Origin of the sequence: Nonomuraea sp. NPDC049695 (assembly GCF_040674955.1) — a bacterium.
Lineage (GTDB): Bacteria > Actinomycetota > Actinomycetes > Streptosporangiales > Streptosporangiaceae > Nonomuraea > Nonomuraea helvata.
Genome location: NZ_JBFANV010000013.1, coordinates 1 through 112432, shown reverse-complemented (window position 1 = coordinate 112432; position 112432 = coordinate 1). Strand labels below are relative to the sequence as shown.

At 71.4% G+C, this 112432-nt stretch carries 110 protein-coding genes and 1 riboswitch (1 of these 111 cut by a window edge); of the genes, 48 read left to right on the top strand and 62 right to left on the bottom strand.

The window, feature by feature from the left end; all coding sequences use genetic code 11:
* The 11 genes from AB0J64_RS14725 to AB0J64_RS14675 all read right to left on the bottom strand — a co-directional run.
* Window positions 1–575, bottom strand: partial view of an alpha/beta hydrolase gene (locus AB0J64_RS14725; protein WP_364026066.1) — the 5' portion only. 241 nt of this gene lie to the left of the window's left edge; the window shows 575 of its 816 coding nt (coding positions 1–575); its start codon is at window positions 573–575; its stop codon lies beyond the left edge, outside the window.
* Window positions 551–937, bottom strand: coding sequence for a VOC family protein (locus tag AB0J64_RS14720; RefSeq protein ID WP_364026063.1), 387 nt, complete (start codon window positions 935–937; stop codon window positions 551–553). Before AB0J64_RS14720 ends, AB0J64_RS14725 begins: the two co-directional genes overlap by 25 nt.
* Window positions 938–1023: 86 nt before the next feature.
* Entirely contained in the window at window positions 1024–1980 is a 957-nt protein-coding gene (locus AB0J64_RS14715; protein WP_364026060.1) for a helix-turn-helix domain-containing protein, read from the bottom strand.
* Window positions 1981–2113: 133 nt separating this feature from the next.
* A complete protein-coding gene (gene lipA, locus AB0J64_RS14710; protein WP_364026057.1) occupies window positions 2114–3043 on the bottom strand; it encodes a lipoyl synthase in 930 nt (309 codons plus the stop codon).
* 42 nt (window positions 3044–3085) lie between these two features.
* Window positions 3086–4066 carry a hypothetical protein gene (locus AB0J64_RS14705; RefSeq protein ID WP_364026054.1) on the bottom strand — a complete coding sequence of 327 codons (981 nt, stop codon included), beginning with the start codon at window positions 4064–4066 and terminating at the stop codon, window positions 3086–3088.
* A 22-nt stretch (window positions 4067–4088) separates the two neighbouring features.
* Window positions 4089–4781, bottom strand: coding sequence for a lipoyl(octanoyl) transferase LipB (gene lipB / locus AB0J64_RS14700; protein WP_364026051.1), 693 nt, complete (start codon window positions 4779–4781; stop codon window positions 4089–4091).
* A gap of 37 nt (window positions 4782–4818) precedes the next feature.
* Window positions 4819–5556, bottom strand: coding sequence for a peptidase E (locus tag AB0J64_RS14695; protein ID WP_364026049.1), 738 nt, complete (start codon window positions 5554–5556; stop codon window positions 4819–4821).
* Window positions 5557–5594: 38 nt separating this feature from the next.
* Window positions 5595–6488: a TIGR01777 family oxidoreductase gene (locus tag AB0J64_RS14690; RefSeq protein WP_364026048.1), complete on the bottom strand. Its 894-nt coding sequence runs from the start codon at window positions 6486–6488 to the stop codon at window positions 5595–5597.
* Between the two features lie 551 nt (window positions 6489–7039).
* On the bottom strand, window positions 7040–8503 hold the full coding sequence (gene sucB, locus AB0J64_RS14685) for a 2-oxoglutarate dehydrogenase, E2 component, dihydrolipoamide succinyltransferase (RefSeq protein ID WP_364026045.1): 1464 nt from the start codon (window positions 8501–8503) through the stop codon (window positions 7040–7042).
* 38 nt (window positions 8504–8541) lie between these two features.
* Window positions 8542–9906: a dihydrolipoyl dehydrogenase gene (lpdA, locus tag AB0J64_RS14680; RefSeq protein ID WP_364026042.1), complete on the bottom strand. Its 1365-nt coding sequence runs from the start codon at window positions 9904–9906 to the stop codon at window positions 8542–8544.
* A 51-nt stretch (window positions 9907–9957) separates the two neighbouring features.
* Window positions 9958–11427 (bottom strand): leucyl aminopeptidase, encoded by a 1470-nt coding sequence (locus AB0J64_RS14675; protein WP_364026040.1) that lies wholly within the window; start codon window positions 11425–11427, stop codon window positions 9958–9960.
* Window positions 11428–11524: 97 nt separating this feature from the next.
* Here AB0J64_RS14675 and AB0J64_RS14670 point away from each other — a divergent pair, with 97 nt between their 5' ends.
* Genes AB0J64_RS14670 through AB0J64_RS14660 form a run of 3 tightly spaced genes read left to right on the top strand, consistent with a single transcriptional unit; the run spans window position 11525 to window position 13718 of the window.
* Window positions 11525–11872: a GntR family transcriptional regulator gene (locus AB0J64_RS14670; protein ID WP_357599103.1), complete on the top strand. Its 348-nt coding sequence runs from the start codon at window positions 11525–11527 to the stop codon at window positions 11870–11872.
* Window positions 11869–12834: a hypothetical protein gene (locus tag AB0J64_RS14665; RefSeq protein WP_364026036.1), complete on the top strand. Its 966-nt coding sequence runs from the start codon at window positions 11869–11871 to the stop codon at window positions 12832–12834. The genes AB0J64_RS14670 and AB0J64_RS14665 overlap by 4 nt, the downstream gene beginning before the upstream one ends.
* Window positions 12831–13718 (top strand): CPBP family intramembrane glutamic endopeptidase, encoded by an 888-nt coding sequence (locus AB0J64_RS14660; RefSeq protein WP_364026033.1) that lies wholly within the window; start codon window positions 12831–12833, stop codon window positions 13716–13718. The genes AB0J64_RS14665 and AB0J64_RS14660 overlap by 4 nt, the downstream gene beginning before the upstream one ends.
* Here AB0J64_RS14660 and AB0J64_RS14655 read toward each other — a convergent pair whose 3' ends face one another.
* Window positions 13719–14483 (bottom strand): adenosylcobinamide-GDP ribazoletransferase, encoded by a 765-nt coding sequence (locus tag AB0J64_RS14655; protein WP_364026030.1) that lies wholly within the window; start codon window positions 14481–14483, stop codon window positions 13719–13721.
* A gap of 33 nt (window positions 14484–14516) precedes the next feature.
* On the opposite strand from AB0J64_RS14655, the gene AB0J64_RS14650 reads away from it, so the two are divergent.
* Entirely contained in the window at window positions 14517–15317 is an 801-nt protein-coding gene (locus tag AB0J64_RS14650; protein WP_344985407.1) for an ATP-binding cassette domain-containing protein, read from the top strand.
* Window positions 15318–15323: 6 nt separating this feature from the next.
* Here AB0J64_RS14650 and AB0J64_RS14645 read toward each other — a convergent pair whose 3' ends face one another.
* A complete protein-coding gene (locus AB0J64_RS14645; RefSeq protein WP_364026027.1) occupies window positions 15324–16337 on the bottom strand; it encodes a bifunctional adenosylcobinamide kinase/adenosylcobinamide-phosphate guanylyltransferase in 1014 nt (337 codons plus the stop codon).
* Between the two features lie 38 nt (window positions 16338–16375).
* Window positions 16376–17080: a hypothetical protein gene (locus AB0J64_RS14640; RefSeq protein ID WP_364026024.1), complete on the bottom strand. Its 705-nt coding sequence runs from the start codon at window positions 17078–17080 to the stop codon at window positions 16376–16378.
* Between the two features lie 81 nt (window positions 17081–17161).
* On the opposite strand from AB0J64_RS14640, the gene AB0J64_RS14635 reads away from it, so the two are divergent.
* Window positions 17162–17368, top strand: coding sequence for a hypothetical protein (locus AB0J64_RS14635; protein ID WP_344985403.1), 207 nt, complete (start codon window positions 17162–17164; stop codon window positions 17366–17368).
* 63 nt (window positions 17369–17431) lie between these two features.
* Here AB0J64_RS14635 and AB0J64_RS14630 read toward each other — a convergent pair whose 3' ends face one another.
* On the bottom strand, window positions 17432–18430 hold the full coding sequence (locus AB0J64_RS14630; protein WP_364026021.1) for an aldo/keto reductase family protein: 999 nt from the start codon (window positions 18428–18430) through the stop codon (window positions 17432–17434).
* Between the two features lie 57 nt (window positions 18431–18487).
* Between AB0J64_RS14630 and AB0J64_RS14625 the strand changes: the two genes are divergently transcribed.
* Entirely contained in the window at window positions 18488–19477 is a 990-nt protein-coding gene (locus AB0J64_RS14625) for an SMI1/KNR4 family protein (protein ID WP_364026018.1), read from the top strand.
* A 12-nt stretch (window positions 19478–19489) separates the two neighbouring features.
* Here AB0J64_RS14625 and AB0J64_RS14620 read toward each other — a convergent pair whose 3' ends face one another.
* Entirely contained in the window at window positions 19490–20074 is a 585-nt protein-coding gene (locus AB0J64_RS14620) for a DUF3043 domain-containing protein (protein ID WP_344987641.1), read from the bottom strand.
* Between the two features lie 152 nt (window positions 20075–20226).
* Here AB0J64_RS14620 and AB0J64_RS14615 point away from each other — a divergent pair, with 152 nt between their 5' ends.
* The 6 genes from AB0J64_RS14615 (at window position 20227) to AB0J64_RS14590 (ending at window position 24860) form a co-directional block, all read left to right on the top strand.
* Complete coding sequence (locus AB0J64_RS14615) at window positions 20227–21039, top strand: PspA/IM30 family protein (RefSeq protein WP_364026015.1); 813 nt, start codon at window positions 20227–20229, stop codon at window positions 21037–21039.
* Window positions 21036–21314, top strand: coding sequence for a hypothetical protein (locus tag AB0J64_RS14610; RefSeq protein WP_364026013.1), 279 nt, complete (start codon window positions 21036–21038; stop codon window positions 21312–21314). Before AB0J64_RS14615 ends, AB0J64_RS14610 begins: the two co-directional genes overlap by 4 nt.
* 5 nt (window positions 21315–21319) lie before the next feature.
* Window positions 21320–22219: a zinc metalloprotease HtpX gene (gene htpX, locus AB0J64_RS14605; protein WP_364026010.1), complete on the top strand. Its 900-nt coding sequence runs from the start codon at window positions 21320–21322 to the stop codon at window positions 22217–22219.
* A 5-nt stretch (window positions 22220–22224) separates the two neighbouring features.
* Window positions 22225–22785 carry a hypothetical protein gene (locus tag AB0J64_RS14600; protein ID WP_364026007.1) on the top strand — a complete coding sequence of 187 codons (561 nt, stop codon included), beginning with the start codon at window positions 22225–22227 and terminating at the stop codon, window positions 22783–22785.
* A gap of 37 nt (window positions 22786–22822) precedes the next feature.
* Complete coding sequence (locus tag AB0J64_RS14595; protein WP_364026004.1) at window positions 22823–24193, top strand: alpha/beta fold hydrolase; 1371 nt, start codon at window positions 22823–22825, stop codon at window positions 24191–24193.
* A 67-nt stretch (window positions 24194–24260) separates the two neighbouring features.
* Window positions 24261–24860, top strand: coding sequence for an SIMPL domain-containing protein (locus AB0J64_RS14590; protein WP_364026001.1), 600 nt, complete (start codon window positions 24261–24263; stop codon window positions 24858–24860).
* Between the two features lie 36 nt (window positions 24861–24896).
* Here the strand turns inward: AB0J64_RS14590 and AB0J64_RS14585 are convergent, their stop codons facing one another.
* From AB0J64_RS14585 to AB0J64_RS14550, 8 genes are all read right to left on the bottom strand, one after another.
* Window positions 24897–25787 (bottom strand): alpha/beta hydrolase, encoded by an 891-nt coding sequence (locus AB0J64_RS14585; protein WP_364025998.1) that lies wholly within the window; start codon window positions 25785–25787, stop codon window positions 24897–24899.
* The gene (locus tag AB0J64_RS14580) at window positions 25784–26104 is read right to left on the bottom strand and encodes a Nif11 family protein (RefSeq protein ID WP_364025995.1); all 321 of its coding nucleotides are present in this window, start codon (window positions 26102–26104) and stop codon (window positions 25784–25786) included. Before AB0J64_RS14580 ends, AB0J64_RS14585 begins: the two co-directional genes overlap by 4 nt.
* Window positions 26101–26403, bottom strand: a complete 303-nt coding sequence (locus AB0J64_RS14575; RefSeq protein WP_364025992.1) for a Nif11-like leader peptide family natural product precursor — start codon at window positions 26401–26403, stop codon at window positions 26101–26103. The genes AB0J64_RS14580 and AB0J64_RS14575 overlap by 4 nt, the downstream gene beginning before the upstream one ends.
* A 2-nt stretch (window positions 26404–26405) precedes the next feature.
* Window positions 26406–27401, bottom strand: a complete 996-nt coding sequence (locus tag AB0J64_RS14570) for an alpha/beta fold hydrolase (protein ID WP_364025989.1) — start codon at window positions 27399–27401, stop codon at window positions 26406–26408.
* A gap of 19 nt (window positions 27402–27420) precedes the next feature.
* Complete coding sequence (locus tag AB0J64_RS14565) at window positions 27421–28530, bottom strand: NAD(P)-dependent alcohol dehydrogenase (protein WP_364025986.1); 1110 nt, start codon at window positions 28528–28530, stop codon at window positions 27421–27423.
* Window positions 28527–29198, bottom strand: coding sequence for a hypothetical protein (locus AB0J64_RS14560; protein WP_364025983.1), 672 nt, complete (start codon window positions 29196–29198; stop codon window positions 28527–28529). The genes AB0J64_RS14565 and AB0J64_RS14560 overlap by 4 nt, the downstream gene beginning before the upstream one ends.
* 94 nt (window positions 29199–29292) lie before the next feature.
* Complete coding sequence (locus tag AB0J64_RS14555; protein WP_364025980.1) at window positions 29293–30576, bottom strand: ferritin-like protein; 1284 nt, start codon at window positions 30574–30576, stop codon at window positions 29293–29295.
* Between the two features lie 13 nt (window positions 30577–30589).
* A complete protein-coding gene (locus tag AB0J64_RS14550) occupies window positions 30590–31588 on the bottom strand; it encodes an alcohol dehydrogenase catalytic domain-containing protein (protein ID WP_364025977.1) in 999 nt (332 codons plus the stop codon).
* Between the two features lie 202 nt (window positions 31589–31790).
* Between AB0J64_RS14550 and AB0J64_RS14545 the strand changes: the two genes are divergently transcribed.
* Complete coding sequence (locus AB0J64_RS14545; RefSeq protein ID WP_364025974.1) at window positions 31791–33119, top strand: NDP-sugar synthase; 1329 nt, start codon at window positions 31791–31793, stop codon at window positions 33117–33119.
* On the opposite strand, the gene AB0J64_RS14540 is transcribed toward AB0J64_RS14545, so the two are convergent.
* From AB0J64_RS14540 to AB0J64_RS14530, 3 genes are all read right to left on the bottom strand, one after another.
* Window positions 33080–34015, bottom strand: a complete 936-nt coding sequence (locus tag AB0J64_RS14540; RefSeq protein WP_364025971.1) for a hypothetical protein — start codon at window positions 34013–34015, stop codon at window positions 33080–33082. The two genes, AB0J64_RS14545 and AB0J64_RS14540, sit on opposite strands and share 40 nt — an antisense overlap.
* A 135-nt stretch (window positions 34016–34150) precedes the next feature.
* The gene (locus AB0J64_RS14535; RefSeq protein ID WP_364025969.1) at window positions 34151–37165 is read right to left on the bottom strand and encodes a type I polyketide synthase; all 3015 of its coding nucleotides are present in this window, start codon (window positions 37163–37165) and stop codon (window positions 34151–34153) included.
* 153 nt (window positions 37166–37318) lie between these two features.
* Window positions 37319–38128: a helix-turn-helix transcriptional regulator gene (locus tag AB0J64_RS14530; RefSeq protein ID WP_364025966.1), complete on the bottom strand. Its 810-nt coding sequence runs from the start codon at window positions 38126–38128 to the stop codon at window positions 37319–37321.
* A 172-nt stretch (window positions 38129–38300) separates the two neighbouring features.
* Between AB0J64_RS14530 and AB0J64_RS14525 the strand changes: the two genes are divergently transcribed.
* Entirely contained in the window at window positions 38301–39629 is a 1329-nt protein-coding gene (locus tag AB0J64_RS14525; protein ID WP_364025963.1) for an ATP-binding protein, read from the top strand.
* A gap of 88 nt (window positions 39630–39717) precedes the next feature.
* Here the strand turns inward: AB0J64_RS14525 and AB0J64_RS14520 are convergent, their stop codons facing one another.
* The 8 genes from AB0J64_RS14520 to AB0J64_RS14485 are packed head-to-tail and all read right to left on the bottom strand — an operon-like array spanning window position 39718 to window position 48869.
* Window positions 39718–40947: a SpoIIE family protein phosphatase gene (locus tag AB0J64_RS14520; protein WP_364025960.1), complete on the bottom strand. Its 1230-nt coding sequence runs from the start codon at window positions 40945–40947 to the stop codon at window positions 39718–39720.
* Window positions 40913–41371: an ATP-binding protein gene (locus AB0J64_RS14515; RefSeq protein ID WP_364026216.1), complete on the bottom strand. Its 459-nt coding sequence runs from the start codon at window positions 41369–41371 to the stop codon at window positions 40913–40915. Before AB0J64_RS14515 ends, AB0J64_RS14520 begins: the two co-directional genes overlap by 35 nt.
* The gene (locus AB0J64_RS14510) at window positions 41371–41676 is read right to left on the bottom strand and encodes an STAS domain-containing protein (protein ID WP_344985377.1); all 306 of its coding nucleotides are present in this window, start codon (window positions 41674–41676) and stop codon (window positions 41371–41373) included. The genes AB0J64_RS14515 and AB0J64_RS14510 overlap by 1 nt, the downstream gene beginning before the upstream one ends.
* A gap of 17 nt (window positions 41677–41693) precedes the next feature.
* On the bottom strand, window positions 41694–43706 hold the full coding sequence (locus AB0J64_RS14505; protein WP_364025957.1) for an alpha-amylase family glycosyl hydrolase: 2013 nt from the start codon (window positions 43704–43706) through the stop codon (window positions 41694–41696).
* Complete coding sequence (locus tag AB0J64_RS14500; RefSeq protein WP_344985374.1) at window positions 43703–44038, bottom strand: STAS domain-containing protein; 336 nt, start codon at window positions 44036–44038, stop codon at window positions 43703–43705. Before AB0J64_RS14500 ends, AB0J64_RS14505 begins: the two co-directional genes overlap by 4 nt.
* Before the next feature lie 7 nt (window positions 44039–44045).
* A complete protein-coding gene (locus AB0J64_RS14495; RefSeq protein ID WP_364025954.1) occupies window positions 44046–46442 on the bottom strand; it encodes an AGE family epimerase/isomerase in 2397 nt (798 codons plus the stop codon).
* 10 nt (window positions 46443–46452) lie between these two features.
* Window positions 46453–48042 carry a thiamine pyrophosphate-binding protein gene (locus AB0J64_RS14490; protein WP_364025951.1) on the bottom strand — a complete coding sequence of 530 codons (1590 nt, stop codon included), beginning with the start codon at window positions 48040–48042 and terminating at the stop codon, window positions 46453–46455.
* A gap of 2 nt (window positions 48043–48044) precedes the next feature.
* On the bottom strand, window positions 48045–48869 hold the full coding sequence (locus tag AB0J64_RS14485) for a type 1 glutamine amidotransferase domain-containing protein (RefSeq protein WP_364025948.1): 825 nt from the start codon (window positions 48867–48869) through the stop codon (window positions 48045–48047).
* Between the two features lie 153 nt (window positions 48870–49022).
* On the opposite strand from AB0J64_RS14485, the gene AB0J64_RS14480 reads away from it, so the two are divergent.
* Window positions 49023–50651 carry an FAD-dependent oxidoreductase gene (locus AB0J64_RS14480; RefSeq protein WP_364025945.1) on the top strand — a complete coding sequence of 543 codons (1629 nt, stop codon included), beginning with the start codon at window positions 49023–49025 and terminating at the stop codon, window positions 50649–50651.
* Between the two features lie 5 nt (window positions 50652–50656).
* Here the strand turns inward: AB0J64_RS14480 and AB0J64_RS14475 are convergent, their stop codons facing one another.
* From AB0J64_RS14475 to AB0J64_RS14445, 7 genes are all read right to left on the bottom strand, one after another.
* A complete protein-coding gene (locus tag AB0J64_RS14475; RefSeq protein ID WP_364025942.1) occupies window positions 50657–52069 on the bottom strand; it encodes an ATP-binding protein in 1413 nt (470 codons plus the stop codon).
* Window positions 52048–53076, bottom strand: coding sequence for a transposase (locus tag AB0J64_RS14470; RefSeq protein ID WP_364025939.1), 1029 nt, complete (start codon window positions 53074–53076; stop codon window positions 52048–52050). The genes AB0J64_RS14475 and AB0J64_RS14470 overlap by 22 nt, the downstream gene beginning before the upstream one ends.
* 145 nt (window positions 53077–53221) lie before the next feature.
* Entirely contained in the window at window positions 53222–54802 is a 1581-nt protein-coding gene (locus tag AB0J64_RS14465; RefSeq protein WP_364025936.1) for a GMC family oxidoreductase N-terminal domain-containing protein, read from the bottom strand.
* An 11-nt stretch (window positions 54803–54813) separates the two neighbouring features.
* Window positions 54814–56331 carry a GMC family oxidoreductase N-terminal domain-containing protein gene (locus tag AB0J64_RS14460; protein ID WP_364025933.1) on the bottom strand — a complete coding sequence of 506 codons (1518 nt, stop codon included), beginning with the start codon at window positions 56329–56331 and terminating at the stop codon, window positions 54814–54816.
* Window positions 56331–57023 (bottom strand): EthD domain-containing protein, encoded by a 693-nt coding sequence (locus AB0J64_RS14455; RefSeq protein ID WP_364025930.1) that lies wholly within the window; start codon window positions 57021–57023, stop codon window positions 56331–56333. Before AB0J64_RS14455 ends, AB0J64_RS14460 begins: the two co-directional genes overlap by 1 nt.
* Window positions 57024–57142: 119 nt before the next feature.
* Window positions 57143–58762 (bottom strand): FAD-binding protein, encoded by a 1620-nt coding sequence (locus AB0J64_RS14450; RefSeq protein WP_364025928.1) that lies wholly within the window; start codon window positions 58760–58762, stop codon window positions 57143–57145.
* A 177-nt stretch (window positions 58763–58939) separates the two neighbouring features.
* Entirely contained in the window at window positions 58940–59536 is a 597-nt protein-coding gene (locus tag AB0J64_RS14445) for a TetR/AcrR family transcriptional regulator (protein ID WP_364025925.1), read from the bottom strand.
* Window positions 59537–59619: 83 nt separating this feature from the next.
* On the opposite strand from AB0J64_RS14445, the gene AB0J64_RS14440 reads away from it, so the two are divergent.
* Window positions 59620–60456 carry an NAD(P)H-binding protein gene (locus tag AB0J64_RS14440; protein WP_364025922.1) on the top strand — a complete coding sequence of 279 codons (837 nt, stop codon included), beginning with the start codon at window positions 59620–59622 and terminating at the stop codon, window positions 60454–60456.
* Between the two features lie 312 nt (window positions 60457–60768).
* Here AB0J64_RS14440 and nadA read toward each other — a convergent pair whose 3' ends face one another.
* Window positions 60769–61926, bottom strand: coding sequence for a quinolinate synthase NadA (nadA, locus tag AB0J64_RS14435; RefSeq protein WP_364025919.1), 1158 nt, complete (start codon window positions 61924–61926; stop codon window positions 60769–60771).
* A gap of 157 nt (window positions 61927–62083) precedes the next feature.
* Here nadA and erpA point away from each other — a divergent pair, with 157 nt between their 5' ends.
* A complete protein-coding gene (erpA, locus tag AB0J64_RS14430) occupies window positions 62084–62437 on the top strand; it encodes an iron-sulfur cluster insertion protein ErpA (RefSeq protein WP_043638338.1) in 354 nt (117 codons plus the stop codon).
* Window positions 62438–62534: 97 nt separating this feature from the next.
* Window positions 62535–63521 (top strand): carbohydrate kinase family protein, encoded by a 987-nt coding sequence (locus tag AB0J64_RS14425; protein WP_364025916.1) that lies wholly within the window; start codon window positions 62535–62537, stop codon window positions 63519–63521.
* Window positions 63522–63617: 96 nt separating this feature from the next.
* Here the strand turns inward: AB0J64_RS14425 and AB0J64_RS14420 are convergent, their stop codons facing one another.
* The 3 genes from AB0J64_RS14420 to AB0J64_RS14410 form a co-directional block, all read right to left on the bottom strand.
* Window positions 63618–64052, bottom strand: coding sequence for a CBS domain-containing protein (locus AB0J64_RS14420; RefSeq protein WP_364025913.1), 435 nt, complete (start codon window positions 64050–64052; stop codon window positions 63618–63620).
* Between the two features lie 65 nt (window positions 64053–64117).
* Window positions 64118–64363, bottom strand: coding sequence for a sulfurtransferase TusA family protein (locus AB0J64_RS14415; protein ID WP_344985357.1), 246 nt, complete (start codon window positions 64361–64363; stop codon window positions 64118–64120).
* The gene (locus AB0J64_RS14410; protein WP_364025908.1) at window positions 64360–65493 is read right to left on the bottom strand and encodes a cysteine desulfurase family protein; all 1134 of its coding nucleotides are present in this window, start codon (window positions 65491–65493) and stop codon (window positions 64360–64362) included. The genes AB0J64_RS14415 and AB0J64_RS14410 overlap by 4 nt, the downstream gene beginning before the upstream one ends.
* A 319-nt stretch (window positions 65494–65812) precedes the next feature.
* Between AB0J64_RS14410 and AB0J64_RS14405 the strand changes: the two genes are divergently transcribed.
* From AB0J64_RS14405 to AB0J64_RS14390, 4 genes are all read left to right on the top strand, one after another.
* Complete coding sequence (locus tag AB0J64_RS14405) at window positions 65813–66475, top strand: cytochrome c oxidase subunit II (RefSeq protein ID WP_364025905.1); 663 nt, start codon at window positions 65813–65815, stop codon at window positions 66473–66475.
* Window positions 66472–68133: a cytochrome c oxidase subunit I gene (gene ctaD / locus AB0J64_RS14400; protein ID WP_364025902.1), complete on the top strand. Its 1662-nt coding sequence runs from the start codon at window positions 66472–66474 to the stop codon at window positions 68131–68133. Before AB0J64_RS14405 ends, ctaD begins: the two co-directional genes overlap by 4 nt.
* A complete protein-coding gene (locus AB0J64_RS14395; protein WP_344985352.1) occupies window positions 68133–68546 on the top strand; it encodes a cytochrome c oxidase subunit 4 in 414 nt (137 codons plus the stop codon). The genes ctaD and AB0J64_RS14395 overlap by 1 nt, the downstream gene beginning before the upstream one ends.
* Window positions 68547–68810: 264 nt before the next feature.
* Window positions 68811–69890, top strand: coding sequence for an Ig-like domain-containing protein (locus AB0J64_RS14390; RefSeq protein ID WP_364025898.1), 1080 nt, complete (start codon window positions 68811–68813; stop codon window positions 69888–69890).
* 224 nt (window positions 69891–70114) lie between these two features.
* Here the strand turns inward: AB0J64_RS14390 and trpD are convergent, their stop codons facing one another.
* Together trpD and AB0J64_RS14380 are read right to left on the bottom strand one after the other, a co-directional pair.
* A complete protein-coding gene (gene trpD / locus AB0J64_RS14385) occupies window positions 70115–71161 on the bottom strand; it encodes an anthranilate phosphoribosyltransferase (protein WP_364025895.1) in 1047 nt (348 codons plus the stop codon).
* Between the two features lie 6 nt (window positions 71162–71167).
* Window positions 71168–71566 (bottom strand): hypothetical protein, encoded by a 399-nt coding sequence (locus tag AB0J64_RS14380; RefSeq protein WP_344987638.1) that lies wholly within the window; start codon window positions 71564–71566, stop codon window positions 71168–71170.
* A 210-nt stretch (window positions 71567–71776) separates the two neighbouring features.
* Here AB0J64_RS14380 and AB0J64_RS14375 point away from each other — a divergent pair, with 210 nt between their 5' ends.
* The 4 genes from AB0J64_RS14375 to AB0J64_RS14360 are packed head-to-tail and all read left to right on the top strand — an operon-like array spanning window position 71777 to window position 76016.
* Window positions 71777–72430: a heme-copper oxidase subunit III gene (locus AB0J64_RS14375; RefSeq protein WP_344985347.1), complete on the top strand. Its 654-nt coding sequence runs from the start codon at window positions 71777–71779 to the stop codon at window positions 72428–72430.
* 15 nt (window positions 72431–72445) lie between these two features.
* On the top strand, window positions 72446–73255 hold the full coding sequence (locus AB0J64_RS14370; protein WP_364025891.1) for a c-type cytochrome: 810 nt from the start codon (window positions 72446–72448) through the stop codon (window positions 73253–73255).
* A complete protein-coding gene (locus AB0J64_RS14365; protein ID WP_364025888.1) occupies window positions 73252–74364 on the top strand; it encodes a Rieske 2Fe-2S domain-containing protein in 1113 nt (370 codons plus the stop codon). The genes AB0J64_RS14370 and AB0J64_RS14365 overlap by 4 nt, the downstream gene beginning before the upstream one ends.
* Window positions 74361–76016: a ubiquinol-cytochrome c reductase cytochrome b subunit gene (locus AB0J64_RS14360; RefSeq protein ID WP_364025885.1), complete on the top strand. Its 1656-nt coding sequence runs from the start codon at window positions 74361–74363 to the stop codon at window positions 76014–76016. The genes AB0J64_RS14365 and AB0J64_RS14360 overlap by 4 nt, the downstream gene beginning before the upstream one ends.
* 250 nt (window positions 76017–76266) lie before the next feature.
* Here the strand turns inward: AB0J64_RS14360 and AB0J64_RS14355 are convergent, their stop codons facing one another.
* Both AB0J64_RS14355 and AB0J64_RS14350 read right to left on the bottom strand, forming a co-directional pair.
* Complete coding sequence (locus AB0J64_RS14355; RefSeq protein WP_344985341.1) at window positions 76267–76554, bottom strand: Lrp/AsnC ligand binding domain-containing protein; 288 nt, start codon at window positions 76552–76554, stop codon at window positions 76267–76269.
* A 17-nt stretch (window positions 76555–76571) separates the two neighbouring features.
* Window positions 76572–78296: a DEDD exonuclease domain-containing protein gene (locus AB0J64_RS14350; protein WP_364025882.1), complete on the bottom strand. Its 1725-nt coding sequence runs from the start codon at window positions 78294–78296 to the stop codon at window positions 76572–76574.
* Window positions 78297–78371: 75 nt separating this feature from the next.
* On the opposite strand from AB0J64_RS14350, the gene AB0J64_RS14345 reads away from it, so the two are divergent.
* From AB0J64_RS14345 to AB0J64_RS14335, 3 genes are all read left to right on the top strand, one after another.
* Window positions 78372–79868, top strand: coding sequence for a serine/threonine-protein kinase (locus tag AB0J64_RS14345; RefSeq protein ID WP_364025879.1), 1497 nt, complete (start codon window positions 78372–78374; stop codon window positions 79866–79868).
* Entirely contained in the window at window positions 79858–81294 is a 1437-nt protein-coding gene (locus AB0J64_RS14340) for a serine/threonine-protein kinase (RefSeq protein WP_364025876.1), read from the top strand. Before AB0J64_RS14345 ends, AB0J64_RS14340 begins: the two co-directional genes overlap by 11 nt.
* An 87-nt stretch (window positions 81295–81381) precedes the next feature.
* Entirely contained in the window at window positions 81382–82932 is a 1551-nt protein-coding gene (locus AB0J64_RS14335) for a hypothetical protein (protein ID WP_364025873.1), read from the top strand.
* A gap of 684 nt (window positions 82933–83616) precedes the next feature.
* Here the strand turns inward: AB0J64_RS14335 and AB0J64_RS14330 are convergent.
* The 4 genes from AB0J64_RS14330 to AB0J64_RS14315 form a co-directional block, all read right to left on the bottom strand.
* Window positions 83617–83865 (bottom strand): ATP-binding cassette domain-containing protein, encoded by a 249-nt coding sequence (locus tag AB0J64_RS14330; RefSeq protein ID WP_364025870.1) that lies wholly within the window; start codon window positions 83863–83865, stop codon window positions 83617–83619.
* A gap of 159 nt (window positions 83866–84024) precedes the next feature.
* A complete protein-coding gene (locus AB0J64_RS14325) occupies window positions 84025–85662 on the bottom strand; it encodes a PH domain-containing protein (RefSeq protein ID WP_364025867.1) in 1638 nt (545 codons plus the stop codon).
* A complete protein-coding gene (locus AB0J64_RS14320) occupies window positions 85659–86159 on the bottom strand; it encodes a PH domain-containing protein (RefSeq protein WP_364025864.1) in 501 nt (166 codons plus the stop codon). The genes AB0J64_RS14325 and AB0J64_RS14320 overlap by 4 nt, the downstream gene beginning before the upstream one ends.
* Window positions 86156–86383: a hypothetical protein gene (locus AB0J64_RS14315; RefSeq protein ID WP_364025861.1), complete on the bottom strand. Its 228-nt coding sequence runs from the start codon at window positions 86381–86383 to the stop codon at window positions 86156–86158. Before AB0J64_RS14315 ends, AB0J64_RS14320 begins: the two co-directional genes overlap by 4 nt.
* Before the next feature lie 112 nt (window positions 86384–86495).
* On the opposite strand from AB0J64_RS14315, the gene AB0J64_RS14310 reads away from it, so the two are divergent.
* Window positions 86496–87761 carry a histidine kinase gene (locus AB0J64_RS14310; RefSeq protein ID WP_364025858.1) on the top strand — a complete coding sequence of 422 codons (1266 nt, stop codon included), beginning with the start codon at window positions 86496–86498 and terminating at the stop codon, window positions 87759–87761.
* The gene (locus AB0J64_RS14305; RefSeq protein ID WP_364025855.1) at window positions 87758–88405 is read left to right on the top strand and encodes a response regulator transcription factor; all 648 of its coding nucleotides are present in this window, start codon (window positions 87758–87760) and stop codon (window positions 88403–88405) included. The genes AB0J64_RS14310 and AB0J64_RS14305 overlap by 4 nt, the downstream gene beginning before the upstream one ends.
* On the opposite strand, the gene AB0J64_RS14300 is transcribed toward AB0J64_RS14305, so the two are convergent.
* Window positions 88406–89467: a phosphotransferase family protein gene (locus AB0J64_RS14300; RefSeq protein WP_364025852.1), complete on the bottom strand. Its 1062-nt coding sequence runs from the start codon at window positions 89465–89467 to the stop codon at window positions 88406–88408.
* Between the two features lie 134 nt (window positions 89468–89601).
* Here AB0J64_RS14300 and AB0J64_RS14295 point away from each other — a divergent pair, with 134 nt between their 5' ends.
* From AB0J64_RS14295 to AB0J64_RS14270, 6 genes are all read left to right on the top strand, one after another.
* Window positions 89602–90924: an NYN domain-containing protein gene (locus AB0J64_RS14295; RefSeq protein WP_364025849.1), complete on the top strand. Its 1323-nt coding sequence runs from the start codon at window positions 89602–89604 to the stop codon at window positions 90922–90924.
* Between the two features lie 138 nt (window positions 90925–91062).
* Complete coding sequence (locus AB0J64_RS14290) at window positions 91063–92022, top strand: NlpC/P60 family protein (RefSeq protein WP_364025846.1); 960 nt, start codon at window positions 91063–91065, stop codon at window positions 92020–92022.
* A 317-nt stretch (window positions 92023–92339) separates the two neighbouring features.
* A riboswitch (cyclic di-AMP (ydaO/yuaA leader) is annotated at window positions 92340–92502 on the top strand.
* Between the two features lie 73 nt (window positions 92503–92575).
* A complete protein-coding gene (locus tag AB0J64_RS14285; RefSeq protein ID WP_364025843.1) occupies window positions 92576–93091 on the top strand; it encodes a C40 family peptidase in 516 nt (171 codons plus the stop codon).
* A 95-nt stretch (window positions 93092–93186) separates the two neighbouring features.
* Window positions 93187–93993, top strand: coding sequence for a hypothetical protein (locus AB0J64_RS14280; protein WP_364025840.1), 807 nt, complete (start codon window positions 93187–93189; stop codon window positions 93991–93993).
* A 15-nt stretch (window positions 93994–94008) separates the two neighbouring features.
* Entirely contained in the window at window positions 94009–95328 is a 1320-nt protein-coding gene (locus tag AB0J64_RS14275; RefSeq protein WP_364025837.1) for a M48 family metallopeptidase, read from the top strand.
* Window positions 95329–95333: 5 nt separating this feature from the next.
* Window positions 95334–96452 carry a glycosyltransferase family 4 protein gene (locus AB0J64_RS14270; RefSeq protein WP_364025834.1) on the top strand — a complete coding sequence of 373 codons (1119 nt, stop codon included), beginning with the start codon at window positions 95334–95336 and terminating at the stop codon, window positions 96450–96452.
* 3 nt (window positions 96453–96455) lie between these two features.
* On the opposite strand, the gene AB0J64_RS14265 is transcribed toward AB0J64_RS14270, so the two are convergent.
* Window positions 96456–98201 carry an AMP-dependent synthetase/ligase gene (locus tag AB0J64_RS14265; RefSeq protein WP_364025831.1) on the bottom strand — a complete coding sequence of 582 codons (1746 nt, stop codon included), beginning with the start codon at window positions 98199–98201 and terminating at the stop codon, window positions 96456–96458.
* A gap of 103 nt (window positions 98202–98304) precedes the next feature.
* Between AB0J64_RS14265 and AB0J64_RS14260 the strand changes: the two genes are divergently transcribed.
* The 7 genes from AB0J64_RS14260 to AB0J64_RS14230 all read left to right on the top strand — a co-directional run bounded on the left by AB0J64_RS14260 (window position 98305) and on the right by AB0J64_RS14230 (window position 104019).
* Window positions 98305–99072, top strand: coding sequence for a metallophosphoesterase (locus AB0J64_RS14260; RefSeq protein ID WP_364025829.1), 768 nt, complete (start codon window positions 98305–98307; stop codon window positions 99070–99072).
* Between the two features lie 83 nt (window positions 99073–99155).
* Entirely contained in the window at window positions 99156–99593 is a 438-nt protein-coding gene (locus AB0J64_RS14255) for an SRPBCC family protein (protein ID WP_364025826.1), read from the top strand.
* A 1-nt stretch (window position 99594) separates the two neighbouring features.
* Complete coding sequence (locus AB0J64_RS14250; RefSeq protein WP_364025823.1) at window positions 99595–100755, top strand: ArsA family ATPase; 1161 nt, start codon at window positions 99595–99597, stop codon at window positions 100753–100755.
* 42 nt (window positions 100756–100797) lie between these two features.
* Window positions 100798–101235 carry a DUF5304 family protein gene (locus AB0J64_RS14245; RefSeq protein WP_364025820.1) on the top strand — a complete coding sequence of 146 codons (438 nt, stop codon included), beginning with the start codon at window positions 100798–100800 and terminating at the stop codon, window positions 101233–101235.
* 15 nt (window positions 101236–101250) lie between these two features.
* On the top strand, window positions 101251–102183 hold the full coding sequence (locus tag AB0J64_RS14240; protein ID WP_344985314.1) for an ROK family glucokinase: 933 nt from the start codon (window positions 101251–101253) through the stop codon (window positions 102181–102183).
* A 32-nt stretch (window positions 102184–102215) separates the two neighbouring features.
* Entirely contained in the window at window positions 102216–102869 is a 654-nt protein-coding gene (locus tag AB0J64_RS14235) for an endonuclease/exonuclease/phosphatase family protein (RefSeq protein ID WP_364025817.1), read from the top strand.
* Between the two features lie 37 nt (window positions 102870–102906).
* Window positions 102907–104019: a hypothetical protein gene (locus tag AB0J64_RS14230; protein WP_364025814.1), complete on the top strand. Its 1113-nt coding sequence runs from the start codon at window positions 102907–102909 to the stop codon at window positions 104017–104019.
* A gap of 126 nt (window positions 104020–104145) precedes the next feature.
* On the opposite strand, the gene AB0J64_RS14225 is transcribed toward AB0J64_RS14230, so the two are convergent.
* Both AB0J64_RS14225 and AB0J64_RS14220 read right to left on the bottom strand, forming a co-directional pair.
* Window positions 104146–104595 carry a hypothetical protein gene (locus AB0J64_RS14225; protein ID WP_364025811.1) on the bottom strand — a complete coding sequence of 150 codons (450 nt, stop codon included), beginning with the start codon at window positions 104593–104595 and terminating at the stop codon, window positions 104146–104148.
* A 46-nt stretch (window positions 104596–104641) separates the two neighbouring features.
* Window positions 104642–105400: an alpha/beta fold hydrolase gene (locus tag AB0J64_RS14220; RefSeq protein ID WP_364025808.1), complete on the bottom strand. Its 759-nt coding sequence runs from the start codon at window positions 105398–105400 to the stop codon at window positions 104642–104644.
* Between the two features lie 148 nt (window positions 105401–105548).
* On the opposite strand from AB0J64_RS14220, the gene AB0J64_RS14215 reads away from it, so the two are divergent.
* Window positions 105549–106259, top strand: coding sequence for a lysophospholipid acyltransferase family protein (locus tag AB0J64_RS14215; RefSeq protein WP_364025805.1), 711 nt, complete (start codon window positions 105549–105551; stop codon window positions 106257–106259).
* A gap of 2 nt (window positions 106260–106261) precedes the next feature.
* On the opposite strand, the gene AB0J64_RS14210 is transcribed toward AB0J64_RS14215, so the two are convergent.
* On the bottom strand, window positions 106262–106723 hold the full coding sequence (locus AB0J64_RS14210; protein WP_364025802.1) for a MarR family transcriptional regulator: 462 nt from the start codon (window positions 106721–106723) through the stop codon (window positions 106262–106264).
* An 87-nt stretch (window positions 106724–106810) separates the two neighbouring features.
* Here AB0J64_RS14210 and AB0J64_RS14205 point away from each other — a divergent pair, with 87 nt between their 5' ends.
* Window positions 106811–107239, top strand: coding sequence for a DoxX family protein (locus AB0J64_RS14205; RefSeq protein WP_364025799.1), 429 nt, complete (start codon window positions 106811–106813; stop codon window positions 107237–107239).
* 63 nt (window positions 107240–107302) lie between these two features.
* On the opposite strand, the gene mmuM is transcribed toward AB0J64_RS14205, so the two are convergent.
* Together mmuM and AB0J64_RS14195 are read right to left on the bottom strand one after the other, a co-directional pair.
* On the bottom strand, window positions 107303–108169 hold the full coding sequence (mmuM, locus tag AB0J64_RS14200; RefSeq protein WP_364025796.1) for a homocysteine S-methyltransferase: 867 nt from the start codon (window positions 108167–108169) through the stop codon (window positions 107303–107305).
* Window positions 108170–108567: 398 nt separating this feature from the next.
* Window positions 108568–109281, bottom strand: a complete 714-nt coding sequence (locus tag AB0J64_RS14195; protein WP_364025793.1) for a Crp/Fnr family transcriptional regulator — start codon at window positions 109279–109281, stop codon at window positions 108568–108570.
* A gap of 72 nt (window positions 109282–109353) precedes the next feature.
* Here AB0J64_RS14195 and AB0J64_RS14190 point away from each other — a divergent pair, with 72 nt between their 5' ends.
* Window positions 109354–109617, top strand: a complete 264-nt coding sequence (locus AB0J64_RS14190) for a YciI family protein (protein WP_364025790.1) — start codon at window positions 109354–109356, stop codon at window positions 109615–109617.
* A gap of 24 nt (window positions 109618–109641) precedes the next feature.
* On the opposite strand, the gene AB0J64_RS14185 is transcribed toward AB0J64_RS14190, so the two are convergent.
* Window positions 109642–111987, bottom strand: coding sequence for a VIT domain-containing protein (locus AB0J64_RS14185; protein ID WP_364025788.1), 2346 nt, complete (start codon window positions 111985–111987; stop codon window positions 109642–109644).
* 140 nt (window positions 111988–112127) lie between these two features.
* Here AB0J64_RS14185 and AB0J64_RS14180 point away from each other — a divergent pair, with 140 nt between their 5' ends.
* Window positions 112128–112325 carry a hypothetical protein gene (locus AB0J64_RS14180; protein WP_364025785.1) on the top strand — a complete coding sequence of 66 codons (198 nt, stop codon included), beginning with the start codon at window positions 112128–112130 and terminating at the stop codon, window positions 112323–112325.
* The last annotated feature ends 107 nt before the right edge of the window (window positions 112326–112432 follow it).

Here is a 112432-nt window from a genome sequence, read left to right as displayed (position 1 = left end):
AGGGTGTGGGCCAGCGCCTCGAGCCCCTGCCAGGACGGCTGGGCGCGCATCGCCGCCACCGCCTCCGGCGGCGCCTCGGCCGCCTCCACCATGAACCGCTCCACCGCCTCCCCGCGCCTGCCCGCCCTCACCAGGGCGTCGAGCCGCGCCGCGAAGTCGTCCGGCAGCGGGGGCGCGCTGTCGTCCACGTGGTACGGCGGCTCCCACAGGGCCAGCTTGGAGATCGCCGGGTTCCGCACCGCGGCCTCCAGCGCCAGCGCGGCTCCTGACGAGCCGCCGAACACCATGGCCGACCCGCCCGCCGCCTCGATCACGGCCGCCAGGTCCTCGACCTCCCGCTCGACGGCGTACGGCGCAGTGTCCCCGCTGTCGCCTCGCCCTCTGCGGTCGTAGTCGTACACCGCGAACCACGGCGCCAGGGCGGCCGCCACACCGGCGAGCGTGGCGTGCCCCCTGGCCGTGAACGCGCCGTGGACCAGGACGACCGCCGGCCCGGAGCCGTACCGGTCGAAGGCGATGACGGTGCCGTCCGCCGAGGTCGCCTTGCCGCTCATCCGGCCGGCTGCACCAGGCACAGCGCCTCCCAGTGGTGCCCGTCGAGGTCGGCGAAGCCGCGCTGGTACCTGATGCCGTCCTCCTGCTGGACCCCCGCCGGGGCGGCGCCGGCCGCCAGCGCCTTGTCCACCAGCTCGTCCACCTGGGCGGGGTTCTCCATGCCCAGGACCAGGATCGCCTCCGTGCTCTTGCCCGCGTCGGCGATCTCCTTGGTGATGTACGAGCCGAACACCGGCTCGGTCAGCAGCATGACCTGCGTCTCCTGGCTGATGACCACCGACGCCATTCCCTCGGCCATGCCGAAGATGGTGAAGCCGAGCTCGGTGAAGAACGCCTTCGACCGCTCGAGATCCTTGACCGGCAGATTGACGAACATCTGCATGTCCTCAGTCCTTCCTTCGATGTGCCTTCAGTGTGCCGATCGAAGGGGGCGCCGGTCTTGGATCAGGGTGCCGGGCTGATTGACGTTCAGCGCACCGCGTTGGCGCGGCGGTACTCGGCGGGCGGCATCCCGTACGCGCGCTTGAACAGCCTGCTGAAGTGGGCCGAGTCCGGCAGCCCCCACCGGGCCCCGATCTCGCTCACGGACCGGGTGCCGCCCTCGGCCAGCTCCGCGCGGCAGCGCTCCAGCCGCCGCTGCCTGATCCAGGCGGCCACCGTGGTGTGCTCCGACTCGAAGAGCCGGTGCAGGTAGCGGAGCGAGATGTGGTGCGCGGCCGCGACGGTGGCCGGGTCGAGGCTGGCGTCGCCCAGCCGCTGCTCGACGAAGGCATGGATCTTCAGCAGCAGCATGCGCTGCCGGGAGTCCTGGGATAACGACCGCGTCTGCTCGACGCGTTCGGCGACGGCGGTGCTGATCAGATCCATCACCACCGTGGACAGCCGGGCCGCGCTCTCCGGGCGGTACGTCTCGAGGTCCATGGCCACCCGGCGCAGCAGCGGCACGGCCAGCGCGGCGGTGCCCGACTCGGCCGTGACGGGGACCGCGGTGAGCGTGTCCAGGGCGCCGCCCGGCAGGGACAGCAGGTCGCGCGGGAGGCTGAACACCGCGAGCTGAACCGCCGAGTCGTAGGCCAGCTCGTACGGCCTGGTGAAGTCGTAGATCGCGAACTCGCCCCTGCTGAGCTGGGCGTGCCGCCCGTCCTGGGCCACCCGCGGGCTGCCCGCCATGGCCAGCACCACGCGGTAGAGCTCCGGGCTGTCACGGCGGATCAGGCCCGGGGTCCGGTGGACGCTGTGCGGTGTGGACGTGCGCACCGTGCCGACGCCCACGGGGCCGAGCTGCCCGGCCTGGATCTCGCCCCGCAGCGGCGCGCCGGGGTCGATCCTGAGGTCGAGCGGGCCGAGCGTGTCGCAGACGATGGCTCGCCAGGCGTCGTGGCGCTGCTTGGCGGGCAGGTCACTCGTGCGGATCAGAACGGCCATCCCGTCGCTCCTCCGTCGGCTGCCCTGCCATGCTAACGATCCCCGGCACGCGTGGGCCGCCGCCAGAGGCCCCGGACACGAAGCAGCCCCGGGAGCGCGCGGGTGGCGGGTCCCGGGGCCGGCGGGTAGGTGGTCAGGCCGTCTGGCGGGCCTCGATGGCCTGCTTGTAGAGGCGGCCGGCCCGGTACGACGAGCGCACCAGCGGCCCGGAGAGCACCCCGGCGAACCCGATGGCCTCCGCCTCCGCCTGCAGCTCCACGAACTCCTCGGGCTTGACCCAGCGGTCCACCGGGTGGTGGCGGGGCGTGGGCCGCAGGTATTGCGTGATGGTCAGCAGGTCGGTGCCCGCGGCGTGCAGGTCGCGCATGGCCGAGACGACCTCCTCGCGCGTCTCGCCCATGCCCAGGATCAGGTTGGACTTGGTGACCAGCCCGGCCTCGCGGGCCATCGTGATCACGGCGAGCGAGCGGTCGTAGCGGAACGCGGGACGGATCCGCTTGAAGATCCGCGGCACCGTCTCGATGTTGTGGGCGAACACCTCGGGCCGGCTGGAGAAGACCTCCTCCAGCTGGTCGCGGTTGCCGTTGAAGTCGGGCACCAGCAGCTCGACGCCGCACCCGGGCAGCAGCCCGTGGATCTGGCGCGCCGTCTCGGCGTAGAGCCAGGCGCCGCCGTCGGGCAGGTCGTCGCGGGCCACGCCGGTCACGGTCGCGTACTTCAGGCCCATCTGCTGGACGGACTCGGCCACCCGGCGCGGCTCGTCGCGGTCGTACTCCTTCGGCTTGCCCGTGTCGATCTGGCAGAAGTCGCAGCGGCGGGTGCACTGGTCGCCGCCGATGAGGAAGGTCGCCTCGCGGTCTTCCCAGCACTCGTAGATATTGGGACAGCCCGCCTCTTCACAGACCGTGTGCAGGCCCTCCCGGCGCACGAGCGATTTCAGCTCGGTGTATTCGGGGCCCGTCTTCAGCTTGGTCTTGATCCACGGGGGCTTGCGCTCGATAGGGGTTTCGGCGTTACGCACCTCCAGGCGGAGGAGCTTTCGGCCTTCAGGAGCAACGGTCACCCACTCAGCTTACGTCGCCTCGGAAACCGGCCTGGTCGTGGGTCAGGAGATGAGGCCGAATCCGCGGATGGCCCGCGTGTAGTGGCCGAGCAGCTCCTCGTCGACGCGTTCGGAGTCGTGCGTGCCGAGCAGCTCGGAGTGCGGGGCAGAGGTGAGCACCCCGTCGTGGGTGAGCCTGGACCGGGACAGCGCGCCCTGCCTGATCGCCGCCGCGCTCTCGCCGCGCAGCGCCGCGGCCTGCATCGGCGCCAGGTAGCCGCCGCCGGCCAGCTCGTCCAGCTCGGCGAGCTCCCGTTCGGAGGCCGCCCGCCGGGCCAGCGCCTGCTGCCGGGCCAGGGTACGGGCCTCGCCGGCGCGGGCCAGCCGGGTCAGCGCGTACCGCACCAGCAGCACGGGGCCGCCGAGCACCCGCCCGAGCAGCCGGCCGAGAGCCCCCATCGCCTCGTACGTGGTGCCCGGATGGTCCACCGCGCCCAGTGAGGAGGCGGAGATCTGGGTCTGCGCGTCCTGCCTGACCCGCAGGGCCTCGGCCCCCATCAGGGCGTCCCGCCACGCCTCCAGCGTGGCCAGGGCCCCGTCCACGATCAGCTCGTCGCCGGTCGGGACCCGCGCGTACGCGGTGGCCAGCAGGGCCACCCGCTGCCTGGGCGGCAGCGCCAGCCAGAGCGGCAGCCCGATCGTCAGGACCGGGGTGCGCAGCGGGCCCACGCGCTCGTAGCGGGTCTCGGCCGTCAGGTCCCTGACCGCGACCTTCGCCGGCCGCCGTACGCCGACCCGGTCGGCCACGCGCTCCGCGACGCCGTACAGCTCCGGCGCCGACGAGCGGTCGAGCACCTCGGCGTCGGCGGGCAGGCCGCCCAGGCGCGGCCGCAGCGCCCACGCGATGGCCAGGCTGGTGCCGCCGAGCAGCCACGCGACCAGGTCATCGATGTGGGGCAGAATGATCCACGCGCCGAGCGCGACGAATCCGAGCGTCAGCAGGTGCACCACAAGGGCGAGTAAGACGGCGAGGAGGCGCTTCACACGGCCGATCGTACGCCGTCGATCACCGGCGGAGAAGGTCCTCCTCGTGGAGTTCGTACGACTCCATGCCGAGCGCCTCCGCCAGCCGCTTCTCCGCGATCGGCATGACCTCCTCGACCACGATGCGGCGGCCCGTCTCCGCCGACAGCGAGGAGACGCCCACGTCGGGGATGCCGCACGGCGTGATCCGGCTGAACCAGCGAGGGTCGTTGGCGCAGTTGAGCGCGAAACCGTGCATGGTGACGCCGCGCGCGACCCGCAGGCCCACCGCGCCGAGCTGGCGGTCGGGCAGGCCCAGGCTGGCGTCGCCGATCGCCCAGACGCCGCCGCGCCCCTTCACGCGTCTCGCCGTGACGCCGAAGTCGGCGCAGATCTGGATCATGGCCTCTTCGAGGCGGCAGGCGTACGTGACCACGTCGGTGACGGCGACGATCGGGTACGCCACGAGCTGCCCGGGACCGTGCCAGGTGAGGCGGCCGCCCCGGTCGACGTCGACGACCGGCGTGCCGTCGGCCGGACGCTCGTGCGGGGCGGTGCGCTTGCCCGCGGTGTAGACGGGGGCGTGCTCGAGGATCAGAACGGTGTCGGTCACCTCTCCGGCGACCCGCTTGCCGTGCACCCAGCGCTGCAACGACCAGGCCTGCTCGTAGGGGACGTCGACGCCGAGGCGGACGATGGCGAGTGCGTGGGGATCGTCCCCGTGGATGGGGCGCATGAGCCTATTGTGCCGTTCCCTCACCCGCGAAGGGTAATCAGGGGGTCAAGAGTCGTGGCTCGATCCTGAACTCCTTGACGCCGCCCGCCTCGTCGCTCTCGACCCGGTACGCGTAGCCGCCCGGCTCGACGGTCACCGCCTGGATGAACTCCGTGCCCACGTAGTGGAGGCCCACGCCCTCGTCGGCGGCGTACCCGCTGGGCAGCTCGCCGCTCGCCACCGACTCCTGGAGCAGCGGGCGGCGCTGCGGGTCGGAGTCGTAGTGGACGCCGCACGAGTAGGGCAGGAAGCCGAGGCCCTCGGCCCACACGCGCAGGTCGGGCCCGAAGGAGTCGGTGTTGCCGCCCACGTGCCAGCAGAGCGCGCCCGCGCTCTGCCCGGACAGCACCACCCCGGACCGCCACGCCTCCTCGAACGCCTCGTCGTAGCCGTGCAGCCGCCACAACGCCATGAGGTTGGCCACGCTGCCACCGCTCACGTAGATCATGTCCTGCTCGAGGATCCAGGCCCGCGGATCTTCGACGTTGGGCATGGGGAACACCGTCAGGTGGCTCAGCTCGACGTCCCACCCCGCGAAGGCGCCGTACATCTTGAGCAGCCAGTCGTCGGAGTCGCCGACGGCGGTGGCGACCAGCCCGAGCTTCGGGCGGTCCTGCCCCGTGAGGTCGAGGCCGTAGCGCAGCAGCGGGCTGGCCTCGATGAAGCTGTAGCGCCTGCTCGGACGGAAGGATCCGCCCCCGATGGCGAGGATGTGTGACTGTCCTGACCGGCTCATGTCAAGATTCTCCCACCTGTTGAAGGACGCACGGTTCCCTAGAGTACGGCGCTCAGGGCCTCGTCGAGGCGGGTATGGGCGAACCTGTAGCCGCTGTCGAGCAGCTTCTTCGGCTGGACGCGGTGGCCGGGCAGCAGCGCCTCCCGCGCGAACTCGCCGAGCCCCGCCGACAGTGCGAAGGCCGGGACGGGGATCGGCATCGTGCCCTTGCGCAGCGCTTTTCCGAGCGTGCGGGTGAACTCGGCATTGGTCACGGGCGACGGGGACGTGAAATTGACCGGCCCGGTCATGTCACGATTTTTCAGCACATGGACCGCCGCCCCGACCCAGTCCCGCACGGTGATCCACGACCAGTACTGCTTCCCCGACCCGAGCGGCGCCCCCAGCCCGATCCTGAAGATCGGCAGCACCTGCTGGAGCATCCCGCCCTCCCGGCCCAGCGCCAGCCCGGACCGCATCTGCACCGTCCTGACGCCGGCCTCACCCGCCCGCCGGGCCTCGCTCTCCCACTGCTCGCACAGGTCCGACAGGAAGCCGGTGCCCTTGCCCTGGCTCTCGTCGACCACCCGGTCGCCGGTGTCGCCGTAGAAGTCGACCCCTGAGGCGGACAGGAGCACCTCCGGCCTGTCCGACAGCCCGGCGATCGCGTCGACGAGGAGCCTGGTGCTCTGGATCCGGCTGTCGAAGAGCTCCCGCTTGTACGCCTCGCTCCACCGCCTGCCGCCGATCGACGCCCCGGCCAGGTGCACCACGGCCTCCGCCCCTTCGAGCGCGGCCCGGTCGATCTCCTGCCGGTCCGGCTGCCAGAACGCCTCGTCGGCCGCGCGCGGCTCGCGCCGTACCAGCCTGACGACCTCTTGCCCTTCGTCCCGCAACGCCTGCACCAGCGCCGACCCGAGCAACCCGGACGCGCCGGTCACGATGATCGCCATAACCCCACAGTACGCCCGCCCCGGCCCGTCTCCCTGGACGCGCCCGCCGGTGTCGTGCCCCACGGCCACCGCACCACGGCCAGGGCACCACAGCCAGGGCGCCAGGGCCACGGCTCCACGGCCACCGCTCCACGGCCACCGCGCCAGGGCCACGGCGCCCTCATGTCGGGCCGCCGTGCCCCCGGTGCCAGAGCAGCGGGGGCACGGCTGCGGCACACCGGTGGCGGCGCGGGCCGCAGAAGACCGCCGTGGCCATCGCACGGCCACAGGGGCCGTCGCGCGACCGCCGTCGCACCGCCGCCGCACCGCCGCCGTGGGCGCGTGTCGCGAGGCCCGCCCTCGACGTCCCAGGGCAGCGCGGTGATGTTCCAGAGCAGCGCCGCGACGCTCCAGGAAGGCGCAGCCACGTCCTGGGGCAGCGACGCGACACCCAAGGAAGTGACACGACACTCCAGAAAAGCGACACCACAGGAAAGCGTCACGACACCCCAGAGAAGCGAAAGGCCGGGCGGCCCCCCGAAGGGAGCCGCCCGGCCGGGCAAGCCGTGCGGCTACGCGAGGCCGAGCTGGGCCTCGAAGCGCCCCTCCTCCAGACGGCGCTTGACCGTCGTCAGGAAGCGGGCCGCGTCCGCGCCGTCCACCAGCCGGTGGTCGTACGTCAGCGCCAGGTACACCATCGACCGCACCGCGATGACCTCGCCCTCAGGCGTGTCGATCACCACGGGCCGCTTCACGACGGCGCCGGTCCCCAGCATGCCGACCTGCGGCTGGTTGAGGATCGGGGTGTCGAACAGGGCGCCACGGCTGCCGGTGTTGGTCAGCGTGAACGTGCCGCCCGTGATCTCGTCCGGGGTCACCTTGTTGGCGCGGGTGCGCTCCGCCAGGTCGGCCGTCTTGCGGGCCAGCCCGGCGAGGTTGAGGTCGCCGGCGTTCTTGATGACCGCCGCGATCAGGCCGCGCTCGGTGTCGACCGCGATGCCCAGGTGCTCGACGTCGAAGTACGTGACCTCCATGGTCTCGTTGTTGATCGTCGCGTTGAGCTTCGGGTGCTGCTTGAGCGCCTCGATGGCGGCCAGCTCGAAGAACGGCATGAACGACAGCTTGACGCCCTCGCGGCGCAGGAAGTCGGCCTTGGCCTGGTCGCGCAGCCGCGCGATCTTGGTGACGTCGACCTCGACCACCGTGGTGAGCTGGGCCGCCGTCTGCAGCGACTCGACCAGCCGCTTGGACATCGTCTGCCGCAGCCGCGTCATCTTCTCCGTGCGACCACGCAGCGTCGTGTCGACCTCCACGGGCTCGGGTCCCGTGGTGACCGGGGCCTGCGCGGCCGGAGCGGCGGCGGGAGCGGCCTGCGGGCCGGCGGCGGGAGCCGCGGCCGGAGCAGGCGCGGCCTGGGCCGCGGCGGCCTTGTCGCGCTGCGCCTTGGCCGCCTCCAGCACGTCCTGCTTGCGGATGCGGCCGCCGACGCCGGTGCCGGTGATCGCGTCGAGGTCGACACCGTGCTCGTTGGCCAGCTTGCGCACCAGCGGCGTCACGTACGGGCTCTCACCCGACGGCAGCGGCGTGGGCTCCGCGGGAGCGGCCTGCGGGGCGGGCGCGGCAGCCTGCGCGGGAGCGGGCGCCGGCGCCGGAGCGGGGGCCGGCGCCGGAGCGGGCTGCGCGGGGGCGGGCTGCGGGATCGAGGAGGCCGGGGGAGCCGGAGCGGGCTCAGGCTCGGGCTCGGGCTGCGGAGCCGGCGCGGGGGCCGCCTCCGGGGCCGGGGCGGCGCCGGCCTCGGCGTTCTCGTCGATGACGGCGAGCTCGGCCCCGACCTCCACCGTCTCGTCCTCGGCCACGACGATCTTGGTCAGGACACCCGCGGACGGAGACGGGATCTCGGTGTCGACCTTGTCGGTCGAGACTTCGAGGAGCGGCTCGTCGGCTTCGACGCGCTCGCCCTCCTTCTTCAGCCAACGGGTTACGGTGCCCTCGGTCACGCTCTCGCCGAGCTGGGGCATCTGTACGGAGACCGGCATCGTTATCTTCTCTCGCGTTCTGATCTCGAGGGCTTGGACTAGTTGTGTACGTGCAGCGGCTTGCCGGCCAGGGCCAGCATCGCCTCACCCATGGCCTCGGACTGGGTCGGGTGTGCGTGGATGAGCTGGGCGACCTCTGCGGGCAGGGCCTCCCAGTTGTAGATCAGCTGCCCTTCGGTGACGAGCTCGCCGATGCGCCGGCCCACCATGTGGACACCGACGACCGGGCCGTCCTTCTGGGCGATGACCTTCACGGCGCCTGAGGTGCCGAGGATCTGGCTCTTGGGGTTTCCCGCGAGGTCGTAGACCTGCTCGACGATCTCGATGCCGCGCTCGGCGGCCTGTGCCGACGTGATCCCGACGGAGGCCACCTCGGGGTCGGAGTAGGTGATGCGGGGCACGCCCGCGTAGTCGATGGGCGGCGGGTTGAGGCCGGCGATGTGCTCGGCCACCATGATGCCCTCCGCGAACCCGGCGTGCGCGAGCTGCAGGGTCGGGATCAGGTCACCGATGGCGTAGACGCCGGGCACGGAGGTCCGGCAGTGCTCGTCGACCACGACCGCGCCGCGCTCGATGGTGACGCCCTGCTCCTCGAAGCCCATGCCCGCCGAGACGGCGCCCCGCCCGACCGCGACGAGCAGCAGCTCGGCGTCGAGGGTCTTGCCGTTGGCCAGCGTGACGACCACGCCCGTCTCGGTGGTCTTGGCGCTGTCGAAGAAGACGCCCAGCTCGTACTTGATCCCGCGGCGGCGGAAGGCCCGCTCCAGCAGCTTGGAGCTGGACTCCTCCTCGGTCGGCAGCAGGTGCGGCAGCGCCTCGACGATCGTGACCTCGGCGCCGAACGAGCGGTAGACGCTGGCGAGCTCGACGCCGATCACGCCGCCGCCCAGGACGATGACGGACGTGGGGACGCGGTCCATCTTGAGGGTGTGCTCGCTGGTGATGACGCGCTCGCCGTCGATCTCCAGGCCCGGCAGCGTCTTGGGCGCCGAACCGGTGGCCAGGACGAGGTTGCGGCCCTCGTAGACCTCCGAGCCCACCTGAATGCGGTTGGGGCCGACCATGCGGCCCTCGCCCTCGACGATCGTCACGCCCGCGGCCTTCAGCAGGCCCTGCACGCCCTTCCAGGCCCGCGTCACGATCTTGTCCTTGAACGCGTGCACGCCCGGCACGTCGATGCCGTCGAAGCGCGCCTTGACGCCGTACGACTCGCTCTCGCGGGTCTCGTCGGCGACCTCGGCGGAGTGGAGCAGGGCCTTCGTGGGGATGCATCCCCTGTGGAGGCAGGTGCCGCCGATCTTGTCCTTTTCGATCAGCGCGACCGACTTGCCCAGCTCAGCCGCCCGAAGCGCGCAGGCGTAACCGCCGCTGCCGCCACCTAGGACGACGATGTCATAGGCCACAGGAAGGCTCCTTGTCGGGGTGTTCGTGATGCCGTCATCTTTTCATTTGTTTCAGATGCTCGCGTGCCGCTCTGCGAGTCCGATGAGTGTGCGGGTGATCGCGCCCGTGCCGCCCTTGGGGGTGTAACCGTACGGCTCGCCCTTGTTGAACGCGGGGCCGGCCATGTCGATGTGGGCCCAGCGCACGCCCTCGGGCACGAACTCCTTCAGGAAGATCCCGGCCGCCAGCATGCTGCCCCAACGCTCCGGCTGGAGGTTGGCGATGTCGGCGACAGGTGAGTCGAGGCCCCTGCGCAGCTCCTCGGGGAGCGGCATGCCCCACGCGCCCTCGCCCGCGGCCTGGGCGGACTCGACGACCAGCTCCCTGACGGCGTCGTCGTTGGCCATGACGCCGGCCGTGCGCCAGCCCAGCGCGACGATCTGGGCGCCGGTGAGGGTGGCCACGTCGACGATCAGGTCGGGCTGGTCCTCGGCGGCCCTGGCGATGCCGTCCATGAGCACCAGGCGGCCCTCGGCGTCGGTGTCGAGCACCTCGACGGTCTTGCCGCTGTAGCTGTGGATGACGTCGGAGGGGCGCTGCGCGGTGCCGCTCGGCAGGTTCTCCGCCAGGCAGAGGTAGCCGACGGCGTTCACCGGCAGGCCGAGCCTGGCGATGCCGATCATGGCGCCGAGCACCGCGCCCGCGCCGCCCATGTCGGACTTCATCCAGTCCATCGCCGCCGACGGCTTGAGCGACAGGCCGCCCGAGTCGAACGTGATGCCCTTGCCCACGAACGCCAGCCGCTTGCCGGCATCCGGGTGGGTGTAGGACAGGCGGACCAGGCGCGGCAGGTTGGCCGAGCCCTGGCCGACGCCGATGAGGCCGCCGTAGCCGCCGTCCTTGAGCTGCTTGTCGTCGAGCACCTCGACGGTCAGGCCGACCTTGTTGCCCTCCTGCTCGGCGATCTCGGCGAACTTGGCCGGCCACAGGTCCGAGGGAGGCGTGTTGACCAGGTCGCGGACCAGGGTGACCGAGTCGGCCAGGACGCCTGCGCGCTCGGCGACGGCGTCGGACTGGCCTGAGACCACGGTGAGCTCGGCGACCGGCGCCTTCTGCTCGCCGTTCGTGCGGTAGCGGGAGAAGGCGTACGCGCCGAGCAGCGCGCCGAGCGCGACAGCCTCGGCCTCCTCAGGGGTGTCGGCGGGCAGGGCGAGCGCGGCCCTGGCGGTGCCGGCGAGGGACCGCACGGCGGCGCCGGCGGCGCGGCGCAGGCCCTCGGCGTCGGCGGAGTCGCCCAGCCCCACCGCTACCAGCAGCGGAGCGGCTATGGCGCCGAACGTGGGCAGCTTGGCCACCTCACCTGCCTTGCCGGAGAAGGCGACGGCCTTGAGGGAGTCGGCGAGCTTGCCGCCGAAGGCGGCGTCAAGGGAGTCGGCGCCCGTGGCGGCCCGTGGGCCTTCCTGGCCTGACGTGAAGCCGACGATCAACGCGTCGGTGTCAACCGAGACTGGATCTGCTGAGTTCAGCCGCACAGTGGTCACGTAAACCGATGCTATCCAGGTCTTCTACGTACTCACAAACAGGGGTTCATCCTACCAATAGCGCTTCGTGGTTGATGGTGCTAGTGTCATTAGCACCATGTTGCTGACGCTGGATCTGAACGACGCCCGGCCCCTGCACGAGCAAGTGGCGGGCGCGATCCGCCGCGCCATCGGCGAGGGCTCGTACCGCCCCGGCGACCGCCTGCCCCCGGCCCGCGATCTGGCCCAGGCTCTCGGCATCAACCCCAACACGGTGCTGCGCGCGCTGCGCGACCTGCGGGACGAGGGGCTGCTGGAGTTCAGGCGGGGCCGGGGGGTCAGCGTGGCGGGGCGGGCGGACGGCCGCGCCCTGCTCGCGCAGCGGGCGCGCGAGCTGCTGGAGGAGGCCAGGAAGTACGGCTACGGCCGCGAGGACCTCATCACCATCCTGGAGGAACTGCCATGAATCCCCGAGTCACCGCATTCGCCTGGGGGCTCGCCGTCACCGCCGCGCAGGTCGCGCTGCCGCTGTCGCTGCGGTCCCGGCTGCCCGATCCGCTGGCCACGCACTGGGGTGTGGGCGGCAGGGCCGACCGCTCGATGTCCTTCCCGGCGTACGTCGCGATGGAAGTGCTGTTCTGGGCGGTGCCCTGGCTGGTCGCGCTGGCCGTGTGCGAGCGGGCCAGGACCCGCAGGCTCGGCCGGATGGTGTGGTGGGGGACGCTGTTCGGGCTGGGCGTGCTCGCGCTCGGGATGAACGTCACGACCGTGCTCGCCAACCTCGACGCCCCCGGCTGGGCGGCGGCCAGGCTGCCGGGCGGGCAGGTGGTCATGGTCGTCGCCGCCTTGGTCGTCGCCGCCGGGCTCGCGGGTTACCTGGGCAGGGGTGCGCCGGACGAGCCGGGCCCCGCAGGGCAGCTCCCGCCCCGCCTCCGGCTCAGGGCCGGGCAGCGGACGGTGTGGGTCGGCCACGTCGTCAACCGGTGGATGAACCTGGTCACGCTCGCCGCACTGGCCGCCGCCGGCGTGCTGGGCCTGCTCTGGCTCGCGGGCCCGGTGCCGGGTGTGCCGGCGGCCTCGGCGGTGCCCGGGCTCGTCCTCGTGGCGGCGGTCGGAGCGCTGACCACGTCCCTGTCCGTACAGGTCGGTGACGACCGGGTCGCCGTCCGGTTCGGCCCGCTGGGCTGGCCGGTGTGGACGGTCCCCCTGTCACGGATCCAGTCGGCCTGGTCGGAGACCCTTCACCCGAGCCAGGTCGGAGGTTGGGGCTTCCGTGGTCTGCCCGGTAGCGCCACCATCATGCTGCGCGGCGGCGAATGCCTGGTCGTCGGCTACCGCTCCGGCGGCCGGCTGGCGATCAGCGTCGACGACGCCGAACGCGGCGCATCCCTCATCAACGCCCTCATCGCGGAGCGAGTAGACCGATGAAACGACCTCTCCTCATCTTCATCGTCCTGGCCTTCGGGCTGTCCTGGGCCGTGGCGCTGCCCCTCTGGCTCGGCAGGGGGCTGGCCTCGCCGCAGCTGACCCTGGTGGCCACGATCATGATGTTCACCCCCACGGCAGGCGTGCTCGGCGCGTGGGCGGTCTCCCGAACGCCGTTCCGCGAGTGGGCCAGGCAGACCGGGCTCACCTTCGGGGACCGCAAGAAGCGCACGGCCGTCCTCCTGCTCACCGCCTGGCTCGGGGTGCCGCTGCTGACGTTGCTCGCGATGGGGCTCAGTGCCGCCGTCGGAGCGGTCTCGCTGGACCTCGACCACTTCAGCCTGCTCAGGTCAGCGCTGGGAGCGCGGAGCGCGCAGACGCCCGCCGACCTCGGCACGGTGGCAGTGCTCCAGATCGTGGTCGCGGTGGTCGCCGGGCCCGCGCTGAACGCGATCCCGGCGCTGGGGGAGGAGTGGGGCTGGCGTGGCTGGCTGCTTCCCCGGCTCGTCTCCTCGAACGGCATGTTCGCCGGTCTCGTCTTCACCGGCGCCATCTGGGGTGTCTGGCACGCGCCCCTCACCCTTCTGGGCTACAACTACCCGCGCCTCGGTTCCTGGGCGGCGCTGTTCTTCATCGGCTTCTGCGTGCTGTTCGGGATGGTGATCGGCTGGCTGCGGCTGCGCACGGGCAGCGTATGGCCGTCCGTCGTGGCCCACGGTTCGCTGAACGCGGTGGCCGGGCCCGTCCTGCTGTTCGGCGACGCCGCCGCGCCGCCGAACGAGGTGCTGGTCGGCGTGACCGGACTGGTCGGCTGGGCCTTGCTGGCGCTGGTCGGCGCGGCCCTGCTCCGCTTCTATCCGGTACGCCGGCCGCAACCGGCCGCCTGATCAGCCGGCTGTCGCGCACACCACCAACGCCGTGGCCGCGGCGGTCTCCAGGAGCGCGCCCAGCACGTCACCCGTGATCCCGCCGAGGCGCCGCCGCGCGTGCGCGAGCAGCAGCAGCGCGGCGCCCAGCCCGGCGAGCAGGCCGAGCGGGAGCACGAACCCGCCGTACGCGGCGAAGGCACCCGGCGGCGCGGAGACGGCGACGGTCAACAGGACGGCCGGCAGGGCGGCCAGGGTGACGAGCCAGGCGGCGGGGCGGCGTACGGTGCCTGCGACCATCGCGCCGAGCCCGTCGCTCCGGGCGGCGGGGACGCCCGCCCGGCAGGCCCACGTCAGTGCCAGCCGCCCCGCCACGCAGGCCATCACGAACGCCGCGAAACCGGCCTCGGCCGCCGCGACGACCTGGATGAGCAGCGTCAGCACCAGGGTCATCACGCCGAACGGCCCGATATCCGACTTTTTCATGATGTCGAGCGCCTCGGCGGCGGGCTTGCCGCTGCCCAGGCCGTCCGCCAGGTCGGCGAGCCCGTCCAGGTGCAGCCCCCGGGTCAGCACGGCCAGCAGCCCGACCGCCAGCGCCGCCCCCAGCAGCGGCGGCGGTCCGGGCAGGAGCAGCGGCAGCCCGGCGATCAGGCCGAGGACGAGTCCCACGGCCGGGGCCAGCACCATCGCATGCCCCGCGACCTCCCGATCCACCCGCTGGACCCGTACCGGAAACACGCTCAGCGTGCCGACCGCGAGTCTCAGCCCTTCCCCAAGGCGCATATCGGCCGATCGTAGGCCCACTAGTGTGGCGGGATGCACGTGGTTGAACTCGAAGACGTAGGTGTCCGGGTTGTCGGCAAGTCGCTGCTGGTCGGCGTCGATTGGCAGGTCGACTACGGCGACCACTGGGTGATCCTCGGCCCCAACGGCGCGGGCAAGACGACGCTGCTCTCGCTCGCGGGCGCCGTACGGCATCCCAGCGAGGGCACGGTCAAGGTGCTCGGCCACAAGCTCGGCCGGGTGGACATGCGGGAGCTGCGCCGCCACATCGGCCTGGTCGCGGCCAGCCAGCGGCTGATCGACGAGGAGCTGTTGGAGCAGGAGGGGGCGACAGCGCACACCGTGGTGCTCACCGGGCACACGGGGACGAGCGTTCCGCTCTGGGACAAGTACGGCGACGGCGAGCGGGAGCGGGCCCACCGGCTCCTGGCCGACCTGGGCTGCAAGGACCTGGCGGACCGGCCCTTCCGGGTCTGCTCACAGGGCGAGCGGGCCAGGATCAGGGTGGCCAGGTCGCTCATGGGGGACCCGGCGGTGCTGCTGCTCGACGAGCCGTTCGCGGGGCTCGACCTGCCGTCCAGGGAAGACCTGATCACCGCCGTCGAGGACCTCGCCGCGACCCGGCCCGTTCTCACCACCGTGACGGTCACCCACCACCTGGAGGAGGTGCCCGCGACGACCACGCACGCCATGCTCATGCGCGACGCCAGGGTGTTGGCCGCGGGCCCGGTGGACGACGTGCTCACCCCGGCCAACCTCTCCGACTGCTTCGGCCGCCCCCTGCACGTGGACCGCCTCGACGGCCGCTGGTACGCCAGAGCCGTCCGCCCCTGACCCCCCTCACAGCTCGAGCAGGCGTCCCGCGACCACCAGCGCCACGTACTCCGATTCGGCGGCGAGGCGTTCGTTGAGGCGCCCGAGCGCGTCCCTGAACGCCCGCCCGCTGGCCGTGGCGGGCACCACCCCCATCCCCACCTCGTCGGACACCGCCACGATCCGCACCGGCGCCTGCCGCCACGCCGCCACGAGCGCGTCACAGCGCTCCGCGACCGGAGCGCGATCCCGCTCCCAGGCCTCGTGCTCGTCGAACACCGCCGCCAGCCACGTCCCGAGCCCGTCGATCAGCAGCGGCGTGGACGCGTCCCCGATGGCCGTGGGGAGGTCGGTGGTCTCGACGGTGGCCCAGTGCGCGGGGCGCCGCTCCCGGTGCGCACGCACCCGCGCCGCCCACTCGCCGTCCCCCGCCTCGTCCGGCCCGGTCGCCACATAGGTGACGTACGGCTCCGCCGCCAGCCGCAGCTCCGCCTCGGCCGACTTCCCCGACCGCGACCCGCCCAGCACCAGCGCCCGCCGGGGCGCCTCCCGCCCCGGGAGAGCGGGCGGCGTCCTGCCGGGCCCGGTCTCCAGCTCCGTCCCGTCGGGAACGGCGAGCGCGCCCCACAGCCGCAGCCGCCTGGCCAGCTCCTCCTCCGAGCGGACGCGATGATCCAGCCCTACGGCGACCACCAGCGTCCTGTCGTCCGCCAGCCCCGCCCGCCTCAGCTCCCCGAGCCGTTCCGGCCGGTCGAGCAGGTCGATCAGCACCACGTCGTACCGGGCGGATCCGTCCGCGGGCACCGTCGGGCCCGCCGGGAGGCAGAGCAGCCGGGAGCCGTCCGGGCAGATCAGGCCCAGCCCGCCGGCGCAGGCCCGGTACCCGGCCGGCAGGTTCGCGAAAGGGAACCGGACCACGCCGTCGACGACGATCTCGAAGGGGCGGCGGTGGGCGGACGGGAGACCGGCGCACGAGGCGCACCGGCACCCGGGCTCCGGCCACCCTGTCGCGGCCGCCGTACCGGAGAGGAGCAGCTTCACCGCGCCGAGCGTACAAACTCCGGCACGTACCGCCCGCGTCAGGGGTGAGGGAACGTTCCAGGTCGGCGGCCGGCGGCGGCTCTGGAACGGCGGCGGACCGTCACCACGGCGCCGGCGGTCAGCAGGGCGACCGCGCCCGCCCCGCCCGCGATCAGCGTGGCCGGCAGGCCGGACCCGGCAGCAGGGGCGGCGGCGGCCGTCAGCTCGGTGCCGCCCTCCTCCCTGGACGGGTAGCCGGAGACCGCCACCACGGCTCCCCGGGCGTTCACGTGGACCTTGGCGGCGGAGGCGAGGAGCTGGGCGGTGGTGGCGTCCTCGGCGCCCGTGACGCACGTCAGCATCCCTTGGCCGGGAGGCCGCTCGCCGGGATACGCGTCGGCGTCGCCGTCGCCGAAGTCCACCGCCACCACCACGCGCTTGTGCCCGGACGCGGCCGTGTCCTTGCCGCACACCGCCGGGAACGACGGCAGCTCCCCGCCGGGCGACTCGCCCACCGCCCCGTCCGGAGCCCCGTCCTGAGCCACGGCCGGAGCCCCGTCCGGAGCCACGGAGAAGCGCCATCCGATGACGGAGCCGTCCGGTGGGGAGTATGCGGCCGTCGCGGCCAGCCAGGCCGTGCCGTCGCTCTGCCACACGCCCCATGCCCGCGCGGCCCCTGGATCGGCGAGCGCGGAGCAGGGGAAGGAGAACAACGCGGCCGCTCCGATTGCGGCTCCGGCCGCAACACGATACGCGCGCAGCATCGATTGACCTCCAAGCTCGGGAGTAAGGTTCCAGTGCCTGCGGAGGGTGCACAGGCGAACCGCGGAAAAGGAGCGTATGGCATGACATGGCGGTGGCGTTATGAAAATGCAAATGGTGGTGAGGTGACGGATCGCCCTTTGCCGCGAGAAGTTTTCCCGAGCCAGGCGGACGCGGAGTCCTGGCTTGGCGAGAACTGGCGTGACCTGCTCGAATCGGGAGTCGAGCAGGTGGCTTTGCTCGATGAGGACCGCGTGGAGTACACGGGATTGTCATTGCGGTCCGAGTGATTTCCGGTAATGGAAAAACCCCTTGAGCGCCATTGTGGCTCAAGGGGTTTTGTCTGGGACGCGTTACGGGCGGGTGCGCGGGCTCTGCGTCTTGGACGGGTCGCGCTCCACGACCGAACCGAGCACGTCGTCGATCCGCTTCAGCACGTCGGCGTCCAGCTTGACGCCCGAGGCCTTGACGTTGTCGCGCACCTGCTCGGGGCGGCTGGCGCCGACGATGGCGCTGGAGACGTTCGGGTTCTGCAGCACCCAGGCGACGGCCAGCTGCGCCATGCTCAGCCCGAGGTCGGCGGCGATCGGCTTGAGCTCCTGGACGCGGGTCAGCACGTCGTCGTTCATGAAGCGGGCGATCATGGCGCTGCCGCTGTCGTCGGTCGCCCGCGAGCCCTCCGGCGGCTGCTGCCCGGGCAGGTACTTGCCCGTCAGGACGCCCTGGGCGATCGGCGACCAGACGATCTGGCCCACGCCCTCCTTCTCGCTCAGCGGCACGATCTCGCCCTCGATGATCCGCCACAGCATCGAGTACTGGGGCTGGTTCGAGACGATCCGGTCGAAGCCCATCTCGTCGGCGATCTTCAGGGCCTGGGCGATCTGGTCGGCGTTCCACTCGCTGACGCCGACGTAGAGGACCTTGCCCTGGCGCACGAGGTCGTCGAACGTCTTGAGCGTCTCCTCGAGCGGCGTCTCGTAGTCGAAACGGTGCGCCTGGTACAGGTCGACGTAGTCGGTCTGGAGGCGGCGCAGCGAGCCGTTGATGGACTCGGTGATGTGCTTGCGTGACAGGCCGCGGTCGTTCTGGCCCGGGCCGGTCGGCCAGTAGACCTTGGTGAAGATCTCCAGCGACTCCCTGCGCACGCCCTTCAGCGCGCGGCCGAGCACCTCCTCGGCTTTCGTCGCCGCGTAGACGTCCGCGGTGTCGAACGTGGTGATGCCCTCGTCGAGCGCCGCCTGCACGCACTGCTTGGCGGCGTCCTCCTCGACCTGGGAGCCGTGGGTCAGCCAGTTTCCGTAACTGATCTCGCTTACTTTGAGACCGCTGCGACCGAGGTGTCGGAATTCCATGACTCCGACCTTAATGCCGGCCCATGTGGTGATCGGTTTCGGGATAGGGTGCGCGACGTGCTGAAGCTCGTACGGCTGGCGCTGACGGCGGTCATCCTGACCGCGATAGCGGTACGGCTGCGCCGCCGCGCCCAGATGCCCGACAGGCAGCCCCCACCACCCCCGCCGAAGCCGGTGAGGGGCACGCGGATGGGCCTGGCGTGGGCCGCCATCGCGGGGATCGTGGCGCTGACGCTGGGGGCCGCCCTGATCCCCACGGAGGCGCAGGAGGCGGCCGCGTCGGAGTGGCGCGCGTACCAGGCCGAGCAGGCGGCCATGACGGCCGAACTGGAACGCTTGCCCACTCCCACCGCCAGACCGTCCGCCATGGGCACTCCATCGCCGATCCCCACCGGGCCTCCGGTCGAGATCCCCGACCCCAACTGCTCGCCCGCCCCGCGCCCGGTCACCGTGCGGCCGATCGACCCGGAGATCAGGCGGGCCGTGAACCGGCAGTGGCGGCGGATCGAGCGGTGGCTGAGGGCGAACGCGCCCCGGACCTACCGGACGCTCGCCGGACCCGGCAGGGCGCGCACGATCGCGATCGCCGAGTCGCAGATGGGCGTGGACTTCCCCGACGACCTGAGGGCCTCGCTCCTGCGCCACAACGGCTCGCGCGGACGGTCGGTCTTCGGCTTCTGGTTCCACGGCGCGGACACCCTCGGCGTCCGCGAGATCAGGGACACCTGGCGCCGGCTCTGCTCATGGGAGCGCACCGACCTCGGGGACGATCCGGCCACCGAATACTGGAACGGCCGGATGATCCCGTTCCTCTATTTCGCCGAGCGCGACTCGGAGGACATGGCGTACGCCGTGGTCGACTCCGCCGGGGGCGCCGTCGGATGGGACGACACGATCTCCGGCATGGCGCCTCGCCTGCCGTCCACGTACGCGCTGCTGCGGGCCGTCGCCGACGCCCTGGAGCACGGCAGGGCGGTCGACGGCTGGCGGCCCGCCGTCCAGCGCGGGGTGCTGCGCTGGGACGACGCCGGGCAGGTCAGCCCGTGAAAGCCGGTGCGGCTATTTCTTGGGCGGCACGGGCTTGCCGCCCGGCAGCACCGTGGGCGGCGGGAAGCGGAGCTTGCGGATCTGCAGGGCCCGCATCGCCGCGTAGAAGCCCACGCCTCTGACGCTCTCGTCGGGCAGCTTGGCCGCCACCTCCTTCTTCACCTTCCAGGCCACATAGACCGAGGTGAACAGGACGCCGATCATCATGATCGGCCAGCCGATGGTGACCACGTAGCCCAGCACCTGGGCGCGGACCGCCATGGGCCACGGAACCCAGGTCGCCAGCAGGATCAGTAGCGAGAAAGGCAGGAAATACTGGCTCGGCAGCCGCCGCGAGTCGACCCATTCGCGCGCGAACTTGCGCGCAGGGCCCTTGTCACGAGCGGGAAAATACCTCTCGTCACCTGCGAGCATGCCCTTTCGGGCTCTGTCGCGCTCGGCGGCCTGCTTGGTCCGCATCTGGCGATAAGCCTCTTTGCGGTCTTTGGGCGCGTGGACCGGCTGGCGCCGCCGGCTCTCCTGATCACGGCGCTTGGGTGTGGGCCGACCTTTACCCTGGGGCTTAGGATCGTCATCGGGGACGGGGGTGTCGTCCACGGAGGTTTGGGAACGGCGTCGCAACACGACGTCAACCCTACCTGGACTGCAACTTAGTGACGCCCTCGTGCGTTATGCGTAGGGTAATCCCAAGGCGGCTGCGCTGCATTGGGTGAACACCAGCACGACCTAGAAGGGGACGGCCGACGCGCATGAGCGTGATGAAGAGACTTTCGATGATCTTCAAGTCCAAGGCCAACAAGGCCTTGGACAAGATGGAGGATCCGCGCGAGACCCTTGACTACTCCTATCAGCGGCAGCTCGAGCTGCTGCAGAAGGTGCGCCGGGGTGTGGCCGACGTCGCCACGTCGCGTAAGCGGGTCGAGCTCCAGATAACCGGCCTCGAGAAGCAGGCCCAGCGCTATGAGGAGCAGGGCCGCAAGGCGCTGTCCGTCGGGCGCGAGGACCTCGCCCGCGAGGCGCTGCAGCGTCGCTCCAATCTGCAGACGCAGATGGCCGACCTGAAGCTGCAGCACGACAACCTGCAGGCCGAGGAGGAGAAGCTCACCACGGCTTCCCAGCGGCTGCAGGCCAAGGTCGACGCCTTCCGTACGAAGAAGGAGACGATCAAGGCCACCTACACCGCCGCCGAGGCGCAGACCCGCATCAACGAGGCCTTCTCCGGCATCTCCGAGGAGATGGGCGACGTCGGCCTGGCGATCCAGCGCGCCGAGGACAAGACGGCGCAGATGCAGGCCCGCGCCGGCGCGATCGACGAGCTGCTGGCCAGTGGCGCGCTCGACGACTACACCGGCGCCCGCGGCGACGACATCCAGGCCGAGCTCGACCGCATGGGCGGCGGCATGGACGTCGAGCTGGAGCTGGCCAGGATGAAGGCCGAGCTGGGCCAGGGCCCCGCGCCGCGCTCCGCCATCGAGCAGGGTCAGCAGCAGGCCCAGCCCCAGCCGCAGCAGCACGGCCAGAGCAACACCCAGCAGCTTCGCCAGCCTGGGGAGGGCGCATGATTGTCAGGATCATGGGCGAGGGCCAGGTGCAGATCTCCGCTGAGGACATCGCGGTGCTCAACGAGCTCGACACCGAGCTCGAGGCGGCCATCGAGGTCGGCGACGAGCCGGTCTTCCGCACGAAGCTGCACGCCCTGCTCGACAAGGTGCGCCAGGTCGGCAAGGCGCTTCCCGACGACAGCCTTGAGCCGTCAGAGCTGATCCTTCCCCCCGCGGACGCCTCGATCGAGGAGGTCCGGGAGATGCTGGGCGACCAGGGCCTCATTCCGGGCTGATCGCCGTGGGCACGCGGTACGCGTCCGACCGCGGGCTGACCGCCCGCATGGCCGTGACGATGTTCCTGCTCGGGTTGCTCTATGTCGTTTTCGTCGGCGTCCTGATCGCCCTCGGCGTGCGGGCGCTGACCGTGCTGGTGATAGCCGGGGGTCTGCTGTTCGTGCAGTACTTCCTGTCTGATCGCATCGCGCTGTTCGCGATGCACGGGCGGGAGGTCTCGCCGCAGGAGGCTCCCGAGCTGCACGGCCTGATCGACCGGCTGTGCGCGCTCGCCGACATGCCCAAGCCGCGGGTGGCGATCGCGGATTCCGACGTCCCCAACGCGTTCGCCACCGGCCGCAACCAGAAGAGAGCCGTCGTCTGCGTGACGACCGGCATCCTGCGCCGCCTCGAGCCTCAGGAGCTCGAAGGCGTGCTCGCCCACGAACTGTCACACGTCGCCCACCGCGACGTCGCCGTCATGACGATCGCCTCGTTCCTGGGCATCGTGGCGGGGCTCATGACCAGGTTCGCCCTCTACACGGGGCTCGGCGGGCGCCGCAACGACAACCAGGGCGGCGTGCCCGTCGGCCTGATCATCCTGATCGTCTCCGTCGTCGTGTACGCCATCAGCTTCCTGCTCACCCGAGCCCTGTCGCGCTACCGCGAGCTGTCGGCCGACCGCGCGGGCGCACTGCTCACCCAGCGTCCGTCCGCCCTGGCCAGCGCGCTGGTGCGGATCAGCGGCGACATGGCCAGGATCCCGACGCAGGACCTGCGCGAGGCGGCGCCGTTCAACGCCTTCTACTTCGCCCCGGCGGCCCGCCCGGGTGAGTCGCTGGCGAACCTGTTCTCCACCCACCCGTCGCTCGAACGGCGGCTGGAGCAGCTGACGAACATCTCCAAACAGCTCGGAAGGGGCTGACCGGCATGGGCTGGCTCGACGCGCTGCTCGGCCGCTCAAAACCGGTCAAACCCAACCTCGACGCGCTGTTCGCCCTGCCGTCCGCCGCCGTGACGCTGCAGGCCGCGACCGGCCTCGTGCCCACCGGCCTCGGCTCGGTGGCCTTCAGGGCCGCGGAGGGCGGAGCGTTCGCCACACTCGAACGCGACGTCAAGGCGCTGCTCGGCGAGCGCGTCGAGGAGTCGCACGACTCGTACGGCTACACCTGGCTCCTGGTGCGCCGCTCGCCCGACCAGCTCGGTGACCTGGTCACCGAGCTGCACGCGGTCAACTCGTCGCTGGAGTCGGCCGGGTTCGGCCCCTCCTTGCTCTGCTCGCTGGTCTCCTTCGCCGGTCAGGACGGCGGGGGTCGCCTGTCGATCGTGTACCTGTACAAGCGCGGGACCTTCTACCCGTTCGCCCCGCTTCCCGGGCAGCGGCGGGACAACGCGCTCGAACTTCAGGTGCGAGGCGTCCTGGAGGGCGAGCTGCCGCTGGAGAAAGACCTCAGCCGCTGGTTCCCGGTCTGGGGCGCGCCCGGCCTCTGACAGCACGTAATGTCACTTAAGGTGATCTAATGCTCACGTGGAGCGAAGGTTGTACGTGCTCGCGGCCTGCGCGCTCATCGTGGCGGCGGTGCTGGGCAGCGCGTGGATCACCGGCCAGTTCACCACGCCGGAGGTCGACAGGACCGACGGGTACGTCAGCGAGCTGGCCGCCCGCGACCAGCCGTGGACGCGGCTGTTCCGGGTCAGCGACGTGCTGTCGGGGCTGGCGTGCGCGTTCGGGGTGGCGATGGTGCCGAGGTCGGCGCGCGAGGGTCGGGGCTGGCTGGCGCTGGCCGCCTTCGGGCTGCTCAACCTCGCGACGGGGCTGTTCCCGCTGGACTGCGCCGAGCTGAGCGACCCGTCCTGCGGGCGGCGGACGCTGTCGTCCGCGCACTACGCGCACCTGCTGGCGGGGGTGCTGGCCACGGCCGCCGCGCTGGTCGCGATGGCGCTGCTCAGCTCGCGGTGGCGCTCGTGGGTGTCGTGGCTGTTCACCTGGCTGGGGCTGGCGGCCACGCTGCTCGTGATGGCCGCGCACGCCGACGGGCACGGCGTGGGGATCGCGCACCGGGCGCAGCTGGCCGCGTTCGCGATCTGGCTGGTGTACGCGGCGCTCCACCTGCTCGTCTCGGACGACGTGACCGCCCGCGTGTCGGCGCCGCCGGAGGAGCCCCGGCCGCACGTGGTCGAGCAGGGCGCCGGTCCCGCCGTGATCGTCGCCGCCGGGCTCGGGGGCGCCTGGTACCACTGGGACGCGGTGGCCGCGCGGCTGGCCGCGACCCATCGCGTCATCCGCTTCGACCGCCCGGGTCTCGGCCTCAGCCCGTGCTCGCCCGACCCGCCCACCCTGTACGGCGAGGCCGCCCGCCTGGCCGCGCTGGCCCCCACGCACCCGGAACGGGTGACCGTCGTGGCCCAGGGCGTGGGCTGCTGGCACGCGGAGGCGTTCGCCAGGCTGCACCCGCTCCGCGTGGCCGGGCTCGTCCTGGTCGACCCGGCGGGAGCCCGGGAGCGCTCGCCGTTCGCGCCGGCCGCGGGCGCCGGCCGGTGGCTGCCCGCGCTGGGTGACACGTGGGGCGCGACGGCCCTGGCCCGCCTCGCGGGGCCTCCGGCGCACCGGCTGCTCACCGGCATGCGCGACCCGTACGGCGTCTACCGCGTGGGCAAGGTGTCCGCCGCGGTGGTGGGGGAGTGGCTGGCCCGCCGCGACATGGTCGCCGACCTGCACCGGATGAGGGTGGACCGGCCACTGCCCGACGTGCCGGTCACGGTGATCAGCACCGGCGCGCGCGACGCGGTCCGGCTGGCGGGCCTGCTGTCCGCCCGGCTCGTACGCCTGCCGCAGTGTGGCCGCCGGATCCTGCTCGAGAACCCTCAGGCGATCGCCGACGCCGTCTCGGACGGCTGACGCATCCTGGGTCACACGACCCGGGCGTCCTAGGATCGATGCGGGACCCGTATCCGAGGGGGTTGGTGTGGATATCACCGTCGTCGGCGAAGGCGCGGTCCTGGCCGCGCCCGACATCCTGCGGCTGCACGCGGGCGTCGAGGTCCGCAGGGCCTCCGCCGCGGAGTCCTTCGCCGCCGCCAGATCCGCCGCCGCCCGGCTGGCCGAGGCGCTGACCCGGGCGGGCATCGCCGCGGAGGACGTGCGGACGGTGGAGCTGTCGCTGGGGCCGGAGTACGAGGCGTACCCCAAGGTGGCCGCCTACCGGGCCGTCCAGGGCGTGGAGGTGGTCGTCCGGGACCTGTCGCGGGCCGACCACGTCATCGACACGGTGGCCGGGGTGGGGGAGGAGGCCAGGCTGAACGGCGTGGCCTTCGAGGTGTCCGACCCGTCCGGTTTCCTGAAGGAGGCCAGGGCGAGAGCGTTCCGGGACGCCGCCGCCAAGGCCGCCCACTACGCCGAGCTGGCCGGCCGCCCGCTGGGCCGCGTGGTCTCGGTGAAGGAGGAGATCGGGCGCGGCCCCCAGCCGATGCGCCTCGCGGCGGCGGTGGCGGAGGCCGGCGCCTCGGTCAGCCCCGGCCGGGAGACGCTCACGGTCAACGTCCAGGTCGGCTACGACTTCGGGTAGACCGTGCGCCCTGTCAGCTGACAGGGCGCACGGGTCTCACATCGGGTTCCGCTTGAGGAACGCGTGGGCGGCCTCGCCGACGGCCACCGGGTTCATGCTCTGCAGCCCGTGCGTGGCGTTGGGGATGCCGCACCGCTCCGCCTGCGGCAGCCAGTTCATGAGGAAGCGCTGCGCGTCGCGGAACCCCGGCATCACCGACTCGCTGTCGAGGCCCATCACGGCCAGCACCGGCATGTCCGGCTTCCGCGTGACCAGCTGGTCGGCCTCCGACGGCTTGAAGCCCCACTGCGAGATCGCCGGGAAGTCGACGGTGAAGGTCGTGTCGACGCACGCCTCGACGCGGTCCCACACGTCGAGCGGCCCGGTCATCTCCACCGCGGGCAGGAAGCTCGGCCCGCACACCGCCTCCATGTAGAGCTGCGCCGCGCCGAGCTTGTCGCCCGTCTCGTACAGCTTCATCGCGTTCATGAAGGCGTCGACGTTGGCGCTGATCGCGTCCGGCGCCTCACGCGGCAGGTACGGCTCCAGCAGGATCGCGCTGTGCGCCCGCTCCGGGTAGGACAGCAGGAACTGGAAGGCGATCACGCCGCCGAACGAGAAGGCCATGATGTGCGCCTTCTCGATGCCCAGATGGTCGAGCAGCTCGACGGCGTGCTGAGCGCCGCCCTCGATGCTCAGCTCGGGCTTGTCCAGCGTGCTGCCGTTGTAGCCGGCCCGGTAGTAGCTGATGAGCTGGTAGTCCTGCAGCAGCGGTGGGTAGAACCGCATGGGGGTGATGAGGCTGTCGGCGATGCTGGTGCCGTGGATGCACAGCACGGGCTCGCCCTCGCCGATCACGGTGTACCTGAGCTCGGCGTCGGTCACCGGCGCCCGCAGGTCGTGCTCGACGTTCCATTCGCGCCCGATGTAGAGGGCGTCTCGCATCATGGCTTGCGCTCCAATCCGACCAGAAGGCCGGTCTCGTCGAGGCTGGGCACGAGGTCGAAGACGAGGAACTCCAGGTAGTACCGGCCCCACAGCAGGCCCCAGAGCGGGAACCGCTCGTTGAACTCCTCGCCGCGCTCGCGCGCCAGCCGCTCCTCCAGCTCCCAGACCAACGCGTTGAACTCCTGCGCGGTGAACGGCTGCCCGGCAGCTGCGGCGGCCGCGATGACCGCGTCCTTGGACTTGTCCTTGAGCCGGTCGACCAGATCGGGCCGCTCGGCCAGGCCGCGCAGGAACCCGATGACGTTGGCTTCGCTCATGACAGCTCCTCGCGGGAGAAGCGGGCGACCACGTGGTCGACCAGGTAGTCGAGGTAGCGCGTGCCCCACATGTGCCGCCACAGGGTGCTGCTCCCGTCGAACGGCTCCTTGTCCTTGTCGATGATCACGCCCGCCTCCAGCCGGCCGATGACCCGCTCGGCGTCGGCCTCGGTGAAGGCGAACCCGGCGTTGCGGGCGTGGAACAGGACCCGGGGAAGGTCCATGGGGGAGTAGCGGGCCAGCAGATCGGGATCCGACCGCGCCGCGTCCAGGAACCTGACGAACTCCGACTCGGACACGGCTAGCTCTCCAGCGCGTGCCGGATGACGTCGTCGATGGCCTTCACGTCGGGCTCGGCCAGCCCGAACGTGGCCAGATGGCCGTAGATGCTGTCGATCTGACGGAACGTCGCGCCGGGGATCCACTCGGCGTACCGCCTGAGCTCGTCCGGCGGGAACAGCGCGTCGCCGGTGAAGGCGGCGATCGTGGTCCTCGCCTTGATCCGGCCCAGGACCTCCCGCAGGGACTCGCCCTTGGCCCCCGGCCAGGCGGAGCGGGCCTTGCGGGCCTGGGTGACCACGTCGTCGGGGTCCTGCGGGAGCCAGAAGCCCTCCCAGAAGCCCTCGACGAACGCGTCCACGCTGTCGAAGCCCAGGGTGCGCCAGACCTCGGCGCTGTCGTAGTAGAACGTGCGGGGCGGGGCGGTCAGCGCCGAGCCGTGCGCGACCCTGGCCAGGCCGCCGCTGACGCTCGCCGCGTTCGCGTAGCCGCCGTCGGCGTAGTTCGGGTCCGCGGTGATGGGCTCCTCCACCACCGTCTTCAGCCAGAGCTTCGTCCACGGTGGCGGGGTGGGCGCCCCGGCGATGGGGGCGATGCTCCGCACGAGGTCGCCGAAGCGCAGCGCCCACTCGTACACCTGGATCGCGCCGATCGACCAGCCGAGCGCCAGCCGGATCTCGCGCACGCCGAACACCTCTTCCAGCAGCCGCTGCTGGGCGATGACGTCGTCGGCGACGGTGACGGCGGGGAAGGGCCGCGCCGGGGTGTTGCTCGGCGCGGAGGACGGCGGGAGGCCGAAGTGGCCGGGCAGCACGATGAAGTGGGTGCGGGGATCGAGCGCGCGGTTCTCGCCGATCCAGCCGTTGAGCACCTCGGCGGGGGCGCCGAGGAAGGTCGGGAACACGACCACGTTGTCCTTGGCCTGGTTGAGCTCACCGAAGGTCTGGTACGCCAGCCGGGCGCCGGGAAGCGTGTCGCCTGAGGTGAGCCGGAAGTCGCCGAGCTCGAAGGTGTTCATTCCTGGCTCCAAACGTCGGTCACGCGTCGAACCGCAGAATCGTCTTGATGTTCTTGCCGGACCTGAAGTCGTCCGCCGCGGCCTGGATGTCGGCGAAGTCGTACTCTCTGATGAGCGGCTGCACGGGCAGCCGGCCGCCGCGGATCAGCCGCGCCAGCAGCGGGATGAGCCGGTCGGGGTCGCTGTCGCCCTCGCACACGCCGAGGATCCGCCGCCCCGGCAGCAGCCGGTGCACGTCGACCGAGACCTCCACCCCGTACGGCGGAGCGCCCACGACGGCCACCGCGCCGCGCGGGGCGAGCGCCTCGATGCCGGCGCGCAGCACGTCGGGGTTGCCCACCGCCTCGACCACGTAGTCGACGCCGGCGCCGCCGGTGATCTTCCGTAGCTCGGCGGCCAGGTCCAGGCCGGTCGAGTCGACGGTGTGGGTGGCGCCGATCTTGGCGGCCAGCTCGAGCTGCGCCGCCTGCCGGCCGACGGCGATGATCTGGCTGACCGGGGTGAGCGCCGCTCCCATGACGGCGGCCAGGCCCACCGCGCCCGTGCCGATCACCGCGATGGACGTGCCGGGCTCCGGGCGCAGCGTGTTCCACACCGCGCCGGTGCCCGTCTGGACGCTGCAGGCCAGCGGGGCCAGCAGCTCGAACGGCAGGTCCGGGTCGACCTTGACGACGCTGCGCTCATCGGCGATGGAGTGGCGGGCGAACGACGACTGGCCGAAGAACCGGCCGCCGAGCGCGACTCCGCCCCTGCTGATCGGCGAGCTGCCGTCGAGGCGCTTGCCGCCGATGAGGTTCTGGGGGATCCAGGTGGTGCAGTAGGCCGGGTGGCCGATCCGGCAGGAGGGGCAGCTGCCGCAGGAGGTGAAGGTGAGTACGACGTGGTCGCCCGGCTTGACCTTGGTCACGCCGGGGCCGGTCTCCTCCACGACGCCGGCCCCCTCGTGCCCGAGCACGCCCGGCAGCGGGAACGGGATGTGCCCCGCCGCCACCGTGAGGTCGGTGTGGCAGATGCCGGCGGCCTTCATCCGGACGAGGATCTCGCCCTCGCGCGGGGCGTCCAGCTCGACGTCGCGGAGGGTGAACGCCGCTCCCGGCGATTCGACGACTGCGGCTTGGGTGGTGGTCACGAGGGTCTCCGATCGTCGGGGCTGAGGGTGTACGAGCTCGTGACGTGGGTCCACTCCGCCGGCCCCCACTCCGCGCCGTCCCCGACCTGGGGCGGAGCTCCGACCACGCGGACGACGTAGTAGTCGAGCAGGCCGGGGGCGCGGCGGGTCCAGATCGAGCCGAGCTCGTCGTGGTGGCGCTGGCCGAAGTAGAGCCTGTCGCCGTCCTGGCCGTGCGAGCGGGCCAGGCCGAGCAGGTCGTACTCCCGCGGGCACTCGTCCACGCCCGGCAGGTCCAGGATCGAGCAGCCGCCGTGGGAGACGTCCTGCCACTCGCCGAGCCGCCAGTGGCCGTCGCCCGCCTTCACCTCGTCGGCGCCGGCGACGAGCCCGGTGTCGAACAGGCGCAGGCAGACCTTGGTCCGGGAGAAATCGGCGTCGCGCGCGCCGGGGGTTCGCTCGCTGGGCCCGAGCAGCTGGAACATGCCCGTGATGATGAGCTCGAAGAGCCGGCTGTCGCAGCCGGGGTCCTTGTAGGCGTTGAAATGAATGGCCCAGAAAGGACTGTGCAGCCAGAAGTCGTCCACCCCGAATATTCCTGGGAATACCTCGGCGGCGACCGGGCTGCGCCATCGGCCGGAGAGTTCCTCGACCGTGAATTCGGCGCTGGTTTCCATCACACCTCGCATGAGTCAATTCTTTTTACGGCGGCCCGGCCGACGTCAAAGAGCCGACGCGTACATTGGCAAGTCGGCCGGGCGGCGCGAGGTAATTCGTGAAGTCCTACGACGGGAGCAGCCTCGGCGGCACGTGCGCGCGTACCCGCTCGGCCAGCTCGGCCGCCCGGATCCCGGCCGAGGCGGCGACCGCGGCCGCCGGCCCTCCGGCCTTCTCGGCGGCCCTGCAGCGCTCCACGAGCACCCGCATGCGCTCGTGCAGCAGCGCCCACGAGGGCTCGCGCCAGGGCACGAAGTTGCTCATGGCGTAGTACATCTCGAAAGCGAAGCCCGCCGTGCGGCCGGGGTGCTCGGGGCCGACGGGCAGTGTGGTCATGGCGGCGGCCAGCGGCCGCAGCACGTCGGCCATCATGCTGATCGACGTGCCGACGAGCAGGCCCAGCTGCTCCTCGCTCTCGTCGGTGTGCGTGAAGAACCGGGTCAGCAGGTGCAGCACCAGCTCGTAGGCCACCGCCGCCAGCTCGGCCGTCCGGCGGGTGCCGGGATCGGTGATGAGCGGCTGGGGATCCGCGATGTCGTAGGGCTGCTTGAGGAAGGCGGCGAGCGCCGGCCGCGCCGGGTCGAAGCCCGGGTCGCGCGCCCGCAGCTCCTCGTACTCCCGCCACACCGCGAGGAAGCGCCCGTAGTGGGCCTGCTGCCAGTCGCCGCGCGCGCCCTCGCCCTGCTCGATGATGAGATCGATCGCGGTGAACGCCGACTGCAGATCCGTGACCGCGACGAGCTGCGGCCAGCGGAACAGCTCCGGCGTGGCCTGGGCGCTCGGGGACCCGACGAACACGGCGGGCTCCCCGAGCTGGGCGCAGAGCGCCCGCAGCCCCTCCTCGATCCCGCGGTACAGGTGGCCGATCGTCTCGTACTCCTGGCCCCTGGGCATGAGCTCGGCGGGGTCGAGCCGGGCGCGGGCGGGCGGCACCGGCCGGAACTCCGCGGCGTCCTGCAGTTGCATGCCCTCGGGGCGTTCCAGGTACAGGAAGTGCCGCAACGCCTGCTCGCCGAACGGCAGCAGGTCGAGCTGGATGCCGGACGGGAAGTACCCCGAGCGCTGCGGGAAGTTCGGGCGGCCGAAGGTGGGCGCCGCGCCGATGGCGGCCAGCAGGTTGGACACCAGCGCCAGGTGCAGCATCTCCTCGACCGCGATGGAGTGCAGGATCTTGCGCCAGCGGGCGACCGCGTCCGCCTGCTCGGCCGTCAGGCCGTCCTCCGTCCCGCTCTTGAGGCTGGCCTCGGCGAAGAGGTACTGGCTCAGGATCATGTGTTCCAGCTGTGAGGCCTCGTTGAGCAGCCACCACAGGTGCTCCCGGTTCGCTATGACGATCGGGGGCTCGGACATGCGGGGGTCCTCCTCAGTTGGGGGTGAGTACGGCGCGGTAACGCACCTGGCCTGCCTCCACCCGCTTGAGCACCTCGTTGATCTCGGCGAACGGGTAGGTCTCCACGCGCGGCCTGACCTTGCCCGCGGCCATCAGCGTGAGCACCTCGACCAGGTCGGAGCGGTTGTTGTGGGTGCTGCCCTTGATGGAGCACTGCTTGAACAGCAGCGTCATCATGTCGTCGATCTTCAGCGGGCCGGTGACGCCCATCGTGACCAGCCGCCCGCCGTAGCGCAGGCCGGACAGCACGCGGGCGACGAGGTCCGCCGAGGTGGTGGTGGCCAGGATGATGTCGGCGCCGCCGGCGTCGGCCAGCGCCTTGCCGGGGTCGTCGCCGACCACGACGCCCTGCGTGGCGCCCAGTTCCTTGGCGTACTCCGCCTTGTCGGGCGAGGTGGTGAGCACGACGGTCTCCAGGCCGATGGCGGCGGCCAGTTGTACCGCCATGTGCCCGAGCCCGCCGACGCCCAGCACGCAGACGCGCTCGCCGGGCCGGGGCTCGGCGTTGCGCAGGCCGCTCATCGAGGTGAAGCCGGCGCAGAAGGCCACCGCCGCGTCGGTGTAGTCCAGGCCGTCGGGCAGCAGCGTGCACCCCGACTCCCAGGCCACCATCAGGTCGGCGTAGCCGCCGCCCAGGTCCATCCAGGTCGTGGTGTGCTCGCAGGCCACCGGGTGCCAGCTCTGGCACTGGAGGCAGCGCCCCTCGCCGCGCTGCATCCACGAGACGCCCACCCGGTCGCCCACCCGCAGGGTGGTGGCGCCGGGACCGAGCGCCACCACCTCGCCCACGGGCTCGTGCCCCGGCACGATCGGCAGCCGCACCGGCCAGTGGCCACGGTGGACCAGCACGTCGCTGAAGCACATGCCGCACGCCTGAATGCGTACGACGACCTGGCCGGGCCCGGGCTCGGGATCGGCGAGGTCCTGGAACTCCCATGCGGAGTTGAGTTGCGTGATGACGGCTGCGCGCACGGTCTCCTCCTTGGCGAGACACGTCAGGGAGGCCCACGATAAATATCCGGCTCGCGCCGGCGGCACCCTGACTTAACGGAGCCACGGCGCTTTTTGCCAGACCCGGACCTGACGAAATAACGGCGTTCGGCGGCCGAAACAGGCCATATTCCCGGCGCGAATGGTACGAATGGGTCACCGCCCGCTGTCCTTGGAGATTTCCATGCTTTCCATTGCCGCCATCGCGCTGGCGGGCGGACGCGGACTCCGCGCCCGCCCGCTCACCCTCGAGGGTTCCGGTCACATGAGGAGCAAGGCCGCCGTCCCTTTTCTCGGGAGGCCGGTCATCGAGTGGCTCGTCGCGGGTCTGCGCGACCAGGGGATAACGCGTTTCCATGTGGCGGCCAACGGCCGGGAGAATCGTTATCAGGTCAAGGAGGCACTGGGGTACGGCGAGCGACTCGGGGTCTCGGTGCGTTATTCGCGGCCGCGTACGGACCGGTTCAACACCGGCTCGGGGCAGGCGACGCTCAGCGTGATCGAGGAGCACGGCCTGCTCGGCCACGCCCTGGTGTTCCCGACGGACTCGCTCTTCGAGTTCGACCTGGCGGCGCTGGCGCGTGACCACCTGGCGAGCGGGGCGGTGGTGACGGTCGGCCTGGTCCACCGGACGGCGGCGGAGGTGGCGGGGACGTACGGACTGGCGCTCGCGGACGGCGCCGGCCGGATCGAGCGGTTCATCGAGAAACCGCCCATGGAGACCATCGCGGCGGTGGCCGCCGACCCGGACAGGGTGCCCATCAACGCCGGCCTCTACCTGGTGGACTGCGCCAGGCTGCGCGCGCTGGGCGCCACCGACGAACTGGCGGCGCTGACCCGGCAGGGGCTCGACTGGGGCGGCGACCTGCTGCCGTGGCTGGTGTCGCGCGGCCACCGGGTCATGTGCTCGCCCCTGGCCAAGGTGGGCGATCTGGGCAACCCCCGCGAGTACCTGCTCACCATGGCCGAGGCTCTGGCCGGCGGCTACCCGAGCCTGCGGCTCCCGGACCGGCCCGTGATCCACCCCTCCTCGCTGGCGCGGCGCGACGAGGTCAGCGGTCTGACGCTGGCCGAGAAGCTGGCCGCCGGGCTCGTCCACGTGGGGCCGGGCGCGTGGATCGGCCGGGACGTCGAGATCGGCCCCGGCGTCGTGCTGCGCGACTCGTACGTCGGCGACGAGGCGGACCTGCACCCGTGGTGCCGCCTGGAACGGGTGGCCTGCCTGGACGGCGCGATCATCGGGCCCGGCGCGCGGCTCAGCGACGCGTACGTGGGCGTGATGGCGAGGGTGGACTCGTCGCTGGAGCGCCCCGCCGTCATCGGCGGCTTCACCGCGCTCGGCCACGAGGTACGCGTCACCGAGGGCGCCGGCCTCAGCGGCGTCATCGCCTATCCCGGACAGACCGTGACAGGGGCCGGGCACACCGGCGCGCATCAGTCGCCGTCGTCCGGCTCCTCGACCTCACGGCCGGGTCAGTCGCCCACGTCGTCCGGCTCCTCGACCCGGTCGTAACGGAGCCGGGTCTCGATGGCGTAGGCATGCGGGGCGTACCCGGTGCGGAGGTCCTGGAAGACGGTCCACGCCTTCTGCGGGTCGCGCTCGGCCGGCAGCCCCGCCTCGTGCACCAGCAGCAGCGTGTCGGAGAAGTTGCGCTCCTCCCGTCCCTGCAGGCTCACCGGGATGGGCGGCAGCGTGATGCACAGCCCGCCTGCCAGCCGGTGCATGCAGCGCGTCCCCGTCATGAGCAGGGCCTTCGTGTGCGCCGGGGCCCAGCTCGGCGCGAGCGCCTCGATGAGCGCGGCCACGTCCAGGACGATGACCGCGGCCTTGAGCCAGTCGAGGTCGCCCGCGGGGCGGCGGAACGTGAGCGCCGGATGGGCGAGGTGGGAGTGCTCCACCTCGGCCATCCACCCCGTCCACTCGGCGAACATGGTGTCGAGGTGGTCGCGCGAGCCGGTCTTGAGGTAGGCCGCGAGCATGGTGTCGGCGTCGCGCGGGTTGCACACGCTGCCGCCCAGCCTGCCGACCAGCCGCTCCCGCCGGGCGTAGGCGGCCAGGAAATGCCCGAGGTACGCCGTGATGGCCGCCACCATCAGCAGCCTGGACGCCCACTCGGCCGCACGCAGCGGCGTGCCCTCCAGCAGCGCGAACCCGGCCGTGGACACACCGAGCCAGATCGCGGCCACCGTGACGACGGCCAGCGGCCCGCACAGGTCGAGCAGCGGCTCGCGGATCACGGGCGGGAGCCGGCCGGCCATCGCGAGGATGGGGCCGGCGAACGCCCGCAGGACGCCGCGGACCAGCCGGGTCGGCCTGCCCCCGGGGGTGAACACGGTGAGCACGACGCTCAGCCAGACCGCCGCCACGAGCGCGGCGCCGGCCAGCGTTCCCAACACGGCTGTCACCATGCCCGTATCCTCCGGCGCTTGACTGGAATGCTCAAGAATCAGTTAGTGCTAGTAGTCGGAATGCCAGCTTCAAAAGAAGCGGAGACGAGGCTCCGGACGTCCCGGAGCCCCGTCTCCCGACTGCGGCGCCTGCTCTCACACGGTCGCCGCCGAGCGTAATTCGGTGGTCAGGTCCAGCAGCGTGCTCGGGCCGAGCAGGCTGCGGACCGGCACGTCCACGCCCAGCTCCCGCCGCACCCGCTCGCGGAACCTGGTGGCCAGCACGGAGTCCAGCCCCAGCAGGGTGAGCGGCACATCCATCCCGATCTCGTGTCCGGGCACCGCGAGGATCTGGGACGCCAGGTCGGCCACCACGGCGGTCAGCTCGGTCTCGGAGAGAGCTGCCAGATCCGGGCGTCCTCGCCGGGCGAGTACGGTCTCGCGGGCGGGCTCGGGAGGAATGGGGGAGGTGGCCGAGCCGGGCCAGAACCGCCGCCGCTGCCAGGGATAGCCGGGCAGCCGGACGTACTCGCCCTCCGCGTGGACGCGGTCCCAGCTGGGGCGGCAGCCCAGCACGTACGCCTGGCCGAGCGCGGCGCTGAGGGCGGCCGCGTCCGGCACGTCCCTCCGCAGGCAGGGCACGACGCTCGCGTTCGCGCCCGACGCCTCGATCTCCTCCTCCAGCGCCGTCTGCAGCACCGGATGCGGGCTCATCTCGATGAACACGGCAGGCCGGGCGTCGGCGAGCGCGGCCTGGCAGGCGGCGGCGAAGCGCACGGGCAGGCGCAGGTTGTCGAACCAGTAACCGGCGTCCAGCTCCGTGCCGTCCACGACCCGGTCCCAGGCGCTGGAGTGGATGGAAACGGAGCAGGGGCCGGGCCTGACGCCGGACAGAGCCTCCAGCAGCGCCTCGCGCACCGGCTCCACCTGCGGCGCGTGCGAGGCGTAGTCCACGTCCACCTGACGGCAGAAGACGCCGTCGCGGCGCAGCGGCTCGACGACCCGCTCCAGCCCCGCGGGGTCGCCGGACAGAACCGTGGAGTGCCGGCTGTTGACCACCCCCACGCACACTTCGCTGATGGCCTGCCCGATGGCCTGCTGGGCCGCCTCCTCGCCGAGCCCCACGGCCCACATGGCGCCAGGAGTGCGCAGCTCGCGCAGCAGCCGGCTCCTCCTGGCGACCACGGCCGCGCCGTCGGCCACGCTCAGCGCGCCCGCGGTGACCGCCGCGGCGATCTCGCCCATGCTGTGGCCGATGAGCAGGTCGGGCTCGACGCCCCACTCGCGCCACACGGCGGCCAGCGCCACCTGCATCGCCCACAGGGTCGGCTGGACCTCGTCCACGCGCGACAACCGCTCCCCGCGCAGCAGCACGTCCACGGGGGACCATCCGAGCTCGGCGGCCACCGCCCGCGAGCACTCGTGCAGGCGGCGGGCGAAGGCCGGCTCGGCGGCCAGCAGCTGCCTGCCCATGCCCGCCCACTGGCCGCCCTGCCCGGGGAAGACGAACACCACCTTCGGCCGCTTGGCCGCGCGGCGCTCCCCGGCGTGCACCGACCGCCCGTCACCCCGGCCGTTCGCGCGGAACTCCCGCAGGGACGCGGCCAGCGAGCGCGCGTCGTCGCCGACCGCGGCCAGCCGGAACTCGTGATGCGAGCGCCGGGCGCCCGCGCTGAAGCACACGTCGTGGAGACCGGGCCCCTCGCCCTCGGCCACCGTCTCGTCGGCCACCATCTCGTCGGCCACCATCTCGTCGGCCATCGTGTCGAGCAGGTCGGCGTACGCGGCTGCGAGCTCGTCGAGCGCCCGCGGGTCACGCGCCGACAGGGGCAGGACGTAGCTGGGCCGGGCCTGGGCGCGCCGGGGGCGCGCCGGGCGCGGCGCCTCGGAGAGCACGAGGTGGACGTTGGTCCCCGACATGCCGAAGGAGTTGACGCCCGCCAGGGCCGGCACCCCCCGCTCCGGCCAGTCCTGGGCCAGCAGCGCGAGCTCGACGGAAGCGGCCGGGTCCAGCAGGACGGCGTGCGGCTCCACCACGTGCAGCGTCGGAGGTATGGTCCGGTGCCGCAGCGCCAGGGCCGTCTTGAGCAGCCCCGCCATCCCCGAGGCGAACTCGGTGTGGCCGATGTTGGACTTGACCGATCCGACCAGGCAGCGCCGCCCCGGGTCCCGGCCCTCTCGCATGACCAGGTTCAGCGCGGCCAGCTCGGTCGGGTCGCCTGCGGGGGTGCCGGGCCCGTGCGCCTCGACGTAGTCGACGTCGCCGGGGGAGACGCCCGCGTCGAGATAGGCCTTGCGCAGCATCGTCTCGTGCCCCTCCAGCCCGGGGGCGACCAGCGAGCCGCCGGTGCGGCCGTCGTGGGTGGCGGCGCTGCCGAGGATCGTCGCGTACGGGCGGTCGCCGTCGGCGAGGGCCCGCGAGAGCGGCTTGAGTATCAGGGCGACCACGCCCTCGCTGCGCACGTACCCGTCCCCCGAGACGTCGCCGAACCTGCACCGGCCCGAGCCGGACAGCACGCCGGCGTCGGCGAGCGCGAAATACAGGTCGGGCACGATCTGCAGGTTCGCGCCGCCGACGATGGCCAGGTCGATCTCGCCCGCCCACAGCGCCCGGCAGGCCACGTGCACCGCCAGCAGCGACGTCGCGCAGGCCGCCTCCACGCCCATGCTCGGACCGCGCAGGTCGAGATGGGTGGAGATGCGGCCGGGGAAGATGCCGCTGACGGCCGCCCCGAGCGCGGCGTGCATGTCGTACATCCCCGAGCGGCGCAGCAGGTCCCAGTACCCCGACGGCAGCAGGCTCGTGTAGACGCCGGTGTCGCTCCCGGCCAGGCTCTCGCCCGGGATGCCCGCGTCGTCGAGCGCCTCCCAGGTGACCTCGAGGAGCAACCGCTGCTGCGGGTCCATCCGCAGGGCCTCGAACGGCGTCACGCCGAAGAAGCGCGCGTCGAACCCGGCGATGTCGTCCAGATAGCCGCCCGCGCCCCGCAGCACCTCGGGCCGGCGGCGGCCGGAGGCGGTTTCGATGTCGAATCTCTCCTGCGGGATCACGCCGATCACGTCCCGGCCGCCGCTGACGATCTGCCAGAGGTCGGCCGGGCTCTCCGCACCCGGCAACCGGCAGGCGGCGCCGACGATGGCGATGGGATCTCGCCCCCTGTTGTTGTGCATGGCCCCGTTCCCGTCCGCGCCCGCGTCATCGTGAATTCGGTGATGCCCGGGCGCCCTTGTTGGTTGGACGAACGACATCACCTAAGGTCCGGCTCGGCCGCGGAGGGTGTCAATTAACAGATGACGAAATACCGAGGGGCGGTGGAAACGGCGTTATTCGCTCGCGTGCATCGGAAAATGGATCACAAGCCCCACCAGCGGCTCGTCCGGGGTGATCATGAGCGCCATGCGCAGGGTCTGCAGGCCCAGCCGTGGATGCCGGAACCGGCGGGTGAGGCTGCGGTGCTCCTGCACCTCGTGCCTGCGCCACAGGCCGGCGAAGAGCGGGCTCAGCTGGGAGAACTCGGCGATCTTCGCGGTCAGCCCATCGTCGTGCGGCCACCTGGCCAGCTCCGAGCGCCACCGGGCGATGACGTCGCAGGTGACGCGCTCCCAGTCGGGCAGCCGCTCCTTGGCTTTGGGCGAGATCAGCAGCCAGCGCAGCATGTTGCGGTGCTCGGGCGCGTATTTGCCCCAGTCGTCGTACCACTCGGCGGCCGCGTCGTTCCAGGCGGTCAGGTCGCAGTGGATGTCGGTGGCGTAGACCGGATAGTCGCTGGCGCCCATGAGGCTGACCAGCGGGCCCATCACGTCGCCCGACCAGGTCTGTCCCTCGAGCGGCTGCGGGTTGGTGACCTGGCCGTGCACCAGCGTGTGCATGTAGCGGCGCTCGTCCTCGGTGAGGACGAGCACCCGGGCCAGGCTGTCGAGCACCTGGATGGAGGGCTTGATGTCACGCCCCTGCTCGAGGTACGTGTACCAGGTCGGGCTGAGGCCGGCGAGCACCGCCACCTCCTCGCGCCGCAGCCCTTTCGTCCTGCGCCCCCCGCCTTCGGGGAAGCCCACCTGCCCCGGCGTGACCCGTGCGCGCCTGCTCCGCAGGAATCGCGCGAGCTCCTGCCGGCTCCAGCCGTCGCCTGACACAGAACCCCCCGTGAATGCCCCCACCGCGTCAGCAGATCAGGATCGCAAGGCTGATTCTAGAAGCCTCACGGAATATTTGTCACCTCTAGCCTGATTTCGTCATTTCGGCATTGACGTTACGGCTTTGTTCCCAAAGCATGAATATATCGATTCAATTGAGGGGATTAACCAGATGAAGTGGCATTTCACCGGCCGGAGCGAGCAGCTCGCCGCGATTCGGTCAGCCCTCGGGGCCGCCGGCGCGGGCCCTATTGTCGTCACAGGTGAGCCGGGGTCAGGCCGGAGCCGGCTGGTGGAGCATGTGCTCGAATCGCCCGAGGCGGCGCGTTACGAGATCGTCCGGCTGAGTGCCGCGGACGGCCCCGGTGACGTCGCCGCCCGCGTCGGGGTGGCCGCCGGGGACCGCCCGCTGCTGCTCGTCATGGACGACGCGCAGGTGAGCGGGGACGAGAGCCTGATGGCGCTGCGCGTGGCCGCGGGTGGGAGCCCGCGGGCCAGAGTGCTGGTCACGACGGTGTCCGGGCCCGCGGCGGTGCGCCCCGATCCGGTGGACTGCCTGCGGTTCGAGCCGGGCGCGTACACGATCGACGTGCCGCCGCTCACGGTCGAGGAGGTGGCCGTCCTGCTGGCCGCGCTGGCCGGCGGCCACGTACGGCAGGCCACCGCCGGCGCCCTGCACGCGGCGACCGGCGGCAACCCCCGCCTGCTGCACGACTTCCTGGTCGGGCGCCGGCTCACCGAACGCCTGACCCGGGGCGCCGCCGGGTGGGAGTTCCAGTGCGCCACCGAGTGGCAGCCGCCGATGGACCCGTCCGCGGCCACCCCCCATCTGGTGAAGGCCACCTGGGACGCCTGGGCCGCGCTGGCCTTCGACCGGGCCTTCGAGCTGTGCAAGGCGGCGGCGTGGTGCGGCGAGGGGCACACCGTCTCGGTGCCGCTGGCGCACCTGCTGCTGCTGCGCGGCAGGGGGCGCGACAGCATGTCGTTCCTGGACTCGCTGCCCGAGGGGGTGGTGGAGAGCACGCCGCACCTGGCGCTCGCCCGCGCGGTCAACCTCGCCTGCGGGCGGGGCCGGCCGGAGGCGGCCGCCGAGTTCCTGCTGCGCGCCGCGGTGGCCGCCGGGCCGGGGCAGCGGCCGCTGCTGCTCGCCTACCGGGCCTGGATCATGGCGTTGAGCGGCCGCTCCGCCGACGACGTCGGCGCGATCACGCGCACCGACAGGGAGACCGCCCTGTTCGTGCACGCGGCGCAGGCCATGGCCCGCCTCCGGACCCGGCCCGACGAGGCGGTCTTCCACCTGCGGCGCGCGCTCGCGCTCACCGCCGGAGGGATGGAGTCGGGGCCGCCCTGGCTGGCGGCGCATCTGACGGCGTACCTGATCGACGCGCTGCTGCTGGCGGGCCGGGCGGGCGAGGCGACGCTGCTGGCGGCCGGCTTCCACGGCGGGGAGCCCGCCTCCGGCTGGGGCGTCGCCGTCGCCATGTCGATGGTCGCCGCCTGAGCGGTCTGGACGGCCGTCGCCGTGCCGATGCTCGCCACCTGAGAAGCCCGGCCCACGGGGCTGCCGTGGGCCGGGCTGGTCGGGCGCCTCAGGACGGGTTCCTGCTCAGCGCGAGGGTGGTGATGTCGTCGGACTGCTCGGCGGCGCCCACGAACGTGCGCACCGAGGAGTCGACCGCCGAGAGCAGGCCGGGGGCGTGCGCCCCGGCCCCGGCCAGCACGTCCTGGAGCCGGGGGGTGCCGAACAGGCCGTGGGCGGCGTTCCTGGCCTCGACCACCCCGTCGGTGTAGGCGAACAGCGCGTCGCCCGGGCCGAGCTGCACGTGCCCCAGGGTGTAGGAGCTGTCGGCCAGGATCCCGACCGCCGGCCCCGTCGGCGGCAGCATCGTCTGGCGGCCGTCGGCGCGCACCACGATGGGCGGATTGTGCCCGCCGTTGATGTAGACCAGGTCCCCGGAGTACGGGTCCAGCACCCCGAAGAACATCGTCGCGAAATACGCCTGCTTGATGTGGTTGCGGGCCATGTACCGGTTGGTCCCGACCACCGCCTGGATCAGCGGCCCCGCCCCCAGCGACAGCAGGGGCAGCGCGGACTCTCCCGGCGAGCCGTCCAGCGCCACGGCGGCGTCGTCACTGACGTCCTGGACGAACCCGGTGTGCTCGGCCGTGTGCCGCAGCAGCGTCCTGATCAGCGCCATGAACAGCGCGGCCCCCACGCCCTTGTCGCACACGTCGGCCACCACCAGCGCCAGCCTGCGCCCGTTGACGAGGGTGAACACGTCGTAGAAGTCGCCGGCCACCTGCCGGGCCGGCCGGAAGCTGGCCGCGAGCTCCCAGCCGTCCAGCCTCGGCAGCGACTCCGGCAGGAACCCGGCCTGGATGTCGCGGGCGATGCGCAGCTCACGCTCGTACTCCCGCAGACTGGCCAGCGCCGCCATCTCCTCCACCGTGGTGCTGAGCTGCCAGCGTTCCCAGCAGGAGTTCGCCCTGCTGCGCAGCAGGCCGGGCAGGAACGGGCGGGTCACGTAGTCGAACCCGCCGCGTACGCACTCCTCCAGCGCGGCGATGTCGTCGTCGGGAAAGGCCACGATCGTGGGCATCCGCCCGTCGACCAGGAACCGCTGGCTGACCAGCGCCATCCGCTGCAGCCCGAGCGCCGCCGAGATCAGCAGCAGGTCGGGGTGCGGGTGCCGCAGGACCAGGTCGTCCGGTACGGCGAGCTGGACGTCGAAGCCCTCTTCGCGCAGCGCCCCGTCGAGTTCGAGCACCGCCTGGGACATGGGGTCAGCCGGTTCGGCTACCACCAGGGCCGTCGGCATTATCGCCTCCAAGCAGTCGCATGATCAGGGTGTTGCGGTTGCGTCCGCCGGCGTACTCGTAGTGGAACTCGTCCACCTTGCCCATGGCGAGGAGCAGCCCGTAACCGCCGATGTCGCGCTGGGCGGGCGGCAGTGCCAGCCGCGGCGCGGGATCGTACCCGGCGGGGTCGAACGGCGGCGCGTCGTCCTCGATGCTGACCCGCAGCCGGTCGTTCCCGATCTCCCCGGACAGCTCCACGACGCCCGCCCCGCCCCGGTAGCCGTGCTGGGCGATGTTCGTGGTGATCTCGTCCGTGGCCAGGCGCAGCCAGTACGCCTGGCGGGAGGTCAGCCCGGCCTCGTCTGCCAGCACCTCGATGAAATCGGCCACCACGCCCGGCAGGGACGCGTGCTGAACGTCGATCTTGAGCCGGCAGGCGAGCATCACTGCATCACGATGCTGCGGTCGAAGCCGGTGAGCCGGATCGTCTCGGCCACCTCCGGCTTGGTCCCCACCAAGGTGATCTCCGAGCCGCGCGGCAGTTTCTGGTGAGCGAAGATCAGGCAGCGCACCCCCGCCGACGACATGTACGTCAGCTCGTCGAGGAGCAGCACCAGCTTGCCCACCTGCCGCCCCACGGCCTGCGAGACCAGGTCGTTGAGGTCGGGGGCGGAGCTGCCGTCGAGCTCGCCGGCCAGCCGGATCGTGGCGGTATCACCCTCCACGCTCATCTTCATCTTGAAAGACATGACTCGCTTTCCCTTCGCTAGTGCGTGACCAAGATCGCGACGCTTCTGGGTCCGATGGACAGCTGTGACTGGTTGGCCAGCGGCGGCTCGGAGCCCGGCTCGAAGGCGTCCATCGGCGGGGCGGCGGCGGTGTCGGCGAACAGGTGCCAGGTCTGCCCGCGCGGCGCGGCCGGCAGCTCGAGCGTGTGCGACTCCCAGTGGGAGTTGGCGGCGACGTACAGGCAGGTGCTCCCTTCATCGAACAGCGCGGCCAGCACCCGCGAGTGCGCCGCCCAGTCCGGTGACCAGGCACGCACGCCGTGCCAGTGGACCGAGCCGGGAGAGCCGCCCCGCAGCACCGGGTGCGCCCGCCGGAAGGCGATGGCGCGCCGCGTGAAGCGGAACAGGTCGGCGTTCTCCTCCCGCAACCCCCAGTCGAGCCACGTGAGCGGCCCGTCGTGGCAGTAGGCGTTGTTGTTGCCGAGCTGCGTGCGGCCGATCTCGTCGCCGGCGAGCAGCATCGGCACGCCCCGGCTGGCCAGCAGGAGCAGCAGCGCGTTGCGCTGCTGCCGGGCGCGGAGCGCCAGCACCGCCGGGTCGTCCGTCTCACCCTCGTGCCCGCAGTTCCAGGAGTTGTTGGCGTCGTCGCCGTCCCCGTTGCCCTCGCCGTTGGCCTCGTTGTGCTTGTGGTCGTACGAGACCAGGTCCCGCAGCGTGAACCCGTCGTGTGAGGTGACGAAGTTGACCGTGGCCGCGGCTCCCCTGCGGCTGTACATGTCGGGCGAGCCGACCATGCGGGTGGCCAGCTCCCCGGTGACGCCGAGGTCGCCCTTGACGTACCTGCGCACCGTGTCGCGGTAGCGGCCGTTCCACTCCGACCAGCGGCTGTAGTGGGGGAAGCTGCCCACCTGGTAGAGCCCGGCGGCGTCCCACGCCTCCGCGATCAGCTTGCGGTCGCGCAGGATCGGGTCGTACGCGAGCGACTCCAGCAGCGGCGGGTTGTGCAGCAGCTCGCCGTCGGCCCCCCGCCCGAGTATCGCCGCCAGGTCGAACCTGAAGCCGTCGACGTGGCACTCGGCGGCCCAGTAACGCAGGCAGTCCAGCACGAACCCGCGCACCACCGGATGGTTGCAGTTGAGCGTGTTGCCCGTGCCGCTGAAGTTGTAGTAGTGGCCGTCGCCGGTCAGCATGTAGTAGGTGGCGTTGTCCAGCCCCTTGAAGCTGATCGTCGGCCCGCGCTCGTCGCCCTCCGCGGTGTGGTTGAACACCACGTCGAGCAGCACCTCGATGCCCGCCCGGTGCAGCTCCTTGACCAGGTGCTTGAACTCGTCGACCTGCATGTGGTCCCGGCCGGTGGCCGCGTAGGACGCCTTGGGGGCGAAGAACCCGATGGGGCTGTAGCCCCAGTAGTTGACGCCTGTGAACACGTTGTCGGTCTCGTCGAACTCGAACACCGGCATCAGCTCGACGCAGTTGACCCCCAACTCCCGCAGGTACGGGATCTTCTCCACGAGTCCCGCGTACGTGCCGGGCGCCGAGACGCCGGAGGAGGGGTGCCTGGTGAAACCGCGCACGTGCAGCTCGTAGATCACCAGGTCCTCGTGCGGCAGGCGCGGCGGGCGGTCGTCCTCCCAGTCGAAGTCGTCCAGCGTCACCCGCGACCTGTGCCGATAGGGGCCGTGACCGGTCAGCATCCTGGCGTACGGGTCGCTGAGCACGGTGTCCGGATCGAAGCGGTGGCCCTGCCACGGCCGGCGGGGGCCGTCCACGCGATAGCCGTACTCGAGGCGCTCGACGTCGAGGCCGAACACGGTCATCGCGTAGACGCTGCCCACCCGGAACGACTCCGGGAAGGGCAGCTCGGCCACCGGCTCGGGCTCGCCCTCCCGGTAGAGCACCAGCGTCACCGAGGTGGCGTGGTTGGAGTAGACCGAGAAGTTGACGCCCCCGGGCACCCGCGTGGCGCCGAACGGCAGCGACCGCCCAGCGCGCACGGGGTATCCGGCGATCCGCTGCGTGGGGTAAGCGTCGATCGGCTCCAGGATGGTCATACAGTCAACGCCTCCACGCCTTCCTCGACGGACTCCACCACGGTGAAGAATCCGAGGAACCCGGTCGCGTCCATGATCGCGCGCACGTCGGGGGACAGCCCCGTCAGCGCCAGGCGTACCGTGCTGTGCTGGGCCTGCCGGTAGATCAGCAGGAGCACCCGCAGGCCCGCGCTCGACATGTAGAGCGTCCGGGACAGGTCCAGCACGACCAGACCCTCCTCGGGGAAGAGCGCCTGCAGGTCCTGCTGGACCCGGGGCGCGGTCTCGCTGTCGAGCTGGCCGTCCATGCTGATGACGGTGACCCCGCCGCGCAGCTCTCTTTGCAGTCGCATGGTCATGTCACTCCTCCACGGGCGCGAGGTGGGCGCGCACCGTCACCGGCCCGGCGGAGTCGGGCAGCTTCACCGTCATCGCCGCGGCGTCGAAGAGCTGGTACGGCGAGCCGTCCACCTCCACCCACTCCAGCCGGACCCGGCCTGGCGGCAGCGCGTCGGGCGCGACCCGCAGGACCCGGTCGGTGAACCCGTCGGGCCGCGGCCGGAACCACAGCGTCAACGGTTCCTTGTCGAGCAGCAGCCGCTGGTAGACGGTCGCCAGGAAGCAGAGCTCGGCCGCGTGGCACATGCTCATGGAGTGGCTGCCCTTGAACCGCTCGGTGCCGAGCAGGTACGGGTGGCCGTCGGCGAGCACGTTGAAGTAGATGCCGCCCTCGTCGTGGTCGAGGAAGAAGGCGCTGTAGAAGGCGGCCGACTCCCGCGCCCTGCGCACGAACTCCTCCTCGCCGCCCAGCCCCGCCAGGATCTGGTAGGCGAGGATCGCCTGCTCCTGCTGCCACCAGGCCTTCCTGTCGTGCCAGACGAACCGGTGCACGTGCTGGCCGGGGGCGAGCCTGCGCTCGACCACGTCGTACCAGCCGCCGCGCTGCGGGTCGCTGCCGAGGCCCGGCATCTTCTCGCCGATCTCGGTCGCCAGCGCCCGGTAGCGGTCCTTGGGCCGGATCGACATCATCCGCATGAGGTTCCAGGCGATCTTGAGGTTGTGCCCGACGACCGCCCTGTCCTGCTGCCAGTGCCAGGTGGTGTCCGGCGTCCAGTCCGCGTGGAAGCGCTCCTGCACGTACGGGCTGTCCTTCCTCGGCATGTGCTTGACGATGAGGTCGAACGTCTCCTCCAGCATGTCGGCGTGCCGCTCGTCGCCGGTGGCCAGGAGCAGGTTGATGAGGTAGGCGGGGGCGTGGTCGCCGACGGAGTTCCAGTTCTTCCTCGACCGGTTCGGGCCCAGCGACTCGTGGTGCGGGCTGAGCAGGATCGGGTCGATGTGCGAGAAGTAGCCGCCCCGCTCGGGGTCGTGGAAGAACTTGCGGAACAGCCGCAGCGTGCCGTCGATGTCGGCGGCGATGCGCGGGTCCCCGGTGAGCCGGTAGAGCTGGGTGGGGCCGGCCAGGGCGTAGATCTGCTCGTACATCGGGATCGCGTCGTAGTCGTCGCCGAACTCGGAGGTGAACAGCTTGCGCTCGACCCCGTCGCGCACGTCGATGCCGTGGTACCAGTACACGACGTCCTCGTCGCGGTCCACGAAGCGCATGTGCTCGCGCAGGTAGGCGGCGCCCTGCTCGGCCACCTCCAGGAAGTCCTCCTCGCCCGTGAGCATGTAGGCCGAGGACATCCCGTAGACCATCCGGGAGATCGTGTCGGTCTCCTGCACGTCCTGGCCGGCCTTCTCGCCGCCCAGCCGCAGCATGGTCCGGTACGCCGAGTAGTCGATCGGGCCGTCGGCCCCGAACTGCGCCTTGCGGTAGAAGCGGCCCAGCTCGCGGATCTGCTTCACCCACCAGTCGGGCTGCTCGAAGGCGTACTGGCCCGGCTGCCTGCCCAGGAAGGTCAGCGCCTTGGCCTCGATCGTGTAGGAGCCGTTCTCGTAGTAGAAGATCCCCTTGACGAACACGTAGGTGCCCGGCGTGAGCAGCTGATCCAGGTGCGCCGAGGCGTCGAGGTACGGCTCCGAGAGGTTGCGCACGAACTCGGCGGAGGTGGTGCCGGTCAGGCGCACCCGCACCGCCCGCCCGTCGTTGGTGCGCAGGCTGATCTCGCCGTGCTCGAAGGCGGTGACATAGCCGGCCACCAGGTCGGAGAAGGTGAAGTCGGGCCGGTAGACCGTCTCGGAGCTCCGGTCGGCGGCCACCAGGTCGATGATCATGCGGGCGAAGGCGGCGCAGTGCTCGGCCGTCCGGCCGGTCACCAGGTCGCGGTCCACCACGACGTCCTGGTCGGTGTAGAGCGCGCCCATGTTGCGCACGTCGCCGATCAGGTTGTTGTGGCACGTCACGCGGCGGCCCTTGACCGCCTCGGCGATGGGCGCCGCCAGCCAGAGGCCGTGGCAGATGATGCCCTTGACGATCCGGTGGTCGTCGAAGGCCTCCTTCAGCAGTCGTACGGCGGGGGCGAGCTCGTTGACGTCCTCGGTGTAGCGCAGCCGGTCCGACACCATGCCGGACGGCACGATCAGCACGTCGATCCGGCTCAGGTCGGCGCTCTCCAGGTCGCCGCTCACTGTGAACGGCTCCTTGAACTCGTGGCCGTGGAAGGTCAGCGAGTCCTGTCCCCACAGCCGCGTGAGGAACTCGACCCGCGCCCCCTCCTCGGTGAAACGCCGCTGGTAGTAGTGGAGCTCCTGCTCGACGAAGTCGCTCTCCATGAGGATCGCGACGGTGCGCCCGGCCAATCGCTTCTCACGCACGGTGTACCTCTCAGGTGGTAATCAGATCGACGAGGAACGGGCCCGGCGCCGCCAGCATCCGCTGGACCGCCGCCTCCACCTGGGCGGGCTTGCTCACCTTGACGGCGGGGACACCCAGGCTCGCGGCCAGCCTCACGAAGTCGATCTGGGGGTGGGACAGGTCGAAGCCCTCGGGGTGGGGGTGCGCGGCGATGCCGCGCTCGCGCCAGTACTGTTCGAGGTTGTCGTCGAGCAGCTGGTAACGGCGGTTATCGCAGATCACGAAGCGGGCGGCGACGCCGTACCTGACGGCGGTCCACAGGGCCTGGATGGTGTACATGCTGCCGCCGTCGCCGGTGAAGGCCACCACCTCGGCCTCGGGCCGGGCCAGCTTGATCCCGATCGCGCCGGGGATGCCGACGCCGAGCGAGCCGCCCCTGGTCTGGAAGTAGGTGCCGGGCCTGCGCGGCGGCAGCCGCCTGAGCAGCGCGGGGGAGGCGGTCAGCGCCTCGTCGAAGATCACCAGCCCGTCGCCCGTCCGGGCGGCCAGCTCGCCGGCGAACAGGTCCGTCATGGTCTCGCCGTACGCCTCGGCCGGCTCGCGGGCGGGCACGGGACGGGCGGGGCCGAGCAGCGCGGCCAGCGCCGCGAGGGTCGGCTTGGGATCGGCGACGAGCGCGACGTCGGCCGGCAGGTTCTTGGCGATCTCGTAGTCGTCCAGGTCGATGTGGACGATCTTCGTCCCTTCGGCGAAGGGGCTGGTCAGCAGCGGGAACACCTCGGGGAAGAGGTACGTCCCGACGACGAGCGCGGCGTCGGCCCCGGCCAGCGCGGCGGCGCTGTGCTCGCCGAACATGTGCCCGAGGTCCCCCCGGTGGAGCGGGTGGGTGGTGTCGATGGTCAGCTCCGAGGAGTTCACCGTCCACACCGGGGCGCCGAGCGCCTCGGCCACCCTGGCCAGCTCCTCCTGCGCGCCGGACACCGAGACCCCGTCGCCGGCCAGCACCACGGGCCGCCGGGCGGCGCGCAGCACGGCCGCGGCCCGCTCCAGCTCCTCCGGCACGGGCACCGTCGCCCGGCTGGGGACCGTGCTGGCCACGGCGGGCTCGTCGGTGTCCTCGTCGAGCACGTCCATCGGCAGCGCCACGAAGACCGGCCCGCGCGGCGGCGTCATCGCGATCTTGACCGCCCGCCGCAGCACCCTCAGCACCGAGCCCGGGTGGGTCACCCTGGTCGCGTACTTGGTCACCGGCCGGGCCATCGCCACCAGGTCCACCGCCATCTGGCCGTCCATGGCCTCGTACCGCATGCCCGCCTCGCCGGCGATCACCACCAGCGGCGAGTGGCCGCGCTTGGCCTGGTAGAGCAGGCCGACACCGTTGCCGAGGCCGACCCCGCTGTGCAGCTGGACCAGCGCGGGCCCGCCGGTGGCGCGGGCGTAGCCGTCGGCGATGCCGAGCACCGCCGACTCCTGCAGCCCCAGCACGTACCGGAAGCCCGGTGTGTCCTCCAGCACGTCGAGAAACCCCTGCTCGACGGTCCCCGGGTTGCCGAACATCACCGAGATGCCGTCGGCCGCGAACTGCTCGAAGATCGCCTTCTTGGCGGGACGGGTCGCCATGGTCACCAGCCGTAACGACGCAGGCCGGACTCGAGCACCTCGACCAGCTTCTCGCCGGACAGGTACGAGTCGGGGGTCGAGCGGCCCGTCACGAACGGGTGGTCCACGATCACCGACGTCTCCTTGCCCACGTTGCCGTGGTAGCGGCCGTCGGGCGCGGTGGCGTCGCGCAGGATGTACTCCAGCGGGTACGGCGGCGGCCCCATGTTGAAGTCGACCCCCAGGAAGCCGGTGCCGTCCTTGTAGTCGTACTCCTTGCAGTGGCCCGTCACGTGCTTGCCGCGCAGGATGCTCGCCCGGTCCTCCCAGTCGCGGGCGAAGGCCAGGCAGGCGACGCCGTAGCACTCGGCGAGCACCGGCTTGTCCGCCCGCACGAAGGCGAGGATCAGGTCGTGCACCCGGCCGTTGTTGGCCAGGTCCACGATCGGGCCGCTGCCGCCCACGAGCACCAGGGCGTCGTACTCCTCGACGTCCCGGTCCAGCCGGCCGAGCTCCCGGTAGTAGGCCTCGACCTTCCGGAGGTATCCGTCCTCGCTGTTGTAGGGGCGTTCGGGGATCCAGTCGGCCAGGCTGACCGGGGCGTCCAGCCGGTCCGACTCGTCCAGCTGCCGGGCGGCCACGGCCACCTCCGGCGTGGTCACGGAGCGGCCCAGCGGCGGATCCACGTACCCGGGGTCGAGACTGGGCGGCAGTGCCCGCGCCCGCTTGCCGGTGGGGGTGGCGAACACGCTCCGGTAGCCCTGCCGGTCGAAGGCGGCCAGCGGGCCGACGAGTTCCTCTCCCCAATATCCGTACTCGGAGAGAACAATAAGAATGGTGCGCGTCATGCGTGGATTCAAACAACGAGTGGTTTTCCAGGACAAGCCCGGCCCGCCTATTCCGTCAAGTCCGTGAAATTCGCCCGCACTTCGTCAGGTGCCTGGGGCGGCCGCGCGGAAAATGGCGAAAGAATGGCCGCAGCCGATTGTTGGAGGGTCGTGATGCCCGAGCAGCGCCGGCCGGTCCTGCTGGCCGTGGACGACGACGACCACGTTCTCCGCGCGGTGCGGCGCGATCTGTCCCGTGCCTACCAGCAGCGTTACCGGGTCGTGGCGACGAGGTCGCCGGTGGAGGCCACGCAGATCCTCGACCGGCTGCGCGGACGTCGTGAGGAGGCCGCGCTGATCCTCTCCGACCAGCGCATGCCCGAGATGACCGGGATCGAGTTCCTGGCGGAGGCCGGCCGGCGCTTCCCCGCCGCGCGCCGCGTCCTGCTGACGGCCTACGCCGACACGAGCGTCGCCATCTCGGCGATCAACAAGGTGCGGCTGGACCACTATCTCGTCAAGCCGTGGGAGCCGCCGGAGGAGCGGCTCTACCCCGTGCTCGACGACCTGCTCTCGGACTGGGAGTCCGCCCATGAGGCCCCCTACCAGGGCATCCGCCTGGTCGGCCACCGGTACGCGCCCGCCACGCACCGGCTGCGCGACCTGCTCACCCGCTACCGGCTGCCGTTCAGGTTCGAGGAGGCGGAGCCGGGCGACCCGGGGGCGCCCGAGGTGGTGCTGCCCGACGGGCGCCGGCTGGCCCGCCCCGGGCACGGCGAGGTGGTGGCGGCACTCGGCCTGGCGACGGAGCTCAGCCACCCCCACTACGACCTGGCGATCGTCGGCGGCGGCCCGACCGGGCTGGCCGCGTCGGTCTACGCCTCGTCGGAGGGGATGACGACGCTGCTCATCGAGGCGTACGTCCCGGGCGGCCAGGCCGGCACCTCCAGCCGGATCGAGAACTACCTCGGCTTCCCGTCCGGCATCTCCGGCGTCGACCTGACCAGCCGCGCCATGGCGCAGGCCCGCAGGTTCGGCGTGGACGTGCTCGCCCCGGTCGAGGCCGAACGGCTGAGCAGGGCCGGCCGGGCGTGCGTGCTGAACCTGTCCGACGGCAAGGAGATCACCGCCGCCACCGTGCTGCTGTCGCCCGGCCTGTCGTACCGCAATCTCGACGCCGAGGACGCGGCCCGCTTCGAGGGGGCCGGCATCTACTACGGCGCGGCCCTGTCGGAGACCGAGTCATGCGTGGGACGGCACGTGTGGATCGTGGGCGGCGCCAACTCCGCCGGGCAGGCGGTGCTGCACTTCTCCCGGCACGCCCGCCACGTCACCATGGTGGTGCGCGCGGGCAGCCTGGCCAGCGGCATGTCCGCGTACCTGGTGGACGAGATCGCCGCGAGGAGCAACATCACGGTCATGACGAACACCTGCGTGGTCGCCGCCGGCGGCGCGGACCGGCTGGAGCACATCACGCTGCGCGACACCCGTAGCGGCGAGCTGACCACGCGGGAGGCCGAGCACGTCTTCGTGTTCATCGGCGCCCGCCCGCGCACCGAGTGGCTGGACCACCTCGTGCGCAGGGACCCCCACGGCTTCCTGCTGACCGGCCCCGACCTCGGCCCGGTGGCCGGGCTGACCGGCTGGGACCTGCCCCGGTCGCCGCTGCTGCTGGAGACGAGCGTGCCCGGCGTGTTCGCGGCCGGCGACGTGCGCGCCAACTCGGTCAAGCGGCTGGCCTCGGGCGTCGGCGAGGGTGCCATGGCGGTGTCGATGATCCACCGCTACCACTCGGAGAGCTGATCCCCTTACTCGGAGCCCGGGGCGAGCGGCAGCCGCACCACGAACCGGGTGTCGCCCGGCCGCGAGTCGACCTCCATCGTGCCGCCGTGCCGCTGCGCCACGATGTCCATGCTCACGTGCAGCCCGAGACCCGTCCCCTTGCCCAGGTCCTTGGTGGTGAAGAACGGCTGGAACACCATCGGCAGCGCCTCGGCGGGGATGCCGTGACCGGTGTCGCGGAACTCCACCACGGCGTGGTCGCCCTCCCGCCTGGTGCTGATGGTCAGCTCGCCCTCGCCGCCCATGGCGTCCACGGCGTTGTCGATGAGGTTGGTCCAGACCTGGTTCAGCTCGCTGGGGAAGGCCTGGAGGTCGGGGACGCCGCCGTACTCCCTGCGTACGCGGATGTTGCGCAGCTTGGGCGCCATGAGGGCGAGCGTGGCCTCCAGCCCCTCGCGCAGGTCGGCGTCCCGCTGGGGCGCGCGGTCCAGGTTCGTGTAGGCCGAGGTGCGCCGTACCAGCTCCACCACCCGCTCGGACGCCTCGGCCGCGTCACCCGCGAGCGTCCGGGTGCGCAGCACCGGCACCAGGTACGCCAGCGCCGGGGCGAGGACGTCCGGCCGGAGACCGGCGGCCAGCTCGTCGAGCGCGGCCCGGTCCACGCCGTGCTCGGCGAGGTCGTCGGCCAGCTCGGCGGCCCAGTCGGCAGTGGGGTCGAGGCCGTGCTCGCGCAGCCAGTCGGAGACCTCGTCGGCCGCCTCCGCCTCGGCCAGCGGGTCCAGCGCGGCCCCGGTGGCCAGCCTGTCCTGGAACCGCGCGACGAGCCGCACTTCGGCCTCCTCGCCCGCGCGCCCCCACTCGACCGCGGCGGCGGCCAGGCGGGGCGCGAGGCCGCGCAGCTCCCGCGCGGCCCGCAGCGCGGCCGCCGCCGGGTTGTTCAGCTCGTGGGCCAGGCCCGCCGCCAGCATGCCCAGCCCTTCGAGCATGCGGCTGCGCCCCGCCTGGCGCTCCATGGCGTTGATGCGCCCGGCCAGCACCGGCAGCAGCACCCGGCAGACCTGCGGGCAGCGCTCCAGCAGGTCGAAGAACGCGTTCTTGCCGTAGGCCACCACCCGCGCCGGCCCCACGGCCAGCGCGGTGGCGAGGTACTCGTCGCTGGTGAGCAGCGGCAGCTCGCCGATGAACTGGTGCTCCAGCACGTCGCCGAGGTGCCGGGCGAGCACCTGCTCCCGCCCGCCGACCAGCTTCGAGACCACGATCTCGCCGTCCAGCAGGACGTAGAAGGCGTCGGCCGGCGCGCCCTCGACGAACAGCGGCTCCCCGTCGCCGAGCTCCCTGACCGTCCCGGCGCACGCCAGCCAGTCGAGCTGCTCGCTCGACAGCCCGGCGAACAGCTCGATCCCGGCGAGCCTGTCGGTCAGCCATGCGGGCGCAGGCACCGTTCCTCCGCCTCCCGTCCGTCCACGCCGCGAAGCAGCCGGTACGCGTGGGCCACCGACACCAGCGTGACGTGGTGGTGCCAGCCCTGGAACGAGCGGCCCTCGAAGTGCTGCAGGCCGGAGTCGGCGGCGACCGACGCGAGCACGGACGCCGCCCTGTTGCGCAGCCCGACCAGCCCCGCCAGGTCGGGCACCCGGTTGCGGCCCAGGTCGGTCAGCCACATCGCCCGCGCCCCCGAGCGCGGGTACCAGCGGTGGCCCGGTCCCGGCGGCCGCGCGCCCGCCGGCCCCTGGACCACCTGCAGCCGGGGCCTGAGCGGCTCCAGCACCGGGCGCGCGGGCAGGCCGGCCCCGCCGGCCGGCAGCGTGCCGGGGGAGACGCGGACGAGGTAGGGGAGCCCGCGCTCGGCGAGTCCGGCGAGGAGGAGCTCCACCCCGGGCATCGACCTGCCGTCCGCCACGATCGGCGCCGGGGGCAGCCCCCAGTCGATCACCATCTCGTCGATGGCCTGCAGCAGGTGGCGCCAGTGCGGCTGGCAGCGCTCGTGGGCCGGCACGCGGGCCCGGCTGCGCAGGCCGTCGTCGTCGTCCCACGAGCGGGGCAGCAGCAGCCGCCAGTTGACCGGGCAGCCGCCGTCCTCTCCCACCATCACGACCGACAGGCCGAGCTGGCAGTTGAGCAGGCGGCCCGCGGAGTTGACGAACTGCCGCGCCACGCCCACCGACTTGGACCCGTTCTTCGGGAAGACGACCTCCTCCAGCACCCACGCCTTCGGGCGGATCGCCCCGGCGAGCAGCTGGGCCAGGCGCTGCCGTACGGGCGCCCAGTCCCAGGGGCTCTGGTTGATGAACTGCTGGAGGCACTGGTCGACGGGCCGCCCCACGACCTGGGTGGAGATCCGGCGGATCGACTTGCGGCCGGGTACGGAGACCAGGCCCTGGACGTAGACCTCGCCCCATCGCCGCTGATCAGAACGGAGAAACGACGCGAACAGGTCCTCACACAAAGGAGAGAGCCAAATCTGTCGCGTATCCAAATCCGAGTAGATGGCCATACGACCAACCCCTATAAATCGAACGTCCCCCTTTCCTGGAATTATTGAAATGTTCTGGGCCGGCTGACAGGACGAAGTTGTGCTGGCACTCTCGCTTCTACTTATGGGCACGGACAAGGTCGGCCGCGCGCTCGCCGATCATCACCACCGTGGCGTGCGGGTGCGCGTTGACCAGCGAGGGCATGACGGAGGCGTCGGCCACGCGCAGCCCCTCCACGCCGCGCACCCGCAGCCGGGGGTCGACCACGGCCGAGGCGTCGGTGCCCATCCGGCAGGAGCCGGCGAAGTGGTAGTACGAGCCGGTGTTGGCCTTCACCCAGGCGCGCAGCTCGTCGCGGGTGGTCACGTCCGGCCCTGGGGCGACCTCGGACAGCCCCCACCTGCCGGTGAACGCCTTGGTGCGGTAGATGTCCCTGGCGATCTCCACGGCGGTGACCGTGCGCTCCAGGTCGACCGGGTCGCCGAAGTAGTTGGCGTTGATCCGCGGGTAGGCGGTGGGGTCGGTGCCCGCCAGCCGTACCCATCCCCGCGAGACCGGCCCCACCAGGCCGGTCAGGCTGAGGACCACGTGCGGGTCCACCAGCTCCCGCACCGGCGCGACCGGCTGGCCCGTCTGCACGCGGCGGATGACGTTGGCGAAGAACTTCTCGCCGAACGGCGCGCGGTGCACGAGCGCGACCTCCAGGTCGGGGACGGGCAGCCCGTCCTGCGACCCGCAGAAGAGCGCGACCTCGGTCACGTTGCCGCGCGGGTCGTCGCCCGGCTCGGCCAGGTAGCCGATCGGCCCGATGACCAGCGGGTGGTCGTGGAAGTTGGCCCCGACCCCGGGCAGGTCGGCCACGACCGGGATGCCGAGCCCGGCCAGGTCGTCGGCCGGGCCCAGGCCCGACAGCAGCAGCAGCTTGGGCGACTGGATGGCGCCCGCGCAGACCACCACCTCGGCCTCGGCCCGCGCCGTGTGCGTGCGGCCCTCGCGCAGGTACTCCACACCGACGCAGCGGGTCCCCTCGAACAGCAGCCGTGCTGCCGGGGCCGCGGTCAGCACGGTGAGGTTGGGCCGGTCGAGCGCGGGATCGAGGTAGGACTCGCGGGCGCCCCTGCGACGGCCGTCCTTGATGTTCACGTGGTGCCAGCCCGCGCCGAACAGGCCCGCGTTGAAGTCGTCCAGGCGCGGATGGCCGAGCTCGACGCAGGCCTCGATGAACGTCTCCGACACCGGGTTGCCCGTCTCGGCCGCGTCGGCCACGGTCATCGGGCCGTCCTTGCCGGCCAGCGGATTGTGCCCGTCGCGCTGGTCCTCCAGGCGCTGCAGCCAGGGCAGCACGTCGTCGAAGGACCAGCCGGGACACCCGTGGTAGGCCCAGTCGTCGTAGTCCTGGGGGCGGCCCCTGGTGTGCATCATGTGGTAGATGTTCGAGGTGCCGCCCAGGCCGCGGCCGGCGGCCGAGTAGACGCGGTTGCCGTCCAGGCCGGGCTGGGGCTCGCTCATGTACGCCCAGTCCAGGTCGGTCAGCAGCACCTCGTTCCACCGCCACGGCGTGGTGACCGCGTCGGTGACCTGTGCGTCGCCCGCCTCCAGGAGCAGGACGGAGGCGTCGGGGTCCTCGCTGAGCCGGGCGGCCACCACCGATCCGGCCGCGCCGGCGCCGATGACGATGTACCTGTAGCTGTCTGGCACGGTCGGCTCCTTCATGTGAGCAGGTCGGCCGCGCGCTCCCCGATCATGACGGTGGCGGCGGCGGTGTTGCCCGTGGTGATGGACGGCATGATCGAGGCGTCGGCGACGCGCAGCCGCTCGATCCCGTGCACGCGCAGCGCCGGGTCGACCACGGCCAGCGGGTCACGCCCCATGCGGCAGGTGCCCACCGGATGCCACACGGTGGTCGCGGTGGCGCGGACGTAGGCGGCCAGGTCGCTCCCGTGGCCGGGCGCGCTCTCGCGGTCGTGCAAGGAGCACATGGCGCTGGTGTGCGCCAGTTCCCTGGACAGCTCGATCCCGCGCACGAGCGCCACCAGGTCGGCCGGGTCCTCCAGGTAGCGGGGGTCGACCAGGGGCGCGTCGGCGGGGTCCGCCGACCGCAGGGCGAGCCTGCCCCTGCTGCGCGGCCGCGCGAGCACGGGGGCGAAGGTGAAGGCGGGCCCGTCGACGCGGTACTCGTCGGCCACGAACTGCACGGGGCCGAACAGCAGCTGCAGGTCGGGGTCGTCCGGCGGGAACAGCCCCGCCTCCGCCAGCAGCTCGGGCAGCGGCAGGGCGGAGCGCGCGGCGTAGGCCACGCCGAGGATGAGGTGGTCGTGCAGGTTGGCGCCGACGCCCGGCAGGTCGGCGGCGACCGCGAGCCCGTGCTCGCGCAGGGACTCGGCCGGGCCGATCCCGGAGAGCATCAGCAGCTTGGGCGTGGCCAGCGCGCCGCAGGAGACGATCACCTCGGCGCTCGCCCCGGCGCGGTGGACGGCGCCGTCCCGCAGGTACTCCACGCCCGTGGCCGTCGTGCCGTCCAGCAGCACGCGGGTCGCCGTGGCGCCGGTCTCGACGGTGAGGCGGGGATGGCCGCGCAGCGGGTCGAGGTAGGCGAACGCCGTGCTCGAGCGCTGGTTGTCCTTCGTCCTGAAGGACTGGTAGGCGAAGGCGCCCTCCTGCGCGGCGCCGTTGTAGTCCCAGTCCTCGCCACCGGGGAAGCCCAGGTCGGCGGCGGCCCGGAGGAAGGCACGCGACACCTCCGACATCGCGGACAGGCGGGCCACCTTCATGGGCCCGTCCGCCCCGTGGTACGGCCCGGCGCCGTCCTCGTAGTCCTCGGCCCGTTTGAAGCAGGGCAGCACCTCGTCGTACGACCAGCCCTCGTTGCCCTGGGCGGCCCAGCCGTCGTAGTCGCGGCGGTTGCCCCGGACGTACAGCATGGCGTTGACCGAACTGCCGCCGCCCAGCACCTTGCCCTGGGGCAGCGGGATCGTCCGCCAGCCGAGCCCGGCCTGCGGGACCGTGACGTACGGCCACGTTACGGCCGGGTCCTGCCACAGCGAGGCCATGCCGGGTATGCCCGTCTGGCGGATGGCGGGCAGGCCGGCGTCGCCGCCGGACTCCAGCAGGAGCACGCGTGCCTCGGTCCGCTCGACGAGCCTGGCGGCGACGACCGCTCCGGCCGCGCCGGCGCCCACGACGACGTAGTCGTATCCCTGATCCCTTTGCTCATCACGGCCGGACATCAGCGGCTCTCCGGCCCGATGACCCAGTGCTCGGTGACGGCCAGCCGGTGCACGTACCTCGGCTCGGCCAGCGTCTCCAGGTCGGCCATGACCTTGGCGTACTCGGGCGAGGCGAGCGCCGCCTCCATGGCGTCCCTGTCGTCGAACCACAGGAGGTGGGCGGCGTCGAGCACCGTCTCGCCGATGGCGTACGCGCCGTCCCTGACGTGGCATTGGAGGTATCGCCGCAGCCCCGGCACCTGCGCGACCAGCTCGGCGTGCGGGCCGAGGCCCGCGCTCCTGAAGTCGGCCAGCGGCAGCCCTTCCCGCCGCTTGACCAGCACGATCAGCTTCACGCCCGACGGCGGGGCGAGCTCGGGCCCCGGCACCGGCTCGTGCGCGTCGGTGTCGAGCACGACCGTGCGCCAGAACGCCGCCCAGCGTGGCTCGTCGACCCGCGCGCCCTCCAGGAACTCGGGCGTCTGCAGCGACTCGAGCTGCTCCCGCTCGTCGCGCAGCCAGATCTCCGCGACGCCGCTCCACAGCGGCTCGCCCTCGTCGGGCGACAACGGGATCCGGGTGTCGATCAGGTACTTCCTGATCTGCGGGATCTTGCTCGCGTACCGGACGGCGTGCACGTTCAGCCAGTACTGCTGGAACTCCTCCTCCGTCATCCCGGGCTTGGGCGCGGCGAAGATGAGTTGATGGATCACGGTGTTCTCCTCCGTCACTCGGTGTGTTCGACGCTAGGAGCGCGGATCCGCGCCGGGAAGCGGGCGCGGCGGCGCCGCGCTGACAAAGTCAAGTACGGCGCGGACTTGGCCAGGTGCCGCTACGGCAGCGAGACCGACTGCGCGTGCCGGAAGACGTCGCGGGGGTCGTAGGCCGCCTTGACCTGCTGGAGCTTGGCGTAGTTGCCCTTGTAGTAGAGCGTCTGCCAGGGCACGCCCGAGCGGTTGAACGCGGGGTCGGTGATGTCGGGGTCGGGGTTGTTGATGTAGCAGCCGTCGGCCTGGTCGCCGGGCACCGGGTAGCCGCCGGTGGCCGCCCATACCGAGCCGTACAGGTCGCGCAGCCAGCCGATGTTGGCGGCGTCGGCGGCCGGATCCTGCCACTGGGTCTCGAACAGCGTCCAGAACGCGGCGTCGCGGTGCGCCAGCGCGGTCCGCGTGGCCGGGACGGCGTTGATCGCGCCGCCGCTGAACCCGGCCAGCGTCACCGCGGCCGCCGGGTTGGCGAAGTCCGTACGGGTGAGCGCGTCGTACATCTTGCCCGCCTGCTCGGCCGTGTACGAGCGCCGCAGGTAGGCCGACTTGGAGGAGCCGCGCAGCGTCGGGTTGATGAACGAGGGGATGCTGGCGGCGATCAGCTTGACCGCGCGCAGCCAGGGCAGCCGCTGCGCCGGCTGGGCCGCCACCACGGCGTCGGCGCCGAGCCCGGCGGTCAGGGCCCCGAGGTAGTCGGCGAGGATCCGCGCCGCGTCCGGGGCGGTGGCGTCGACCTGGGTCAGCAGGAAGACGTTCCCGCTCGAGCGGTGCGACAGCGACGCGACGCCGGACAGGATCCTCGCGGGGGAGTCGGGCGCGGCGTGGCCCTCGTACCAGGCGCCCCAGTTCGTCACCAGGGTGGCGAACTTCGTGCGGTCCAGCATGCTCCACGGGATGCCGACGGCGCTGAGCAGCACGTCCTTGGGCGGGTTGACGAGCAGGCGGCTCGGGTTGGCACCGCTCGTGCCCGGCGTACGGAACCAGAAGCGGGTGACGATGCCGACGTTGCCGCCCCCGCCGCCGGCGCACGCCCACCACAGGTCGCGGTTGGGATCGGCCGGCTCGCGCGAGGCCGTCACGGCGCGGGCGGTCCCCGAACGGTCCACGACCACGACCTCGACCGCCGCCAGGTGGTCGATCACGGCCCCGAACTGCCGGGACAGGAAGCCGTACCCGCCGCCGGTGGCGTGGCCGCCGATGCCGACCGTGGGGCACATCCCGCCGGGGATGGTCACGCCCCACTTCTTGAACAGCGTGTCGTAGACGCCCGACAGCCGGGCGCCGCCCTCGACCGCGAACGCGCCCCGCTGCTGGTCGAAGTAGACCGCGTCCAGCCCGGACAGGTCGATGACGACGTCCACGTCGGAGTTGAACACGAACGGGGCCAGGCAGTGGCCGCCGGACACCACCGAGATCCGCTTGCCCGCGTCGACCGCCTCCTGCACCGCGGCGACGACCTGGGCGGTCGAGCTGACCACGCGCACGTAATCGGGCGCGCCGACCCAGCGCTGGTTGTAGCCCACGGTCAGCTCCTGGTAGCGGGGGTCGCCCGGGTACACGGTGACCGGGCCGGTGACCGGCCCACCGGCTGACGCGGCGGCTGGGGCGGAGGACGCGGAGAGCGTCACGGCGCCCGCCGCCAGCGCGGCGCCGCCCAGTAATCCCCGCCTCGACGGACCATTCATGATCGTTCCTTCCCGGAGGGTGCCACGTGGGGTCCCTCCGTGCGGTTCCGAGGATGATCGTCAGGACCTCCTCATGGTGTCCCGACCTCCCGCGGATGCCGCGAAAAAGGATCGGAGTCCGTTACCTCCGGCCGCCTGCCTCACGAAGAGCGCGGCGGACATCACGAAGTACGGCTGTCAGGGGGCAGGGGGCAGGGAGTCGAGCCAGTCGAGCAGACGGGCGCCCTGCCGGGTCATGATGCCGGGGTCGCGGAGCGCGTTGGCCAGCAACGACATCCCCTGGTAGGCGCTGACCAGCGTCAGGGCGAGCCCCTCGGGGTCGGGCTGCCCGAGCTCGCGGAACTGGCGTTCGGCCCAGTCGATCAGCAGCCGGATGACCCTGCCCGCCTCCACGTCCAGCCCGCCGTCGTCGCGTTTGTCCAACTCGGCGGCGAGCGTGCCGGTCGGACAGCCGTACCGTGCGGCGACGTCCCGTTGGCTGACCCACGACTCCACCAGGCTCTTGAGCCGTTCCCTCGGGTCGGCGAGGGCCTCCAGGCGGCCGGTGAGGATCTCGAGCTGCCGGGCGTGCTCGGCCAGCGCGGCCGCGACCAGCTCGTCCTTGGTCTTGAAGTAGTAGTACACGTTGCCGACGGGGACGTCCGCGGCGCGCGCGATGTCGGCGATGGTGGTGCGCTCCGCCCCCTGCCGGTGCACGACCTGGGCGGCGGCGGCCATCAGCCGCTGCCGCTTGGCGGCCGCCGTCTTCACCCGGGAACGCGTTGAGTCAGTCACCTGACTAACTATAGGCGCCGGAGTCGTGCTACGGTCTCTTCCAAGTGAGTCAGCCGACTAACTAACTCAAGGGAGAAACCATCATGATCGTTGTCACGGGAGCCACGGGGAACGTCGGCCGGACGCTGGTCCGGTCGCTGGCCGAGGCGGGCGAGGAGGTCACGGCCGTGTCGCGCCGCATCACCGGCGCGGATGTGCCCGAGGGCGTACGCGCCGTCAGTGCGGACCTGTCCGACCCCGGTAGCCTGCGCCCGGTGCTGGAGGGCGCCGACGCGGTGTTCCTCCTCACAGGTGGCGACCTGTTCGCCACGGACCCCAAGGAGATCGTCGCCGCGGTGAGCGGGCCGGACAGGGTCGTTCTGCTCTCGTCGCAGGGCGTCGTGACCCGCCCGGAGAGCGCGTCCCACGGCCGGTTCGGAGCGGAGGTGGAGCGCGCGCTCATGAACTCGGGGGCGCGATGGACGATCCTGCGGCCGGGCGGATTCGCCTCCAACACCTTCGCGTGGGCCGAGTCGGTCCGCGCCCGGCGCACGGTCGCCGCGCCGTTCGGCGACGTGGGGCTGCCGCTCATCGACCCCGACGACATCGCCGAGGTCGCGGCCGCGGTGCTGCGCCGGCCGGGCCACGACGGCCGGACCTACGAGCTGACCGGGCCCGAGCTGGTGACCCCGCGCCAGGGCGCGGCCGCCATCGGAGAGGCGATCGGGGAGGAGGTCACGTTCGTGGAGCAGAGCCGCGAGGAGGCGCGGGCGCGGATGCTGGCGTTCATGCCGGAGCCTGTCGCGGACACCACTCTGGCCATCCTGGGGGAGCCGACCCCGGCGGAGCAGCGGATCAGCCCGGACGTCGAGCGCGTGCTCGGCCGGCCTGCCCACCCCTTCGCCGCCTGGGCCAGGCGCAACGCCGCAGCCTTCCGCTGAGCACCCGTCGACGCACCCCAACGGCGGGGCTGCAACGGCGCCGCGCTGCCTTCGCGCTGGGCCGCGACCGCGCGGGGTGCCACTGGGCCAGCTGCCTGGCGCCAGGCGCACTCCCTCGGACGCCGGCCCGGCGCGCTCGCTCCAGTGCGCTCGTTCCGTCGCGCTGGAGCAAGGCGTTCGGCGGTCCGTGGCCTGCGGGCCGGCGAGCGCGTCGAGGACTCCAAGTGGGGGCGTGCCTCACAGGGCGCCGAACGCGTCACCGGACCTTCGCCCCTCGAGACCGGAGGCCGGTTCTCGAGGGGCGCGATCCCGCTAGGGGAGGGCCAGCATGCGGTCCAGGGCGACCTTGGCCCAGTGGGCGGTGTCCTCGTCGACCGTGATCTGGTTGACGACCTCGCCGAGCACCAGCGACTCCAGGGCCCACACCAGGTGCGGCAGGTCGATCCGGTTCATGGTCGAGCAGTAGCACACCGTCCTGTCCAGGAACGAGATGCTCTTGTCGGGGAACATCTGGCCCAGGCGCTTGACCAGGTTGAGCTCCGTGCCGATCGCCCAGCTCGAGCCCGCAGGAGCCGCCTCCAGCGTCTTGATGATGTGCTCGGTCGAGCCCACGTGGTCGGCCTTGAGCACGACCTCGTGGCGGCACTCGGGGTGCACCAGGACGTTCACGCCGGGGATGCGGGCCCGTACGTCGTCGACCGAGTCGGCCGTGAAGCGGCCGTGCACCGAGCAGTGACCGCGCCAGAGGATCATCCTCGCCCGCTCCAGCTGCTCCTGGGTGAGGCCGCCGTTCGGGCGGTGGGGGTTCCAGACGACGCAGTCCTCCAGGGACATGCCCATCTCCAGCACCGCCGTGTTGCGGCCCAGGTGCTGGTCGGGGAGGAACAGCACCTTCTCGCCGCGCGAGAACGCCCAGTCCAGGGCGCGGCGGGCGTTGGAGGAGGTGCAGACCGCGCCGCCGTTCCTGCCGCAGAAGGCCTTGATGTCGGCGCTGGAGTTCATGTACGTGACAGGAATCACCCGGTCGGCCAGGCCGGCGTCCTCCAGGGCGTCCCAGCACTCCTCGACCTGGTCGAACGTGGCCATGTCCGCCATCGAGCACCCGGCCGCCATGTCGGGCAATATCACTTTCTGCGTGTCGGCCGTCAGGATGTCGGCGGACTCGGCCATGAAGTGCACCCCGCAGAAGACGATGAACTCCGCCTCCGGCCGGGCCGCCGCCTGCTGGGCGAGCTTGAACGAGTCGCCCGTCACGTCGGCGAACTGGATGACCTCGTCGCGCTGGTAGTGGTGTCCGAGCACGAACAGTCGCCCGCCGAGCGCCTCCTTCGCCTTGCGGGCCCGTTCCACCAGGTCCGGGTCAGAAGCGGGCGGCAGCTCGCCCGGGCACTCGACCCCCTTCTCGCTGTGCGGATCGGCGCTCTGGCCGAGGACGAAGAGCGGCAGCCCAGTCTGGGTGGCCATGGCCATACCCCCTTATCGTCGAATTGACGATACTCATGATGGCACACGGACGAACCTGCTTATTACGGGGGCGGGTACCACGGGAATGTGTGGCATGGGCCAGGTGTTGGTAGCGTCATTAGTAGGACGTCGGAAACAGACAGCCGGGTTAGGGAGTCAGCAGATGACGGTTGAGAGCAGCGAGACCACGGCGCAGGGCCTGATCCTGACCGACGCGGCCGCGGCCAAGGTCAAGAGCCTGCTGGAGCAGCAGGGCGAGGAAGGTCTGCAGCTGCGGGTCGCCGTGCAGCCGGGTGGTTGCTCCGGCCTGCGCTACCAGCTCTTCTTCGACGACCGTTCGATGGACGGGGACGTGGTGTCGGACTTCGGGGGCGTCAGCGTGGTCACCGACCGCATGAGCGCTCCCTACCTGATGGGGGCCTCCATCGACTTCGTCGACACCATCGAGAAGCAGGGCTTCACCATCGACAACCCCAACGCCACGGGCTCCTGCGCCTGCGGCGACTCGTTCAACTAGGGGTGGCCCGCGCGGTCCCGCTTGCTTCGGGCGAGCGGGACCTTCGCGTATTCTCGTGGGGCTCATTGGCCTGCTGACAACGAGGAAGAAGAATCCCGTGCGCATCGCCGTTACCGGCTCCATCGCGACAGACCACCTGATGACCTTCCCAGGAAGTTTCGGCGATCAGCTGATCGCCGAGCAGCTTGACCGGGTGTCACTGTCGTTCCTGGTCGATGACCTTCAGATCCGGCGCGGCGGGTGCGCCGCGAACATCGCGTTCGGCATGGCCTGCCTGGGCCTGAAGCCCATCCTCGTGGGCGCCGTCGGCAACGACTTCGCCGATTACCGCTCGTGGCTGGAGCGCCACGGCGTCGACTGCGACTCCGTGCACATCTCGGAGACCCAGCACACCGCGCGCTTCCTGTGCACCACCGACCAGCACCACAACCAGATCGCCTCGTTCTACACCGGCGCCATGGCCGAGGCGCGGCTGATCGAGCTGCGGCCCGTCGCCGACCGTCTGGGCGGCCTCGACCTGGTGCTGATCAGCCCCAACGACCCCGACGCGATGCTGCGCCACACCGACGAGTGCCGCCAGCGCGGCATCCCGTTCGCGGCCGACATCTCCCAGCAGCTCGCGCGCATGGAGGACGGGCAGATCCGCCAGCTCGTCGACGGCGCCGCGTACCTGTTCTCCAACGACTACGAGAAGGGGCTCATCGAGCAGAAGACCGGCTGGTCCGACGAGGAGATCCTGGACCGGGTCGGCGTCCGGATCACCACGCTCGGCCCCAAGGGCGCCGTCATCGACCGCAGGGGCGAGCCGTCCATCGCCGTCGCCCCCGCCCCGGAGCGCGGCAAGGCCGACCCCACGGGCGTCGGCGACGCCTTCCGCGCCGGGTTCCTGTCGGGCCTGGCCTGGGGGCTGCCGCTGGAGCGCTGCGGCCAGATCGGCAACCTGACCGCCACCCACGTGCTGGAGCGCGTCGGAGGCCAGGAGTACGAGCTCGGCCAGCAGGTCTTCCTCGAGCGTTTCAGCGCCGCCTACGGCGCCGAGGCCGCGGCGGAGATCGCCGAGCACGTCCGCTGCTACCACCCGTAGTCATGAAGGAGCCGCCCCGCCCGACGTGCGCGGCGGGGCGGCCTCCGTGGTTCCTGTCCCAGATTCTCCGGTACGGACCCGCGTCCCGTGCCGGGCTCAGCCCCTCGCGTACACGTGGTGCATGAACTCGGCGAGCTGGGCGTCGGGCAGGTGCTTGGCCAGGTCGGACTCGCTGATCATGCCGACGATGCGGTCGCCCTCCAGCACCGGGAGCCGCTTGATCTGGTTCTCCTCCATCTTGGTGAGCGCCTCGTCGACGCTCGTGTCCGGGGTGACGAAGACGAGCCCGCCTGCCAGCTCGCCCGCCGTCACCTTCGACGGGTCGTGTCCCGCCGCGATGCACTTGATCACGATGTCGCGGTCGGTGATGATGCCCTTGACGCGCTCGTCCGGCCCGCACACGGGCAGCGATCCCACGTTGCTGTTGCGCATGATCTCCGCCGCCCGGTCGAGCGTCTCGTGCGCCCCGATGCATTCCGCCCCGGGACTCATCAGGTCCCTGGCGGTCTCGTGCGGATGTCCGCTTGTCATGGCTTTCCCCCGAAAGTCGGTGACTTCTCGTACGGGGAGCTCCTACCCACCCACTTCGGGAAAAGTCAGTAATTGCGCCTTACGTGGATCGCCCAGCCGCCCCCGGGCAGCTCGTACGAGCCCACATGCCGGTGCGACTTCAGCCTGCACCACGCCGGCACGTCCGTATAAGCCGCCGGATCGTCGGCCAGCACGGCCACCACGGCGTTGAGCGGGACGTAGTTGATCTGCTCGGCCAGCATGATGATCGGGATCGGGCACTTCTTCCCGAGCGCGTCGATCGTCAGAGCCGGCTGGGTAACCTCGGTCATGCGACTCCTGCGTCCTGGCGGATGCGGCGCACCAGCTCGGGCAGCACGCCGAGAAACCTGTCGACCTCGGCCGCGGACGTGCCCCTGGGCAGCGACACCCGGACATTGCCATGCGTCAGCACGCCCATCGCTTCAAGAACGTGCGATGGACGAAGCGTACTAGCGGTGCACGAACTTCCTGACGAAACGGCGAAACCGGCCTTGTCCAGCTCGGTCAACAGGGCCTCGCCGTCGACGTACAGGCACGAAAAGGTCACGATGTGCGGCGCCCGCTCGATGGGATCGCCGATGACCTCCACGTCCGGGACGATCTTCGGCACCGTCTCCCTGATCCTGGCGACGAGCTCGGACAGCCGCGCCTGCTCCTGCGCCGCGTCCGCGGCCATCGCGCGCAGGGCGGCCGCCGCCGCGATGATGCCGGGCACGTTCTCGAACCCCGGCACCCGGCGCCGCTCCCGCTCGTCCTCCGGCAGGAACGAGCGGAACCGCGTGCCCTTGCGCACCACCAGCACGCCCACCCCGGCGGGGCCGCCCCACTTGTGTGCGCTGGCGGTGAGCACCGACCAGCCGGGCGGTATCGGCATCCGGCCGGCCGTCTGCGCCGCGTCCACCAGCAGCGGAACCCCGTGGGAACGGCAGGCCACGGCCGCCTCGGCCACCGGCTGCACCGTGCCGACCTCGTGGTTGGCCGTCTGCAGGCAGGCCAGCGCGGCGCCGGGACGGGCGACCGCCTCGGCGAACCCGTCGAGATCGACCCGCCCCGTCAGATCCACGCCCACCGTCTCGACCGTGCCGCCGTCGCGTTCGTGCACTCCGCCGGCGTGCAGCACGCTGGAGTGCTCCACCGCGCTGGTGACCAGATGGCGCCCGACCCTCCGCCTGCCGTGTAGGGTGCCGAGCACGCCGAGATGCACGGCCTGCGTGCCCGACGAGGTGAACGACACCTCGTCAGGACGCGCGCCGAGCGCCTCGGCCACCTCCGTGCGGGCCTGCTCGAGCAGCAGATGCGCGCGGCGGGCCTGGCTGTACAGTCTCGCGGGGTCGGCCCAGCCGACGTCGATCGCCGCCAGCAGCGCCTCGCGTGCCTGAGGGTGGAGCGGCTCGCTCGAAGCCGCGTCGAAGTACGCCACGAGACTTATCGTCCCACTTGCGGCGCCATCGAGGGGTCGCGCGGGAGGGCAAGGCACCTGCACGCTAATGTGTCTGCAATCAGCTGTGCATATGGAAATACGAGCGCCCAAGGGAGAGACTCTTGGGCTTCATCTGTGGGGTAGGCGATCCGTGAGTCCGACTCGCCGTACGACGCGGCGTTCGTTGGCCCGGCGCAGGGTGCCAGGCGCCGCCGCTTTGGCGTTGCTGCTGGCCACTGCTACGGCGTGTGCTAATGACGTACCGAAGGCCGACTGGTCTCGCGGCCTTCTGCCTGACCATGTCACCGAGCAGGGCGACGTGGTCCAGAGTCTGTGGAACGGGGCCTGGATCGCCGCACTCGCCACGGGCGCCGTCGTCATCGTGTTGATCGTGTGGGCGGCCATCTTCCACCGCAAGCGCAGGGCCAAGGCCGATCTCCCGCCGCAGGTGCGTTACAACCTGCCGATCGAGATGCTCTACACCTTGATCCCGCTGGTCATGGTGTCGGTGTTCTTCTTCTTCACCGCCCGCGACAGCCAGGCGCTGACCCACGTGGACGGCGACGCGCCCGTCAAGGTCAAGGTCGAGGCCTTCCAGTGGAGCTGGCGCTTCACCACGACCGTCAACGGCAAGACGTCGCAGCCGGTCGCGGGCGTGCCGGTGAATGACTACCACCAGGGGCCCCAGCTGGTCCTCCCGGTGAACACGAAGGTCGAGTTCAATCTGTCGACCGACGACGTCATCCACTCGTTCTGGGTGCCGGAGTTCCTGTTCAAGCGCGACGTCATCCCCGGCATCAAGCCCGACAACCCGGGCAGCAAGTTCCAGATCACGACGCTTGGCCGGACGGGTGTCTTCGCGGGCCGGTGCGCCGAGCTCTGCGGCGTCGACCACAGCCGCATGCTCTTCTCGGTGAAGCTCGTCCCGCAGGCTGAGTTCGACCAGTACATCGCGACACACCAGGCTGGGAGTGCCCAGTGACCGCCATCCAAGAACCTCTCCGCGCGCCGGCAAGGCCCGTCACCAAGGGCCAGGTGATCGCCAAGTGGCTGTCCTCGACTGATCACAAGATCATCGGGCACCTCTATCTGATCACGTCGTTCGTGTTCTTCCTGATCGGCGGCGTCATGGCGCTGGTCATGCGGGCCGAGCTGGCGCAGCCGGGCATGCAGTTCACCAGCAACGAGCAGTTCAACCAGCTGTTCACCATGCACGGCACGATCATGCTGCTGATGTTCGCGACGCCGCTGTTCGCCGGCTTCGCCAACGAGCTGATGCCGCTGCAGATCGGCGCCCCCGACGTGGCGTTCCCGCGCCTCAACATGGTGAGCTACTGGCTCTACCTGTTCGGCAGCATCATCGCCGTGTCGGGCTTCTTCACCCCGGGCGGCGCCGCCTCGTTCGGCTGGTTCGCCTACACGCCGCTGTCCAACGCGATCAACTCGCCGGGCATGGGCAGCGACCTGTGGATCATGGGCCTGGCCCTGTCGGGTCTCGGCACGATCCTCGGCTCGGTCAACTTCATCACCACGATCATCTGCATGCGCGCGCCCGGCATGACCATGTTCCGCATGCCGATCTTCACCTGGAACGTGCTGCTGACCAGCATGCTCGTGCTGATGGCCTTCCCCGTGCTGGCCGCCGCGCTGCTCGTGCTCGAGGCCGACCGCAAGCTCGGCACGCACGTCTTCGCCACCGACAACGGGGGCGCGATGCTATGGCAGCACCTGTTCTGGTTCTTCGGCCATCCAGAGGTCTACATCATCGCGCTGCCGTTCTTCGGCATCGTGACCGAGGTCCTGCCGGTCTTCAGCCGCAAGCCGATCTTCGGTTACATCAGCCTCGTGGCCGCGACGATCTCGATCGCGGGTCTGTCCATCACGGTCTGGGCGCACCACATGTTCCCGACCGGGCAGGTGCTGCTGCCGTTCTTCTCGTTCATGACATTCCTCATCGCGGTGCCGACCGGTGTGAAGTTCTTCAACTGGATCGGCACGATGTGGCGAGGGCACCTGTCGTTCGAGTCGCCGATGCTGTTCTCGGTCGGCTTCCTCATCACGTTCCTCCTGGGCGGGCTGACGGGCGTCATCCTGGCCTCGCCGCCGCTCGACTTCCACATCAGCGACACCTACTTCGTCGTCGCCCACTTCCACTACGTGGTCTTCGGCACCGTCGTGTTCGCCATGTTCGCGGGCTTCTACTTCTGGTGGCCCAAGTTCACCGGCAGGATGCTCAACGACAAGCTCGGCAAGCTGCACTTCTGGCTGCTGTTCATCGGCTTCCACACGACGTTCCTCATCCAGCACTGGCTCGGCATGCTGGGCTTCCCGCGCCGTTACGCCGACTACAGCCCGGCCGACGGCTTCACCGACCTCAACCTGATCTCGTCGGTGGGCGCGTTCATCCTGGGCGCCTCGACGTTGCCGTTCTTCTACAACGTGTGGAAGACCTGGCGCACCGCGCCCAAGGTCACGGTCGACGACCCCTGGGGCTATGGCGGCTCGCTCGAATGGGCGACCTCCTGCCCGCCGCCGCGGCACAACTTCACCTCGCTGCCGCGCATCCGGTCCGAGCGCCCGGCGTTCGACCTGCACTACCCGCACGTGTCGGCCAAGCAGGCGCAGGAGGTCGAGGCCTGATGAGAGTCCAGGGTTGGCTGTTCCTCGCGTGCGGCCTGTTCTTCGCCGGCGTCGACGTCGCCTACTGGTTCTGGACCAAGGCGGCGACGGGCCACGGTGAGCCGGTCGGCACCACGGCCATGGCGATCTCGGTCGGGTTCGCGTTCATGGTCGGCTACTACCTGATGTTCACCGCGCGGCGCATCGGCGCCCAGCCGGAGGACAACAAGCAGGCCGACATCAGCGAGGGCGCGGGCGAGATCGGGTTCTTCAGCCCGAGCAGCTGGTGGCCGCTGTTCCTCTGCCTGGCGGCGGCCTTCGCCTTCGCCGGGTTCGTGGTCGGCTTCTGGATGTTCCTGATCGGGCTCTTCCTGGTCATCATGGCCATGATCGGGTTCGTGTTCCAGTACTACCGGGGTCACTTCTCGCACTGACCTGTTGCCGAAGCGGGCGTTTCCCTTGTGGGGGAACGCCCGCTTTTTGGCGTTCTTTGCCAGTACGCGGATGTGGTTAATCGATCACTGAGGGTAATAAAGGAGGGGGAAGCGGTTCGATCGCGGACGAGGGAGTCACTCGTGGGGCACGTAGCGAAGGGATCGGCCGGGCTGTTGGCGCTGGCACTGCTGTCTGCTTGCTCCGCAGGCAGCACATCCAAACCTGCCGGCGTGGCCATGGCCGGAGGGGCGTCGGGGCCCTCTGTGACGTTCTCTCCGCAGGACAAGACCGCGAATGTACCCACAGACCAGCCTGTGGTGGTCGCGGCCCGTACGGGCACGCTCAGGAGCGTACGGGTGGACGGAGGCAAGTCCGGTCCGCTGGAGGGCGTGCTCAGCGTCGACGGGACCCGCTGGCGCAGCAACGTCACCGCCAGGCCCAGCACGCAGTACACGGTCACCGCCGTCACCGTGGACGGCGCGGGCAAGCAGAGCGAGACCACGAGCACGTTCACGACGGTCAAGGGCAACAAGACGTTCGACATCAAGACGATCACCCCGAACAAGGACGACACCGGGCTGACGGTCGGGGTCGGCATGCCGATCATGATCGCCTTCGACCAGCCCGTCGCCGACCGGGTGTCCGTCGAGCGCAACCTCACCGTCCGCAGCTCCAAGCCGGTGGAGGGGGCCTGGCACTGGTTCGACGACAGCCACGTGGACTTCCGGCCGGAGAAGTACTGGCCGGCGCACACGAAGGTGCAGGTGGAGGCGAAGCTGGCCGGCGTGCGCGGAGGGCCCGGCCTGTACGGCAAACGCGACGTACGGCTCGACTTCAAGATCGGTCGCGAGCAGATCACCAAGGGCAGCACCGACGAGCACTTCCTGATCGTCCGGCGGGACGGCAAGAAGATCCGCGAGATACCGATGAGCGCGGGGCAGGGCGACGCGTGGAACCACTACACGACCTCGGGCATCCACCTGGCGATGTCGCGCGAGCCCGTCACGGTCATGACCTCGCCCGACGCCGGGCCGGGGCAGGCCGGGTACTACCAGCTGACGGTCTACAACACCGTCCGCATCTCCAACAGCGGCGAGTACGTGCACAGCGCCCCCTGGTCGGTGGGCTCGCAGGGGAACTCGAACGTCAGCCACGGCTGCGTGAACGTCAGCCCGGAGAACGCCATCTGGTTCCTCAGGAACACCTTGATCGGGGATCCGATCATCATCACGGGGTCGCCACGGAAGCTGGAGCCCACGAACGGGTGGGGGCACTGGCAGGAGAAGTGGAAGGACTGGCTCAAGTGGAGCGTGCTGAAGGACGGCCCGACCATCACGTTCTGATGCCGGTTCCATAACGCCGCCGACCGCCGCCACTGCCGCCTGGCCGCCATCCGCCCCAAGGGCGTGCGGCTCGCTGCCTGGGCGGTCAAGGAGGGCACGGCCGGGTCTACCGCAGTCCAGGGCGCCCGACGCCCGGAAGACGGTGCCTGAGGGCCGTGGAGGGGGCGCCGTACAGGGGGATGGCCGAGCGCGCCGCCGACAGGGGCGCGCTCGGAGGTGTGCCGTCAGGCGCGGGCGAAGGCGGCGCTGGCCTCGATCCAGCGGTCGAGGGTGGCGGCGGCCGCGCCCGAGTCGACGGCCTCGGCCGCGCGGGCGTAGCCGCCGGTCATGGCCGCGTCGAGGTCGTCGCCGGGGCCGTCGAGCGCCACCAGGGCCGCGGCGGCGTTCAGCAGGACGGCGTCGCGCACCGGACCCGTCTTGCCCTGCAGCAGATCGCGTACGGCCTGCGCGTTGAACGTCACGTCGCCGCCCCGCAGCGCGCCCACGTCGGCGCGCGGGATGCCGAGGACCGTCGGGTCGAAGGTGGCCTGCGTGGCCGTGCCCTCCTTGACCACCCAGACCGTCGAGGTGCCCGCGATGGTCAGCTCGTCGAGCCCGTCGTCGCCGCGGAACACCAGGGCCGAGACGCCGCGCTCGGCGAAGACGCCGGCCAGCACGGGCAGCATGCGCGGGTCGAAGACGCCGATGGCCTGGGCGGCGGGGCGGGCCGGGTTGGTGAGCGGGCCGAGGAAGTTGAAGATCGTGGGAACGCCGATCTCCTTGCGCGTCGGCCCGGCGAAGCGGAGCGCGGGGTGGTAGACCGGGGCGAAGCAGAACGCGATGCCCGCCTCGCGCGCCACCCGCGCCGTCTGCTCGGGCGTGAGGTCGAGCCGGATCCCCAGGTGCTCCAGGACGTCGGCGGCGCCGCACGAGGACGAGGCCGCGCGGTTGCCGTGCTTGACCACCCGGGCGCCCGCGGCGGCGGTCACGATGGCGGCCATCGTGGAGACGTTGACGGTGTGGGCGCGGTCGCCTCCCGTGCCGACGATGTCGACCACGGGCCCCTCCACGCTCAGCGGCGTGGCCAGCTCCAGCATGGTGCGGGCCAGGCCCACCACCTCGGCCACCGTCTCGCCCTTGGCCCGCAGCGCGACCACGAACCCCGCGATCTGCGACGGCGTCGCGGCGCCGGACATGATCTCCCGCATCGCCCAGGCCGACTCGTCGGAGGTGAGGTGCTCGCCGGACAGGAGGGCGGAGAGCAGGGTGGGCCAGGTCGTCCGGGAGTCCATGGGCACCTACTTGGCGTTGAGTCGGGTGGAGGAGCGGCGGCGCATCAGGTCGGCCACCGTGTCGGCGAGGACCATGGGCTCCAGCGGCTGCGGCACCACGGCGTCGGCCTTGGACCACGCGGCCAGCCAGCGGTCGTCGCGCCTGGCGATGAGCAGGCAGATGGGCGGGCAGTCGTAGACCTCGTCCTTGGCCTGGCGGGAGATGCCCATGCCGCCCGCGGGCTGCGTCTCGCCGTCGAGGACGGCCACGTCGATCTCGCCGGAGCCGAGCCACTGGTGGACCTTGGGCTCGGTGGCGCACTCCACGATCTCGACGAAGGGCACGTCGGCCGCCGGGCGCCTGCCGATGGCCTGGCTCACCTCAGCCCTGGTGGCGGCGTCGTCGCTGTAGACGAGGACCCTCATCGTGTCGGCGGTGCTCCCGGTGGACGTCACTGTCGCGCTCACTATCCCTTGTAGCGGTATGGTCACCTCGGATGCTACCGGTGCGCCGGTGTGCATTCCCAGGCCACCGTGCCTGACAGGGGGTTTTGGGGCGATTTTCCCAGGTTGCTTCCCGGTTTGCACCTGCTAACCGGGGGGTCGTGCGCGGGACCGACCACTGAAGCCGCAATAATGCTGCCCGTGGCGACAGCATCCGCAATAACTTCGACGACGACAGCACAGTCGTACCGCCGACCCAATCTGGTCAGCGTCGGTACGATCGTCTGGCTGTCCTCCGAGCTCATGTTCTTCGCGGCGCTGTTCGCGATGTACTTCACCATCCGGTCGGTGAGCGAGGGCAACGGCCTCGTCTGGGGGCCCGCGCTGCACAAGGCGGGCCTCGAGGTCGCTGAGGGCGCTCACCTGAACATCCCGTTCGCGACGGCCAACACGATCATCCTGGTTCTGTCGAGTGTGACGTGCCAGCTCGGTGTGTGGGCCGCAGAGAAGGGGCAGGTCCAAAAGCTCCGCTTCTGGTACATCGTCAGCTTCCTCATGGGCGCGGTCTTCGTGGCCGGGCAGCTGTACGAGTACGGCGAGCTGGCGTCAGAGGGCGCGACCCTGTCCGCTAACGCCTACACCTCGGTGTTCTACCTGACGACGGGCTTCCATGGCCTGCACGTGACCGGTGGCCTTTTCGCGTTCCTGTTCATGCTGGGACGCACGTACGCCGCGAAGCGCTTCACGCATGAGCAGGCCACCAGCGCGATCGTCGTGTCTTACTACTGGCACTTCGTAGACGTCGTCTGGATTGGTCTCTTCTCGACCATCTACATCATTCGTTAAGGAACGGGATCTCTAGTGACTAGGATCACCGCTTGGCGGCGGCATCCCCTCGCGAGATATGCCGTCCTGATTTTGGCGTTGGCGCTGGTCGGGATGGTATACGCCGCCTTTGTCCAGGCGGGTAAGCCTGCCGACGCGGCACTGGCGTCCGGCAAGGTCGATGACGTGGCCGAGGGCAGGAGCCTGTTCGTTCAGCACTGCTCCAGCTGCCACGGCATGAACGCGCAGGGCACCTCGACGGCGCCCACGCTCGTCGGCGTCGGCGCTGCGGCCGTCGACTTCCAGATGAGCACCGGCCGCATGCCCGCCGCCAACCCCGGCCCGCAGGCTCCGCGCAAGCCGCTGGCCCCCTGGGTCGACGAGACGAAGATCAGGCAGATCGGCGCCTACGTCCAGTCCCTCGGCGGCGGCCCGCAGGTCCCCGCCTCGGAGCAGGTCGACGCCAAGCTCGGCGACGCGGGCAAGGGCGGCGAGCTGTTCCGCGCCAACTGCATCCAGTGTCACAACTGGGCCGGCGCCGGCGGCGCCCTCACGCAGGGCAAGTACGCGCCCAACCTCAACTCGGCGACCCCCACGCAGATCTACGAGGCGATGGTCACCGGCCCGCAGGCGATGCCGGTCTTCAACGACTCGACGATCACGCCTGAAGAGAAGCGCAGCATGATCGCCTACATCACCCAGGTCCGCGAGCAGAAGGACCCGGGCGGTTTCGGCCTGGGGCGCATCGGCCCGGTCACCGAGGGTCTCGTAGCGTGGATCGCGGGCCTGAGCGTCCTCGCACTCGCCGCCATCTGGATCACCGCGAAGAAGCGACAGAAGTCATGACAGAGAACGAGCACGAGATCGAGCAGCCCGATGAGCGCGTTCCCAAGCGCGTCATCGGCACCCCCGCGCCGGGCACCTCGATGCTCGGCACCGTCGAAGCGGCGGACGTCGAGAGGGAAGTCCCGGGCGTCACGCTGCCCGATGAGAGCAAGGCCCGCAAGGCCGAGAAGATCGTGGCGCTCTGCTTCACGATCACGTTCCTCGCGGGCATCGCGTTCATCATCTCCTACGTGGTCTTCCAGGTCGGCAGCCCCGAGAAGACCGGAGTGTCCAACTTCGCGCTGGGCAGCACGCTGACGCTGGCGGTCCTGGGGCTGGCGGTCGGCATCGTGATCTGGGTCCGCCAGATCATGCCGAAGTACTCCCTGGTCCAGGAGCGCCACGTGATGGCCTCCGAGGAGGACGACCGCGAGGTCGTGGCCGACACGTTCGTCCAGGGCGCCAACGAGAGCGGCTTCGTCAAGCGCAAGCTGCTGCGCCGCACGCTGCTGCTGGCCGCCGCGCCGCTCGGCCTGGTGCCGCTGGTGCTGCTGCGCGACCTCGACAACAGCAAGATGCCCGGCGCCAAGTTCAACAAGATGCTGCGCCACACGGTCTGGGGAGAGAAGACGAAGGACGGCAAGCCGCTCAGGCTCGTCGTCGAGGGCACCGGCCAGCCGATCCGGGCCGCCGACTTCAACTCGCCCGGCGGCATCCTGTCGGTCGTCCCCGAGGGCTACCAGCACGACCTCAACGCCCTCGCCAAGGCCACGCTGATCCTGATCAAGTTCCGCCCGGAGGAGATCAAGAGCGGCGTCCGGCAGAACTGGACGCACGACGGCATCGTGGCGTACTCCAAGATCTGCACGCACGTGGGCTGCCCTGCCGCCCTCTACGAGCAGACCACCCACCACATTCTCTGCCCCTGCCACCAGTCGACGTTCGACGCGGCAGACGGTGCCAAGGTCATCTTCGGCCCGGCCGCCCGGCCGCTGCCGCAGCTGCCCATCACCGTCGACTCCGAGGGCTACCTCATCGCCAAGGGAGACTTCGAGGTGCCGGTCGGCCCCAGCTACTGGGAACGCGGTGACGCCGAGCGGGCGGCCAGGGAGAAGGGAGGCCAGGCATGAGTGAGCTCAATGCCGTTCCCAAGGGCATCGCGGGGCCGTCGACGTTCCTCGACGACCGCCTCGGCGGGGCCAACTTCCTCAAGCGCAACCTGCGCAAGATCTTCCCGGACCACTGGTCGTTCCTGCTGGGTGAGATCGCGCTCTACTCGTTCGTCATCCTGCTGCTGACCGGTACGTTCCTGACGTTCTGGTTCAAGCCGAGCATGATGGAAGTCGCCTACGACGGCTCGTACGCGCCGCTCAAGGGCGTGATGATGTCGGAGGCCTACGCGTCGTCGCTGGAGATCAGCTTCGACGTCCGGGGTGGTCTGCTGATCCGGCAGATGCACCACTGGGCGGCCCTGATGTTCGTGGCCGGCATGATGGTCCACATGCTGCGGGTGTTCTTCACGGGCGCCTACCGCAAGCCGCGCGAGCTCAACTGGATCATCGGCGTACTGCTGCTGACGCTGGCGCTCGCCGAGGGCCTGACCGGCTACTCGCTCCCCGACGACCTGCTGTCCGGCGCCGGTCTGCGGATCACCGAGGGTGTGGCGATCTCGCTGCCGCTGGTCGGTACGTACATCACGTTCTTCCTGTTCGGCGGGGAATATCCGGGTGAGGCGGTCATCTCCCGGTTCTACTCGCTGCACATCCTGCTCATCCCGGGCATCCTGCTGGCGCTGATCTCGGCGCACATGGTGCTCATGTGGGTGCAGAAGCACACCCAGATGCCGGGCAAGGGACGCGACAACAAGAACGTGGTGGGCGCGCCGTTCTACCCGGCCTTCATGGCCAAGGCGGGGGCGTACTTCCTGTTCACGCTCGCCACGGTGGCGGGGCTGGCGACGTTCACCCAGATCAACCCGATCTGGTTGTTCGGCCCCTACACGCCCGCCGACATCTCGGCCGGTTCGCAGCCCGACTTCTACATGGGCTTCCTCGAGGGCGCGCTGCGCATCATGGTGCCGTGGGAGATCAACCTCTTCGGCACCTCCCATGCGGGCACCCTGCCGTTGAGCGTGATCATCCCGGCTCTGGTGCCGATGGGCATCATCATGACCGGGCTCGCGCTCTATCCGTTCCTCGAACGCTGGGTGACGGGCGACCACCGCGAGCACCACATCGCCGACCGCCCGCGCAACAACCCGCACCGCACCTCGATCGGCATGGCGGCCATCACGTTCTACGGCGTGCTCTGGCTGCTCGGCGCCAACGACGAGATCTCGGCGAACTTCCACGTCAGCCTCAACTGGACGACCTACGCCGGCCGGGTGCTGATCTTCGTGGCGCCGGCGCTGGCGTACCTGATCACCTACCGCATGTGCCTCGGCCTGCAGCGCTCCGACGCCGCGGTCGTCTCGCACGGCGTGGAGTCCGGCGTCATCAAGCGGCTTCCGCACGGTGAGTTCATCGAGGTCCACACGGTGCAGGCGGACGACATCGAGGCTCACGTGCGCGGCAAGGAGCCGGTGGCGATGCTGCCGGTGGCCGAGGACGCCGCGGGCATCCCGCCGAAGGGCATGCGCGGCCCGCTCGGCAAGCTGCGCGCTCGCATGTCGAAGGCGTACGGCGGGGAGAAGATCCCGCTGGACGACGGGCACGGGCACGGGCACGAGGAGGAGCACGCCGCCATCGGCACCGGTGGCGACGACCATAGTCTGACTCATTGATGCTCTTCGGAAATCGGGCCCGGACGGATCTCTCCGTCCGGGCCCTCTTTCTGTCTGGTGGTCTTTTACGGCTGCGCCGGGTTGCCCGCACGCGCCGTAGACCGATGCCGCCTGTCATGGCCGGTCGTGAAGGCTCACGGGTCGCTCGCCGTGACGACGCGCATTCTTGGCCTGCTCCGTGGTCGAACGCCACCGCGACGTCCTCGGAAGGACGGCAGCCCGCGCGCGCGGTGAGAGGGCGGGAGGCGGGTCAGTCGGCCTCGGGGAAGCCGATCGAGAAGGCGGCGTCCAGGTCGTGCTTGGAGTACGCGCGGAACGCGATGTGCGTCTCCGTGTGCAGCACCCCGGCGACCTTGTTGATCCGCCCGGGCACCACCTCGGCGATCTCCTCATAGGCGGCCACCCGCACCATCGCCAGCAGGTCGTAGTCGCCGGTGATGGAGTAGACCTCGCTGACCCCTTCGATCTCGGCGATCGTCTGGGCGACCTCCGGGATCCGGTCTACCTCTGCATTGATGTGGACGATAGCCGTGACCATGGATCAACTCTATCGTTTCACCTCAGGGGCCGCCCCTCCCGGTTGCGCCCCTGATCGAGGTGCCGGTACGCCAGGTCGATGCGGGCCTTGTGGCGGGCGGCGCCCCAGGCGGGCAGGCTCCACTCGCCGTCCACCTCCACCAGCCGGACCCCGGGCGACTCCAGCCAGCGCAGGATGCACTCGGTCTCCTCGGCGCTCGCGGCGTGGACCGGGCCGGGCCCCGGGATGACGGCCTCGGCGGTGGCCGTCAGGGAGGCCACGAAAGGGGTCGGATGGGCGCCCTTGGGCATGACCCCGGCCGCCGCGAGCCGCCCGTACCGGATGACGTGGATGTCCCAGCCGCCGCCGAAGGCCGGGCTGGCGGCCACTAACTGCGGGATGCGCGTGATGGCGCTCAGGCGCTGCATGCGGGCCGCCGTGCGGACGAAGGAGGCCAGCCGGTCGCGGTCGACCGACGCCTCCTCGTAGCGCTGCTCCACCGACAGCCGCTCCATGCGGGCCGACACGGCGGTGAAGACGAGCGAGGCGTCGAGCGTCATGGCCCGGCGCGCGCTCTCCACGTGGAGCGCGTATTCCTCCTGGCTCTCCTTGCCCGCGCAGGGCGCGCCACAGCGGCCCATCTCGTGCAGCACGCAGGCCGCCCGCTGGGTGCGCAGCGAGACCGGCTGGGTGCACTGGCGCAGCGGGACCGCCTCGTGCAGGGCGATGCGGGCGTCGTCGGCCAGGCGGGCGCTGGTGAAGGGGCCGAGGTAGGTGGCCCCGTCATCCTTGACCTCGCGGACGATCGACAGGCGCGGGAACACCTCGGTGGTCAGCTTGAGCCAGAGCACCTTCTCGGGGAAGCGGGAGCGGCGGTTGTAGCGGGGCTTGGCGCCGCCGATCAGGCGCAGCTCCCTGACCTCCGCCTCCAGGGCGGTCGAGCAGACGATGTGGCGCACCCGCTCGGCGATGCCGATCATCTCGCGGATGCGCGGGCGGGTCTCGCTCGCCGTGAAGTAGGAGCGTACGCGGTTGCGCAGGTTGGTGCTCTTGCCGATGTAGAGCACCTCGCCGCGCTCGTCCTCGAAGAAGTAGACCCCGGGGGCGTGCGGGACGGACTCGGCCAGGTGGCGCTTGCGCTGCTGCTCGGGCGTGGGGGCGCGGACGAACGACTTGAGCTCTTCGAGCGTGTGCACCTGGAACGACCCGGCCCGCTCGATCAGCCCGTGGAGCACCTCGACGGTGGCCCTGGCGTCCTCCAGGGCGCGGTGGCACGGCTCGGTGGCGGTGCGGAAGAACCTGGCCAGCGTCGCCAGCTTGGCGTTGGGCACCTCGTCGCGGGTCAGCACCCGGCGGGCCAGGTCGACGGTGTCGACGACCGGATTGGCGGGCGGGGGATAGCCGTGGGCGGCGCAGGCGGCCTTGACGAAGCGCGTGTCGAAGCCGGCGTTGTGGGCCACCAGCGTGGCCCCGCGGATGAACTCGAGAAAGCTCGGCAGCACCGCCTCGATCCGCGGCGCCGCCATGACCATGGCGTCGGTGATGCCGGTCAGCACGGAGATGAACGGCGGGATCGGCCCGCCGGGGTCGACCAGCGTGGAGAACTCGCCGAGCACCTCGCCCGCCCGCACCTTGACCGCGCCGATCTCGGTGATGGCGTCGTCGGACGGGGCGCCGCCGGTGGTCTCGAGGTCGAACACGACGAACGTGACGTCGCTCAGCGGAGTGCCGAGCTCGTCGAGAGTGCCTTGAACCGCGTCCACGATCCAAGACCATAGAGAGGGGGACCGACAGGAACGAATAACCATCCCTCTTGATCCTTAGTTACCCTTCCGTGTATGTCCGCGGGAAGACTTGCCGGCCGCTATGCCCTGATGCGCCCTCTAGGCGCGGGTGGCATGGGAAAGGTGTGGCTGGCCAGGGATGAGATGCTTGACCGCGATGTCGCGGTCAAGGAGCTCACGCTGGCCGAGGGCATGTCGCCCAAGGAACGCTCCGACTCGGTGAAGCGGGCCGTGCGCGAGGCGCAGGCCACCGCGCGCCTGCGCCATCCCGGCATCGTGGCGCTGCACGACGTGGTCGTGGAGAACGATCGCCCTTGGCTGGTCATGGAGCTGCTACGGGGCCGCACGCTCGGCGAGACGGTGCGCGAGTTCGGACCCATGCCGGCTGATTATGCCGCGCGCGTCGGCGCCGACGTGCTGGAGGCGTTGATGGCGGCGCACGCGCAGGGGCTGCAGCACCGCGACGTCAAGCCGGGCAACGTGTTCGTGACCGAGAGCGGCCGGGTGGTGCTCACCGACTTCGGCATCGCCAGGCAGGAGGGCCAGGCCACGCTCACCGAGCAGGGCCTGATGATCGGCTCGCCGGGGTTCATCGCGCCCGAGCGGCTGGCCGGCGAGCCCGGCGGCCCGGCCAGCGACCTGTGGTCGCTCGGCGCCACGCTGTACGTCGCGCTGACGGGCGCGCCGGCCTACGAGGGGTCGGCGGGCCGGCGGGTGCGGGCGACGCTGACGGAGCCCGTACCGGTCGCTCCAGGGCCTCTCGGGCCGCTGCTGTCGGCCATGATGGCGCACCAGCCGGCCGCCCGCCCTGACCCGCGGGTGGTCGTGCAGGCGCTCAGGCAGGTGGCCGCGGGCGGCCAGGCGCCGCCGCTGCCGGTCAACCACGACGTCACCGCGCCGGGCAAGGTCGGCCGGCGCGGCGGCAGGGCCGCGCTCTGGATCGCGGCCGTGTCGGCGCTGGTCCTCGGCGCGGGCGGCACGACCGCCTTCCTCGTCCTGCGGGACCGGGCGGACGCGTTCACCGTGCCCATGGACGTGTGCACGCTGCTCACTCAGCAGGACGTGGGCAGGCTGCTGCGCATGCAGCAGCCGCCGAAGGGGCAGCCGAGCAGCGGCGACGAGGGCCCCAAGTGCGGCTGGCCGGTCACCAACACCGGGGTGGACCTGCAGGTGCAGAAGGACTCCGACACCGTCGACCCCTGGTCGATGACCGCGGCCTCGGCCCACACGCTCTTCGAGAGCCAGAAACGCTGGTGGACCAGGTACGACACCGTCGACTGGACCTGGCCAGAGATCGGCGTGAAGAACACGCAGCAGGCCAGGCGCACCCCGGTCCACCAGGTCACCGGCGTGGGCGAGGAGGCGTTCGGGTTCGAGCTGATGGGCTCCACCGGCCGCGTCCACACCGCGTACGTCTTCTACCGGCTGGCCAACCTGGTGGTCGCCGTCGACTACTCCACGCTCGCCGACAAGCCGACGGACGAGGAGATCAGGCAGACGGCGCTGAAGGCGGCGCAGGCGAGCGAGCAGGTGCTGCGCAATGCCCGATGAGCTCTACCTGCTGGCCGGCCGCTACCGCCTGATCGAGCGGCTCGGGCAGGGCGGCGCGGGCACGGTGTGGCGGGCCATCGACGAGATCCTCGACCGCCAGGTCGCGGTCAAGCAGGTACGCGTCCCGGAGGGGCTGACGCCGCCCCAGCGGGCCGAGTTCGCCGACATCGCGATCCACGAGGCCAGGTCGGCGGGCCGGCTGCGCGACCCGGCGATCGTGCTCGTGCACGACGTCGTCCTGGAGGGCGGCCAGCCGTGGATCATCATGGACCTGGTCACCGGCCGCTCGCTGGACAAGGTGATCAAGGAGCGGGGTCCGCTGCCGCCCGGCCACGTGGCCGCGATCGGGCTGCGGGTGCTCTCGGCGCTGGAGGCGGCCCACGCCCACGGCATGCTCCACCAGGACGTCAAGCCGGCGAACATCCTGCTCGACGCCGACGGCTCGGCCATGCTCACCGACTTCGGCATCGCGACGCAGATGGGCGGGCAGGGCGGCAGGTTCGGCTTCGCGGGCTCGCCCGGCTACATGGCTCCCGAGCGGCTCAACGAGGAGCCCGCCGGCCCGTCGTCCGACCTGTGGTCGCTCGGCGCCAGCCTCTACACCGCGGTGGAGGGGCGCGCGCCGTTCGAGCGGGAGCTGTCCGCGGCGGTCGCGGCGGCGGTGCTGCTGCACGAGCCGCCGTTCCCGACGAGAGCGGGCCGCGAGTTCGGCGGCCTGCTCATGGCCATGCTGAGGAAGGACCCGGCCGGCCGCCCCACGGCGGCCCAGGTCCGCCAGGCGCTCGGCGCCCTGGCGGGGCCCGCTCCGGTTCGCCACCGCCGGTGGTGGCCGGTGCCCGCGGTGCTCGCCGCGGTCGTGGCGCTGGGCGCGGGCGGCTGGTATGCCACGGGCGCGCTCAGGAGCGGGCCCGAGACGGGCAGGTTCGCGACGGCTCCCGATCCCTGCACGCTGCTCAGCGACGCCCAGGCCGCTCAGCTCGTGAAGGGCAAGCCCGAGCGCACGCTCACCAGGCCGGGGGAGTGCCAGTGGCTGCTCAGCCGGGGCTCGTTGAGCGACTATCGCCTCGTCGTACGCACCTGGGCGGAGCAGCCCGACGGCGGCCTCAGCGGCCCCCAGGTGGCGCAGCGCCGCTTCGCCAGCGAGAAGGCGAGCCGCGCCGCGGCGAAGGGCACGGTGCTGCGCGCCTCCCGCGGTCAGGTCAACGACCTTCCGGGCGTCGGGGAGGCGGCGATCACCCAGAACAACTTCAAGGCAGCCATGACCAGCAACACCGTGGGTTTCTCCGACACCACCGTGCTCTTCCGCATGAGCAACCTGCTCGGCGAGGTGGTCTGGCGGCGTGAGGACGTGCCGGTCACGAAGCCCGTGGACAAGGAGCCGGCTCTCGCCGCTGCCCGGCTGATCTCCGCGAAACTGGCCGAGTGAGCCAGTCAAGCGGCAGAACTGCAAGCGCGTTGCAAGGGGTGTGACTAGGCTGTTTCCCCGCAAGTCAGGGCAACCCCAGGAGTCCAGGTGAATCCCGGTAGCGAGTGGCAGCCGCCGACCACCCCTTACCAGGTGCCGGGAAGGCAGTTCGGGCCGCCGACCCAGCCCCCGACGCTGCCGCCGATGCCACCCCCGCCGCCGCCGCCACCGCCACCCGCGCCGCCGCGGCGGCCCGCCTGGCTGCTGCCCACGATCGCCGCCGCCCTCGTCGTACTGGTCGCGGCGGGCGGGGTGGGGGCCTACATCGTGGTCCAGAAGGTCTCCGGCACCTCCAAGCCGCCCACGGCCCGGAGCGCCGCGCCGTCGCAGGCCGCCCCCGCCGCGGCGGCGGGCCCCGACGTGTGCGCCATGCTGCCCAAGGAGGAGGCCGACCGCCTCGTGCCCGACGCGACCGTCTCCAAGCGGTCCGAGGACAACGACAACACGGTCGTCTTCACCTGCGACTGGATGAACCAGCGCATCTCGTTCGGCGAGTTCTGGCGTAGCAGGGAGATCGACGTACGGATCGAGCAGCACAAGGGCGACGGCGCCAAGACCGGCCGGGCCATGGCGCAGAACTCGTACGAGGTCGAATACCAGGGCGGCAAGTACAACGAGACCGCCAAGCCCTCGCTCGACCCCGACGAGAAGGAGTACATCTCGCCGCTCAAGGACATCCCGGGCGTCGGCGAGGGCGCGTTCGCGCAGTACACCTGGCGGCGGGACGAAAAGCTGCTGTGGTACTCCTACGGCGAGGCCCACGCCCGGGTCGGCGACATGACGATCCGGGTCAAGTTCCAGGCCGGGCAGCAGCGCAAGGACGCGCAGATCCTGTCCAACGACGGCACCAAGTCGATCAACGAGGAGAACGCCATCCGTGAGGTGAGCGGCCTGGTCGGGCAGTTCGCCAAGGGCGTGGCGGCCTGGCAGGCGCAGCATCCCGACGTGCTGGCCAAGCCGGAGCCGTCGAAGGCGACGACCACGCCGAGCGCGCGCCCGACGCCCTCGCCGACCGTGCTGGCGGCGTTCCCGGGCGACTGCGGCGCCGTGACCGAGGTGGCCACGCGGCTGGTGCCCAAGCCCACCACCCGGGCGCGCGGCACCGAGGTCGGCAACGACGCCCAGACCGAGTGCCGCTGGCTCAACCTCGACCTGCCCGGCGACGGCAAGGGCGTCAAGAAGATCCGCAGCGCGCTGATCACCGTGCACCGGTTCACCAACCGGGCGGGCGCGGCCGACCCAACCGCGGCCAAGGGCTTCTACGCCAACGAGTACGGCCGCAACAAGACCACGGAGAAGTCGTCGATGGGCGGCATCTCCTGGGGCAAGCTGATCGAGGTCAAGGGGCTGGGCGACGACGCGTACCAGCAGTTCGTCACGAACCGGCACAGCGACGTCTCCGCCTCCACCGGCACGGTGGTGATGCGCAAGGGCTCGGTCGTGGTCGTCATCGACTTCTCCGGCCACCAGCGGCCTGAGGGCGAGCCACAGAACTCGCCCAAGGTCCAGCTCATGCCCCAGAAGGAGGCGATGGACGGGGTGCTCACCCTGGCCAGGGCGTACCTGGCCCAGCTCACCAAGCAGCCGGCGGGCAGCTAGGCAGGGGCGTCGCGGAGGCGCTCCACGTGGATGCCACGCAGCAGCGCCTCCGACACCAGCACGACGGCCGGCAGGCTGATCAGCAGCGCGACGCCGACGACTGCCGCGACGGGCACGGCCGCGATCTCGTGCGGCAGCGGCGGCGTGACCGGGGGCTCGGCGAACTGCGGGATCCGCCCCAGTGCCGCCCAGTGCCGCCCTGGCCGCCAGGAGTCCGGCCAGCAGGCCCGCCAGGGTTCCCGCGGGGACCGTGATCACCTGTTCCGGTGCCCGGTCGTCCGGAGCACGACCTCGGCGTTCTGGGGCCGGTGAGTAGGCTCACCGGCTTATCCAGGGGATTCCCATCATCATGGCGGCTCAGGCGTGCGGGCGTTTCGGATTGTTGTCGACTCGGCGCGCCGGATCGCGCGGACGGCGTGTGCCCACACGCTGGTGCGTGGTGGGGTGGAGGAGCGGACGGGCGAGGCGGTGTCTGCGGGGGCGCCGGCCGAGCGGGTCGGCTGGTGCGACTTGGCCGCCGAGATCGACATTGCCGTGGTGACTGTCCCGGCCAGGAACACCTCCAAGCACTGCCCACACTGCCTGACACCACTGCGGCACCGCAAAGCCCCCGACACACCCGCCCTCGCAGGGTGGAAATGGGCCATCTGCCCGGGGTGTGGTTGGCTGGGATCGCCAAGCTGATCAGAGACGCTCAGCAGCCCGTACCTCGGCGCGCAGGTCCGGCTGCTCGTCCAGGGGCACGCCCCTGACCAGGACCCGCCCTGCGGCGGGCGGGAGGAGCCCGGCGAGCGTCGTCTTGCCTGATCCCGACGGCCCCATCAGTGCCACGCGCTCGGCCGGCGCCGGCTCGAGGGTGAGGTCTTCGATGATCGTACGCCCGCCCGCGCGGCAACTGAGGACTCGGCAGCCAAGCGCCGGTCCAGGCACCACGCGGGGACCATCACCCTGTGCGTTCACCCGCGTCAACAGTTAATGGAGCTGCAACTCGGTTGCAAGTGGCCCAAATACCGTTATGTCCTGCAAGACCTGAGCCGCGGGATCGGGTTTGTCCAGTACAGGGGCATGGGCAAGCCGGGGGGATCACGCGGCTCACTGGTTTTCCCACGCCTTTTCGCGGACCAGGAACGGCTCGAGCAGGCCTGGGACGGCTCGAGCCGCCAGCTCCAGGCCGTCGGCGCGGCCCACGTCCACCACGTCGTAGTGTCCCTCGCCCGCGGCGGTGACGGCGGAGACGGTGAGCAGGCCCGAGCGGCGCTGGAAGAACGACTCGCTGATCGTCCAGCCCGAGATGCCCTTGCGGTCGAGTGCGACGGTGTGCCGTACCACCGCGCCCTGCCTGGTGAGGAGATGACGGCCGCCCAGCGCGTGCCCGAGGCTCCTGGCGCCCTCCACGGCCGCCCACATCCCGAACGCCAGCGCCACCACCGGCACCGCCCAGACCGAGACCCGCACCCAGGACCACGGGACCAGCCAGGACACCGCCCCGGCGACCGCGGTCAGCACGCCGCCAGTCACCAGCGCCCGCACCACCCGCCTCCGCCTGGCCGCCGCCGGGTGCGCCGCCAACGCGCCCACACCCGCCCCGCTCGCGCCGCTTCTGGACACGTCCGGAGTATCGGCGATCTTGGCGGCAAGCTGCCAGGCCACGGCTCGGGGGAGTGGCGGGGTGAGGGCGGCGACGTCCTCCGTCTCGTTCTCCGCCGCCTTGCCGAGCCCGGTGGCGATGGTCTTGACGCGCGCCCCGCCGCCCAGCCGGAGCAGCAGCGGCTCGCTGATCTCCACGCCGCGCAGCCGGCGCTCCTCCAGCGTCAGGGAACGCGTGGTCAGCAGGCCGCGGCGGAGCCGGAGCCGGCCTGGCTCGCGTTCGAGCCGGTAACGGCCCCACGACTCGGCGAACAGCAGGACGGCGCCGAGGGCGCCGGCGGCCGCGTTCACGGCGAGGAGCAGCGGGACCGCCACCAGCGGCCGTGCCGCCACCCAGTCCCACAGGCCGGTCGCCGCCCGGGTGATGACGCCCTCGCTCCCGAACTGGTCGAGTGCCTTGTAGAGGCCCCCGAGCACCAGCGCGGTCCCGGCGAACGTCCACACCGACAGCGGCGCGTACCTGATCCACGACCAGCGCAGCTCCACCAGCGGCCCGTCGCCGGGAGCGGGTTCCTCGCCCTGGCGCAGCAGAGCACGGCGCAGGGACTCCGCCTCGTGCCTGGTCAGCGGGTCGAGCTTCAGGTCGGTGCCCTCGGCCGAGTGCTCACCGGTGCCGACCTTGACCACGGTCAGGCCGAAGAACCGCAGCGCCGGATCGGCCCTCAGGTCCACGCTGCGTACCCGGTCGAGGGGGATCGAGCGGTGCTGGCGCACGGTGATGCCCGAGCGCAGTTCGAGGCGTTCGGGGGTGAGCCGCCAGCGGGTGGTGCGGAGCCTGGCCGCGTCGTACGCCACCACGGCGGCAACGACCAGCACCGCGGCCGCCGCGCAGACCGCCACGACGCCGCCGGTCGGCCAGTCCTCGCCGACGAGGAAGCGCACCAGCGCCGCCACCACCCCCGCCACGATCGCCAGCGACTTCACCCCGGACGCCCACAGGCTCCGCCCGGCCAGCCGCCGCCAGCTCCCGCCGCCGCCCGCCCTGCCGTCAAGGGACGCCCCGCCGTCAAGGGACGCCCTGTACGCGCCGCGCCCGTCGGCCTCGTACGCGCCGCGCCCGTCGCCGGTGTGAGAGGCGTTCACGTCGCATCCCCCGGCGTCGCCTGCGTGATGGCGGTCAGGCGTTCGGCCAGCTCGGCCGCCATCTCGTGGTCCAGCGCCTCGATCTTGACGGCCCCCGCCGACGAGGCGGTGGTCACCGTGATGTCGGCCAGCCCGAACAGTCGCTGCACCGGCCCCCGCGCGGTGTCGACCCGTTGGATCCGCGACATCGGCGCCACCCGCCAGGTGTGGGTCAGCCACCCCTTGCGCGTGTAGACCGCCTGGTCGGTGACCTCCCACCGCTCCACCCGGTAGTAGGCGCGCGGCGCCACGAGCGCCAGCAGCACGCACCCCGCGGCGAAGACCCCCACGCACGCGCCCAGCCAGACCGGCCGCGAGGTGAAGATCCAGTACGCCGCCACCGCCGCGACCGCCACCGGCACCAGGATGATCAGCCACTGCACCGTCCACCAGGCGACCGCCCGCGGATCGGCCTGGTGACGCGGCGGGCGCAGCCCCACCTGCGCGACCCCGGTCATCGTCCGCCCTCCGCCTTCTTCATGGAGTCGGCCACGGCCAGCAGCGCCAGCCCGAGCACCCCGATCACGATGGCCGCGAACACCTCGTACCCCTCCAGGAACGGCAGCCGGTTGACCACGAGCAGTCCGTGCGCCCACCGCCACCATCCGAACAGGGTGTTCAGCAGGCCGCCCAGACCTTGCAGGAGCAGCAGCCAGCCGAGCACCGTCAGTAGAGCCTTCATGGGTCCCAAGCGTCGCCGCCGAGGCGCGGGCACGGCGTCGGCCGTAGGTCTCGGCCGGCATCGACTTTGGTCGCTGTCGCCGTACCCTTGGCAGGGCCTAACCTCGGTGAGCGTGACGGGACTGCGGGGGGACGGCGCTCACGCCGACGAGTACCGGTGGGCGCTGCCGTCGGTGCTGCTCGGCGACGGGCGCGAGAGCCGCAGGGTGCGCCGCTCGACCCGCGACTGGATCGTCGACATCGTCATGTTCCTGCTCGCGTGCGGCATCACGCTCATCACCCTGCCGGAGCTCCAGGACGACCCGGAGCCGCTGCAGACTCTGGAGCAGGTGGTGGGGGCGCTGTCGTGCGTGGCGGTGTGGCTGCGGCGCAGATGGCCGGTGGGGCTGGCGGTGGTGACCACCCTGCTCTCGTCCTACCTGGAGATGGTGGGCGGGGCCTCGGTCGTGGGGCTGTTCACGGTGGCGGTGCACCGGCCGTTCAAGGTCTCCGGGCCGATCCTGCTGTTCTCCCTGGTCACCCTGGTCCCGTACGTCATGCTGCGGCCCCAGGAGGATCTGGACCGGGCAATGGCCGCGGCGCTCGGCGTGGCGATCGTGCTGGCCGTGTTCGCGTGGGGCGTCGTGGTCAGGGCCAGGCGGCAGCTCATCTGGTCGCTCCGGCAGCGCGCCGACAGCGCCGCGGAGGAGGCCAAGCGGCTCGAACGCGAGCGCATCGCCAGGGAGATGCACGACGTGCTCGCGCACCGCATCTCCATGCTGAGCCTGCACGCGGGCGCGCTGGAGTTCCGGCCGGACGCGCCCGCCGAGGAGATCGCCAGGGCCGCGGGCGCCATCAGGACCAACGCCCACCTGGCATTACAGGACCTGCGCGAGGTGATCGGCGTGCTGCGCCACGCGCGCCCGGACGGCGACGACCCGGTGCCCGACCGGCCGCAGCCCACGCTCGCCGACCTGCCCGCGCTGGTCGAGGAGTGCCGCCACGCGGGCATGGACGTGCGGCTCGACCTGCGGGCCGACGGCGGCACGCCGGAAGGGCTGGGCCGCAACGTCTACCGCATCGTCCAGGAGGCGCTGACCAACGCGCGCAAGCACGCCGGCGGGGCGCCTGTGACGGTGTCGGTCTCCGGGGCGCCGGGCGAGGGGCTGTCGGCTGAGGTGCGCAATCCTCTGGAGGCGCGCCACGGGCTGCGCCTCCCTGGCGCGGGAGCCGGGCTCGTCGGGCGGAGCCTTCCGGGCGCCGGGGCCGGGCTCATCGGGCTGAAGGAACGGGCCGAGCTGGCCGGAGGACGGCTGGAGCACGGCGCGACCCCGGACGGCGAGTTCGCGGTACGGGCATGGCTGCCGTGGCCGGTGGAGAAGGATCGGGAGGACGCATGATCAGGCTGCTGATCGTCGACGACGACGCGATGGTGCGGGCGGGGCTGTCGATGATCCTGGGCGGCGTGGCCGACATCGAGATCGTGGCCGAGGCCGGCGACGGGTCCGAGGTGCCGCCGCTGGTGGCCGAGCACCGGCCCGACCTGGTGCTGATGGACATCCGCATGCCCGGCGTCGACGGGCTCACCGCCACCGAGGCGCTGCGCCGTACGTCCTCGCCGCCCGAGGTGGTGGTGCTGACCACGTTCCACGCCGACGCGCAGGTGCTGCGGGCGCTGCGGGCGGGGGCGGCGGGGTTCCTGCTGAAGGACATCGCGCCCGGCGACCTGGTGCAGGCCATCAGGAAGGTGGCCGCGGGGGAGCCGATCCTCTCTCCGGCGGTGACGCGCCAGCTCATCACGCACGTGTCCGACGGCGGGGCGGGGGAGCGCACCGAACGGGCCAGGAAGCTGCTCGCCCGCCTCAGCGAGCGGGAGCGGGAGGTGGCGCTGGCCGTGGGGCAGGGCAGGTCGAACGCCGAGATCGCGCGCGAGCTCTACATGAGCGTGCCCACGGTCAAGGCGCACGTCTCGCGCATCCTCACCAAGCTCGACCTCAACAACCGGGTCCAGGTCGCGCTGCTGGTCTACGACGCCGGTACGTAGTCACCCCGCCAGCAGCTCCTCGATCGTGGCCCGGTGCAGCACCAGGTCGTCGGGGTCGTCCGGCGCGGGCTGCTCGCCGAAGTGGATCCGGCGCTGCCACACCCTGGCCATGACGATGCCGTGCCGGAGGGCGGCATACATCTCGTAGAAGTCCATGTCGCGGGGCTCGTACCCCGTCAATTCTTGATATTTCTGGCAGACGTCGCCGCGGCGCATGAAGTCCGGCATGCCGGGGAAGCCGGCGGCGACGGTGAGGTCCTGGAAGAAGCGGTGCAGGAAGATCATCCAGGACAGGTCCAGCTCGCGCGGGCCCACGGTGGCCATCTCCCAGTCGAGCACCGCGACGGGGGTGAAGTCCCTGAACACCATGTTCCCGATCCGGGCGTCGCCCCAGCACAGGACGTCCGGACCGGGCTCGTGCGGCCAGTGCGGCTCCAGCCAACGGAAAGCCCGCTCCAGCAGCGGGATCCGCCGTTCGCCGTGCGCCCACGCGTAGTAGGCGCGCTGTCCGTCCACGTGCGCGCGCAGCCCGGCCGGTCCCAACGGAGCCAGCTCATCGGCCGTGAACCGGGCCTGGTGCAGCGCCGCCAGGACCGCCACGGCGGAGTCCTGCAGCCTGCGCCGGTCCGCCGGCGCCGCGTCCAGCAGCCAGCTCCCGAACGTGTACGGCATCACGTCCGGCGGTACCTCGCCGTCCTCGCGCTCCATGACGAGGAACGGCGTGCCGAGATGGCCGGGGTCAGGTTCGTACCAGAGGGCCCTGGGCGCTGGAATCCCAGCTTTTTCCCTGGCCAGGCGCATGATCCCGAACTGCGCCCGCAGGTCGTACGAGGGGAACACCGGAACGGACTCCACCGCAGGTGCGAGCCTGGCTACGCAGCGCGTTCCTCCTCCGCCCCAGGTGGCGGTGAAGAACAGGGTCTCGCTCGACATGCCGTTCTCGGACGGCCTGGACACTTCGGACACCGAAGCACGTGCGCCGACCCTGCCGCTCAGCCAGACGGCCAGGCGTTCGCGCAGCTCTTCCAGGTCGCGGGTGGAGGTGCGGATCTCATCTGTCACGGTCGGCCTCCCAGGCTCCGGCTCAGTCGTATACCGCCAACCAAGCGCTCGTCCATACAGGGGTGACCGTTACGGTCAGGTACGCGGCAGCCGTACCCTTGTCTGAAAGGGCATGTCACGAAGGGACAAGTGGGATGAGTTCAGCGGGTGAAGGCCTGTCTCGCCCGCTTCCCGAGCAGGTGCGGCTCAATGTCGTCGATCTGGCTTCTCAGGTGCTCGGGACGATGCCCGCTGTCTCCATACCTCCGCCGCTGCGCGGCATCGCCAAGTTCGACCCCCGAAAACGTGCCAAGCTCGGCAGCGCGCCCATCGCGGCGCAGCTGGAGAACGACAAGAAGTTCCGGGAGCTGGTGGCCGAGTCGGTGGCCGCCGGCTGGCCCGAGCTGGTCGCCTCGCTGGCCGAGGGAAACGTGCCGCCCGCCGCCGACCCCGTGCTCGTGGCCGCGGCCGCGTACCTCACCCGGCCGCCCGGCTGGGCCGGGATGATCGAGGCCGCCCGCACCGACCTGGAGCAGTCGGCGGCGGCGGCCGAGGGATCGGAGCGCGAGGAGGCGGTCACCCGGCTGCGCGAGCAGCTGGCCGCGCAGAAGAGCGCCGCCAAGGAGGAGTCCGACCGGCTGCGCGAGCAGATCAGGGCGGCCCGCGCGGAGAACTCCGACCTGCGGCGCAAGCTCCACGAAGCCCGCGAGCGCGCCAAGGCCGCGGTCCGCCATGCCGAGGAGATGGAGCACGCGGCCGAGGAGGCCAGGTCGGCCGCCTCCGCCGCCTCATCCTCGGGCGAGTCCGAGCTGCGGCGGCTGCGCGAGCGCCTGGCGGACGTGGAGAAACAGCTCGAGGCCTCGCGCCGGGCCGCCCGCGAGGGCAGGAGCATCGAGGACGCCCGCGTCAGGGTGCTGCTCGACGCGCTCCAGGACGCCTCCGCCGGGCTGCGCAGGGAGCTGGCCCTACCCACGATGATCAGCCGGCCCGCCGACTCGGTCGCCGCCGTCACCGGCGAGCGGCCCGGCGTGCGCGGGGTCCCGGCGCGCGCCCTCGCCGACGACGACCCGCAGCTCCTCGACCAGCTCCTGGCCCTGCCGCAGGTCCACCTGATCATCGACGGCTACAACGTGACCAAGACCGGCTACGGCACGCTCACCCTCGCCGACCAGCGCAACCGGCTGATGACCGGCCTCGGCGGGCTGGTGGCGCAGACCAGGGTCGAGGTGACCGTGGTGTTCGACGGGGCCGAGCTCAATGCCCCCGTGCAGGTGGTGGCGCCCCGGGGGGTGCGGGTGCTGTTCAGCGAGCCCGGGGAGATCGCGGACGACCTGATCCGCCAGCTCGTCCGCGCCGAGCCGCCCGGCCGGGCCATCGCCGTGGTGTCGTCGGACCGCGAGGTGGCCGAGTCCGTCAGGCGGATGGGAGCCAGACCCGTTCCGTCTGGCTTGCTGCTGCGCAGGCTGGGCCGGGCCTAGATTACGGACTGGCCGGCCGGTGGTCCAGCTCGGCCCTCCATCACGATTTGCCGCTTTAGGTGAGACCTCACCCGCCACTTCTGTACTATTTCGCCCCAGACATCATCCCTGGGAGGCGACACAGTGAGGTTTGGCAGGATGCCGGTTGCCGCGGGTCTCGCATTCGGGCTGCTCCTGTCCCCGATGGGTCCGGCCCTCGCTGATCCCAAGCCGACGCTCCGGCAGGCCAAGGCCAAGCTCGAGAAGCTCAACGACAAGGCCGACAAGGTCGTCGACCGGTACAACACCGCCACGGAGCGCTACAAGGAAGCCAAGGGCGCTTACACGAAGCTGAACGACAGCTACAAGCGCAAGCTGGCCACCGTCGCGGACCTGCGCGCCCAAGTGATCAACATGGCCGTCAACGGCTACAAGCTCGGCACCGACCCGACCTCCTTGCCCGGCCTGATCAGCACGGACGACCCCTCGGCCCTGCTGACGGGGCTGACACTGGCCGGGCAGATCTCGAAGGAGGAGGCGGCGAAGCTGGCCGCGTTCGATCGCGAGAACCGCGGGCTGAAGGCGGAGCGCGACAAGGCGGAGCAGGCGCTGGAGGCGGCCGACAGGGAGCGGGACGGCGTCGAGAAGGAACGCTCGGAGGTCATGAAGCTGATCAGCCAGCAGAAGAAGCTGCTGGACAAGCTGAACGCCTACAATCCCGGCAATCCACGCAGCGTCGGCATCAAGTACACGGGCCCCGCCTCCGGCAACGCCGCCGCCGTCCTGCGATTCGCCTACGCCCAGGTCGGCAAGCCGTACGTCTTCGGCGGCACCGGACCGAACGGCTGGGACTGCTCGGGCCTGACCCAGGCGGCGTGGCGCGCCGGTGGCGTGTCGCTGCCGCGTACGACGTGGCAGCAGTGGGCGTGGGGGGCCAGCCGCAAGGTCTCCTTGAACGACCTCCAGCCCGGCGACCTCATCTTCAGCAACGGACTGGGCCACGTCAGCATTTACGCCGGCAACGGGCAGATCGTCCACGCGCCTCAGACCGGGGACGTGGTCAAGGTCGTCAAGCTCTCCTCTTACGGCAGCGGCCTCGTGGGCGCTGTCCGCCCGTAGTCGCCCTTTCCACGACTCCGGCGTTGCCGGAGATCCTTCTTGGAACGTTCCCATCCCAGTGTGACAAACGCGACATTTGAGACCTGACACAACAGGGTGAAAGCAAATGTGAGCAGTGTCACATTCCGATAACGGAACCTGGCCTTTCAGCAGGGGCTTTTCGCCTTACAGCCCCCTTTATCTGATCTTTACAGGCCATGTCTCGCTTTGCCGATTTTTGACGGTTGCGCGTACCTTCTGGCGTCGTCCCGCTTGCAAGCGAGACAGCTCAAGATCCGCCGGCCACCGCCCCACATCCCCATGTGAATCCTTGATCGGGCGGTGACCTGCCGAATCCGTGCAGCCAGGAGGCACGGAGCCGGGGACCCAGCGATCCCAGTTCCCCAGGGATCAGGGGTGAATCGGCGCGAAATCGCGCCGTAGGGCTACTTCCAGGCCCGAACCCGTCAGCTAACCCGGTAGGCGTTCGTGGAAGTCACAAGGAGAAATCCTGTCTACGTCCCCGCATAACCCCCGTCTGTCCCGCCTTGCCCTGAGTGGCGTAGCGCTCTCGATGACCGTGACGGCCGGAGGTCTGGTCCTCCATGCCCCAACGGCTCGGGCGGCGACGAACACGTCCGCTTCGACGGCCAAGGCGGTCACGGCCGCCCGCACCTCGACGTCGGCCAGAGTCGCGACGCTCAGGGCGGTCAAGATCGCCCGGCAGAAGTCCAAGGCCCGCAAGGCCGTCGCCGTGGCCAAGCACCAGATCGGTGATCCGTACCGGTACGGAGGCACAGGCCCTGGTTCGTTTGACTGCTCCGGCCTCGTCCAGTACGCCTGGAAGAAGGCCGGCGTGAAGATCCCGCGCGTGGCGAGCAGCCAGTTCGTCCGCATCAAGAACAAGATCTCCTGGCGGCACCTCCAGCCGGGCGACCTGATGTTCTTCAGCGGGCTCGGCCACGTGGGCATGTACGTCGGCAAGGGCAAGATGGTCCACTCGCCGCGGACAGGCGAACGGGTACGCATCGACAAGCTGAGCAGATGGCGCAAGGCGTCCTTCGTCGGCGCCGTCCGTCCCGGCAGCTGACCGAGCCCCCGCCCGAACTCGTTTCGGGCGGGGCTCGTTCTTTTGTACTGAAGTCTCCCGTGGGCCGACTACGATCGGGCGTCGTGTCGGGGTGGATGAGTCGTCGGGTCGCGGTGGCCTCCATCGCGATCCTCGCCCTCGCTCCCTCCGCCGCCCCCACCCCTGATGCGCCGAACCTCCCGCAGGAGGCCCGCCACCTGTGGCGTGACGGTGCGGTCCTGGTCCACGGAGCGCGCTCCGTCGTCGTCGGCCACCACGCTCCGGAAGGGGAGCTCAGCGAGCTCGCGCGCCGGGCCGACGCGGCAGCACAGCGGGTATCGGGCGTGCTCGGCCGGCCGGTACGACCGCTGATCGTCGTTCCCGGCTCCGCCGCGGAGGCCGCCAGGCTGGCCGGGGTGGGCAGGATCGACGGGCTGGCCGCGCTGGCCGACGGCGACCGGGTGATCGTCGTCCCCGAGCTCTTCGCCGAGCTCAACTCCACCGGCAAGGACGTCGTGCTCGCTCACGAGCTCACCCACGTTGCGGCGGGCACCGACCACCTGCCCGTCTGGCTCTACGAGGGATTCGCCGACTACGTCGGCTACCGCGACTCCGGGCTCCCCGTGAGGACCGCCGCGGCCGAGCTCGCCGCCGAGGTGCGTTCCGGACGGTTGCCAGGGGAATTGCCCGGACCTGCCGCTTTCGCGGCCGACGGCCGGGACCCCGTACGGCTCGCGCGGGCGTACCAGGAGGCCTGGCTGGCGTGTCGCTTCCTCGCTGACCGGTTCGGTGAGGGGACGCTGGTGAGGCTCTACCGTGATGCCCGGGCAGCCGGCGTCGATCGGGCGCTCGCCGCGCTCGGGCTGTCCACGGCCACGTTGACCGCACGGTGGCGCGACTACGTGCGGGACCAGCTCGCGTGAGGGGGAGGAGCGGCGGTGGACGTTCACGCTCAAGAGGGGCAGGGGCATGGGGACGGGATGTCGGTGAACGGGGACGGGGCGCGTGAGGTCGCGGACGAGACGCGGCTGAGGCGGCAGGCGGCGGTGGCGGCCGTGGTGCTCGGCCTGATCATCGTGGCCGTGGCCGCCTTCAGCATCCCCTGGCGCCTCCTCGCCTCCGGGCCGCCGGACCCCGCGCGTGACTTCACCGCCGCGCAGATCGCCAGGGCCGAGGCGTTCGACGCGGCCACCACCGTGCCGAGCTACCTGTCGCTGGCGCTCACGCTCGTCCTCGCCGGGCTGCTCGTGGCCACCCCGCTCGGCGCGAAGGCCGTGCGGTGGCTCAAAGGCCCGTGGTGGGTACGGGTGGTGCTCGGCGTCGTCGTCATCACCGTCATCGTCGAGCTGCTCAAGCTGCCGCTCGGCATCTGGTTCGAGACGACGCTGCGCGGCTACGGCCTGTCCACCCAGGACTGGGGGTCCTGGGCCGGCGACCGGCTCAAGAACATCGGCGTCGAGACGTTCCTCCTCTGCCTCATGCTGCTCGTGCTCATGGCGCTGGCCCGCAGGATCAAGCGCTGGTGGATCCCGGCCGCCGCCGGGGCCTTCGTGCTGACGGTGGCGATGTCGTTCATCTATCCGGTGGTGTTCGAGCCGCTGTTCAACGACTTCACGCCCATGCGGCAGGGCGCACTCCGCGTGAGCCTGCTCTCCATGGCCCAGCGCGACGGCGTGCCCGTCGAGGACGTGCTGATCGCCGACGCCTCGCGCAGGACGACGGCGCTCAACGCGTACGTGTCCGGCTTCGGCGCCACGCGCCGGATCGTCGTCTACGACACGCTGCTCAAGGCCCCGATGCGGGAGGTCGAGCTGGTCGTGGCGCACGAGCTGGGCCACGCCAAGCACGACGACGTCCTGTACGGCACGTTCATCGGCGCCCTGGGCGCCGCTCTGGGCGCCATGCTGCTGTTCCTGGTCTTCGAGCCGGTACGCCGCCGCACGGGCGTCACGTCGATCGGCGACCCGCGCGCGGTCGGCGCGATCATGGGGCTGATGACCATCGGCTCGCTGATCATGGGTCCCGCCCAGAACCTGGTCAGCCGGCACATCGAGGCCAGGGCCGACCTGCACGCGCTCGACCTCACGCGCGATCCGGCCACGTTCGTCGCCATGCAGAAGCGCCTGGCCGTCACCAATGTTTCTGACTTGTCGCCGGATGCGGTGGAATATGTGCTCTATGCCTCCCACCCTTCGACCCCCGAGCGCATCGCCATGGCCCGCGCATGGGCCAAGCTGAACGGCGTCCCGGTGCAGTGACACGTGTGGTGAATGATTCCGGTGCGGAGCTGGGTGCCGGGGCCAAGGTGCTCATCGTCACGAACGACTTCCCGCCCAGACCCGGCGGCATCCAGTCGTTCGTGCACGGCCTCGCCCTGCGGACGCCGGGCGTGGTCGTCTACGCGCCCGCCTGGCCGGGCTGTGAGGAGTTCGACGAGGGCCAGCCGTACCCGATCGTGCGGCATCCGACGCGGCTCATGCTGCCGACCCCGGCCGTCGCGCGCAGGGCGGCCCGGCTGGTGGCCGAGCACGGCGCGGAGACCGTGGTGTTCGGCGCGGCGGCGCCGCTCGGGCTGCTCGCGCCCCGCCTGCGCGCAGCGGGCGCGCGGCGCGTGGTGATGCTCACGCACGGCCACGAGGCGTCGTGGGCGGGCGCGCCGGGCTTCCGCGCGGCGCTGCGCAGGATCGGCGAGCACGCCGACGTGGTGACCTACCTGGGCGAGTACACCCGCCAGCGCCTGGTCGCCGCCATCCCCCCGGAGAAGCTGGTACGGCTCGCGCCCGGCGTGGACGTCACGCAGTTCCGACCCGGCGCACCCAGGGCCGAGCCGGGGCTGGACGGGAGGCCGGTGGTCGTCTGCGTGTCGCGGCTGGTGCCGAGGAAGGGCCAGGACCAGCTGATCAGGGCCTGGCCCCAGGTGCTGCGGGCGGTGCCGGACGCGGTGCTGCTGCTCGTGGGCGGCGGACCGTACCGCGGGAGGCTGGAACGGCTGGCGGCGGGACGCGAGTCGATCAGGTTCACCGGCACGGTGCCCGCCGCCGCGCTGCCCGGCTACTACGCGGCCGCCGACGTGTTCGCGATGCCGTGCCGTACCCGCTGGAAGGGGGTGGACGTGGAGGGGCTCGGGATCGTGTTCCTGGAGGCGTCCGCCACCGGGCTGCCGGTGGTGGCCGGCGCGTCCGGCGGCGCGCCCGACGCGGTGCGGCCCGGCGAGACCGGGCTGGTCGTGGACGGCGAGGACGTGGGCGAGATCGCCCACGCGATCGTCGAACTGCTGGGCGACCCGGAGAAGGCCCGCAAGATGGGCGCGGGCGGGCGTGACTGGATCGCCCGCGAATGGGCGTGGGACCACGTGGCCGCCCGCTTCCGCACCCTCCTGTGAGGGCTACTTCCCGTCGTAGAGCTCGTCGATCTCCTTGGCGAAGTCGCGCATGACCAGGTTGCGCTTGACCTTCAGCGTGGGCGTCAGGTGCCCGCTGTCCTCGGTGATGTCCGCGTCCAGGATGATGAACTTCTTGATCTGCTCGGCCTTCGACACCTGGAGGTTCGCCCGGTCCACCGCCGCCTGGACGTCCGCCAGCACCGCGGGGTCCTTGCGCAGCTCCGCCACGGAGGACCCGGCGGGCAGGGCCTCGGGGTCGAGCGTGATCAGGGCGGCGACGAAGGGGCGGCCGTCGCCGACGATCATGGCCTGGGAGATCAGCGGGTGGGCGCGCAGCGCGTCCTCCAGCGGGCCGGGGGCGACGTTCTTGCCCGCCGCGGTCACCAGGATCTCCTTCTTGCGCCCCGTGATCCGCAGGTAGCCGTCGTCGTCCAGCTCGCCGATGTCGCCCGTGTGGAACCAGCCGCCGTCGTCGATCACGTCGGCGGTGGCCTCGTCGTTCTTCCAGTAGCCGGGGAAGACGTTCCTGCCCTTGGCCAGGATCTCCCCGTCGTCGGCGATGCGCAGGCTCACGCCGGGCAGCGGCTTGCCGACCGTGCCGATCTTGTTGGCGTGCGGCATGTTGACCGTGCACGGTCCTGTCGTCTCCGTCAGGCCGTACCCCTCGAAGACCTCGATGCCGACGCCCCTGAAGAAGTGGCCGAGCCGCTCGCCGAGCGCGCCGCCGCCGGAGACGGCGGCCGAGAGGCGGCCGCCCGTGGCCGCGCGGAGCTTGGCGTACACCAGCCGGTCGAACAGCGCGTGCTTCAGCCGGAGCCCGAGCGGCGCGCCGGTGGCGGAGGCGCGGCTCGAGTCCATCGCCACGTCCACGGCGCGGGCGAAGATCTTGCCCTTGCCGCCCGCGATGGCCTTCTGCTCGGCGCCGTTGTAGACCTTCTCGAACACGCGGGGCACGCCCAGCAGGAACGTGGGCCGGAAGTCCTGCAGGTCGGGGGCGACGTTCTTCATGTTGGGGGTGTGCGCGATGACCGCGCCCGCCTCCAGCAGCACCACCTGGATGATCCGGGCGAGGATGTGCGCCAGCGGCAGGAACAGCAGGGCCGCCGGGTCCTTGGTGGCGAACAGCGGCTCCAGCGGGCCGCGCAGCACGTTGAGCGCGGTGAAGAGCAGGTTGTCGTGGGTGATGCGGCAGCCCTTGGGACGTCCGGTGGTGCCCGAGGTGTAGACGACCGTGGCGAGGTCGGCCAGGACCACCTGCTCGCGCCGCTGGTCCACGTCGGCGTCGGAGACGCCGCCCGTGTCCAGGGCGCCGTCGATCCGCCAGAGCTGCTTCAGCTCGGGCGCGGCCTCCCTGACGGTCTCCTCGTGCTCGTCCAGCTCGACGAAGGCCGCCTTGGCCTCGCTGTCGGACAGGATCCACCGGACCTGCTCGGCCGACGACGTCTCGTAGATCGGTACGGTGACCGCCCCGATCGTCCAGATGGCGTAGTCGACCAGTGTCCACTCGTACCGGGTGCGCGACATCAGCGCGACCCTGTCGCCGTGCGAGATCCCCGCCGCGATCAGGCCCTTGGCCACCTCGGCCACCTGGTCGCGGAACTCCGACGCGGTGACCACCGGCCAGCCGGCATCGGTCTTGCGGCGCATCACCACGGTGCCCGGCTCCTGCTCGGCCCGCCTGAAGACGATGTCGGACAGGCTGGCGGAAGCAGGCACATCGACCAGGACGGGAACGCTGTACTCGCGCACGGATCAAACTCCTCTTCGGGGACCGCCTGGACGTTACCGCGTCAAGTTACGGACGGGTAGTGTCAACATTCACGCTAGCAGCCGGAGATCTAGAATTTGCCCCATGAAGGTCCACGTCGTCAGCGACGTCCACGGCAGAGCCGACGCGTTGGCCAGGGCGGGCGACGGCGCGGACGCGCTGGTCTGCCTGGGCGACCTGATCCTCTTCATCGACTACGACGACCACGCGCAGGGCATCTTCCCCGAGCTGTTCGGCGCGGAGCGGGCCGCGGAGTTCATCGCACTGCGCACGGCCAAGCGGTTCGACGAGGCCAGGGCCATGTCGGCGCGCCTGTGGGCCACGCTCGACGGCGATCCGCGCGAGCACATCGAACGCCGCGTGCGCGCCCAGTACGAGCTCCTCTTCGCCGCCATGCCCACCCCGGCCTACCTCACCTACGGCAACGTGGACCTGCCGCGCCTGTGGGCTGACTATCTGCGGCCGGGCCTCCAGGTGCTCGACGGGGAGGTGGCGGAGATCGGCGGCCTGCGGTTCGGGTTCGTGGGCGGCGGGCTGCAGACGCCCTACCGCACGCCGTACGAGATCGGCGACGAGGAGTACGCGGCCAAGGTCGAGGCGGTCGGCGAGGTGGACGTGCTCTGCTGCCACATCCCGCCGGCCGTGCCCGAGCTGCTCTACGACGTGGTGGCCAGGAGGTTCGAGCGCGGCAGCCAGGCCACGCTGGAGGCGATCAGGCGTACGCAGCCGCGCTACGCACTGTTCGGGCACGTGCACCAACCGCTCCACGCGCGCGCCCGCATCGGCCGCACCGAATGCGTGAACGTCGGCCACTTCCGTGGGAAGGGCGTCCCGTTCGTCCTGGAGTGGTGACGCCATCGGCCAGGCAGGCTCCACCGCAAGGAGCGCGTTCAGCGGTCCGCCGCAAGAAGCGGGTTGTGCACTACGGTGGTCGCATGGCTGATCGCACCACTTCGAGCACCACCATCAGCGCAGGCCGGCCCGAGGTCATGGCGGTGATCGCGGACTTCCCCACGTACCCGGACTGGGCCGGGCAGGTCAAGAGCGCCGAGGTCCTCACCACGGACGGCGACGGCAGGCCGGAGACGGTGCGGTTCGTCCTCGACGCCGGCATGATCAGCGACACCTACACCCTCGGCTACGCCTGGCAGGGCGACGACGGCGTGAGCTGGAAGGTGGTCGAGCCGGGGAAGATGGTCTCCGATCTGCGCGGGAGTTACCGGCTCGCCGACACGGGCAGTGGCACGGAGGTGACGTACGAGCTCACGGTCGATCTCAGCGTCCCCATGATCGGCCTGGTCAAGCGCAAGGCGGAGAAGGTGATCGTGGACACCGCGCTCAAGGGCCTCAAGAAGCGCGTCGAAGGTCGCTGAGTTGAGTCCCCGGGTCCTGCTCTTCACCGGAAAGGGCGGCGTCGGCAAGACCACGGCCGCCGCCGCGACAGCCACGCTCGCCGCCAGGCGCGGGCTGAAGACGCTGGTCGTCTCGACCGACACCGCGCACTCGCTGGCCGACGCGCTCGCCGTGGAGCCCGGAGAGATCGCGCCGGGCCTCCACCTCCACCAGGTGGACACGCAGAAGTCGCTGGAGCGCCACTGGGGCGAGCTGCAGCAGTACGCCAAGGGGGTGCTGGGCGAGCTGGGCCTCGATGAGATCACCTCCGAGGAGATCACCGTGCTGCCCGGCGCCGAGGAGCTCATCGCCCTGCTCGAGCTGCGCGAGCACGCCCGCGAGGGCCGCTGGGACGTGATCGTCGTCGACTGCGCGCCCACCGCCGAGACGCTGCGGCTGCTGGCCCTGCCCGAGGCGCTCGACTGGCACGTCAGCAGGCTCCTGCCGGTCGGCCGCAAGCTCATGCGGCTCGTCTCGCCGTTCGTGCGCAGCGTGGCCCATGTCAGCGCGCCCGGCGAGGAGGTCATGAGCGCGGGCGAGCGCCTGCACCGCGGCCTCATGGAGGTACGCGAGCTGCTCACCGGCGACCACGCCTCCGTGCGGCTGGTGTTCACGCCGGAGTCCGTGGTGCTCGCCGAGGCCAGGCGCACCCTCACCTCACTCAGCCTGTACGGCTACCGCGTCGACGCCGTCATCGCCAACCGGGTCTTCCCATCCGGCGGCGCCGACGAGTGGCGCGCTCAGTGGGCGGCGGCGCAGACCCGGCTGCTGGCCGAGGCGGAGCAGTCGTTCGCGCCGCTGCCCATCCACGTGGTCCCCTACCTGCCCGCCGAGCCCGTCGGCACGGACGCGCTGGCCTCGGTGGGCGAGGCGATGTACGGCGACTCCGACCCGTTCGCCGCCCACGCCGTCGAGCCGCCGCTGCGGCTGAACGCGGACGAGCTGGTGCTCGCCCTGCCCGGCGCCGACCGCGCCGACGTCGACCTGGCCCGCAAGGGCGACGAGCTGATCGTCACGGCCGGGCCGTACCGGAGGATCCTGGCACTGCCCACCGCGCTGGCCCGCAGGAAGATCAGTGGAGCCGCGCTCCGGGACGGCGAGCTGCGGGTAGGTTTCAGCCCGGGGAGCGAATCCGCGTCCTGATGAGTTGAGGAGGATGAGCGACCCCAGAGGCAGGGAGGGCCCATGACCGAGAGCAACAGCAGCAACGACAACGACAGAGACCCGATCGGCACCGTCGCCGACGAGGCGCGCAAGCTGTTCGAGTCGATCCAGGGGCGGGCCACCCGCCAGGTCGGCAAGAGCGTGTTCAACTCGTTCGCCGGGGGCGGCGGAGGCCGCCGCGAGCGTGACGTGTGGGAGGAGGCCGTGTCCGAGCCCCACGACGAGTACATCTGCCGCGCCTGCCCGTGGTGCCGGGCCATCGCGGCGCAGCGCGAGTCGGGCGGCGACGTGACCGGGCACCTGATGGCCGCGGGCGGCGAGCTGTTCGCCGCGTTCCGCGGCGCGTTCGACGCGATCAGCAAGCCCGCCCCCCGCAGGCCGCGCGACGACCGCGACGACCGCGACGACCGTGACCGCCAGGACCGCCACGACAACGTCGAACACATAGATTTGGGATAGGGAGAAAAAAGGGCAATGCTCACGATCGGTGTCGACATCGGCGGGACCAAGGTGGCCGCCGGTGTGGTCGACGACAAGGGTCAGATCGTCGAACACACGCTCAGGCCCACCGCCGCCGACCGTCCCGACGTGGTGGCCGAGACGGTCGCCGACGTCGTTCGCGAGCTGAGCGCGGGCAGGACCATCGAGGCCGTCGGGGTCGGCGCAGCCGGGTTCGTCGACGAGACCCGCTCGATGATCCGCTTCGCTCCCAACCTGGCCTGGCGCGACGAGCCGCTGCAGAAGAAGATCAGCGACCTCGTCGGCCTGCCGGTCGTGATCGAGAACGACGCCAACGCGATGGCCTGGGGCGAGACCAGGTTCGGCGCCGGGCGGGGCCAGTCCCACGTGGTCTGCGTCACGCTCGGCACCGGCATCGGCGGCGGCCTCGTCTTCGACGGCGTCCTCTACCGCGGCCGCTGGGGCATGGGCGCCGAGATGGGCCACATGCAGGTCCTCCCCGGAGGGCGGCAGTGCGGCTGCGGCAACGTCGGCTGCTGGGAGCAGTACGCCAGCGGCCAGGCCCTCGTCAAGGACGCCAGGGAGATCGCCGACGCGCACCCAGAACAGGCGAAGATCCTGCTCGGGCTGGCCGGCGGCAAGATCGAGGGCGAGGAGGTGACCGAGGCCGCGCGGCTGGGCGACGAGGCCTCGCTGGCCGCGTTCGCCAGCCTCGCCGACTGGCTGGGCCAGGGCATGGCCGATCTGGCCGGCGTCCTGGACCCCGGCTGCTTCATCGTGGGCGGCGGCGTCTCCCGTGCCGCCGACCTGTTCATCGACCGGGCGCGGCAGGCCTTCGCCGAGCGGGTGACCGGCCACGGTCACCGGCCGCTCGCCGAGATCAGGCTGGCCGAGCTGGGCGCCTCCGCGGGGGTGGTGGGCGCGGCCGACCTGGCCAGGCTGCGCTGACGGTCCGGGTCGCGACCTACAACGTACGCGGGATGCGCGACAGCGTGCCCGCGTTGACCAGGGTGATCACCGCCATGCGCGCCGACGTGCTCTGCGTGCAGGAGGCGCCCAGGCTCAGGAAGTCCCGGCGCGCCGCCCTGGCCGCCGGGGCGGGCCTGCGCGTCGCCACTCCCGGCCGGGTCGGCGGCGTGGCCGTGTTCGCCGGCCCGCGCGTCAGGGTGCTGCACGCCGAGAGCCACACGCTGCGGGTCTTCCTCGGGCTGGAGCGGCGCGCGCTCGCGCTCGCCGTGCTCGAGGTGGACGGCGCCCGCCTGGCGGTCGGCTCCCTCCATCTGGATCTGAACGGCCCGGCCAGGGTGCACCACGCCGCCGAGGCCGTGGCGCTGATGGAGCGGGCGGCCGGCCGCTTCGGGGCCACGATCGTGCTCGGCGGCGACCTCAACGAGCAGGCACACCAGCCCGCCTGGCGTTTTCTCGCCGCGCGGCTGGCCGACTGCTACGCCGTGGCGCCCGAGGGCGACGGCCTGACGTTCACGGCCGCCCGGCCCGCGCTGCGCATCGACGGCGTGTTCGCCGCGCGCGACGCGCGGGTCGTGTCGTGCGGGGGAGCGGACGCCCCGATCGGCGATCTGGCCGGAGCCAGCGACCATCTGCCGGTTATCGCAGAGTTGCGAGTTGGGCACTAAAGGGCAAGACGTGCCGCCCAGCCCGTAGCATTTGCTCATGACCCGTCGCTCTCAGCGGCGTGCGCTCTCCTTGATCTTGGCGACGTCCGTGGCCTTGACGCAGGCCACGCCCGCCGCGCATGCCGAACCTCGCCGCCCCGCCACGATAGAGGCGTGGCAGCAGTCGACCAGCGTGCGCCTCCAGGCCGACGGCTCGCTCTCCGACGTGCTCGCCGTCTCCTCCAGCGACGTGTGGGCCGTCGGCCAGCAGGAGATCTGGGACGTCTGGAAGAACCGCGGCACCGTCCGCCACTGGGACGGCAGTGGCTGGTCCGAGGTCCCCGTCCGCGACGCCGCGTCCGCGGGCAACCTGCGCGGGCTGGCCGCCGACTCCGCGTCCGACGTGTGGGCGGTCGGCGACGGGCACGACGGGCTGCCGTACATCGCCCACGGCGACGTGACGGGGTTCGACCGGGTCAGGCCACAGGGGCTGCGGGCAGGCGACTGGCTCGGCGGCGTCGACGCCAAGTCGGGGCGGATCGTGGCGGTCGGCAGCCGCGACAACCAGGGCCTCATCCTCACCGGCCAGGGCAGCTCCTGGACCGTGCAGCAGACCAAGGAGAAGGGCGCACTCTACGCGGTGGCCGACGGGTTCGCCGTCGGCGACACGGGCGTCGAGCCGCTGATCATGCACTACTCGGCCGGGTCGTGGAAGTCCATGCCGCTGCCCTCGATCCCCGGCGGCTACCTGCGTGACGTGCAGGCCGACAGCGCCAAGCGGGCGGTGGCCGTCGGCGGCGTCTACCGCGGGCCCGGCGACATCTCGCCCCTCATGCTGACCTGGAACGGCAAGCGCTGGCGCGAGCAGCAGCTGCCTGACTCCGACGCCCGGCTCTACGGCGTGACCGGCGACGGCAAGGGCCGCTACTGGATGGCCGGCTACGACCCGTCGCGGGCGACGGAGCCGTTCATGCTGCGGTGCGAGAAGGGCGACTGCGAGACCATCCGCGGCGGCGCCCAGAAGGACAGGAGCAGCGTGCGGCTCCAGGCGGTGGCCTACCTCGCCGGCAAGGGCGCGGTGTGGGGTGTGGGGCACGAGGTCGACACGCGTGACCGCTACACCGACGTGGTGGAGTCGTTCGCCCCCAAGAGCGTCACCGCGAAGTCCTGACGCCCGGCGGACCGCCGTCCTGCCTCCCCTTCAAAAGGGACCTCGGCCACGGTCGGCGGTCTCGTCCCGTCGCGACCGGGGCCGCGCGCTGACACGGGCGGGGGTCCTCCGGCGGTCCTGCGGCGGTCAGAGGATGGCGCCGTCGTCCCAGCCCGAGTCGTTGGGCGGCCCGTCGCCCATGCGCACCACCAGCGCCACGAACCCGCCGATGAACGCCGCCACCGCCGTGAACAGCGCCCATCCGTCCATGTGCCAACTCGCCATCGCGGCGACGAGAAGGTACGCGGGGCCGCCGAACAGCGCCACCCACGCCAGCTTGGTCGGCAGGTCGAGCTTGGGCAGCGGAGGCGGCGGGGGCGGCTCGAAGTGCCCCTCCTCGCCCTCCCCCTCTTCGGAGTCCTCGTCGGAGTCCTCGTCGGGCAAGGGCTCCTCGGAGGGTTTCACGACCCGGCGGGTGGGCTCCGGGGGGACGTTCTCGCTGTCCGGCCATGGCTGGTCGGCCGAGTCGCGCTCGGCGGTGTCGTTGAAGGACGCGACGATCTGCCGCCAGACCTCGTCCTCACTCTGGGGCGTCACCTAGATGGGCCTCTCCACAACGATCGCGACTTCCCCCTGGGTGCGATCAGTCCCTCTGCAAGGGTACCGAGGCATGTGTCCGGATGAAGTCGAGGCTCCCGGCAAAGATCCTGTCGGCATCGTTGTCCAGCGTCGCAACATGGTAGCTATCGGTAAGCTCCTCGATCGTGGCGTGCGTGACCTTCTCGCGGATGATCGCCACGCTCGTCGGCTTGACCACGTGGTCCTCCACGCTGTGGAACACCAGCAGCGGCTGTGTCACCTTCGCCAGGTCCGCCTGCACCAGCGACCATAGCGCGGGCAGCGACGCGGCCGCCTTCACAGGGGTGCGGGCGTAGGCCAGCTCGGTCACGCCGGGCTTCTTGACGTCGTTCGCGACGCCGGCCACCGACGGCACGAACCACCTGATCAGCGGAGCGAGCCTGAGCAGCGGCACGTCGTTGGCGATCGACGGGTTGACCACCACCACGCCGCTGATCGCCGCGCCGTGCACCTCGGCGAGGCGTAGCGCCAGGCAGCCCCCGAGCGACAGCCCCGCCACGAACACATTCTGGCAGCGTCCCTGGAGGTCCGCGAACGCCTTCTCCACCTCGGCGTACCAGTCGTCCCAGCGCGTCCTGTTCATCTCCTGCCACGTGGTGCCGTGCCCGGGCTGGCGGGGCAGCGAGACGCTCACCCCGTGCCCGGCCAGGAACTCCCCCCATGGCCGCAGTGACTGCGGGGTGCCGGTGAACCCATGGCAGAGCAGCACACCGACCTGGCCTCCGTCGTGGTGGTAGGGCTCCGCGCCTGGCATGAGCGGCATAACAGCTCCTTGACGGAATTTCATCCCGGAACTGCCCGATCGTCGCACGTTCCGGGGTGTTTGTGCGAGAGCTGATGTAGGAGCATGGCCTTCGGGATGGGAAGATGACTCTGGGTCGCCCGCAACGTGCTGGAGAAGAGGTGCCGGGGTGTTCTACTGGGTGGTCAAGGCCATCTTGAGTCCGTTCCTCCTCGCCATGTTCCGGCCGTGGACGGAGGGCGCGGACAACGTGCCCAAACAGGGGCCCGCGATCCTGGCCGGCAACCATCTGTCGTTCGCCGACCACTTCTTCGGGCCGCTGCAGATCCGTCGCAAGGTCATCTCGCTCGGCAAGGCCGACTACTTCACCGGGCGCGGCATCAAGGGCTTCTTCACCCGCCTGTTCTTCAGCGGCGTCGGCACCGTGCCGATCGACCGCTCGGGCGGCAAGGCCAGTGAGGCGGCGCTCCGCACCGGCCTGCGCATCCTGCGCGAGGGCCACATCCTGGGCATCTACCCCGAAGGCACCCGCTCGCCCGACGGGCGGCTCTACAAGGGCAAGACCGGCGTGGCCAGGCTCGCCCTGGAGTCACGGGCGCCGGTCATCCCGTGGGCGATGGTCAACACGTACGAGATGATGCCGCCGGGGCGGCCGCTGCCCAAGCTCGGCATCCGGCCCGGCGTCAGGTTCGGCAAGCCGCTCGACTTCTCCCGCTACTACGGGATGGAGGACGACCGGCTGGTGCTGCGCGCCGTGACCGACGAGATCATGTACGCGCTGATGGAGCTGTCCGGCCAGGAATACGTCGACAAGTACGCCGCCAGCGCGCGGGTCGAGATGGAGCGCGCCGCGCGCGCCGCCGCGGCCGCCAAGAGCTGACCTCACCGGCCGGAGCGCAGGACCGCCTCGGTCTTCTGCATGGCCGTGGTCATCGCCTGCAGCTCCTCCCGGCTGAGCCGGTCGATCAGATACTCGCGTACGACCTCCACGTGCCCCGGGGCCACCTGCTCCAGGCAGCGCAGGCCTGCGTCGGTGAGCACCGCCAGCACGCCGCGCTCGTCACTGGGGCATGTGGCGCGTTCCACCAGGCCGGCCTTCTCGAGCTGGGTGATCTGGTACGTCAGCGCGCTCTTCGACACCACGGCGCCCCTGGACAGCTCGGTCATGCGCATCTGATGGCCGGGGGCTTCGGCGAGCCGCACCAGGATCTCGTACTGCGGATGCGTCAGCCCGGCCGCGGCCTTGAGCTGCTCCTCGATACGCCGCTCGAGCAGGTGGGAAGTGGACAGGAAGGCGCGCCAGGCCGCCATCTCCGTCGCGTCCAGCCATCGGGGGTCCGTCACCGGCCCATTCTATGCGTTGTTCAGTTTTGAACAATCGATGCTAGGGTGGTGGTTCAAATCTGAACGACCTCTCTCAAGGAGATCGCAATGATCGACCAGGCGCGCCCCATCGTCCTGCTCCTCGCGAGGATCGCCATCGGAGTGATCTTCCTCGTGCACGGCTACCAGAAGTTCGCGACCATGGGGATCCCGGGTACGACCAAGTTCTTCGAGTCCGCCGGCATCCCGCTGGCGTCCGTGGCCGCTCCGGCCGTGGCGGTGCTGGAGGTGGTGGGCGGCCTGGCGCTGATCCTCGGCGCGGCGCTGCCGATCGCGGGCACGCTGCTGGCCCTCGACATGGTGGGCGCCATCGTGTTCGTGCACGGCTCGGCCGGCTTCAGCGCCGGCGAGGGCGGCTACGAGTTCGTCCTGGCGCTGGCGGCCGCCAGCCTGGCCATCGGCTTCACGCGCGGGGGCGCGCTGGCCCTCGACAGCGTCCTGGGCCGCCGCCGCGCCAACGCGTCGGTGCCCGCCTAGGTGCCCGCCTAGCACGCCTCGTCCCGGACCCCGCGCACGCGGGGTCCGTTCGCGTTTCAGGTCTCAGGACAGGTGGGCGCGGATCTGCGCGATGTGCTCAGGAGTCGTACGGCAGCACCCGCCGATCAGCGACGCCCCCGCCTTCTGCCACTCCTTGGCCGCCTGCCCGAACTCCACCGGATCGGCCAGCCCCAGCCAGCGCCGGTGCCCGGCGTCCCAGGTCTCGCCCGAGTTGGGATAGACCACCACGGGCGGCCCGCCGGCCAGGCACGAGATCAGCCCGGGGATGTGCCGCGGCGCGGTGCAGTTGGCGCCCACGGCCACCACCTGCGCGTTTCCGTCGAACAGCGCGGCCGCCTCACGGATCGGCGTGCCGTCGTTGAGCCGCTCCCTGTCGCGGCAGGAGAAGCTCACCCACGCCTTCACCCCTGGCGTGTGGGCCAGCAGCCTGACCAGCGCCCGCGCCTCCGGATACGACGGGATCGTCTCGCAGGCCAGCAGGTCGGCCCCGGCCGAGGCGAGGATCTCCCAGCGCGGCAGATGCCACTCGAACAGGCCCTCCTCGTCGAGGCCGTAGTCGCCGGTGTATTCGGCGCCGTTGGCCAGGTAGGCGCCGTACGGGCCGACCGAGGCCGCCACCAGCCCGTGACCGGCCTCGTCGCGCGCCTGGGCGGCGAGCTCCACCGACAGCCTGATCAGCCGCTCGGCCGTCGCCACGTCCAGCCCGCGCCGCAGGAAGCCCGGGATCGTGGCCTGATAGCTGGCGGTCGTGGCCACGTCGGCGCCCGCCGCGAAGTAGTCGGCGTGCACGCGCCTGATCAGCTCGGGCTGCTCCAGCAGCAGCCGCGCGGACCAGAGCTCGTCGCCGAGATCGGCGCCGAGCCGTTCGAGCTGGGTGGACAGGCCGCCGTCCAGGACAAGTGCAGTCACGCATCCAGGGTACGAGCACTCGCGCGGCACACGTTGCGGCGCCACGATCAGCGCTTCGTACGGCACCGCAACCGGGCACGGCCGAGCGCCCCCACCGCCGAACGGCACGCCCCTCCGAAGGACGCCGCCACCACGGCCTGTGCGGTCCACGCCCTGGCCGCCCGCCCGCCGAGCGGTGGGCGCTTCTGCAGCGCGCTACCAGCGAGGCCCGGCGTCCCGGTCGCCCGCCCGGCGAGCCGCGCCGTGCCCTCAGCGGCGCCCCCGGTGCGCGTGTGCGATCATCCACCGGAGCCGTGGCTCACGCCCAGACGCCCGGCGTAGGCAGGCCAGGGAGCCGAGATCAGGAGGCCGAGGTTGGGGGAGCCGGGGTCAGGGAGCCGAGGTTGGGGGAGCCGGGGTCAGGGAGCCGAGGTTGAGGGAGCCGGGGCTGAGGGAGGCGGGGCTGGGGGAGCCGGGGCCGGGATAGCGGCGAGGCGGGCGAGGGCCTGGGGGTTGACCACGATCACCTCGCCGGCGCGGATCTCGATCAGCCCCCGGCGCTCGAACCCGCGCAGGGCCCGGTTGACGCTCACCCTGGTCGCGCCGATCTCGGCGCCCAGACCCGCCTGCCCCGCGTGGAGCGGCACCCGGCCGCCCGCGCACCGGCGTACCAGCCAGGTGGCCACGCGTGAGGGCACGTCGCGCACCGCCGCGTCGATGAGCCGCTCGTCGAGGTCCCGCACGGTCGCGGCCAGCGTGCGCAGCAGCCGCGCCGCGACGGACGGCTCGGCGGCGACGAGCTCGAGCACCGTGGAGCGCGGCAGGTACGCCACCTCCACCGCCGTCAGCGCCGTCCGGGTCGCCCGGTGCGGCCCGTCCACGAGGAGCGCCGTCTTGTCGAACGCGACCGGCGCGTCCTCCACGGCCAGCACCACCTCCCTGCCCTCCGCGCTCACCCGCCCCGCCTTCACCCGTCCGTCGAGCAGCACGATCAGGTGATCGGCCGGATCGCCCTCGGTGCACAGCACCTGCCCGGCCGGGTAACGCCGCCGCCGCACCAGCGACTCCAGCCCCCGCAGCCGCCCGTCGCCGAGCCCGCCGAACATCGGCAGGTCGGCCAGCGTGTACGTCATGTATCCCGTGATACACCACCCCGGTGCCCCGCGATGCTGAGCACCCGGCCGGCCGGGCCCTAGCGTGCGGGCATGGCGAGATACGTACTCCACATGGCCTTCGACGACGCCCCCAGCCGCCTGGCGGCCCGTCCCGCGCACCGGGAGCACCTGCGGCGGCTCAAGGACCAGGGACGGCTGGTGACCGCCGGACCCTGGGCGGACGACACGGGGGCGATGCACGTGTACGAGGTGGCGGACGAGGCCGAGCTGCGCGACATCCTCCGGGAGGACCCGTACATGGCGGTGGGCGGCTACGAGATCGTGCTCATGAAGGAGTGGACCCCGATCATGTAAGCCGCCCTTCCGCGCCCGCGCCTCCTACGTGCGCTTCCAGAAGGGGCCGCGGCGACCTGGGCCGGGTTCGCCGCCCACGAGGGCCGTGAGGACCTCCACGGCCCGGTCGTGCAGGGCCTGGGCGTCGGCGCCCGGCCGCTCTGCGGACTCCAGCTCGCGGGCCAGCGCCCCCAACTGCTCGTCGCCCCCGAGGTAGGCCGCCAGCGCCGCCAGCCGCGACCCCAGGTCCGCCAGGTACAGCAGGTCGGCCACGGGCAGCGCCTTCAGCCGGTCGAGCTCGGCCACCAGTTGCGGCCTGACCACATCCAGCGGCTGCGCGGGCCGCGGCGCGGACTTCGGCGACCGGCTCCACCCTGGGCCGCGCACCGGACCACCCGGCGCGGAGGGCGCGGGCGGCTGTCCGGGCATCGGCGAGACGCCGAAGCCCTCGGTGGAGCCGGCCGGGCCGCCGGCCAGGAGCCCCTGATCCAGGTCGCCGAGGCCCGGCTCGGGGAGCCGCATCCGCTGTGCGCCCATCCGCGGGGCGGCCATCACCGCCGCGTGCGCCGTGAAGCCCATCATCGGCGGGGCCTGCGGCGGCTCCCACCCGCTCGGGGGTTCGACCGGCTGGATGACGCGGTGTTCCGGAGTGCCCTCGGCGACCTGCCTGGTGTCGATCGCCACGTACGCGGTGAAACGGCACAGCACGCCGTACTCGAGCGAGGTCCGTACGATCCGCGGCTCCAGGTCGTGCTCGCCCATGGCGTACCGGTCCTCGAGCTCGCGCAGGTGCGCGCGGGCCCAGACGGCGCGGATGGCCGGACTGTCCATCGTCACGCCCGCGACCTGCTCCTCCCACGGACCGTCCGCGGCCATCCCGCGTACGGTCAGCGAGGAGCCCTCGCGACAGCGCCCGTACACGCGCAGCGGCACCCCGGGGAAGATCGACCCGAGATGGGTGACCGTGTCGGGTTCGAGGTCGAGGCCCTTGAGCGAGAGGTCGGTGACCAGGGGAGCGCCGATCCTGCGGTGGATCTGCTCCATGGCGGCGTCCAGCCGGTCCTCCGACTCGACGAGCTCGCACCGGCCCGCGCCGATCCCGGCGAGGCGGCCGAGGAAGCCGGCGTTCACGGCGCGGTCGATGCCGACCGTGTGCACCCGCATGGCCGACAGCGCGCCGCCGACCTGCTCCAGGATCTGGTCCTCGTTGCCCACCTGGCCGTCGGTGACCAGCACCACGACGCGTTCGCGTTCGTCGCGGGGGCTCAGGAGCGCGATGGCCCGGCGCAGCGGCTCCAGCAGCTCGGTGCCGCCCCGGGCGTCCACGCGGGCGAGGTGCTCGACGGCGCGGTACCGGTTGCGGTCCGACGCCTCCACCAGCCCCTCGAACGCCTCCTCCACCACGGAGTCGAACGTCAGCACCGCGAACCTGTCCTGCTCGGTCAGCGTGTCGACGATGCGGGCGGCGGCCCTGCGCGCGGTGACCATCTTCCAGCCGCCCATGCTGCCCGAACGGTCGAGCACCAGCACCAGGTCGCGCGGCGTGCGCGTGGACTGAAGCGGCGGCGGCACGACGGTGAGCGCGAACGTCCCGCGCCCGTCCAGCTGCAGCGACGTGGACGCGTCGAACGACATCCGCAGGATGAAGTCGCGGTCGAGCCGCTCGCCCGGGCGCAGCCGTACCGTGTGGCCCTCCTCCTCGACCACGTGCAGGCTGGAGGCCAGCTCGCGCAGCTCCAGCCCGGCCGCGTCCACGGTCGCGCGCAGCGACAGGCGCACGGGGTCGGGGAAGCCGGGCAGCAGGACGGGCGGGCTGATCCTGGACGCGTCGGGCACCGCGTCGGTGTCGGGCGCGGCGCCGTCGCCCGCGGGCGGGCCGTCGATGGGACTGCCCGGGATGTAGCGCGGGGCCACGACCAGCGGGAAGCGGAACGTGGCCGCTCCGTCCTCGTACGGCAGCGGCTGGCTCATGGTCAGCCTGACCGAGACGCGCTCGCCGGGCAGGATGTTGCCCACCCTGATCGTGAACACGTCGGGCCGGTCCTCCTCGGCGATCGCCGCCCGCCTGCCCTCACGCAGCGCCTGGTCGTAGTCGGCCCTGGCCTGGGCGCGCTCCTTCAGCACGCCCTCGACGACCCGGTCGTCGGCCTCCATCCTGAACCCGGTGACGGCCGCCCTGTCGGGCAGCGGGAAGACGTACGTGGCCTCGAGCGTCACGTCGAACGGGTTCCTGAACCCCTGCGTGACCTCGACCCCGGCGATGAGCCCGGCGATGTCGGCGGCCACGTCCACGCTCTCCAGCGGCAGGTTGCCGCGTTCCGTCCGCAGCGCGCCGAACCCGGCGTCGGGCACCGGCAGGCACCGTGCGGGCTCCAGCGAAGTGATGTTCATATGGACTGTGGCGCGGAGACCCGGTCCTTCAGATTCAGGGCTGGGAGGAAGCGCCACCCCTCCTTTCGAAAACAGTAGGGAAAAACTCGGTAACCACCAGTAACATGTGCGGTGGGTGATGCGTCAGTTGCTGGAGGTGCGTGTTGGCGATCCGCCGCTCGGCCGACAAACAGCAAGGCCTGCCCTCGGTCGTGCAACTCCGGCTCGCCCCCACCCCGGCCCAGGCCGACGCCCTGGCCGTCGCCGTGCAGGTGTGCAACCAGGCAGCCACCTACATCTCCTGCCTGGCTTGGCAGCAGCGCACCTTCGCCGTGCTGGACCTGCACCGCCTGGCCTAGCATTCGGTGCGCGCGGAGGTCGCCGGGTTGGGCGCGCAGGCGGCCGTGCGGGCCATCGCCCGGGTCGCCGGCGCCTACGCCAACCGCCGCGCCACCAGGAAACGGGC

Bases quoted from the DNA above. Each gene is read 5' to 3' on its own strand.
- AB0J64_RS14720 (WP_364026063.1), bottom strand. From the start codon at position 937: ATGCAGATGTTCGTCAATCTGCCGGTCAAGGATCTCGAGCGGTCGAAG.
- AB0J64_RS14715 (WP_364026060.1), bottom strand. From the start codon at position 1,980: ATGGCCGTTCTGATCCGCACGAGTGACCTGCCCGCCAAGCAGCGCCAC.
- lipB (WP_364026051.1), bottom strand. From the start codon at position 4,781: ATGCGCCCCATCCACGGGGACGATCCCCACGCACTCGCCATCGTCCGC.
- AB0J64_RS14695 (WP_364026049.1), bottom strand. From the start codon at position 5,556: ATGAGCCGGTCAGGACAGTCACACATCCTCGCCATCGGGGGCGGATCC.
- AB0J64_RS14690 (WP_364026048.1), bottom strand. From the start codon at position 6,488: ATGGCGATCATCGTGACCGGCGCGTCCGGGTTGCTCGGGTCGGCGCTG.
- sucB (WP_364026045.1), bottom strand. From the start codon at position 8,503: ATGCCGGTCTCCGTACAGATGCCCCAGCTCGGCGAGAGCGTGACCGAG.
- AB0J64_RS14670 (WP_357599103.1), top strand. From the start codon at position 11,525: ATGTTGCTGACGCTGGATCTGAACGACGCCCGGCCCCTGCACGAGCAA.
- AB0J64_RS14665 (WP_364026036.1), top strand. From the start codon at position 11,869: ATGAATCCCCGAGTCACCGCATTCGCCTGGGGGCTCGCCGTCACCGCC.
- AB0J64_RS14660 (WP_364026033.1), top strand. From the start codon at position 12,831: ATGAAACGACCTCTCCTCATCTTCATCGTCCTGGCCTTCGGGCTGTCC.
- AB0J64_RS14655 (WP_364026030.1), bottom strand. From the start codon at position 14,483: ATGCGCCTTGGGGAAGGGCTGAGACTCGCGGTCGGCACGCTGAGCGTG.
- AB0J64_RS14650 (WP_344985407.1), top strand. From the start codon at position 14,517: ATGCACGTGGTTGAACTCGAAGACGTAGGTGTCCGGGTTGTCGGCAAG.
- AB0J64_RS14640 (WP_364026024.1), bottom strand. From the start codon at position 17,080: ATGCTGCGCGCGTATCGTGTTGCGGCCGGAGCCGCAATCGGAGCGGCC.
- AB0J64_RS14635 (WP_344985403.1), top strand. From the start codon at position 17,162: ATGACATGGCGGTGGCGTTATGAAAATGCAAATGGTGGTGAGGTGACG.
- AB0J64_RS14630 (WP_364026021.1), bottom strand. From the start codon at position 18,430: ATGGAATTCCGACACCTCGGTCGCAGCGGTCTCAAAGTAAGCGAGATC.
- AB0J64_RS14615 (WP_364026015.1), top strand. From the start codon at position 20,227: ATGAGCGTGATGAAGAGACTTTCGATGATCTTCAAGTCCAAGGCCAAC.
- AB0J64_RS14610 (WP_364026013.1), top strand. From the start codon at position 21,036: ATGATTGTCAGGATCATGGGCGAGGGCCAGGTGCAGATCTCCGCTGAG.
- AB0J64_RS14600 (WP_364026007.1), top strand. From the start codon at position 22,225: ATGGGCTGGCTCGACGCGCTGCTCGGCCGCTCAAAACCGGTCAAACCC.
- AB0J64_RS14585 (WP_364025998.1), bottom strand. From the start codon at position 25,787: ATGATGCGAGACGCCCTCTACATCGGGCGCGAATGGAACGTCGAGCAC.
- AB0J64_RS14580 (WP_364025995.1), bottom strand. From the start codon at position 26,104: ATGAGCGAAGCCAACGTCATCGGGTTCCTGCGCGGCCTGGCCGAGCGG.
- AB0J64_RS14570 (WP_364025989.1), bottom strand. From the start codon at position 27,401: ATGAACACCTTCGAGCTCGGCGACTTCCGGCTCACCTCAGGCGACACG.
- AB0J64_RS14560 (WP_364025983.1), bottom strand. From the start codon at position 29,198: ATGCGAGGTGTGATGGAAACCAGCGCCGAATTCACGGTCGAGGAACTC.
- AB0J64_RS14555 (WP_364025980.1), bottom strand. From the start codon at position 30,576: ATGTCCGAGCCCCCGATCGTCATAGCGAACCGGGAGCACCTGTGGTGG.
- AB0J64_RS14545 (WP_364025974.1), top strand. From the start codon at position 31,791: ATGCTTTCCATTGCCGCCATCGCGCTGGCGGGCGGACGCGGACTCCGC.
- AB0J64_RS14540 (WP_364025971.1), bottom strand. From the start codon at position 34,015: ATGGTGACAGCCGTGTTGGGAACGCTGGCCGGCGCCGCGCTCGTGGCG.
- AB0J64_RS14535 (WP_364025969.1), bottom strand. From the start codon at position 37,165: ATGCACAACAACAGGGGGCGAGATCCCATCGCCATCGTCGGCGCCGCC.
- AB0J64_RS14525 (WP_364025963.1), top strand. From the start codon at position 38,301: ATGAAGTGGCATTTCACCGGCCGGAGCGAGCAGCTCGCCGCGATTCGG.
- AB0J64_RS14520 (WP_364025960.1), bottom strand. From the start codon at position 40,947: ATGCCGACGGCCCTGGTGGTAGCCGAACCGGCTGACCCCATGTCCCAG.
- AB0J64_RS14515 (WP_364026216.1), bottom strand. From the start codon at position 41,371: ATGCTCGCCTGCCGGCTCAAGATCGACGTTCAGCACGCGTCCCTGCCG.
- AB0J64_RS14510 (WP_344985377.1), bottom strand. From the start codon at position 41,676: ATGTCTTTCAAGATGAAGATGAGCGTGGAGGGTGATACCGCCACGATC.
- AB0J64_RS14505 (WP_364025957.1), bottom strand. From the start codon at position 43,706: ATGACCATCCTGGAGCCGATCGACGCTTACCCCACGCAGCGGATCGCC.
- AB0J64_RS14500 (WP_344985374.1), bottom strand. From the start codon at position 44,038: ATGCGACTGCAAAGAGAGCTGCGCGGCGGGGTCACCGTCATCAGCATG.
- AB0J64_RS14490 (WP_364025951.1), bottom strand. From the start codon at position 48,042: ATGGCGACCCGTCCCGCCAAGAAGGCGATCTTCGAGCAGTTCGCGGCC.
- AB0J64_RS14485 (WP_364025948.1), bottom strand. From the start codon at position 48,869: ATGACGCGCACCATTCTTATTGTTCTCTCCGAGTACGGATATTGGGGA.
- AB0J64_RS14480 (WP_364025945.1), top strand. From the start codon at position 49,023: ATGCCCGAGCAGCGCCGGCCGGTCCTGCTGGCCGTGGACGACGACGAC.
- AB0J64_RS14460 (WP_364025933.1), bottom strand. From the start codon at position 56,331: ATGTCCGGCCGTGATGAGCAAAGGGATCAGGGATACGACTACGTCGTC.
- AB0J64_RS14450 (WP_364025928.1), bottom strand. From the start codon at position 58,762: ATGAATGGTCCGTCGAGGCGGGGATTACTGGGCGGCGCCGCGCTGGCG.
- AB0J64_RS14440 (WP_364025922.1), top strand. From the start codon at position 59,620: ATGATCGTTGTCACGGGAGCCACGGGGAACGTCGGCCGGACGCTGGTC.
- nadA (WP_364025919.1), bottom strand. From the start codon at position 61,926: ATGGCCATGGCCACCCAGACTGGGCTGCCGCTCTTCGTCCTCGGCCAG.
- erpA (WP_043638338.1), top strand. From the start codon at position 62,084: ATGACGGTTGAGAGCAGCGAGACCACGGCGCAGGGCCTGATCCTGACC.
- AB0J64_RS14420 (WP_364025913.1), bottom strand. From the start codon at position 64,052: ATGACAAGCGGACATCCGCACGAGACCGCCAGGGACCTGATGAGTCCC.
- AB0J64_RS14415 (WP_344985357.1), bottom strand. From the start codon at position 64,363: ATGACCGAGGTTACCCAGCCGGCTCTGACGATCGACGCGCTCGGGAAG.
- AB0J64_RS14395 (WP_344985352.1), top strand. From the start codon at position 68,133: ATGAGAGTCCAGGGTTGGCTGTTCCTCGCGTGCGGCCTGTTCTTCGCC.
- trpD (WP_364025895.1), bottom strand. From the start codon at position 71,161: ATGGACTCCCGGACGACCTGGCCCACCCTGCTCTCCGCCCTCCTGTCC.
- AB0J64_RS14380 (WP_344987638.1), bottom strand. From the start codon at position 71,566: ATGAGGGTCCTCGTCTACAGCGACGACGCCGCCACCAGGGCTGAGGTG.
- AB0J64_RS14375 (WP_344985347.1), top strand. From the start codon at position 71,777: ATGCTGCCCGTGGCGACAGCATCCGCAATAACTTCGACGACGACAGCA.
- AB0J64_RS14365 (WP_364025888.1), top strand. From the start codon at position 73,252: ATGACAGAGAACGAGCACGAGATCGAGCAGCCCGATGAGCGCGTTCCC.
- AB0J64_RS14360 (WP_364025885.1), top strand. From the start codon at position 74,361: ATGAGTGAGCTCAATGCCGTTCCCAAGGGCATCGCGGGGCCGTCGACG.
- AB0J64_RS14355 (WP_344985341.1), bottom strand. From the start codon at position 76,554: ATGGTCACGGCTATCGTCCACATCAATGCAGAGGTAGACCGGATCCCG.
- AB0J64_RS14345 (WP_364025879.1), top strand. From the start codon at position 78,372: ATGTCCGCGGGAAGACTTGCCGGCCGCTATGCCCTGATGCGCCCTCTA.
- AB0J64_RS14340 (WP_364025876.1), top strand. From the start codon at position 79,858: ATGCCCGATGAGCTCTACCTGCTGGCCGGCCGCTACCGCCTGATCGAG.
- AB0J64_RS14320 (WP_364025864.1), bottom strand. From the start codon at position 86,159: ATGACCGGGGTCGCGCAGGTGGGGCTGCGCCCGCCGCGTCACCAGGCC.
- AB0J64_RS14315 (WP_364025861.1), bottom strand. From the start codon at position 86,383: ATGAAGGCTCTACTGACGGTGCTCGGCTGGCTGCTGCTCCTGCAAGGT.
- AB0J64_RS14305 (WP_364025855.1), top strand. From the start codon at position 87,758: ATGATCAGGCTGCTGATCGTCGACGACGACGCGATGGTGCGGGCGGGG.
- AB0J64_RS14295 (WP_364025849.1), top strand. From the start codon at position 89,602: ATGAGTTCAGCGGGTGAAGGCCTGTCTCGCCCGCTTCCCGAGCAGGTG.
- AB0J64_RS14290 (WP_364025846.1), top strand. From the start codon at position 91,063: ATGCCGGTTGCCGCGGGTCTCGCATTCGGGCTGCTCCTGTCCCCGATG.
- AB0J64_RS14285 (WP_364025843.1), top strand. From the start codon at position 92,576: ATGACCGTGACGGCCGGAGGTCTGGTCCTCCATGCCCCAACGGCTCGG.
- AB0J64_RS14280 (WP_364025840.1), top strand. From the start codon at position 93,187: ATGAGTCGTCGGGTCGCGGTGGCCTCCATCGCGATCCTCGCCCTCGCT.
- AB0J64_RS14260 (WP_364025829.1), top strand. From the start codon at position 98,305: ATGAAGGTCCACGTCGTCAGCGACGTCCACGGCAGAGCCGACGCGTTG.
- AB0J64_RS14255 (WP_364025826.1), top strand. From the start codon at position 99,156: ATGGCTGATCGCACCACTTCGAGCACCACCATCAGCGCAGGCCGGCCC.
- AB0J64_RS14245 (WP_364025820.1), top strand. From the start codon at position 100,798: ATGACCGAGAGCAACAGCAGCAACGACAACGACAGAGACCCGATCGGC.
- AB0J64_RS14240 (WP_344985314.1), top strand. From the start codon at position 101,251: ATGCTCACGATCGGTGTCGACATCGGCGGGACCAAGGTGGCCGCCGGT.
- AB0J64_RS14235 (WP_364025817.1), top strand. From the start codon at position 102,216: ATGCGCGACAGCGTGCCCGCGTTGACCAGGGTGATCACCGCCATGCGC.
- AB0J64_RS14230 (WP_364025814.1), top strand. From the start codon at position 102,907: ATGACCCGTCGCTCTCAGCGGCGTGCGCTCTCCTTGATCTTGGCGACG.
- AB0J64_RS14220 (WP_364025808.1), bottom strand. From the start codon at position 105,400: ATGCCGCTCATGCCAGGCGCGGAGCCCTACCACCACGACGGAGGCCAG.
- AB0J64_RS14205 (WP_364025799.1), top strand. From the start codon at position 106,811: ATGATCGACCAGGCGCGCCCCATCGTCCTGCTCCTCGCGAGGATCGCC.
- AB0J64_RS14195 (WP_364025793.1), bottom strand. From the start codon at position 109,281: ATGACGTACACGCTGGCCGACCTGCCGATGTTCGGCGGGCTCGGCGAC.
- AB0J64_RS14190 (WP_364025790.1), top strand. From the start codon at position 109,354: ATGGCGAGATACGTACTCCACATGGCCTTCGACGACGCCCCCAGCCGC.
- AB0J64_RS14185 (WP_364025788.1), bottom strand. From the start codon at position 111,987: ATGAACATCACTTCGCTGGAGCCCGCACGGTGCCTGCCGGTGCCCGAC.